The organism is Achromobacter sp. HZ34 (assembly GCF_002209485.1).
In the GTDB taxonomy this organism is placed as follows: Bacteria; Pseudomonadota; Gammaproteobacteria; order Burkholderiales; family Burkholderiaceae_B; genus Bordetella_C.
On sequence record NZ_NJIX01000001.1, the window covers coordinates 229,036 to 344,378 of the forward strand.

At 65.1% G+C, this 115,343-nt stretch carries 98 protein-coding genes and 1 pseudogene (2 of these 99 only partly in view); 61 read left to right on the forward strand and 38 right to left on the reverse strand.

Annotated elements, in window-relative coordinates; translation table 11 throughout:
* Window positions 1-727: the 3' portion of an ankyrin repeat domain-containing protein gene (locus CEY05_RS00965; RefSeq protein ID WP_088595531.1), read on the forward strand. 137 nt of this gene lie to the left of the window's left edge; the window shows 727 of its 864 coding nt (coding positions 138-864); the start codon falls outside the window, past its left edge; the stop codon is at window positions 725-727.
* A gap of 9 nt (window positions 728-736) precedes the next feature.
* On the opposite strand, the gene CEY05_RS00970 is transcribed toward CEY05_RS00965, so the two are convergent.
* A complete protein-coding gene (locus tag CEY05_RS00970; protein WP_088595532.1) occupies window positions 737-1,429 on the reverse strand; it encodes a YafY family protein in 693 nt (230 codons plus the stop codon).
* 332 nt (window positions 1,430-1,761) lie between these two features.
* On the opposite strand from CEY05_RS00970, the gene glnH reads away from it, so the two are divergent.
* The 3 genes from glnH (at window position 1,762) to glnQ (ending at window position 4,066) form a co-directional block, all read left to right on the forward strand.
* Entirely contained in the window at window positions 1,762-2,517 is a 756-nt protein-coding gene (glnH, locus tag CEY05_RS00975) for a glutamine ABC transporter substrate-binding protein GlnH (protein ID WP_088595533.1), read from the forward strand.
* Between the two features lie 164 nt (window positions 2,518-2,681).
* Complete coding sequence (gene glnP / locus CEY05_RS00980) at window positions 2,682-3,341, forward strand: glutamine ABC transporter permease GlnP (protein ID WP_088596169.1); 660 nt, start codon at window positions 2,682-2,684, stop codon at window positions 3,339-3,341.
* Window positions 3,338-4,066, forward strand: a complete 729-nt coding sequence (gene glnQ / locus CEY05_RS00985) for a glutamine ABC transporter ATP-binding protein GlnQ (RefSeq protein WP_088595534.1) — start codon at window positions 3,338-3,340, stop codon at window positions 4,064-4,066. The genes glnP and glnQ overlap by 4 nt, the downstream gene beginning before the upstream one ends.
* A gap of 131 nt (window positions 4,067-4,197) precedes the next feature.
* Here glnQ and CEY05_RS00990 read toward each other — a convergent pair whose 3' ends face one another.
* From CEY05_RS00990 to gmk, 3 genes are all read right to left on the reverse strand, one after another.
* Entirely contained in the window at window positions 4,198-6,495 is a 2,298-nt protein-coding gene (locus tag CEY05_RS00990) for a bifunctional (p)ppGpp synthetase/guanosine-3',5'-bis(diphosphate) 3'-pyrophosphohydrolase (protein ID WP_088595535.1), read from the reverse strand.
* Window positions 6,496-6,517: 22 nt separating this feature from the next.
* Window positions 6,518-6,721: a DNA-directed RNA polymerase subunit omega gene (rpoZ, locus tag CEY05_RS00995; protein WP_088595536.1), complete on the reverse strand. Its 204-nt coding sequence runs from the start codon at window positions 6,719-6,721 to the stop codon at window positions 6,518-6,520.
* A gap of 77 nt (window positions 6,722-6,798) precedes the next feature.
* Window positions 6,799-7,434, reverse strand: a complete 636-nt coding sequence (gene gmk / locus CEY05_RS01000) for a guanylate kinase (RefSeq protein WP_088595537.1) — start codon at window positions 7,432-7,434, stop codon at window positions 6,799-6,801.
* A 100-nt stretch (window positions 7,435-7,534) separates the two neighbouring features.
* Between gmk and CEY05_RS01005 the strand changes: the two genes are divergently transcribed.
* The gene (locus tag CEY05_RS01005) at window positions 7,535-8,308 is read left to right on the forward strand and encodes an SDR family oxidoreductase (protein WP_088595538.1); all 774 of its coding nucleotides are present in this window, start codon (window positions 7,535-7,537) and stop codon (window positions 8,306-8,308) included.
* A gap of 113 nt (window positions 8,309-8,421) precedes the next feature.
* Here the strand turns inward: CEY05_RS01005 and CEY05_RS01010 are convergent, their stop codons facing one another.
* The 3 genes from CEY05_RS01010 to CEY05_RS01020 all read right to left on the reverse strand — a co-directional run bounded on the left by CEY05_RS01010 (window position 8,422) and on the right by CEY05_RS01020 (window position 12,498).
* Window positions 8,422-9,048 (reverse strand): C40 family peptidase, encoded by a 627-nt coding sequence (locus CEY05_RS01010; RefSeq protein ID WP_088595539.1) that lies wholly within the window; start codon window positions 9,046-9,048, stop codon window positions 8,422-8,424.
* A gap of 544 nt (window positions 9,049-9,592) precedes the next feature.
* Window positions 9,593-11,773: a TonB-dependent receptor gene (locus CEY05_RS01015; protein ID WP_088595540.1), complete on the reverse strand. Its 2,181-nt coding sequence runs from the start codon at window positions 11,771-11,773 to the stop codon at window positions 9,593-9,595.
* Between the two features lie 215 nt (window positions 11,774-11,988).
* Window positions 11,989-12,498, reverse strand: coding sequence for a hypothetical protein (locus CEY05_RS01020; RefSeq protein ID WP_143220246.1), 510 nt, complete (start codon window positions 12,496-12,498; stop codon window positions 11,989-11,991).
* Between the two features lie 254 nt (window positions 12,499-12,752).
* Here CEY05_RS01020 and CEY05_RS30730 point away from each other — a divergent pair, with 254 nt between their 5' ends.
* From CEY05_RS30730 to CEY05_RS01030, 3 genes are all read left to right on the forward strand, one after another.
* The gene (locus tag CEY05_RS30730; protein ID WP_143220247.1) at window positions 12,753-13,013 is read left to right on the forward strand and encodes a hypothetical protein; all 261 of its coding nucleotides are present in this window, start codon (window positions 12,753-12,755) and stop codon (window positions 13,011-13,013) included.
* Entirely contained in the window at window positions 13,010-13,933 is a 924-nt protein-coding gene (locus CEY05_RS01025; protein ID WP_088595542.1) for a bestrophin family protein, read from the forward strand. The genes CEY05_RS30730 and CEY05_RS01025 overlap by 4 nt, the downstream gene beginning before the upstream one ends.
* Window positions 13,934-14,091: 158 nt before the next feature.
* Window positions 14,092-15,015 (forward strand): bestrophin family protein, encoded by a 924-nt coding sequence (locus CEY05_RS01030; RefSeq protein ID WP_088595543.1) that lies wholly within the window; start codon window positions 14,092-14,094, stop codon window positions 15,013-15,015.
* An 81-nt stretch (window positions 15,016-15,096) separates the two neighbouring features.
* Here CEY05_RS01030 and CEY05_RS01035 read toward each other — a convergent pair whose 3' ends face one another.
* The gene (locus tag CEY05_RS01035; RefSeq protein WP_088595544.1) at window positions 15,097-15,531 is read right to left on the reverse strand and encodes a cupin domain-containing protein; all 435 of its coding nucleotides are present in this window, start codon (window positions 15,529-15,531) and stop codon (window positions 15,097-15,099) included.
* Between the two features lie 78 nt (window positions 15,532-15,609).
* Between CEY05_RS01035 and CEY05_RS01040 the strand changes: the two genes are divergently transcribed.
* Window positions 15,610-16,056, forward strand: coding sequence for a MarR family winged helix-turn-helix transcriptional regulator (locus CEY05_RS01040; RefSeq protein ID WP_088595545.1), 447 nt, complete (start codon window positions 15,610-15,612; stop codon window positions 16,054-16,056).
* Between the two features lie 199 nt (window positions 16,057-16,255).
* On the opposite strand, the gene CEY05_RS01045 is transcribed toward CEY05_RS01040, so the two are convergent.
* Window positions 16,256-17,884 (reverse strand): ATP-binding protein, encoded by a 1,629-nt coding sequence (locus CEY05_RS01045; RefSeq protein WP_088595546.1) that lies wholly within the window; start codon window positions 17,882-17,884, stop codon window positions 16,256-16,258.
* Between the two features lie 186 nt (window positions 17,885-18,070).
* Window positions 18,071-18,583: a DUF4262 domain-containing protein gene (locus tag CEY05_RS01050; RefSeq protein WP_088595547.1), complete on the reverse strand. Its 513-nt coding sequence runs from the start codon at window positions 18,581-18,583 to the stop codon at window positions 18,071-18,073.
* Between the two features lie 309 nt (window positions 18,584-18,892).
* On the opposite strand from CEY05_RS01050, the gene CEY05_RS01055 reads away from it, so the two are divergent.
* Window positions 18,893-19,885, forward strand: a complete 993-nt coding sequence (locus CEY05_RS01055) for a tripartite tricarboxylate transporter substrate binding protein (protein ID WP_088595548.1) — start codon at window positions 18,893-18,895, stop codon at window positions 19,883-19,885.
* On the opposite strand, the gene CEY05_RS01060 is transcribed toward CEY05_RS01055, so the two are convergent.
* On the reverse strand, window positions 19,872-20,828 hold the full coding sequence (locus tag CEY05_RS01060; protein ID WP_088595549.1) for a LysR family transcriptional regulator: 957 nt from the start codon (window positions 20,826-20,828) through the stop codon (window positions 19,872-19,874). The genes CEY05_RS01055 and CEY05_RS01060 overlap by 14 nt on opposite strands.
* Before the next feature lie 172 nt (window positions 20,829-21,000).
* Between CEY05_RS01060 and CEY05_RS01065 the strand changes: the two genes are divergently transcribed.
* The 9 genes from CEY05_RS01065 (at window position 21,001) to CEY05_RS01105 (ending at window position 33,222) form a co-directional block, all read left to right on the forward strand.
* Window positions 21,001-24,024 carry a molybdopterin cofactor-binding domain-containing protein gene (locus CEY05_RS01065; RefSeq protein WP_088595550.1) on the forward strand — a complete coding sequence of 1,008 codons (3,024 nt, stop codon included), beginning with the start codon at window positions 21,001-21,003 and terminating at the stop codon, window positions 24,022-24,024.
* Complete coding sequence (locus tag CEY05_RS01070) at window positions 24,021-24,872, forward strand: xanthine dehydrogenase family protein subunit M (RefSeq protein WP_088595551.1); 852 nt, start codon at window positions 24,021-24,023, stop codon at window positions 24,870-24,872. Before CEY05_RS01065 ends, CEY05_RS01070 begins: the two co-directional genes overlap by 4 nt.
* The gene (locus CEY05_RS01075) at window positions 24,869-25,381 is read left to right on the forward strand and encodes a (2Fe-2S)-binding protein (protein ID WP_088595552.1); all 513 of its coding nucleotides are present in this window, start codon (window positions 24,869-24,871) and stop codon (window positions 25,379-25,381) included. Before CEY05_RS01070 ends, CEY05_RS01075 begins: the two co-directional genes overlap by 4 nt.
* A 2-nt stretch (window positions 25,382-25,383) precedes the next feature.
* Complete coding sequence (locus CEY05_RS01080; protein WP_088595553.1) at window positions 25,384-27,006, forward strand: AMP-binding protein; 1,623 nt, start codon at window positions 25,384-25,386, stop codon at window positions 27,004-27,006.
* Window positions 27,007-27,112: 106 nt separating this feature from the next.
* Complete coding sequence (locus tag CEY05_RS01085; protein ID WP_088595554.1) at window positions 27,113-28,630, forward strand: UbiD family decarboxylase; 1,518 nt, start codon at window positions 27,113-27,115, stop codon at window positions 28,628-28,630.
* Window positions 28,627-29,235, forward strand: coding sequence for a UbiX family flavin prenyltransferase (locus tag CEY05_RS01090; protein ID WP_088595555.1), 609 nt, complete (start codon window positions 28,627-28,629; stop codon window positions 29,233-29,235). The genes CEY05_RS01085 and CEY05_RS01090 overlap by 4 nt, the downstream gene beginning before the upstream one ends.
* Window positions 29,236-29,252: 17 nt before the next feature.
* Complete coding sequence (locus CEY05_RS01095; protein WP_088595556.1) at window positions 29,253-30,059, forward strand: enoyl-CoA hydratase/isomerase family protein; 807 nt, start codon at window positions 29,253-29,255, stop codon at window positions 30,057-30,059.
* 12 nt (window positions 30,060-30,071) lie between these two features.
* Window positions 30,072-31,781: a GMC family oxidoreductase gene (locus tag CEY05_RS01100; protein ID WP_088595557.1), complete on the forward strand. Its 1,710-nt coding sequence runs from the start codon at window positions 30,072-30,074 to the stop codon at window positions 31,779-31,781.
* A 64-nt stretch (window positions 31,782-31,845) separates the two neighbouring features.
* Window positions 31,846-33,222: an MFS transporter gene (locus CEY05_RS01105; protein WP_088595558.1), complete on the forward strand. Its 1,377-nt coding sequence runs from the start codon at window positions 31,846-31,848 to the stop codon at window positions 33,220-33,222.
* Between the two features lie 100 nt (window positions 33,223-33,322).
* Here the strand turns inward: CEY05_RS01105 and CEY05_RS01110 are convergent, their stop codons facing one another.
* A complete protein-coding gene (locus CEY05_RS01110; protein ID WP_088595559.1) occupies window positions 33,323-34,285 on the reverse strand; it encodes a YicC family protein in 963 nt (320 codons plus the stop codon).
* Window positions 34,286-34,420: 135 nt separating this feature from the next.
* Between CEY05_RS01110 and rph the strand changes: the two genes are divergently transcribed.
* Window positions 34,421-35,158, forward strand: coding sequence for a ribonuclease PH (rph, locus tag CEY05_RS01115; protein WP_088595560.1), 738 nt, complete (start codon window positions 34,421-34,423; stop codon window positions 35,156-35,158).
* Window positions 35,159-35,272: 114 nt separating this feature from the next.
* Window positions 35,273-36,931, forward strand: coding sequence for a methyl-accepting chemotaxis protein (locus tag CEY05_RS01120; protein ID WP_088595561.1), 1,659 nt, complete (start codon window positions 35,273-35,275; stop codon window positions 36,929-36,931).
* 82 nt (window positions 36,932-37,013) lie between these two features.
* On the opposite strand, the gene CEY05_RS01125 is transcribed toward CEY05_RS01120, so the two are convergent.
* On the reverse strand, window positions 37,014-38,873 hold the full coding sequence (locus tag CEY05_RS01125; protein ID WP_088595562.1) for an EAL domain-containing protein: 1,860 nt from the start codon (window positions 38,871-38,873) through the stop codon (window positions 37,014-37,016).
* A gap of 201 nt (window positions 38,874-39,074) precedes the next feature.
* Between CEY05_RS01125 and rdgB the strand changes: the two genes are divergently transcribed.
* The 5 genes from rdgB to ntrC all read left to right on the forward strand — a co-directional run bounded on the left by rdgB (window position 39,075) and on the right by ntrC (window position 45,219).
* Window positions 39,075-39,713 (forward strand): RdgB/HAM1 family non-canonical purine NTP pyrophosphatase, encoded by a 639-nt coding sequence (rdgB, locus tag CEY05_RS01130; RefSeq protein WP_088595563.1) that lies wholly within the window; start codon window positions 39,075-39,077, stop codon window positions 39,711-39,713.
* Window positions 39,714-39,782: 69 nt separating this feature from the next.
* Window positions 39,783-41,015: a radical SAM family heme chaperone HemW gene (gene hemW / locus CEY05_RS01135; protein ID WP_088595564.1), complete on the forward strand. Its 1,233-nt coding sequence runs from the start codon at window positions 39,783-39,785 to the stop codon at window positions 41,013-41,015.
* Between the two features lie 173 nt (window positions 41,016-41,188).
* Window positions 41,189-42,601, forward strand: coding sequence for a type I glutamate--ammonia ligase (glnA, locus tag CEY05_RS01140; protein WP_088595565.1), 1,413 nt, complete (start codon window positions 41,189-41,191; stop codon window positions 42,599-42,601).
* A gap of 93 nt (window positions 42,602-42,694) precedes the next feature.
* Window positions 42,695-43,756 carry a nitrogen regulation protein NR(II) gene (gene glnL / locus CEY05_RS01145; RefSeq protein ID WP_088595566.1) on the forward strand — a complete coding sequence of 354 codons (1,062 nt, stop codon included), beginning with the start codon at window positions 42,695-42,697 and terminating at the stop codon, window positions 43,754-43,756.
* Complete coding sequence (gene ntrC, locus CEY05_RS01150; RefSeq protein WP_088595567.1) at window positions 43,753-45,219, forward strand: nitrogen regulation protein NR(I); 1,467 nt, start codon at window positions 43,753-43,755, stop codon at window positions 45,217-45,219. Before glnL ends, ntrC begins: the two co-directional genes overlap by 4 nt.
* A 74-nt stretch (window positions 45,220-45,293) precedes the next feature.
* On the opposite strand, the gene CEY05_RS01155 is transcribed toward ntrC, so the two are convergent.
* The gene (locus CEY05_RS01155) at window positions 45,294-46,265 is read right to left on the reverse strand and encodes a LysR family transcriptional regulator (RefSeq protein ID WP_088595568.1); all 972 of its coding nucleotides are present in this window, start codon (window positions 46,263-46,265) and stop codon (window positions 45,294-45,296) included.
* Between the two features lie 211 nt (window positions 46,266-46,476).
* On the opposite strand from CEY05_RS01155, the gene CEY05_RS01160 reads away from it, so the two are divergent.
* The 4 genes from CEY05_RS01160 to CEY05_RS01175 all read left to right on the forward strand — a co-directional run bounded on the left by CEY05_RS01160 (window position 46,477) and on the right by CEY05_RS01175 (window position 49,808).
* Window positions 46,477-47,175, forward strand: a complete 699-nt coding sequence (locus CEY05_RS01160) for a pirin family protein (RefSeq protein ID WP_088595569.1) — start codon at window positions 46,477-46,479, stop codon at window positions 47,173-47,175.
* An 86-nt stretch (window positions 47,176-47,261) separates the two neighbouring features.
* Window positions 47,262-48,170, forward strand: a complete 909-nt coding sequence (locus tag CEY05_RS01165; RefSeq protein WP_088595570.1) for a pirin family protein — start codon at window positions 47,262-47,264, stop codon at window positions 48,168-48,170.
* 92 nt (window positions 48,171-48,262) lie between these two features.
* On the forward strand, window positions 48,263-48,685 hold the full coding sequence (locus CEY05_RS01170; RefSeq protein WP_088595571.1) for a DUF4174 domain-containing protein: 423 nt from the start codon (window positions 48,263-48,265) through the stop codon (window positions 48,683-48,685).
* A gap of 184 nt (window positions 48,686-48,869) precedes the next feature.
* Window positions 48,870-49,808, forward strand: a complete 939-nt coding sequence (locus CEY05_RS01175) for a tripartite tricarboxylate transporter substrate binding protein (protein ID WP_233161390.1) — start codon at window positions 48,870-48,872, stop codon at window positions 49,806-49,808.
* Here CEY05_RS01175 and CEY05_RS01180 read toward each other — a convergent pair whose 3' ends face one another.
* The 3 genes and pseudogenes from CEY05_RS01180 to CEY05_RS01190 form a co-directional block, all read right to left on the reverse strand.
* Window positions 49,809-50,585, reverse strand: coding sequence for an ABC transporter ATP-binding protein (locus CEY05_RS01180; protein ID WP_088595573.1), 777 nt, complete (start codon window positions 50,583-50,585; stop codon window positions 49,809-49,811).
* A gap of 159 nt (window positions 50,586-50,744) precedes the next feature.
* Window positions 50,745-52,349: pseudogene (locus CEY05_RS01185) on the reverse strand (ABC transporter permease); the annotation flags it as partial.
* A gap of 27 nt (window positions 52,350-52,376) precedes the next feature.
* Window positions 52,377-53,408 carry a Fe(3+) ABC transporter substrate-binding protein gene (locus CEY05_RS01190; protein ID WP_369825865.1) on the reverse strand — a complete coding sequence of 344 codons (1,032 nt, stop codon included), beginning with the start codon at window positions 53,406-53,408 and terminating at the stop codon, window positions 52,377-52,379.
* A gap of 342 nt (window positions 53,409-53,750) precedes the next feature.
* Between CEY05_RS01190 and CEY05_RS01195 the strand changes: the two genes are divergently transcribed.
* Complete coding sequence (locus tag CEY05_RS01195; RefSeq protein WP_088596170.1) at window positions 53,751-54,527, forward strand: ferredoxin--NADP reductase; 777 nt, start codon at window positions 53,751-53,753, stop codon at window positions 54,525-54,527.
* Window positions 54,528-54,597: 70 nt separating this feature from the next.
* Here the strand turns inward: CEY05_RS01195 and CEY05_RS01200 are convergent, their stop codons facing one another.
* Both CEY05_RS01200 and CEY05_RS01205 read right to left on the reverse strand, forming a co-directional pair.
* Entirely contained in the window at window positions 54,598-55,182 is a 585-nt protein-coding gene (locus CEY05_RS01200; protein ID WP_088595576.1) for a hypothetical protein, read from the reverse strand.
* A 115-nt stretch (window positions 55,183-55,297) separates the two neighbouring features.
* Window positions 55,298-56,266, reverse strand: a complete 969-nt coding sequence (locus CEY05_RS01205; RefSeq protein ID WP_088595577.1) for a tripartite tricarboxylate transporter substrate binding protein — start codon at window positions 56,264-56,266, stop codon at window positions 55,298-55,300.
* A gap of 252 nt (window positions 56,267-56,518) precedes the next feature.
* Between CEY05_RS01205 and CEY05_RS01210 the strand changes: the two genes are divergently transcribed.
* The 4 genes from CEY05_RS01210 to CEY05_RS01225 all read left to right on the forward strand — a co-directional run bounded on the left by CEY05_RS01210 (window position 56,519) and on the right by CEY05_RS01225 (window position 60,742).
* Window positions 56,519-56,905 carry a Rid family detoxifying hydrolase gene (locus CEY05_RS01210; protein WP_088595578.1) on the forward strand — a complete coding sequence of 129 codons (387 nt, stop codon included), beginning with the start codon at window positions 56,519-56,521 and terminating at the stop codon, window positions 56,903-56,905.
* A 124-nt stretch (window positions 56,906-57,029) separates the two neighbouring features.
* Window positions 57,030-59,192: an ATP-dependent DNA helicase RecG gene (recG, locus tag CEY05_RS01215; RefSeq protein ID WP_088595579.1), complete on the forward strand. Its 2,163-nt coding sequence runs from the start codon at window positions 57,030-57,032 to the stop codon at window positions 59,190-59,192.
* A gap of 41 nt (window positions 59,193-59,233) precedes the next feature.
* Window positions 59,234-60,184, forward strand: a complete 951-nt coding sequence (locus tag CEY05_RS01220; RefSeq protein ID WP_088595580.1) for a LysR substrate-binding domain-containing protein — start codon at window positions 59,234-59,236, stop codon at window positions 60,182-60,184.
* A gap of 57 nt (window positions 60,185-60,241) precedes the next feature.
* The gene (locus CEY05_RS01225; protein ID WP_088595581.1) at window positions 60,242-60,742 is read left to right on the forward strand and encodes a Dps family protein; all 501 of its coding nucleotides are present in this window, start codon (window positions 60,242-60,244) and stop codon (window positions 60,740-60,742) included.
* A gap of 79 nt (window positions 60,743-60,821) precedes the next feature.
* Here the strand turns inward: CEY05_RS01225 and CEY05_RS01230 are convergent, their stop codons facing one another.
* Complete coding sequence (locus CEY05_RS01230; RefSeq protein ID WP_088595582.1) at window positions 60,822-61,418, reverse strand: alpha/beta hydrolase; 597 nt, start codon at window positions 61,416-61,418, stop codon at window positions 60,822-60,824.
* A gap of 346 nt (window positions 61,419-61,764) precedes the next feature.
* Here CEY05_RS01230 and CEY05_RS01235 point away from each other — a divergent pair, with 346 nt between their 5' ends.
* The 5 genes from CEY05_RS01235 (at window position 61,765) to CEY05_RS01255 (ending at window position 67,317) form a co-directional block, all read left to right on the forward strand.
* The gene (locus CEY05_RS01235; RefSeq protein WP_088595583.1) at window positions 61,765-62,886 is read left to right on the forward strand and encodes a branched-chain amino acid ABC transporter substrate-binding protein; all 1,122 of its coding nucleotides are present in this window, start codon (window positions 61,765-61,767) and stop codon (window positions 62,884-62,886) included.
* A gap of 92 nt (window positions 62,887-62,978) precedes the next feature.
* Window positions 62,979-64,448, forward strand: a complete 1,470-nt coding sequence (locus CEY05_RS01240; RefSeq protein WP_088596171.1) for an AMP nucleosidase — start codon at window positions 62,979-62,981, stop codon at window positions 64,446-64,448.
* Between the two features lie 219 nt (window positions 64,449-64,667).
* On the forward strand, window positions 64,668-65,519 hold the full coding sequence (locus CEY05_RS01245) for a DUF2242 domain-containing protein (RefSeq protein WP_158219228.1): 852 nt from the start codon (window positions 64,668-64,670) through the stop codon (window positions 65,517-65,519).
* A gap of 103 nt (window positions 65,520-65,622) precedes the next feature.
* Window positions 65,623-66,585 (forward strand): hypothetical protein, encoded by a 963-nt coding sequence (locus tag CEY05_RS01250; protein WP_088595585.1) that lies wholly within the window; start codon window positions 65,623-65,625, stop codon window positions 66,583-66,585.
* Between the two features lie 195 nt (window positions 66,586-66,780).
* Window positions 66,781-67,317, forward strand: coding sequence for a GAF domain-containing protein (locus CEY05_RS01255; RefSeq protein ID WP_088595586.1), 537 nt, complete (start codon window positions 66,781-66,783; stop codon window positions 67,315-67,317).
* Here CEY05_RS01255 and CEY05_RS01260 read toward each other — a convergent pair.
* A complete protein-coding gene (locus tag CEY05_RS01260; RefSeq protein ID WP_088595587.1) occupies window positions 67,299-67,742 on the reverse strand; it encodes an aconitase X swivel domain-containing protein in 444 nt (147 codons plus the stop codon). The genes CEY05_RS01255 and CEY05_RS01260 overlap by 19 nt on opposite strands.
* On the reverse strand, window positions 67,732-68,985 hold the full coding sequence (locus CEY05_RS01265; RefSeq protein ID WP_088595588.1) for an aconitase X catalytic domain-containing protein: 1,254 nt from the start codon (window positions 68,983-68,985) through the stop codon (window positions 67,732-67,734). The genes CEY05_RS01260 and CEY05_RS01265 overlap by 11 nt, the downstream gene beginning before the upstream one ends.
* Window positions 68,986-69,414: 429 nt before the next feature.
* Here CEY05_RS01265 and CEY05_RS01270 point away from each other — a divergent pair, with 429 nt between their 5' ends.
* From CEY05_RS01270 to CEY05_RS01300, 7 genes are all read left to right on the forward strand, one after another.
* Window positions 69,415-70,083 (forward strand): N-acetylmuramoyl-L-alanine amidase, encoded by a 669-nt coding sequence (locus CEY05_RS01270; protein WP_088596172.1) that lies wholly within the window; start codon window positions 69,415-69,417, stop codon window positions 70,081-70,083.
* A gap of 8 nt (window positions 70,084-70,091) precedes the next feature.
* On the forward strand, window positions 70,092-70,487 hold the full coding sequence (locus tag CEY05_RS01275) for a lysozyme inhibitor LprI family protein (RefSeq protein WP_088596173.1): 396 nt from the start codon (window positions 70,092-70,094) through the stop codon (window positions 70,485-70,487).
* Between the two features lie 154 nt (window positions 70,488-70,641).
* A complete protein-coding gene (locus CEY05_RS01280) occupies window positions 70,642-71,520 on the forward strand; it encodes a LysR family transcriptional regulator (RefSeq protein WP_088595589.1) in 879 nt (292 codons plus the stop codon).
* Window positions 71,521-71,649: 129 nt separating this feature from the next.
* Complete coding sequence (locus CEY05_RS01285) at window positions 71,650-72,765, forward strand: nitronate monooxygenase family protein (protein WP_088595590.1); 1,116 nt, start codon at window positions 71,650-71,652, stop codon at window positions 72,763-72,765.
* A gap of 362 nt (window positions 72,766-73,127) precedes the next feature.
* Window positions 73,128-74,759, forward strand: coding sequence for a methyl-accepting chemotaxis protein (locus CEY05_RS01290; protein WP_088595591.1), 1,632 nt, complete (start codon window positions 73,128-73,130; stop codon window positions 74,757-74,759).
* Window positions 74,760-74,762: 3 nt separating this feature from the next.
* Window positions 74,763-76,910, forward strand: coding sequence for a bifunctional diguanylate cyclase/phosphodiesterase (locus CEY05_RS01295; RefSeq protein WP_088595592.1), 2,148 nt, complete (start codon window positions 74,763-74,765; stop codon window positions 76,908-76,910).
* Window positions 76,911-77,005: 95 nt separating this feature from the next.
* A complete protein-coding gene (locus CEY05_RS01300; RefSeq protein ID WP_088595593.1) occupies window positions 77,006-78,484 on the forward strand; it encodes a SulP family inorganic anion transporter in 1,479 nt (492 codons plus the stop codon).
* Here CEY05_RS01300 and CEY05_RS01305 read toward each other — a convergent pair.
* Window positions 78,481-80,991 (reverse strand): DNA polymerase II, encoded by a 2,511-nt coding sequence (locus CEY05_RS01305; protein WP_233161297.1) that lies wholly within the window; start codon window positions 80,989-80,991, stop codon window positions 78,481-78,483. The two genes, CEY05_RS01300 and CEY05_RS01305, sit on opposite strands and share 4 nt — an antisense overlap.
* A 17-nt stretch (window positions 80,992-81,008) precedes the next feature.
* Between CEY05_RS01305 and CEY05_RS01310 the strand changes: the two genes are divergently transcribed.
* The 11 genes from CEY05_RS01310 (at window position 81,009) to CEY05_RS01360 (ending at window position 96,183) form a co-directional block, all read left to right on the forward strand.
* Window positions 81,009-83,009 (forward strand): VRR-NUC domain-containing protein, encoded by a 2,001-nt coding sequence (locus CEY05_RS01310; RefSeq protein ID WP_088595595.1) that lies wholly within the window; start codon window positions 81,009-81,011, stop codon window positions 83,007-83,009.
* Window positions 83,006-85,477, forward strand: a complete 2,472-nt coding sequence (locus CEY05_RS01315; protein ID WP_233161298.1) for an ATP-dependent DNA helicase — start codon at window positions 83,006-83,008, stop codon at window positions 85,475-85,477. The genes CEY05_RS01310 and CEY05_RS01315 overlap by 4 nt, the downstream gene beginning before the upstream one ends.
* Before the next feature lie 323 nt (window positions 85,478-85,800).
* On the forward strand, window positions 85,801-87,240 hold the full coding sequence (locus tag CEY05_RS01320; protein WP_088595596.1) for an amidase: 1,440 nt from the start codon (window positions 85,801-85,803) through the stop codon (window positions 87,238-87,240).
* Between the two features lie 40 nt (window positions 87,241-87,280).
* On the forward strand, window positions 87,281-88,873 hold the full coding sequence (locus tag CEY05_RS01325) for an ABC transporter substrate-binding protein (protein WP_158219229.1): 1,593 nt from the start codon (window positions 87,281-87,283) through the stop codon (window positions 88,871-88,873).
* 22 nt (window positions 88,874-88,895) lie between these two features.
* Window positions 88,896-89,837 (forward strand): ABC transporter permease, encoded by a 942-nt coding sequence (locus CEY05_RS01330; protein ID WP_088595598.1) that lies wholly within the window; start codon window positions 88,896-88,898, stop codon window positions 89,835-89,837.
* A 13-nt stretch (window positions 89,838-89,850) separates the two neighbouring features.
* On the forward strand, window positions 89,851-90,744 hold the full coding sequence (locus CEY05_RS01335; protein ID WP_088595599.1) for an ABC transporter permease: 894 nt from the start codon (window positions 89,851-89,853) through the stop codon (window positions 90,742-90,744).
* Window positions 90,745-90,750: 6 nt separating this feature from the next.
* Window positions 90,751-92,391: an ABC transporter ATP-binding protein gene (locus CEY05_RS01340; RefSeq protein WP_088595600.1), complete on the forward strand. Its 1,641-nt coding sequence runs from the start codon at window positions 90,751-90,753 to the stop codon at window positions 92,389-92,391.
* A gap of 190 nt (window positions 92,392-92,581) precedes the next feature.
* Window positions 92,582-93,565 carry a glyoxylate/hydroxypyruvate reductase A gene (locus tag CEY05_RS01345; RefSeq protein ID WP_233161299.1) on the forward strand — a complete coding sequence of 328 codons (984 nt, stop codon included), beginning with the start codon at window positions 92,582-92,584 and terminating at the stop codon, window positions 93,563-93,565.
* Window positions 93,566-93,715: 150 nt separating this feature from the next.
* Window positions 93,716-94,729: an alpha/beta hydrolase fold domain-containing protein gene (locus CEY05_RS01350; RefSeq protein WP_088595601.1), complete on the forward strand. Its 1,014-nt coding sequence runs from the start codon at window positions 93,716-93,718 to the stop codon at window positions 94,727-94,729.
* 12 nt (window positions 94,730-94,741) lie between these two features.
* Window positions 94,742-95,359 (forward strand): FMN-binding negative transcriptional regulator, encoded by a 618-nt coding sequence (locus CEY05_RS01355; protein ID WP_088595602.1) that lies wholly within the window; start codon window positions 94,742-94,744, stop codon window positions 95,357-95,359.
* Between the two features lie 98 nt (window positions 95,360-95,457).
* Complete coding sequence (locus CEY05_RS01360; protein ID WP_088595603.1) at window positions 95,458-96,183, forward strand: class II aldolase/adducin family protein; 726 nt, start codon at window positions 95,458-95,460, stop codon at window positions 96,181-96,183.
* A gap of 121 nt (window positions 96,184-96,304) precedes the next feature.
* Here the strand turns inward: CEY05_RS01360 and CEY05_RS01365 are convergent, their stop codons facing one another.
* The 3 genes from CEY05_RS01365 to CEY05_RS01375 form a co-directional block, all read right to left on the reverse strand.
* Entirely contained in the window at window positions 96,305-97,093 is a 789-nt protein-coding gene (locus tag CEY05_RS01365) for an IclR family transcriptional regulator (protein ID WP_088595604.1), read from the reverse strand.
* A gap of 401 nt (window positions 97,094-97,494) precedes the next feature.
* Window positions 97,495-98,928, reverse strand: a complete 1,434-nt coding sequence (locus CEY05_RS01370; RefSeq protein ID WP_233161300.1) for an ergothioneine biosynthesis protein EgtB — start codon at window positions 98,926-98,928, stop codon at window positions 97,495-97,497.
* A 212-nt stretch (window positions 98,929-99,140) separates the two neighbouring features.
* Complete coding sequence (locus CEY05_RS01375) at window positions 99,141-100,019, reverse strand: ATP-binding cassette domain-containing protein (RefSeq protein ID WP_088595605.1); 879 nt, start codon at window positions 100,017-100,019, stop codon at window positions 99,141-99,143.
* 616 nt (window positions 100,020-100,635) lie between these two features.
* Here CEY05_RS01375 and CEY05_RS01380 point away from each other — a divergent pair.
* Complete coding sequence (locus CEY05_RS01380) at window positions 100,636-101,604, forward strand: hypothetical protein (RefSeq protein WP_088595606.1); 969 nt, start codon at window positions 100,636-100,638, stop codon at window positions 101,602-101,604.
* Window positions 101,605-101,727: 123 nt separating this feature from the next.
* A complete protein-coding gene (locus CEY05_RS01385; RefSeq protein WP_088595607.1) occupies window positions 101,728-102,321 on the forward strand; it encodes a nitroreductase family protein in 594 nt (197 codons plus the stop codon).
* 29 nt (window positions 102,322-102,350) lie between these two features.
* On the opposite strand, the gene CEY05_RS01390 is transcribed toward CEY05_RS01385, so the two are convergent.
* The 12 genes from CEY05_RS01390 to CEY05_RS01445 form a co-directional block, all read right to left on the reverse strand.
* Window positions 102,351-103,127, reverse strand: a complete 777-nt coding sequence (locus tag CEY05_RS01390; RefSeq protein WP_088595608.1) for an ABC transporter permease — start codon at window positions 103,125-103,127, stop codon at window positions 102,351-102,353.
* Window positions 103,114-103,941 (reverse strand): ABC transporter ATP-binding protein, encoded by an 828-nt coding sequence (locus CEY05_RS01395; RefSeq protein WP_088595609.1) that lies wholly within the window; start codon window positions 103,939-103,941, stop codon window positions 103,114-103,116. Before CEY05_RS01395 ends, CEY05_RS01390 begins: the two co-directional genes overlap by 14 nt.
* Window positions 103,938-105,230 carry an acyl-CoA thioester hydrolase/BAAT C-terminal domain-containing protein gene (locus CEY05_RS01400; protein WP_088595610.1) on the reverse strand — a complete coding sequence of 431 codons (1,293 nt, stop codon included), beginning with the start codon at window positions 105,228-105,230 and terminating at the stop codon, window positions 103,938-103,940. Before CEY05_RS01400 ends, CEY05_RS01395 begins: the two co-directional genes overlap by 4 nt.
* A complete protein-coding gene (locus CEY05_RS01405; RefSeq protein ID WP_088595611.1) occupies window positions 105,227-106,300 on the reverse strand; it encodes an ABC transporter substrate-binding protein in 1,074 nt (357 codons plus the stop codon). Before CEY05_RS01405 ends, CEY05_RS01400 begins: the two co-directional genes overlap by 4 nt.
* A 23-nt stretch (window positions 106,301-106,323) precedes the next feature.
* On the reverse strand, window positions 106,324-107,838 hold the full coding sequence (locus tag CEY05_RS01410; RefSeq protein WP_088595612.1) for a class I adenylate-forming enzyme family protein: 1,515 nt from the start codon (window positions 107,836-107,838) through the stop codon (window positions 106,324-106,326).
* Between the two features lie 8 nt (window positions 107,839-107,846).
* Window positions 107,847-108,293: a PaaI family thioesterase gene (locus CEY05_RS01415; protein ID WP_088595613.1), complete on the reverse strand. Its 447-nt coding sequence runs from the start codon at window positions 108,291-108,293 to the stop codon at window positions 107,847-107,849.
* An 87-nt stretch (window positions 108,294-108,380) separates the two neighbouring features.
* A complete protein-coding gene (locus CEY05_RS01420; protein ID WP_198952648.1) occupies window positions 108,381-109,388 on the reverse strand; it encodes a zinc-binding dehydrogenase in 1,008 nt (335 codons plus the stop codon).
* A 75-nt stretch (window positions 109,389-109,463) separates the two neighbouring features.
* Window positions 109,464-110,450 (reverse strand): ABC transporter substrate-binding protein, encoded by a 987-nt coding sequence (locus CEY05_RS01425; protein WP_088595615.1) that lies wholly within the window; start codon window positions 110,448-110,450, stop codon window positions 109,464-109,466.
* Between the two features lie 40 nt (window positions 110,451-110,490).
* Window positions 110,491-111,336, reverse strand: a complete 846-nt coding sequence (locus tag CEY05_RS01430) for an ABC transporter permease (RefSeq protein ID WP_088595616.1) — start codon at window positions 111,334-111,336, stop codon at window positions 110,491-110,493.
* Window positions 111,333-112,079, reverse strand: a complete 747-nt coding sequence (locus tag CEY05_RS01435; protein WP_088595617.1) for an ABC transporter ATP-binding protein — start codon at window positions 112,077-112,079, stop codon at window positions 111,333-111,335. Before CEY05_RS01435 ends, CEY05_RS01430 begins: the two co-directional genes overlap by 4 nt.
* The gene (locus tag CEY05_RS01440; RefSeq protein WP_088595618.1) at window positions 112,076-112,807 is read right to left on the reverse strand and encodes a GntR family transcriptional regulator; all 732 of its coding nucleotides are present in this window, start codon (window positions 112,805-112,807) and stop codon (window positions 112,076-112,078) included. The genes CEY05_RS01435 and CEY05_RS01440 overlap by 4 nt, the downstream gene beginning before the upstream one ends.
* Window positions 112,808-113,106: 299 nt before the next feature.
* Window positions 113,107-114,438: a PAS domain-containing methyl-accepting chemotaxis protein gene (locus tag CEY05_RS01445; protein ID WP_088595619.1), complete on the reverse strand. Its 1,332-nt coding sequence runs from the start codon at window positions 114,436-114,438 to the stop codon at window positions 113,107-113,109.
* Window positions 114,439-114,890: 452 nt separating this feature from the next.
* On the opposite strand from CEY05_RS01445, the gene CEY05_RS01450 reads away from it, so the two are divergent.
* On the forward strand, window positions 114,891-115,343 hold the 5' portion of the coding sequence (locus tag CEY05_RS01450) for an autotransporter domain-containing protein (RefSeq protein ID WP_088595620.1). Its footprint extends 3,000 nt past the window's final position; the window shows 453 of its 3,453 coding nt (coding positions 1-453); its start codon is at window positions 114,891-114,893; the stop codon falls past the right edge of the window.

Consider the following 115,343-nt stretch of genomic DNA (forward strand, 5'->3'; position numbering starts at 1 on the left):
CAACGCCGGCGACATGAAGGACCTGTTGGCGTCCGGTTGGGACCCCAATCAAAAAAATCGTGGCCAGCCCGCGCTGATGCAGGCGGTGCGTGACGGCGCCTGGAATGTCTTCGACGTCTTGGCCGCCGATCGCCGCACGGATGTGAACGCGACCAATGGCAGCGATGAGACGCCTCTCATGTACCTGGCGTTGAAAGGGGAGTTGAAGCGCGCCCAGGCATTGATCGCCCGGGGCGCCCAGGTCAACCGACTGGGCTGGACGCCGCTGCACTATGCCGCATCCACCGGCCAGGTGGAAATGGCCAAGCTGCTGCTGTCCAAGCAGGCGATCGTCAACGCGCCCGGGCCGGACGGCACAACCCCCTTGATGATGGCCGGTCGTTCGGGCAACCAGTTGATGGCGAAGCTGCTGCTGGATGCGGGCGCCGATCCGACCAACCGCAGCCTGGCCGGCCTCAATGCCGCTGACTGGGCCCGCTCGGCGAAGCAGGAATCCCTGGCGGCATGGCTGGACCAGGCTACCAGGAACTACCATCCCGCGCGTACGTCGTCCGGCGGCGGCAACACAGAGCCGGCTGCGGATGCCGCCGCGCAGCCCGCGCCCTCCGCCGCGGAGCCGACCGCCACGGTGCCGTCGGCGCCGCCCGCTGCCGACAATGGCGGCCGCAGCCTGGGCGGCGTGTCCGGCGTCCAATTGAACTCCTACGACGATCCGCCCAAGCGGTGATACCCCCCATCACGGCGTCGCCGGGATTCCTTGTGTCTCACGCCATTGCTTCAGCAAGGCCAGCCGCCGCGTCGGGTAGCGTTCATCGACAGGCGTCAACGCCAGAATCCGATCCACGCGGAAATGGCGTAGCGCGTCGCGCCGTTCACACCATGCCCCCACCATGCGCATCCGCTCGAAATAGCCCAGCAGGAATGGCCAGATGACCCGTTCACTGTCACGCCCCTTCTCGTCCCGATAGCGGATGCTGACCTTGCGTTCCTTGCGTATGGCCAAGCGCAGCAGGGGCAGGTAATCTTCGCCGCCAGGCAGCACCTGGGCCGGCGCCACCAGCAGCGTGCTGTCATGCAGGGACTGGCGCAGATCGGCGGGCAGCACGGCGGATATCTTGGCCAGCGCATTCTGCGCGTCGCGCGCCAGTTCGACGTCGGTGCGCTTCATCACCCAGCGGGCGCCCAGCATCAGCGCTTCCAGTTCGCTCGCCGAAAACATCAGTGGCGGCAGCAGGAACCCGGGCTGCAGTACGTAGCCCAGGCCCGGCTCGCCCTGGATGTGGGCCCCCTGCGCCTGCAGGCTGGCGATGTCCCGATACAGCGTGCGCAGGCTGACGCCCAGTTCAGCGGCCAGGGCCTGCCCGCTGACCGGTTGGCGGTGGCGGCGCAGGCATTGCATCAGTTCAAGCAAACGTTCGGCGCGCGACATGGTGGAGAGCAGGGTGGGCTTGGAAAAGCGCCATCCTGCCAGAGTTTGGCAGGGTGTGACTGCGCCCCATGACGCGCCGGTCACCCTTGCGTCCTTTTCAGGACCTTTGTCTGCTTGTCTCCATCTCTCCAGATTTGTCATTTTTACGCGGGGTTGATGGGTAGATCTCATGCCGAAGAAGAAAGTTGTGCCGCCATGGATCCATATGGACCAAAAGGTCACTCAGCGGGGCACCTGAGTTAAGATGAATTCGGCTATCGCCTGCCCCGTGGCGCTCTTATGAGTTCCCGAATACGGGCGCAGCCACATCCCCCAACAAGGAGGTTTACCCCATGCTAAAACGCAAAATCGCGGCGACTCTGGCCGTACTTTCCGTCACCTGCTTCGCCGCGTCCGCACCGGCCGTCGCTCAGTCGGGCAGGCAGCTAGTGGTCGCGACCGATACTGCCTTCGTGCCGTTCGAGTTCAAGCAGGGCAACTCCTATACGGGTTTCGACATCGAGCTGTGGGCGGCCATCGCCAAGGAGCTGAAGCTGGACTACAAGCTGCAGCCCATGGATTTCAACGGCATCATCCCCGGCCTGCAGACCAAGAATATCGACGCGGCCTTGGCGGGCATCACCATCCGCGATGACCGCAAGGCGGTCATCGATTTCTCCGACCCTTACTACGAGAGCGGCATCAGCATCCTGGTCGCCGAGAAGAACAACGACATCAAGACCGCGCAGGACCTGAGCGGCAAGGACGTCGCCGTGAAGACGGGTACCTCCACCGTGGACTTCCTGAAGTCTCAGGTGCCGGGCGCCAAGCTCAAGCTGTTCCCCAACATCGATAACGCCTATCTGGAACTGGCCACCGGCCGCGTCGATGCCGCGGTGCACGACACTCCCAACGTTCAGTATTACGCCAACACCGCCGGCAAGGGCCGGGTCAAGGTGGCAGGCAACGTGAAGAGCGGGGAATTCTATGGCATCGCTTTCCCCAAGGGTAGCGACCTGGTTCCGCAGGTCAACAAGGCATTGGCCACGCTCAAGGCCAATGGTACGTACGACGCGATCTACGCCAAGTGGTTCGGCAAGAAGCCCTGAGCTTCACGCGTGCCCTGAAGTACTGCTGCCGCGCTTGCAGCGTTCGCGTTTCCTGACCGGAGCGCGGCGGTTCCATTTCAAATCCGGCGCCCGTCGGCCCGTCTTTGCTCGCGCTTGCGCGGGAGCGAGGGGGCTGGTCGTGGACGCCTTCCATGGGGATGCCTGTGAATTTCGATAGCTCCGTCATTTGGGATGCCTTGCCCAATCTGCTTGACGGGACGCTGATGACCGTCAAGATCACTTTCTGGGGCCTGCTCGGCGGCTTCATCCTGGGCGCGCTGGCCGGTGTGGCGCGCGCATACGGCGGCATCGTGCTGTCGGCGATTGCGCAAGTCTATATAGCGGTCATACGCGGCACACCGATCGTGGTGCAAGTGATGTTCATCTATTTCGCCTTGCCTTTGTTGATCGACGGCTTGCGCGTGGATGCCGAACTGGCGGCCATCGGGACGCTGATGATCAACTCCGGCGCATACATCGCGGAAATCGTGCGCGGCGCGCTGTTGTCGGTCAGCAAGGGCCTGAAAGAAGCGGGCCAGGCGATGGGCCTGCCTTTCCACAAGATCCTGACGCACATCATCGGGCCGGTGGCCGTGCGCCGGATGATTCCGCCGCTGGGCAATCAATGCATCATCAGTCTCAAGGATTCGTCCTTGTTCATCGTGATCGGCGTCGCCGAGCTGACGCGGCAGGGCCAGGAAATCATGGCCAGCAATTTCCGCGCGGTTGAAATCTGGTCCGCCGTGGCCGTCATCTACCTGATCCTCACGGGCCTGATCGCGCTGGCCCTGCGGATCGCCGAGAAAAGGATGCGCATATTATGAGCATGGTTGAATTCCAGAATGTCACGAAGCAGTTTGGCGATTCGGTCGTGCTGCGTGGCATCAGCCTGAACATCGACAGTGGCGAAGTCGTGGTGGTGGTGGGGCCTTCGGGCTCCGGCAAGTCGACCTTCCTGCGCTGTATCAACGTGCTGGAAACCATCGAGGATGGCGACCTGCTGGTCGATGGCTTGAGCGTCAAGGGCACGCCGGCCGAAGTGCGCGAGATTCGCCGCGAAGCGGGCATGGTGTTCCAGCAGTTCAACCTGTTCCCCCAGCTCACCGCGCTGGAAAACGTCATGTTCGGCCCCGTCCATACGCGTGGCATGTCACGCGACGAAGCGCGCGCCGAAGCCGAGGCCCTGCTGGCCAAGGTGGGGCTGTCCGAGCGCATGGGGCATTATCCGTCCGAGTTGTCCGGCGGCCAGCAGCAGCGTGTCGCCATTGCGCGCGCGCTGGCGATCAAGCCCAAGCTGATGCTGTTCGACGAGCCCACCTCGGCTCTGGATCCGGAGTTGCGGCACGAAGTGCTCAAGGTGATGCGCGACCTGGCGGAAGAGGGGATGACGATGGTGGTGGTGACCCACGAAATGGAGTTCGCGCGCAAGGTGGGTAGCCGCCTGATCTTCATCGATGGCGGCCAGGTGGCGCACGACGGGCCGCCCGAGGAACTCCTGACCAATCCGCCCAGCCAGCGCTTGCGCGACTTCCTGCAGCACGTCAGCTGAAGCGGCGGCGCTCATGTGCGGCGTGACATCGAAGTAAAAGGGGATCTCGGTGAGATCCCCTTTTTTTGCAGGTCACAGGTTGGCATCCGAATGCCGCCATAACCCGCGCGCGCGGTGCCAGTCCCGCAGTACTAGCCCTTCACTCGCACGATCTTCTGCACCTGCGGTACGTGGCGTATCGCGCGGATGACCTGCGCCAGATGCTTGCGGCTGTCCACCTGCACCGTCAGATGCAGGGACACGGTGGAGACCGCGTCATCGTGCATGGTGACGTGCACGATATTGGCATCCGTCGCCGTGATCTCGGCGGCCAGCCGGCCCAATACGCCGCGTTCGTTGCGCGTGACGATATCCAGCCGGGTCGAAAGGTGCTTGGCGGTCTGCGCATCCCAGGCCACATTGATCCAGCGTTCCGGTTCGCGCGTACGCTGCCGCACGGCCACGGGGCAATCGGCCACGTGCACCACCAGCCCATGGCCCAGCCGCATGCCGGCGATGATGGCGTCGCCGGGCAGGGGGCCGCAGCAGGGCGCCAATTGCACGGCCTGGCCTTCATTGCCCTGGATGAGGATGGGCGCGGCGCGCGCCGCGGTAATCTCATCGACGACGCCGGCGGTGGTGGCCACCAGGTCATGTTCGGGCGCGAAGCGGCGTGCCACCACGGCGGCCAGGCGTTTGCCCAGGCCGATGTCGGCGAGGATCTCGTCACGCGAGGCGGCGCCGGTGCTGCGTGCCAGCTTTTCCCACAACGGATCGCTGGTGGCCGGCAACTGCAGGTGCAATTCCTGCAGCGCCTGGCTCAGCAGGCGTTCACCGAACACCACCGACTCGGCATATTTGACCGTGCGCAGGTAATGGCGGATTTCCGACCGCGCACGGCCGGTGCGCACATAGTTGAGCCACTGCGCGTTGGGCCGCGAGGCCGGCGAGGTAACGATTTCCACCGTGTCGCCGCTGGCCAGTTCCGTGCGCAGGGGCACGAATTCATTGTTGACCTTGGCCGCCACCGCCTGGTTGCCGATGTCGGTGTGGATGGCGTAGGCAAAGTCCACCGGCGTCGCGCCGCGCGGCAGCGAGATGATCTTGCCGTGGGGCGTGAAGACGTAGACCGCATCGGGAAACAGGTCGACCTTGACGTGTTCGAGGAACTCGCCCGAGTCGCTGTTCTGGCTCTGGATGTCCAGCAGCGACTGCAGCCATTGGTGCGTGCGCTTCTGCAGGTCGTTCAGCGAAACGTCCGCGCCCTTGTACAGCCAGTGCGAAGCCACGCCTTCTTCGGCCACGTGATGCATGTCGCGCGTGCGGAACTGGAATTCGACCGGCGTGCCGTAGGGACCCACCAACGTAGTGTGCAAGGACTGGTAGCCGTTCACCTTGGGAATGGCGATGTAGTCCTTGAACTTGCCCGGCACGGGCCGGTACAGCTGGTGCAGCGTGCCCAGCGCCAGATAGCATTCCGGCAAGGTGTGCACGATGACGCGGAAGCCGTAGATATCCAGCACTTCGGAGAAGGTCTTCTTCTGGTCGACCATCTTGCGATAGATGCCGTGCAAGGTCTTCTCGCGGCCGGTCACTTCGGCTTCGATGCCCGCCGCGGGCAGTGCCGCGCGCACGGAGTCGGCGATCTTGGTGATCACTTCGCGCCGGTTGCCGCGCGCGGCCAGCACGGCCTTGTACAACACCTGGTAGCGGTTGGGGTACATGGCCGCGAAGCACAGGTCCTGCAGTTCGCGGAACAGCAGGTTCAAGCCCAGGCGGTGCGCGATGGGCGCGTAGATGTCCAGCGTTTCGCGGGCGATACGGCGGCGCTTTTCCGGCGTCACCGCGTCCAGCGTGCGCATATTGTGGACGCGATCGGCCAGCTTGATCAGGATGACGCGCACATCGCGCGCCATCGCCAGCAGCATCTTGCGGAAGCTTTCGGCCTGCTGCTCGGCCTTGGTGGCGAAGTCGAGCCGGTCCAGCTTGGACAGTCCATCGACCAGTTCGGCCACTTCAGGGTTGAAGCGTTCGGCCAGTTCGGTCTTGGTGACGCCCTGGTCTTCGATGACGTCGTGCAGCAGCGCCGCCGACAATGCATTGGCGTCGAGCTTCCAGCCGGCACAGATTTCCGTGACGGCGATGGGATGCGAGATATACGGGGAGCCGCTGGCACGGAACTGGCCAAGATGCGCCTGGTCGGCGAAGCGATACGCTTCGCGCACACGTTCGACGTCTTTCTTGTCCAGGTAGCCGCTGATGATTTCAGTCAGCGGCGCCAGGGAGGCAACCGGAGACGCCGGCGCATCGACTGCCTCCTGGGCAGCCGCCTCGGCGGGCGAGGGCGGGGTCTTGCGGTTTTTTTTACCGGGCCTGCGACCCAGGCGGGAACCCGCGCGTAGCGCGGCGAGCAGGCCGGTAGAAGCGTACTTCAGCCCGGGAAATGCCATGCGAGCCACCCCCCGGTTGAGATCAGGTCGGGACTTTGCGCAGCATTTCGATGCCGGTAAGGCCGGAGGCGATCTCGCGCAAGGCGGTCACGGTGGGCTTGTCCTTGCTATCCAAACGCGGTGCATGACCTTGCGCCAGTTCGCGCGCACGGTACGTGGCGGCCAGGGTCAACGTGAAACGGTTGGGGATCTGGTTCAGACAATCTTCAACGGTAATACGGGCCATGGATGGGTCACCTGATACATACAAATAATGAAACCGCGTCGCCGTTCAGGGCGGACGCGGCGGTCGGAGCGTCTTATTCAGTGTGGTGCCGAGATGCCTAATTGCGAGAACAATTGGGCGTGCCGGACTGCCTGCGATGAAAAACGCAAGCGGGCCGCGCTGACGATTTGCACAAGCTGCAGCAAGGCCACGCTAAATTCTTGATTAATAATAACATATTCGCACTCAGGCGCATGGGCGATTTCCCCGCCGGCGGCCAGCAGGCGGCGGGCGATGACTGGGAGCTCGTCCTGGCCGCGCGCCTTCAGGCGCGCTTCCAATTCTTCGATGGACGGCGGCAGGATGAAGATGCCGATCGCGGCCGGAAAACGCTGGCGCACCTGGCGCGCGCCCTGCCAGTCGATTTCGAGCAGCACGTCGCGGCCCAGGCGCGTGGCCTCGTCGATGCGGTCGCGCGGCGTGCCGTAGTAATTACCGTGCACTTCGGCCCATTCCAGCAGCGCATCCTGGTCGCGCAGGCGCATGAATTCTTCTTGCGACACGAAGCGGTATTCCCGCCCGTCGACTTCGCCGGGACGCGGCGCGCGCGTGGTGCAGGAAATGGACAGGCTGATGGTGGGGTCCTGCTTGAGCAGGGCGCCGACCAGGCTGGATTTGCCCGCGCCGCTGGGCGCGACAACCATGAAGACGTTGCCGTATGTAGTGGAAGACATGGCGATAGGAATGGATATTTGCCGGGATTGCCGAGTAGCGAAGGATACCAAATCGTCTTTCGCGGGAGTAGGATCGCGCAATCTTCCAAGGAGGCTTTGAATGCAAACGAATGACGAGCGTGGCAACGGCAAAGTGGCGGTGGTGACGGGCGCGGGCAGCGGCATAGGCCGGGCAGTGGCGCTGAAACTGCTGGAGGACGGTTACCAGGTGGTGCTGGCGGGACGCCGCGCGGATGCGTTGGAAGCGACGCGCGCGGCGGCCGGCGCTGCCGCGGACCGTGCCATCGCGGTGCCGACCGACGTCTGCGTGGAAGACTCGGTGCGCGCGCTGTTCGAGGTGGTGCAGGCGCAGTGCGGCCGGCTGGACGTGCTGTTCAATAACGCGGGGCGGGGCGCGCCGGCGGTGCCCATCGAAGATCTGCCGGTCGATGTCTGGCGCAATGTGGTCGATACCAACCTGACCGGCATGTTCCTGTGCGCGCAGGGCGCCATCCGCATCATGAAGGCGCAGCAGCCGCAGGGTGGGCGCATCATCAACAACGGTTCGATTTCCGCCCATGCGCCGCGGCCTTATTCCATTGCCTACACGGCCACCAAGCATGCGGTGACGGGGCTGACCAAGTCGATTTCGCTGGATACCCGGCAGTACAACATTGCCTGCGGGCAGATCGACATCGGCAATGCCGCCACGGAAATGACCGATCGCATGGTAAAGGGTGTGCTGCAGCCGGACCACACGGTGCGCGCCGAGCCGCGCATGGACGTGCAGCACGTGGCCCGGGCCGTGGCGTCCATGGCCGGGTTGCCGCTGGACACCAACGTGCAGTTCATGACCATCATGGCCACGAATATGCCGTTCCTGGGACGCGGCTGAGAGCTCAAACGCAAAAGGCTGATTTCTCTAGAAATCAGCCTTTTTCATCAATGCAACGTGAGCTCGGTTTCTTTGGAAACCGAGCTTCTTCCGTTCACCCGGGCAGGGTGAACTTACCTATTCGCGACCTGGACCTGCTGGCTTTGGCCAGGGGTCAGATACCGGCGGGCACCGTTGAAATGCTTGGCCCAGTAAGTGGTATCGAGATCGTCGATGCGCACGGTCGCCCCGCTGGTGGGCGCATGCACGAACTGGTTGTCGCCAATATAGATACCGACGTGCGAGGTGCGGTAGCTGACCACTTTCTTGGCTTTCTTGCCTTTGCCCTTGCGCGAGGTCGTGGTGCTGCCGAAGAACACCAGGTCGCCAGGCTGCAATTGCGCGACGCTGATGGGCTTGCCTTCGCTTTGCTGCGAAGCGGCATGGTGCGGCAGGTCCACACCGGCGACTTCCTTGAAGACGTAGGCAACCAGGCCGCTGCAGTCAAAGCCGCCATCCGAACCATCGCCGCCCCAGGAGTAGGGCGTACCGATGGCATCCAGCCCGGCTTCGACGACACGGTCGCGCAGGGTGGGGACGGTGGGAACGTTATTGGGGGTCAAGCCTTTCAGGTTACCGAGGGCATCGGTAACGATCATCGCGTTCGCGGCGGCCGGGATCGCGGCCAGGGCGGCGATCGACAGGCAGGCGGCGGTGATCAGGGTGCGGGGGAGAAATGCTTTTCTCGTCGGCGGCGTCATAACTTCACTTCAGGAAATGGAGTGCTAATGGCGTGGCTTCAACTACGTTCAAGCCGGCGAAGGTACTGAATTCGGGGTACTGCTTAGGGGGTACTGCGGGGAACTGCCAGGGTCGAACGGATACTCGACTTGCGGGTCTTGCGGGGTACTAGGGGGTCTTGCGGGGGGTACTCGGGGCATGCTCAACAAGAGAAAAACATTGCCAGGCACGAGACGTGAATCGCGATAAATACAGCCTATGTGGCCGATACGAATTCACTAACTGGGTCGGATTATATACCATTGAAAGATTGTTACGCTTATATTCTTATTCTGCGTTCTTCAGGGATTTCCCGCGTATGTTCTGACAAGTGGCTGGCAAAAAGGGGCCGGATTGTCATCAAAAACGAGCCCGCCGTTAACGTGTTTGTCAGGGTGTGTCAGCCAAAGGTGTAGTTTCTACTGCGACTTTTCGGCACGTCTTTGTACTTTCCGGACTTTTCCGCATGTGCGTACGTGTGGAAGGAAGGCCGCCCGGCCTCCTTCCATTACCTCTGCTTATGACTTAGAAGCTCGCCCGCATACCCACCATTACCGCTCGTCCGCCTTCCGGCGCCACGTCACGCAGTATCGACGTGGCGTAGCGGATTTCCTGGTTCGTCAGGTTGATCCCCCGCAGATAGGCCAGCCATTGCGTCTGGCCAACCTTGAACGTGTAGCTGGCATTGGCGTCCAGGCGGTAGTAGCCGGCCGTGGACGTATCGTTGTCCGGACGGCGGTGTTGGGCGAAGGCCTTGGTCACCGACACGCCGGCGCCCCATGGGCCATAGCTGTAGTCGAAGCCCATGCCAAGGCGCAGCGGCGGGATGCGCGGCAGCGGTTCGCCGGTGTTGCTGTTGCGGGCCTGGGTGTAGTCGCCCGACAGGTTCAGGTCCAGCGCATGGCCGCCGCTTTCCAGCACCCGCATCGTGGTGTCCGCCTCGAAGCCGTAGAAGTCGGCGGGCACGGCACGGTAGACCGCCTGCGACAAGGCGTCGTCCGAACCTGCCGGCACGATTTCGCCGTCGTCATCGGCGAACAGTCCGGTATTGGCCTCGGTGATGTAGTTGCGGAAGTGGGTGTAGAACACGCCGAAGCTGCCCTTGTTGGGGCCATTCTTGTAGCGCAGTCCCAGGTCGCCGGAATAGGACCTTTCCTTGTTCAGGCCGGCATCGCCGATCAGGTACTGGCCGGTGGCTTCGTGCGGCCCGTTGGCGTACAGCTCATAGAACGTCGGCGCCCGTTCGGTATAGGCGGCGTTGGCCGCCAGGGACCAGCGGCTGTCCAGCTTGTAGATGGCGCCCAGGGCGAAGCTGCCCGCCGTGAAGTCGCGCTTGGACGCGCCGAGGAAGCGCTCGTTGCCGCCGGCCGAGGGATCGAGACGGGTGTATTCCAGGCGTCCGCCGGCGCTCAGCGTCAGGCGGTCGTTGACCTTCCATTCTTCCAGGGCGAACAGCGCGAAGTTATTGGTGTCGGTGGACGGCACCAGGGCCTCGTCGCCCAAGGCGGAGAATTGCGTCTGGCTGACTTGCAGGCCTATCGATCCGCTGACCGGACCCAGGTCGCGATGGCGCGCTTCGATACGGGCTTCATAGCCACGGTTCTTGAAGATGGTGCCGGTCTCGCCGTCGTCCACTTCCTTGTGCTGGTAGTCGGTATAGGCGAAGTCGGCCTTGATGCTTTTGAAGAAGCCATCGAGGTCGCGGATTTCGCCGCTGGCGCCGAAGCGTTCCTGGCGCATTTTCAGGCGGACGGAATCCTCGGCCACTGAACCGTAGTCGGAGTCGTAGCCGCTATAGGACAGGCCGGCGTAGCCGCTGTCGCCAGTCCAGGACATGCCCACGCCGCCGCCATGCACGCGGCCGTCGCTATTGGGCAGATGGTCGCGCGGACCGTTGTCGCCGTCGTCGTTCTGGCCGCGGACGTTGCCGGAATCCGCATAGCCGGGGATGCGCAGCTCATGCGTGCTGCGGGTGTAGGCATCGGCGCGGATGGCGAATTTGCCGTCGCCGCCTTCCACTTGGACGGCGCCGGTACGGTCGTCGTTGGCGCCGCCCCAGTCGCCCTGGGCCTTGCCGTGGATGCCGTCGATGGGTTCCTTGGGAATGCGGTCGTCCAGCACGTTGACCACGCCGCCGACGGCGTTGCCGCCGTAAAGCAGGGCGGCCGGGCCACGGATCACTTCAATACGGCCGGCGCTGATGGGGTCGATCGGCACCGCGTGGTCGAACGACAGCGACGAGGCGTCGACGGAGCCCAGGCCGTTGTTCATGATGCGGATGCGGTCGCCGTCCAGGCCGCGGATGATGGGGCGGCCGACCATGGGACCGTAGGTCGTGGTCGAGACACCAGGCAGGCCGTTCAGCGTCTGGCCCAGCGTGCCTTCGCGGCGCAGGTCGAGCGCCTTGCCTTCGACGATGGTCGACGGCGACGACAGCGCGTCACTGCCCAGCGGATTGCCGGTGATCATGATCGGTGCCAGGTCGGTGGTGGTCTGGCCGTTGGCCTGGCCAACGGGCTGAACGGTGGTGCTGGCGGAAGCGGGCGCCGGCGCGGCGGCGGGCGCTTGTTGGGCCCAGGCGGCGGGCGTGGCGCAGCACAGCGCGAAGGCCAGTGGAGTGAGGGCGCCGAGGCGGCGAGCGGGTTGCGACAGGCGCGCAGCGCGGCGCGCCGACAGGGCGCGCTTGGGGGAAGACACGAAAGACATGCGTGGATCCGCGATGAGTAGTTCAGCAGGCAATGGGGAAGCGGCGCGAACGGCCACAACTCTCGCGCGGTATCGCGTTGCGCGGGAGGGCGCTACGAGGACTGCGAGTGCCATGAGCGCTGTGTGTGCTACGACAGCTACAGGCGCTACGAGCATTGCGGGCGGCGTTGCGGGTGGCCGGTTCGGGCGGCGTGGGGCGAGCGGTGAAGCTATGTCTACGCGGGTGGCGCGCGCGGCAGGATCCACGGGCTGCGCGCGAGCAGGGCAGGCCGCGGCGTGGCGGCGGTGTGGGGGAGAAGGGAGGGCGGAGGCAGCACCAGCAGTGGCGCCGGCGTCAGAACGTGGTCGAGAAGCTGCCACTCGTCGCAGGTGTGGCAATGGGCATCGGGCCCTTGGCCGTCGTCATCATCAGCGGCGGCAGTCGTCACGTCCGCGTGATACGCGGCATCACCGATATTCGCATCACCGCTGATGGTCGAACCACTGCCGATGTTCGAGACACTGCCGCTGGCCGAACCGCTGCCGACGCCTGACTCGCCCGTCGCGTTCGAAGCCATTCCCGCCGCCTGCATCGCGGCCAGTACGCGCAATGGCGCCTGGCCCAGGTGGGTCATCGCATGCAGCGTGGCGCCTACCGGCGTGAGCACCAGCATCAGCACGGCCCACGCCAGCACCGCTGCATGGCAGCGCGCTAGCGGATGTGGACGATGGTGTCGGTGTTGCATACGGTACGGAGAGCTGCTGAGGCGGGCTGGAGCTGTGGTTAAGCCGCTGCACAACGGAAAGGAGGCGCGGCTTCTCCCAGCCTCATATCAGTGCGAGCAACTGAAGAAAACGAACGAATTCGGATGAACGAACAGGGGCGAAGAGATGCCGGATCGTGAAATTTTCGTGATGATATATCATTTCAATGTTTGTGTCCGTCTGTTGTCCCTGAACTCGCCAGTCTTGGCTGCTCGTATGACGGATGCATTGCCGCTTGATCGAGCAACACCGCAAATCATTTGCTGGCAGGAGCACAGAGCGCCGCGATAAAACCACCAAGCGTGCTGTGCTCGAATTTTCGCGCCATCGTATTCGCCATCGCGGGCGCGGTCACTTCTACAATGGCGCTGGCGGCGCTCGCCAGCCGCTGGCCATGTCGACGCCTGGGACCTGTCATCAAGCCCTGGCGCGCCGGTGGGCATCATTCTTCCTGGGTGGCCCGGCGCGGCTGCCCGCGCAGGTGTTCCTCCAATGATCGTTCGTCCCAAGACAACCTGGTTCCGGATGCTGTTTGCCTGGCACGGGTCGGTGCTCAATCGCATCCTCGCGCCGTTGTTCATCAACTTCCTGCTGGGGCTGCTGGCGGTATGGGGCGCGACCCACGCCGCCCATTTTTTCCCGCACCTGAATCCGGTGCCGTTTTCCCTTATCGGTGTGGCGCTGGCCATCTTCGTCAGCTTCCGCAACAACGCCTGCTATGCGCGCTATTGGGAAGCCCGCATGCTGTGGGGCGGCATGAAGAATCAGGCGCGCGACCTTGCGCGTTTCGTCGCCACCATTCCCGGCCTGCCCAAGGACGATCCGCAGGTCACGCGTGCCTTGAACCTGACGGCGGCCTTCGTCTATGCGCTCAAGCACCAGCTGCGCGATACCGATCCGCGTGCCAGCCTGGCGCGGCTGGTCGACGCCGGCCTGGTCGAGGAGATCATGCGGCGCGATTGCCGGCCGCAATACGTGCTTGAGTGCCTGCAGCAGCAACTGGTGGCCTGGCATCGGCAGGGCTGCTATAGCGACATCCTGCTGGAATCGGGACTGCGCAAGCTGGACGCCTTGAATGCGGTACTGGGCGGCTGTGAACGTATCCGCGGCACCCCCTTGCCCTATGCCTATGACGTGCTGCTGCATCGCACGACCTACTTCTACTGCGCGCTGTTGCCTTTCGGACTGGTGGGCAGCATAGGCATGGCAACGCCGGTGATCTCCGTGTTCATTGCCTATGCATTCCTGGCCTGGCATGCCATCGCCAGCGAGCTGGAAGATCCGTTTGGCGAGGAGCCCAACGACTTGGCGCTGGCTGCACTGGCGGTCGATACCGAACGGGCGCTACGCCAATCGGTGGACGCGCAAGACATGCCGGCGCGCGTGCAGCCGGACGGATATTTCCGCTTGCGTTGACGGACGCGCCTGTTCGGAAATGTCTGATTAACCCCGGCACGGGATGATTCTATATTCGCGCAGTCGGCCACTGGATTACCGGGGTGGCTTTTCCATTGGCCCTTGCGCCAGCCCTTCCATGGGCTGCGCCGTCAAGGTCCGCTTCGCGAGTACATTCCATGATCGTGCGTTCCAAGACGCCCTGGATCAGGCTGCTTTTTTCCCGGCAAGGTTCGATGTTCAAGTACATCGCCGCGCCGCTGGCCCTCAATTTGCTGCTGGCCTTGGTGGCGGTTTATGAGGAGCGGTCCGATCCTGGCTATTTCAATGAACTGAGTCCGGTTCCTTTCTCGCTGATCGGCGTGGCCTTGGCGATTTTCGTCGCGTTCCGCAATAACGTCTGCTACGCCCGGTTCTGGGAAGCGCGCAAGATGTGGGGCACCATGAAGAACACCACGCGCGATCTCGCGCGCTTTGTCCTCACTGCGCCGCAACTGCCCAAGGATGATGCGCGGGTCCGGCGCGCCGTCAACCTGCTGGCGGTTTTTCCCTACACGCTCAAGCATCAGCTGCGCGGCACCGATCCGCGTCCCAGCCTGACCCGCTTGCTGGAAAAGGACCTGGCCCTGGAAGTCCTGCGGCGTGACTGCCGCGCGCAGTATGTGCTTGAGTTGCTGCAGCAGCAAATGATGGAATGGCACCGGGAGGGACAGTATGGGGAAGTCCTGCTGGGAACGGGGTTGCAGGGGCTGGAGATCCTGAGCGGTGTGCTTGGCGGCTGCGAGCGTATTCGGGGCACGCCCGTGCCTTATCCCTATGATGTGCTGCTGCATCGTACGACGCACGTCTATTGCGCCGTGCTTCCCTTCGGGCTGGTCGGCAGCCTGAGCTGGGCCACGCCTTTGATTTCCGTGTTCATTGCGTATGCCTATCTTGCTTGGCACGCCATCGCGACGGAGCTGGAAGAACCGTTCGGCGAAGAAGCCAACGATCTGGCGCTGGCGGCGATGTCGGTCGATACGGAGCGGGCCTTGCGCCAGGCGGTCGACGCCTTCAACCTGCCGCCGCGCGTGATGCCGGACCGGCGATTCAGGCTGCATTGAGCGGCGGCAGCTTGCGAGCTTCAGTGAACCGCTGCATGCCGGCCTCATCGCCACTGCCAGCGCGCCGCCGGCTGATGATACTCAGGGCGCCAGTTCGAGTCCGTGGCGCGCCATGACGGCTTTGAGCATGCTGAGGTCCGGCGGGCCGCCGGCGCCCAATACGCCAGCCACTTCGCGGAAATAGCCGGGGCCGATGTTGGCGGGCGAAAACACGACCAGCGCACGTGCGGGAACGTCGCCGGGGTTGGAGAAGTGATGAATGCTGCCCCGTGGCGAGAAGCAGTGGTCGCCCACCAGGAGCGTGCGGACACAGTCGTCGACCCGGTAGGTCAGCGACCCTTCCAGGATGTGGATGGTCTCGTCAACGTCTGCGTGGCGGTGGGGGGGAGGGACTTTGGCGAGCGGCTGCACGATCATCTCGGCCATCGCCATATGGCCCGCGGTGTCCTCGCCATCGACAATGAAGCGCATCGACAGGGAGCCTATGGTGATCGTTTCGTTGCGTGTCGAGTTCATGGCAGGCGATCCAGGGAGGGGCAGAGGGTATGGTAAAGTGACTTTACCATACGAGCTCCAGAATCATGCCTTCCAAATATGTCTTTCGAACTTGCCGGTGATGCGGATCCTGGCCATCCACTGGTGGGTGCGCTGCTGCGCTTTTGCCTGACCGAGGTGGAGCAGCGGCTGTGCGACGCCCTGGCGGCGGCGGGCTATGGTGATATCCAGGTAGCCCACTTCAAGGTGTTCCGTTTTCCGCCGCCGGAAAATGAGCGTCCCATCGACTTGGCCCAACGTGCCGGCCTGTCCAAGCAGGCGATGAACTACCTGCTGCTGCAATTGGAAGCTTCGGGCTATATCCGCAGGATCAGCGTACCCGGATCGTCCTCACGCCTGGTTTCGCTGACGGAAAAGGGCTGGAAGGTAGCGGCACTGCAGCGCGGCACCGTGCGCCAGATCGAACGCGAATGGGAGCGCCGCATCGGCAGGGAACGCTTCCAGACTTTCTATGCAGTACTTCAGGAATTGAGCGACGGCGGGTGATCGGCGTTGCTCAAAAAATGGCCATAGCGCAGGCATGACAGGAATCGCAGCGAAATTTGGCTCGACTTCAGAAATTAGAACTCGATTGAACCAAAAAAATCTGTTTATTTATCAATGTCATAGCGCGGTCGCCGCCACTTTCTCAGCTGTTGATTTGGCTCAGTAGTCTGAGATAGGGCCGGCCATGAACCAAATGACGCTACACATAACGCACGCCGCGTTTCGCCCCCTCTCGGCGGAGTCTTCCTTCTTTGACTAATTGCCCAAGGCAACGGCGGATACGTGATCGTGGTATCTCTGCGCCGATTCGGCAGTGTATTGCAGCGATCTGCGCTTGTGGATGCTGTTTGACGTCCTTCGTGATCAGGTCCACAAGGCATTGTTGATCCATACGATTGGAAATCGGGATATCTTCGAAGTCAAGGCTGCGGATGAGTTGCTCGTTGACGAAGTATCGGGTTGCCTGTGTGCGGCCCCTGACAAGGACGACTCCCCAATCCAGCAGTCTCTTCAGCCAGGGATTCAATAGCTCAACGCTGGAAAGCTCTAATGCATGGGCTAAATCCCGGGCTGTTAGCGCTTCATGTTGTGCCAATAAGCCGAGTGTGATTTTTTCACGCTGACTCATTGCGTACGTCAGATCAGCTTTGGCGATGAAGTCTATGATCTGAGGCTTGATGACCCGCCGGAACACGGTAACTTGCACGCCGTCGTGCAGCTCCTGCAATTGGGGCGCCGGGCGTCCTTGAGACAACAGCACTTCAAACATTTTGTCGAAACCGCTTCCTTCTCGCTCCATCAGCTTGAGATCGTGGAACAGGCGGGCCAAGTGCTCATCACGGCGTACGGTCGTGTGCAGTACATTCCTCGGAGTTACCCCGAGTGGTAGCAGGCCCGGATTCACGACATCCAGGCGATCAGGGTGCAAGTTAAGGAATATGTCACCGTGTTGTGTATACGGCCGATGGACCAGCGCGTTGACCAATAGTTCTCGCACCACGATTTCGTCGAATGCAGGCACCTGCTGGCGGTAGAGGCCGCTGGGCAGTTCGTAACTTTCCCGGAAGTCTGGAACGCTGCGCCAGACTTCCTCGACGAGCTCCATGGGATTCAGTGCGTGATCATCCCAGACTTGCTTGTTAATTTTTTGGCCGAGTTCATCGTATTTGATGACCTGAATTACAGGCGCTGTCGGTAGCAGGGCTCGATGCTCTCGCCTTCCAATACACAGAACCCCGAGGTGGGTCAGATATGCCCCACGTGCAAGCTGATAGTGATCCAGCAATTCATCATTGCCTTTCTCTTTGACTGACTTCTTGACTCTATCCGAGCTTCGAAGAGAGATGGCTAGCCGATCCAGCTTCCCGGCATCGGATTCTGTGCGGGGGATGAGTAAAAGTGTAGGCGTCTCCCAAGACGAACTATTGCGCTCCGCTGTCAGTCTCAAGACTTCGTCGCCAGTCACCGGCTTACTCTGGTCGGCGACGCGCAGGTAATAACGGCCATCCGAAGTAGAAGCCACAGCAGTGGCGCGTGGGATGAGGACTTCGATGTATTGCCCGCCATTGGCTGCCGTGAGTATGGTGGGCTGTGCGCTTACGTTGACCGTTCGTTCCCCGATTTTCCGTTTGAGCGTGTCCGCAAGCGCCAAGGGGATGCGCTGATCTGCCGCAGGCGCGTCTTTGTCATCTTCAACGCCGAGTACCAGGCAGCCCCCGGCTGCGTTGGCGAACGCTATGCAGTCTTTAACCAGCTCGCCCCAATCGACTGTTTTTTGCAGCAGTACTCGTAGGGATTTCTTGTCCAGCAGTTGACCTTCCCGGTGCACCGTTGATCTCCTCCACTTCCGTTGACAACTTCATTGGATGTCCTACCGGTCATCCGGCATCGCCAAGCGATGCCACGTGGGTTGTCATGCACGAAGCAGAGTTCCATGGACACATAGAAAAAACTGGGTATTTCGCGTGGCCGTGTGTTTAACATGATGGTCAGGTAGCAGTTGATAGCATGAAGCTCAATGCGACCCGTCGGCGGGTTCGGTCAGGACGGGTTGCAGGGCGTGCAGGGATTCGTCGGCGCCTGGTTGGCCGGGGAGCAGGCCGGCCTTGTCGGGCCAGAATAGTTGCAGGCAGGGGAAATCGGCATTGCCGTGGAACCAGAGATTCCAGCCCAGGTAGTCGGCGTAATGGGATTTGGCCATCGGCAGCAGCAGCGCCGGGCCGTTCTTGAAGATGGTGTCGGTAATGGCGCCGACCGGTGGCGGCTTGCCCGCGGCGATATCGTCGTAAATGCCGCCCAGCACCGCATGCGCGGTTTCCTGCCGCAAGGCGAATACCAGGATTTCCGGGAAACCATGGTTGACCCACAGACCCGTGGTGTAGGAAAACCCGGGGCCCTCATCGTCAGCGAACACGGCGGTGTGGAACCAGCCCTTGTCGCGTATCTGCTCAACGAAACGCTGTTCGTCAGCATCGAGAGCGGATGCCGGGGCATCCAGGGCGGTGGCGAGATCAGGATTTTTCGGCATGGGTGAGGGCGTTTCAGAATCGGCAGGTTGCAGTTACCAGGAAGCGGGAATGACCTCGGGCTTGGAAACAGTCACAAGGTCCCCCGGCACGTTCAAAAACTCACAGAAGAATAAGCCATCATTCAATGTGATGGAGATAATAATTTAATATTAATTGACGTGATGTCAGGCGCTTTCTAGACTTTTCTCCCATCGGCTGCTTCGAGACGACGGCATCGATAGAAATAAGCAGAAGCGGTACCAAGAAGCGCCGCAACGCCGCCGCTGGACTACGGGTGACGATGCATATAAAAAAACCAGGAGACAAGCATGCTGGCATCCCGTCGCAGGTTCGCGCTGTCCAACGTCTTTACAGGCCTGGCTCTGGCCCTTTCGGTGAGCATGGGCACCGCACAGGCCCAGGACGGACCCTACCCATCCAGGGCAGTGCGCATCGTGGTGCCATATCCCGTGGGAGGCTTCAATGACACGCTGGGCCGCCTCGTCGCGGCCAAGTTGGGCACGAAGTGGAAACAGCCCGTGCTCGTCGAAAACAAGCCCGGTGCCGGGACGGTAATCGGTACGCAGGCCGTGGCGCAAGCGCCCGCGGACGGCTACACCCTGCTGGTGGTGCAATTCCCGTTCGCCTCGAATCCCTCGCTGTACAAGCTGCCGTACGACACGGAGAAGGCGTTCTCGCCTGTCATCCTGGCCGGCCGCTCGCCCATGATGCTGGTGACGCACGCGGACAGTCCACTGCATAGCGTGAAGGATCTGCTGGCAGCCGCCAATTCCAAGACCCATGTCCTGAACTACGGATCGTCGGGGCCGGGTTCGTCGAATCACCTTGCCATGGCCTTGTTCGAAAGCCTTTCCAAGACGCATATGACGCAGGTGCCCTACAAGGGCAGCACGCCGATGCTGACTGACCTGTCTGGCGGACAGTTCGACGTGGCCGTGGATCTGCTACCCAACGCGCTGCCGTTCCTGAAGTCCGGCAAGGTGCGGGCATTGGCGGTGGCCAGTCCCAAGCGTTCGCCGCTGATGCCGGATCTGCCGACGGTGACCGAGGCTGGACTACCGGGCTACGAGGTCTCGTCCTGGCACGGCTTCGTGGTGCCCGCCGGTACGCCGGCCGATGTGGTCGCCAGGTTGAACCGCGACCTGAACGAGATACTGGCCATGCCGGACGTCAAGGAAACGTTCACGCAGCAAGGGGTTGAGCCGGACGGCGGCACGCCGGAACAGTTCCGCCTGTTCATCGCCAGCCAGGTGGCGCTTTGGAAGAAGGTCGTGCAGGACGGCCACATCACCGTTGAGTAAGCGTTTCCCCGAGGGCTGCCCCACGCTGGGCCTTGGGCTGTTTTATCGGCGCGGCAAGACCGCGCACGTGGCGCGTCATCACTTCCACGAATGCCGCGGCTTCGGCGGTCAGCGCCCGGCGGGGATGCGTCACGCAGACCACCTGCCGAAACAGCTGGGGGTCCGACACTTCATGCAGGCGCAGCCGGCCGCGCTGCACGCGGTTACGCACGGCGACGCGGGGCAGCAGGGTGGCGTAGGCGGTATTCTCGACCAGCTTGATGATGGACACGATAGAGTCCATTTCATACGTGGGCGACAGATCGATGTCCTCAGCCTGGGCGAAACTTTCCAGGATGCCGCGCAGTCCATGCTGGCGCGTCGGTAGCGCAAGATCGAGCTGGGCGGCGGTGCGCAAGGGCACGGTCGGGCCCAGGTCATGGGCATGCCTGCTGCCGGTCACCAGCACCAGGTCCTCGTCGACGATGTGCTCGACGGCCAGGGACAATGGGCGGCGCGGCTTGTTGATGAACGCGGCATCCAGCTGGCCGCCCGCCACCAAGTCGCCCAGCGTGGCGCTGTAGCCATCGGTGACGGTGATGGTGACCTGCGCATGCTGCGCGGCGAATTCCTCGATGGCGTCCGACAGCACACCCTGGGCGATGGACGCGATCATGCCGATATTGACGTGACCCTTGAGTTCGCCGTCGGTACGCAGCAGCTGGTCGCGCGCATGCGTGAAGTCGCGCATGATCGGCAGGAAAGTGCGGTACATCTGCCGCGCCGCCGAGGTCGGCCGCATGCCCTGTTGGCTGCGCTCGAACAGCTTGCGGCCGATCTCGTCTTCCAGGCGGGCGATCTGCATGCTCAGCGCCGGTTGCACGATATTCAGCCGCCGCGCCGCGCGGGTGACCGTGCCTTCTTCGTACAAGCAGATGAAGTACTGGATCTGCCGCAATTCCATGGTCTGGCTCCATTCCGTCGATCAGTTGCGCGCTGCGCATCACGCCTCGCGCGAGCAGTATCAGTTTATATGATGGAAAAGATAATTAAAGATTAATTGACCTGATATACCCCGCTTCCTAGACTGCAGTGACGAGACATTTGCCGATAGGCCCGAGCCAATCCAGACCAACATGGATACCAGTAGTCGACCCGTTCCTGCCGCGGACACCGCGCGGTCCCAGCCCCCGCAGTCCCGACCCCATCTTGGCCGGGCCAGCGAGCGCGTGGAAGACCAGGCCATCCTGACGGGCCGGGGCCGCTACGGCGACGACGCTGCCCTGCATCCCGGCACGCTGCACGCGGCCATCGTCCGATCGCCCCATGCGCACGCACGCCTGGCTGGCGTCGACATCGCCAGGGCGATGGCCTCCCCGGGCGTGCGCGCCGTCCTCATTGGTGCTGACCTGGCGGCGTGGTCGCGCCCCTTCGTGGTGGGCGTCAAGCAGCCCATGGAGCAATGGTCGCTGGCCGTGGACAAGGTGCGCTATGTGGGTGAACCGGTTGCCGTGGTGATCGCGGAAAGCCGCTATCTTGCCGAGGATGGCGCCGATCTGGTGCAGGTCTCCTACGAGCCGCTGGCAGCCGTCGTCACGGTGGAAGACGCGCGCGCGGACGATGCCCCGGTGCTGCACGAGAAAGTGGGCAGCAATATCGTCAGCGACCGCTCTTTCCGCTACGGCGATCCGGAGGCGGCCTTCGCGGCGGCGCCGCATCGCATCGGACTGACCATCCGCTATCCCCGCAATTCATGCACGCCCATCGAATGCGCGGTGGTCGTGGCCGAATACGTGTCGGCGCAGGATGGGTATGACGTGCAGTCGAATTTCATGGGGCCGTTCTCGCTGCACACCGTGATGGCGCTGGCCTTGAAAATACCGGGCAATCGCCTGCGCCACCGCACGTTCGCGGATTCGGGCGGCAGCTTCGGCGTCAAGCAGGCCGTGTTTCCCTACGCGGTACTGATGTGCCTGGCCGCGCGCAAGGCGGGTGCACCCGTGAAGTGGGTGGAGGACCGCCTGGAGCATCTCGCGGCCGCCACCTCCGCGACGGGACGCCTTGCCCATATCGAGGCCGCCGTGCAGGCCGATGGCCGCATCACCGCCTTGTCCTACGACCAGTACGACGATTGCGGCGGCTATCTGCGCGCGCCGGAGCCTGCCACTTTCTACCGCATGCACGGCTGCTTGACCGGCCCCTACGACATTCCCAACCTGTCGGTACGCAATCGCGTGGTGCTGACCAACAAGACGCCGGCGGGGCTGGTGCGCGGGTTCGGCGGACCGCAGGTGTACTTCGCGCTGGAGCGCCTGATGCAGCGCATCGCGCGCCAGCTGGATATCGACCCGCTGGCGCTGTACCGGCGCAACTTTATCGCCGCCGACGCCTTTCCTTACCGGGCCGCCGCGGGGGCGCTGCTGGATTCAGGGAACTACCAGGGTGCCCTCGACCTGGTGGCGTCCGAGGGCGGCTTGCAGGACCTGCTGGCACGGCGGCAGGAAGTGCGTGCGCGTGGCGGTCTTTACGGCATCGGTTATGCCGCCATCGTCGAGCCCTCGATTTCCAATATGGGCTACATCTCCACTGTGCTGCCCAAGGAAGCACGCGAGAAGGCGGGCCCCAAGAACGGCGCCATCGCGGCCGCTACCGTCGCGGTCGATCCGCTGGGCGGGGTCAATGTCGTGGTGGCGTCGGCGCCGGCCGGCCAGGGCCACAAGACCGTCTGCGCACAAGTGGTCGCCGATGTGTTGGGCGTGGACCCCGCGGTAGTGTCGGTAAATGTGGAATTCGATACACAGAAGGACGGCTGGTCGGTGGCCGCCGGCAATTACTCCAGCCGCTTCGCCGGCGCGGTGGCGGGCACCGTGCATCTGGCCGCCAGCCGCCTGCGAGACAAGCTGGCCGCCATTGGGGCGCATCAGTTCGGCTGTGCGGTGGAAGAGGTAGTGTTCGGCGACGGCAAGATAGGCCAGCGCAGCCAGCCCGATAAAGCGCAACCCTTCGCGCGTGTCGCGGCCAATCCCCATTGGGCGCCGGCGCTGCTGCCGCCCGGTGTCGAACCGGGCTTGCGGGAAACGGTGTTCTGGACGCCGCCGCAACTCAGCGCGCCGGATGACCAGGACCGCGTCAACACATCGGCCGCGTACGGCTTCGCTTTCGACGTCTGCGCGGTGGAGATCGACCGCGCCACGGGCCGGGTGCGCATCGATCGCTACGTCACCACCCACGACGCCGGCCGCATCCTCAATCCCGCGCTGGCCGACGGCCAGATCCGTGGCGCCTTCGCCCAGGGCCTGGGCGCGGCGCTGATGGAAGAGTTCCGCTATGGCCAGGATGGCAGCTTCCAGTCGGGCACCTTCGCCGACTACCTGGTGCCGACCACCTGCGAGGTTCCGGAACCGCTCATCCTGCACATGGAAACGCCCAGCCCGTTCACCCCGCTGGGCGCGAAGGGACTGGGCGAGGGCAACAACATGAGCACGCCCGTCTGCGTGGCGAATGCCGTGGCGGACGCGCTGGGCGCCGACGACGTGACGCTGCCGCTCACCCCCGCCAAGGTGATGGCCTTGATAGGCATGGAAGATCCCCCGCCTTCGGCGGGCGCGGCGCAGGCCTTGCCCGAAGCAGGCAGCGCAGGCGAACCCCGCAAGGGCGGCAAGGCGCTGTCCGCCCGTGGCGAAGTCAGGTTGGCGGCCACCCCGGCGGCGGTCTTCGCGGTGCTGCTGGACCCCGTCGCGCTGGCCAAGGTGATCCCGGGCTGCAATGCCTTGACGCCGGCCGGAGAGAACCGCTATCGCGCCGACGTCACGGTGGGCGTGGGCATGATCAAGGCGCGGTATGCGGCGGAGGTCGCCTTGTCCGAACTCGATCCGCCCAACGGCCTGCGGCTGTCCGGCACGGGGATTTCCAGCGTGGGCACCGCCAAGGGCAGCGGGCTGGTGACCTTGCGGGCTGACGGTAGCGGCACCTTGCTGACCTATGACTACGAAGCCGAAGTGTCCGGCAAGGTCGCGGCCGTCGGTGGCCGCATGCTGGAAGGGGCCGCGCGCATCGTGCTGCGCCAGCTGTTCGATCAACTGGGCCGGCAGGCGAGCGGCGGCGCGGCGGAGGGCTCGTGGTGGCGTCGCCTGCTGGGCCGCTGGAGACGCAAACCATGAAACCGCAGGCGTTCGACTATATCCGCGCGGAGTGCGCCCAGGATGCGGTGGAGGCCCTGGCCGAACTGGGCGCCGATGGCCGCATCCTGGCTGGCGGGCAGTCGCTCATGGCCGTACTGAACATGCGGCTGGCCCAGCCTGCCGCCTTGATCGACATTTCCCGCGCCAGCGATCTGGACTATGTGAAGGTGGAAAAAGGCTGGATGACGATAGGCGCGGCCACGACCCAGGCGAGTATCGAATGGCGTAAGGATCTCGCGGCCGAGGTGCCCATGCTGGCGCAGGCGATTCCCTTCATCTCGCATTTCCAGATCCGCAATCGCGGGACGGTGTGCGGCTCGGTGGCGCATGCCGACCCCAGTGCGGAGCTGCCGCTGGTTCTGGCCGCGCTGGGCGGGGAAGTGCTGCTGCGCACGCGCCGCAAGCGCCGCACCTTGCCGGCGCCGGACTTCTTCCAGGGCATGCTGATGACGGCGCGCGCACCGGATGAACTGGTGGAGGCCGTGCGTTATCCGCTGGCAGCGCAGGGCGCGCGCTACGCCTTCGACGAGTTTTCATCACGGCACGGCGACTTCGCCATCGCCTCGGTCGCGGCGGTGGCCGATGAACGCCAGCTCACCCTGGCCGTGGGAGGTGTCGCCGATCGGCCCACGGTGCAGCGCTGGCCGCGCATGCCGGCGGCTGACATGGCTGCCGCCGTCAACGATTTCGCCTGGCAACTGGACGCGCAGGACGATGCCCACGCAACGGCGGTCTTCCGCCGCCATCTGGTGCGCACGCTGGGGATGCGCGTGCTGCACGAGGTCATGGGCGCGACAGACGGCGCTGGCCGGCCGGAGGATGCATGAAACGGCTCAATCGCGACCAGGCCCACACGGTGGCCTTCGTCCTGAACGGCGAGCCACGCCGCGCGGCGTGCGAGCCTCGCACCTTGCTGTCGGATCATCTGCGCCACGGCCTGGGCGCCACCGGCACGCATGTCGGTTGTGAACACGGCGTCTGCGGTGCCTGCACAGTGTTGATCGATGGCGTGGCGGGCCGCGCGTGCATGACGCTGGCGGTCCAGGTGGACGGCTGCCACATCGATACCGTCGAAGGGCTGGCGGACGACGACGGCGCACTGAACGACCTGCAGCGCGCGTTCCGGCGCAACCACGCGCTGCAGTGCGGATTCTGTACGGCAGGCATCCTCATGTCCTGCCAGGATTACCTGGGGCGCAATCCCGACCCCAGCGAACAGGACGTGCGCGACATGTTGTCGGGCCATCTGTGCCGGTGCACCGGCTATACGAATATCGTCAAGGCCGTACTTGAAACCGCGGCCGAACGGCGGGCAGCGTCACGAGGAGCGGGGTAAGCATGCTGGACCTGGGAAAGACTTTCTTGCAGAGCGTCGAACGCAATCCCGACGCCCCGGCCATCGTGGATGGTGAACGGTCGCGATGTTACGCCGAGTGGCATGCCGACATCGCCGCCCTGGGTGAGGCGCTGGTGGAAATGGGGCTGCGCAAGGGCGAGCGGGTGCTGGCGGTCTTGCAGAACCGCTACGAAATGGCGACCTTGCACTGGGCCTGCCAGTTTGTGGGGCTGGTGATGACTCCCCTGAACTGGCGTGCGAAGCCGGACGAGGTGGTCTACTGCATCGAGAACGCGGAAGCGCGTGTCGTGTTCTTCGAAGCGGTGAGCGCCGCAGCCGTGGTCAGCGCCGCGCGGCAATGCCGGGTGCCCGCGGTGGCGGTGGGCGATATCCAGAGCGAGGCCCAGGCGGATGTCCAGGCCGATAGCCAGGCCGATATCCACACTGAGATACAGTCAGAACTACAGGCCGGCCTGCGTTTCGATTCCCTGGTGGCGGCGCATCATGGCGCCGCGCTGGCGCCGGCCGCGCAGGCCGACGACTACTCCCTGATGCTGTATACGTCCGGCACCACCGGCAAGCCGAAAGGCGTGCCGCGCCGGCATCGCCACGAACGCGCCGCCGCCCTGGCGCACGTGGCGCAGAACCTGTACGGACGCGGCGAGCGCACGCTGGGTGTGATGCCGCTGTATCACACCATGGGCGTGCGTTCGCTATTGGCCATGGCGCTGGTCGACGGGCTGTTCGTCTGCATGCCCAGATTCGATGCGGCCGCCACCCTGGAGGCTATCGCACGGCACCGCCTGACCTGCCTCTACCTGGTGCCCACGCTCTATCACGACATGCTGGCCTGCCGCGAGCGCAACGGCGGCGACGTATCCTCGGTGACCAAGCTGGGATTCGCCGGCGCGCCGATGCACGATGCCTTGCTGCAGCGCCTGGACAAGGTGTTCCAGCCGCGCATCTTCGTCAACCACTATGGTTCGTCGGAGATCTACACCGTGGCCATCGACGCCGACGCCACGCGCAAGCCGGGCAGCGCGGGCAAGGCGGGCATCAATACGCGCTTGCGGGTGGTGACCCTGGGCGCCGATGACCCCGGCGCGGCAAGCGCGCTGGCGGCCCGGGGCGTGGAGGGCGAGATCGTCGCCGACCTGGCGGGGGACGAGGCCTTCGAGGGCTATTGGAAGCGTCCCGACGCCGACGCCAAGTCGATACGTAATGGCTGGTACCGCACCGGCGATACCGGATATGTGGACCGGGACGGCGATCTCTACGTTACCGGCCGCGTCGACGACATGATCATCAGTGGCGGCGAAAACATTTCGCCGGTGGACATCGAGTCCGTACTGTCCTTGCATCCGGCGGTGGACGAAGTGTCCGTGGCCGGCATGCCGGACGAGCGCTGGGGCCAGCGGGTGGTGGCTTTCGTGAAACGCAAGACCGCCGTGGATGCGGCGGAGCTGGACCGCTATTGCCAAGGTTCCGACCTGCCGAACTTCAAGCGCCCCCGTGAATACGTGTTCGTCAATGAAATCCCCAAGTCGCCGGTGGGCAAGGTCTTGCGCCGCAAGCTGTCCGCTGGCGAATACGAACCGGATACGTCGACCGGTACGCCGGCATGAAGGCGTAAAGGCATGAAGGCATGAAGGCATGAAGGCATGAAGGCATGAAGGCATAAATGCGTAGATACGTGGACCATTCCCCACAACCTCATTCGTCGAGCGCAACATGACGCAAGCACAATCCCGATTCCGCAGGGCGCCGCACACCGATCTGCGCGGCTGGCTCAACCACCTGGCTGCGACCGACCGCCTGGCCGTGATCAAGCCGGGCGCGGCGCTGGAGCACGAGCTGGCGGCCATCGCCAAGCGCCTGGACGGCAAACAGGCGGCCTATTTTCCTGAGCCGGGTGGTCATGCCGTCCCGGTGGTGTCAGGCTTCATGGCGCGCCGCGGCTGGATTGCCGAGGCCATGGGCGTGGCGGAAGCGGAACTGCTGACGGCCTTTCGCAATGCGGCGGCCGAACCGCTCCCTGCGCGCGAGGTGCCGCGGGCCGAGGCGCCTTGCCAGCAAGTGGTGCATCGTGCGCCTGACGTGCGTGCCATCCTGCCCGTGCCCACGCACAGCGAGCACGACAACGGACCCTATATCACCGCGGGCATGGTGATCGCGCGCAATCCGGCCAACGGCGTGCAGAACGTCTCCATCCATCGCATCCAGGTGCATGCCAAGGACCGCATGGCGATCCTGCTGCTGCCCCGCCATCTGCTGGCCTTCTACAAGGAGGCCGAGAAACGCGGCCAGGACCTGCCGGTGGCGGTGGTGATCGGCGCGGATCCCTTGACCTTGCTGGCGTCCCAGGCGATCGCCCCCATCGACAGCGACGAGCTGGAGGTGGCCGGCGCGCTGCACGGCAGCCCGTTGCGCGTGGCGCGCTGCCTGACCAATGACGTGCATGTCCCGGCCGACGCGGAGATCGTCATCGAGGGCCGCATCCTGCATGGCGTGCGCGAGGCGGAAGGACCGTTCGGCGAGTTTCCCAAGTACTACAGCGCACGCGAACAGCGCGAAGTCATCGCCGTGGACGCCATCACGCATCGGCAATCGCCCATCTTCCATACCATCGTCCCCGCCGAGATGGAACATCTGCTGCTGGGTTCCATCCCCCGTGAAGCGACCTTGCTGGCGCATCTGCAGCGCAGTTTCCCCAATGTCCTGGACGTTCATCTGTCCATCGGTGGGGTGGGGCGGTACCACCTGTACGTCAAGCTGCGCAAGACGCATGAAGGCCAGCCCAAGAACGTGATACTCGGGGCCTTCGGTGCCCATTACGACATCAAGCAGGTGATCGTGGTCGACGACGACGTCGAGGTGCACGACACGCAGCAGGTGGAATGGGCGGTGGCGACACGCTTTCAGGCGGATCGGGACCTGGTGGTGATCAGCGGCGCCCAGGGCTCGGCCCTGGATCCTTCGACCACGCTGGCCAGCGCGCAGTCCGGGGAGGTGGCGCCCGCGCACGAACAGGGTATCAGCGCCAAGATGGGCCTGGATGCGACGCGCCCGGTCAAGTATCACGAGCACACGTTCACCAGGGTCCGCGTGCCTGGCGAAGATACCGTGGACCTGGGGGCATGGGTCGATGGTGACCGCCATGTCGACTTCACGGCGGGAGCCAGGACGCCAGCGCCGGAGCCGGCGCTGGCCGAAGCGGTGATGGCCGGACCGACGATGGCCAGGCCATGAGCGTCGCCGGCCGCAAACGCCTGATCGTGGCGATCACCGGCGCCAGCGGGTCGATCTATGGCGTACGCATCCTGCGGGAACTACGCTGCCATCCCGAATGGGAAAGCCATCTGGTGCTGTCAGCATCCGGCGCGTTGACGGCGGCGCAAGAGCTTGCCCTGAAGCGCACCGAGATCGAGGCACTGGCCGATGTCGTCCACAACGTCAAGGACGTCGGCGCGGCCATTTCCAGCGGATCGTTTCCGACGGAAGGCATGGTGATCGCGCCTTGCTCGATGAAAACGCTGGCGGCGGTGGCGCTGGGCATGGGCGACAACCTGGTCAGCCGCGCCGCGGACGTCGCCCTGAAAGAGCGGCGCCGTGTGGTGCTGCTGGCGCGCGAGACGCCCTTGAATCTGGCCCATCTGCGCAATATGACCAGCGTGACGGAGATGGGCGGCATCATTTTTCCCCCGGTTCCGGCCTTCTACAACCTGCCGTCCTCGCTGGACGACGTCATCAACCATACCGTCGGCCGGGTTCTCGACCTGTTCGGCGTCCACCACGAACATCTACTGGAACGCTGGCAAGGCTTGCGCAAGCCGCAAGCTGCGCCGGAGCCTTGAAACGAAGGAGCTACAACGTGACTACCTTGCGACATCCCGCCCAGCACCTGTTGGAAAATCTCGATGGCTTCCGTGTCGAGATCGATGCGGACAAGCAGCGCGCCGACATCGTCCTGGCCCGCCCGCCATTCAACATCATCGCCATGCCGCAGCGCGATCAGCTGCGCCTGGTGTTCGAAGCCCTGGACGAGGACGACCGGGTACGGGTGATCGTGCTGCGCGCCGAAGGCGAGCACTTTTCCAGCGGGGGCGACATCAAGGGCTTCCTGGAGGCCTCACCCGAGCACGTGTCCAAGCTGGCCTGGAACATTGCCGCGCCGGCCCGCTGCGGCAAACCCGTGGTCGTCGCCAATCGTGGCTATACCTTTGGCGTAGGATTCGAGATTTCGCTGGCCTGCGACTTCCGCATCGCCAGCGAGACCACGCAATACGCCTTGCCCGAACAGAAGCTCGGCCAGATCCCCGGCTCGGGCGGCTCGGCGCGCCTGCAAAAAATGGTGGGGATCACGCGCACCAAGGACGTGGTGATGCGTTCGCGCCGCATCAGCGGCAAGCAGGCCTATGAGTGGGGCGTCGCCACGGAGCTGGTGCCGGATGCGGAACTGGAGAGCGCCACCGACAAGCTGGTGGCCGAGCTGGTGGGCTTCTCGCCGCTGGCGCAACGCACGGCCAAGAAGCTGCTGAACGACACGGAAGATGCTTCGTTGTCGGCGTCGATCGAACTGGAGGGCCACTGCTACAGCCGCCTGCGCAGTTCCGACGACTTCCGCGAAGGCGTGGAAGCTTTCCATGGCAAGCGCCCGCCCAAGTTCCGTGGCAGCTGAGGCGAACGACCGATGAGCGACGCCGTGGCACGCAAGTACGACTACGTCATCGTTGGCGGCGGCTCGGCGGGCTGCGTGCTGGCCCATCGCCTGTCCGCGCGTCCCGATTGCCGCGTCGCCTTGGTGGAGGCGGGCGAGGATACGCCGCCCGGCGCCGAACCGGAGGAAATCCTCGACAGCTATCCCATGCCGGTGTTTTGCGGCGAGCGGTGGATCTGGCCGGCCTTGACCGCGGCCGCCACCCGCGATTCGGCACGCCGGGTCTACGAACAGGGCAGGGCGATGGGCGGCGGGTCCAGCATCAATGTGCAGTCGGCCAATCGGGGCCTGCCGCGCGACTACGATGACTGGGCCGCCGGCGGCGCCAGCGGCTGGGGCTGGGACGAGGTGCTGCCTTATTTCCGCAAGCTCGAACGGGACCTCGATTATCCGCGGCACCCCTTGCACGGCGCCGATGGCCCCATCGCCATCCGCCGGATCGGACCGGCGCAATGGCCGCCGTTTTGCCATGCCTTCGCTGACGGCTTGCGCGCGCAAGGCCTGGCGCCCTTGGCGGACCAGAACGCGGAGTTTGGCGATGGCTATTTCCCGGGGGCCTTCTCCAACGAGAACGATCGCAGGGTGTCGGCGGCGGCGGGGTATCTGGATGCCGCCACGCGCGGGCGTCCCAACCTGGACATCTACGCGACGACGCGCGTGCACCGTCTGTTGATGGCCAGGCCAGCGTCCGGCGGCGTATCCGCCACCGGCGTCGCGGTCATCGACAGTGCGGGCCACGCCTTCGAACTGCACGCCGAGCGCGAAGTGCTGGTGTGCGCGGGCGCCCTGCAATCGCCGGTGCTGCTGATGCACGCGGGCATCGGTAACGCGACCGCACTGGCGCGGCAGGGGATCGCCAGCCTGCTGCATCTGCCCGGCGTCGGCCGTGAATTGCAGGATCATCCGTCGCTGACGTTTTGCCATTATCTGGCGCCGCGCTGGCGTGTGCCTCTGATGCGCCGTCGCGCCAGCATGACGGCGGCGCGCATCAGCTCGGGGGTGGCGGATTGCGACGACGCCGATCTCTACCTGTCCAGCGCGACACGCGCTGCGTGGCATGCCCTGGGCAGCCGGCTGGGCTTGTTCTTTCTGTGGTGCAACCGGCCCTATTCGCGGGGCCGTGTCGAGCTTGCATCCGGCGATCCTGGCGCGCCGCCCAAGGTGGATTTGAACCTGCTGGACGACCCGCGCGACCTGGCGCGGCTGATGCAGGGCGTGCGCGTGCTGGCGCGCGTGGTGCGCGCCAGCGGCCTGGGCGACGACGAGCGGGATTTCTTTCCGGCGGCCTTCTCGCCGCGGGTCAAGGCATTGAGCCGCTATACACCGGGCAATGCGCGGCTGACGCGCTTGCTGGGAACCGCGCTGGATGCGCCCGCGCCCTTGCGGCGGGCCCTGATCGGCCGCTTCTTCAATGGCGGGCGGCGCATGTCCGCGCTGCTGGCTGACGAGCAGGAATTGGCGGCTTTCATCCGCCGTCAGGTGTTCGGCGTCTGGCATGCCAGCGGTACCTGCCGCATGGGCGCCGCGCAGGATCCGCGCGCCGTCACCGATAACCAGGGCCGGGTGCACGGCGCGCACAAGCTGCGGGTGGTCGACGCGTCGCTGATGCCGCGCCTGCCGTCGGCCAACACGAATATTCCGACGATCATGATCGCCGAGAAGATCGCCGACGCCATGGGGTGAACGGCGGCAGTGCGCATGGCTCCGGCGTAGAACGGGCCAGAACATAAAACCAGGGAGTAGACAAATGTCCATGAGCATGCAGCAAGGGGCGATGCCCGCAAGGACGGATAGCCGGCAGGTCGCAGGGGCGGTCATCGCCTCGTGCCTGGGATGGGCGCTGGATCTGTTCGACCTGTTCGTACTGTTATACGTGGCGCCCGTGGTGGGGCGGCTGTTTTTCCCGTCGCAGCATGCGATGCTGTCGTTGGCGGCGGTGTATGCCTCGTTCGCGGTGACGCTGTTGATGCGTCCGCTGGGCTCGGCGTGGTTCGGCTCCTATGCCGACCGCAAGGGACGCAAGGGCGCGATGATACTGGCGGTGGTCGGCGTGGGGGTCTCCACGGCGGCGTTCGGGCTGTTGCCCACGGTGGCGCAGGTGGGGCTGCTGGCGCCGGTGCTGTTCATCATCCTGCGCCTGATCCAGGGCATCTTCGTCGGCGGCGTGGTGGCTTCGACCCACACGATAGGTACGGAGTCGGTGTCGCCGCGCTACCGGGGCGCCGTGTCGGGCCTGGTGGGCGGCGGCGGGGCGGGGATCGGGGCCTTGCTGGCTTCCCTGGTGTACATGCTGATGTCGCATCTGTTCCCGGGAGACCAGTTCGACGTGTGGGGCTGGCGCTGCATGTTCTTCACCGGTCTGATCAGCTCGGTGCTGGGCCTGTTCATCTTCAATCGCCTGGAAGAATCGCCCTTGTGGAAGAAGGCCGCGCAGGCGAAAGCGGCGCGGGCGGGCCAGGCGCGCCGCGACAACACGCTGGCCGTGCAGCGCTCGCCGCTACGCACGCTGTTCGCGGGTGAATACCGATCGGTGCTGCTGGTGAACTTGCTGCTGACCATAGGCGGCGGTTCCGGCTACTACCTGACTTCGGGATACCTGCCCACTTTCCTGAAGCTGGTCAACCAGGCGCCCAGTGGCGTGGCGGCCAACATCCTGATGGCGTGCTCGGTGGCGGTGATCGTCGTGGCCTTGGCCTTCGGTCACCTGAGTACCTTCATCGGGCGCAAGCGCACCTTCCTGCTGGTCGGCATCGTGCAGATCTTCGGCTTGCCCTATCTGTACATGAGTCTGCAGCAGGCCCAGACGCCGCTGCAGATCGGCGTGCACGCCGTGCTGCTGGCCTCGCTGGGCTGCGCCAGCTTCGCCCCCATCCTGATCTTCTTGAATGAACGCTTTCCCACGGCCATCCGCGCAACCGGCACGGGGCTGTCGTGGAACATCGGCTTTGCGATCGGCGGGATGATGCCGACCTTCGTGTCGCTGGCGGCGGCCACGCCGGCCGACCTGCCGTTGACGCTTTCGATATTTGCCGGGGTGATCAGTGTGCTGTTCGTCATCGGCGCGTTCATCGTGCCGGAGACGCTGGGCCGGCTGGATGAAGCGCCGGCCGGTGGGGAGGAGTGACGCGGGCGGTCAGTGTCCGTGTGCGGGACGTGTAACGCCCATGCACGCGGCGCTGCCATAACCCGCAACTGGCCAGGGCGCGCCACCGCCCCCCGGCCTTTTATTCGATGTTCTGCGCCTGTTCGCGCATCTGTTCGATCAGCAGCTTCAAGTCCATGGCGGCGCGGGTGACTTCCACGTTGCCGGCCTTGGAGCCCAGGGTATTGGCTTCGCGGTTCATTTCCTGGAACAGGAAATCCAGGCGCTTGCCGGCGCTGCCGGTGGGGCCCTTCTTGCCGCCGCCGCTGTTGGCATTGCCCTTGTCCTTGCCGGCCTTGCCTTCCGCGGCACCCAGGATGTGGGTCAGTTCGGCCAGGTGCGAACGCAGGCGGGCCAATTCCTCGGCGACGTCGATGCGCAGGGCGAACAGGGTGGCTTCCTGGGACAGGCGTTCGCTCAGTTCGGAGCCGCTGATATTGGCGAAGCCGCCCGGGAACGCGGACTCGACCGTTTCGCGCAGCTTGGTCGCAAGTTTTTCGCGATGGTCGGCCAGCAGTTGCGGCAGCAGTTGTTCGACATCGCCCACGATCTTTTCAATGCCGGTGGCGCAGTCGCGCATGACGTCGGCCAGTCGTTCGCCTTCGCGGGCGCGGGTGTCCTGCAATTGCGCCAGCGCCTGGCGCGCCGCTTCCATGCCAGCCGCGCCCCAGGTTTGCGGATCCATGGCGTCGTTATTGCGTTGGCCGGGCCAGTTGAAGAGTTCGGCCAGGCGCGGCGGCGCGATTTCAGGCAGGATCTGACGGGCGGCGGCCAACTGCTCGGACAGGGCCTGCAGCCAGGTCGGATCCAGGCGCGGCACATCGGCGTCGGCATTGCGGGTATAGCTGACGCGCACCTCGACCTTGCCGCGCCCCAGATTGCTGGTGAGCAACTCACGCAAGGGCGATTCCAGATGGCGCAGGTCGTCCGGCAGACGGAAATGCAGATCGAGGAAACGGCTGTTCACGCTGCGGAATTCCAGCGCCACCGAACCTTGTTCGAGATCGGCGCGGGCGCTGCCGAAAGCGGTCATGCTACGTATCATGTCGTGTATCCAGGGTTGATGCTGGCGCCCGCCGCAAGATGGGGCAGGCGCATGGCCCGAGGATAACAGAGGGTGGCCATTACAATGCCGGCCATTGCATCGCGACATCCCTACCTTTCCACTGGAGCCTATCCCATGACCACCACCGTTACGCCAGGCGCGCGCGCCTCCGGCCGCGCCGTTGACGAGCTGCGTCCTTTTTCCCTGGAGCGCGGGTTCACGCGTTATGCCGAAGGCTCGGTGCTGGTCAAGGCAGGCAATACCCATGTGCTGTGCACGGCCAGCGTTCTGGATAAGGTGCCGCCTTTTCTGAAAGGTAAGGGACAGGGTTGGGTCACCGCGGAGTACGGCATGTTGCCGCGCGCCACGCATACCCGTGGGGATCGTGAAGCCGCGCGTGGCAAGCAGAGCGGCCGCACCCAGGAAATCCAGCGCCTCATCGGCCGCAGCCTGCGTGCCGTCGTTGACATGGCCTTGCTGGGCGAACGTACGCTGCATATCGATTGCGATGTGCTGCAAGCCGATGGCGGTACCCGTTGCGCCAGCATCACCGGGGCGTGGGTGGCGGCGGCCGATGCCGTGGCCTTGTTGATGAAGCGGGGCAATCTGGCCGTGAATCCCTTGCGCGACCATGTGGCTGCCGTTTCCGTCGGCATGGTGGACGGGCGGCCCGTGCTGGATCTGGACTACGTCGAAGACTCGGCCTGCGATGCCGACGTCAACGTGGTCATGACCGGCGCTGGCCGTTTTGTCGAAGTGCAGGGGACTGCGGAAGGCGTCACCTTCGATCGCAAGGAACTCGACAGCATGCTGGCCCTGGCCGAAAAGGGCATCGCGGGACTGGTGCAGGCGCAGAAGAAATCCCTGGCGTGACCGCGGGTTGCGCTGGCGGTGGCGATTTCTTCCCCCTGTGTCAAGGAATTGCCAAATATTGCCGGGATAATTGTCCACACGTCTCACTTCCACGAGACATGGCAACGATCCTTTATGCAAAACCGCTTGCGCATCAACACAGCCCTCTCGGCCGCCCTGGTCCTGTTCGTTCTGCTTTTCGTGATCGCCGGCACGGGCGCCGTCCTTATGCTGCGCGACACGCGGGCCTGGGTCGAGACCCTGGGGCGCGACCACATCGAACGCTCGGGCGACCTTAACAACCTGGGCACGGCGGTGTTCCAGGCCCGCGCTGCGTTGACCGACGCCAAGACCTATATGGAAGGCGGCCGCATGGAAGATCGCGACCGCGAAGTGGCGAATGCGGAAAAGCTGCTGGCTCAGGCGCAGAAGGCTTTCGCCCGCCTGCGTGATGTCCCCTATACCGATGCTGACGGCGCGGCGCTCTATGCGGCCGTGCTGAAGTCCTATTCGGATTTGGCGGACGGCTGCCTGGCGCCCATGATCAAGGCCATCCAGGGGTGGAACGGTATCGAAGTGAATCGCCTCAGCGACAAGGTCCTGGGGCCGGCATCGACGGCCTTCGTCAAGGCGGAGAGCACCTTCCAGGTGTATGCGCGACAGCGCGGCGCCGCCGCCGTCAGCGCGGTTGCCGATTCGCAGAACACGGCCATTTATGCGGCGCTGGGGCTGGGGCTGATCACGATTGCGCTGGCCATCGGCATGCGCATCTTCTTTCATCGGGCGATGCTCAAGCCGCTGGACCGCGCGGGCGAGCATTTCGACCGCATCGCCAATGGTGACCTGACCCAGGCCGTGCGCGCGGGCGGCAGCAATGAAATCGGTGTGCTCTATACCGCCATGCGCCGCATGCAGGACGGGCTGACCGGCGCCGTGTCCAGCGTGCGGGGCGGTGTGCAGGCCATGCATGGTGGCGTGCATGACATCGCACAGGCCTGTTCCGACATGTCCGATCGCAGTGCCGGGCAGGCGGCCGCCTTGCAGGAGGCCGCGGCCAGCATGTCCGAGCTGGCCGATACCGTGCATGTCACTTCGGAGAACGCCTTGCAGGCCAGCCAGCAGTCTGAACAGGCGGCCGACCTGGCGCAGCGTGGCGGTGCGGCGGTCGAGGCGGTGGTGGAGTCGATGCGCGAGATTTCGACCAGTGCGCGGCGCATCGCGGAGATTGTCGGGGTGGTTGACGGGATTGCCTTCCAGACCAATATCCTGGCGCTGAACGCCGCGGTGGAAGCGGCGCGGGCGGGGGAGCAGGGCCGGGGGTTCGCCGTTGTCGCTGGCGAAGTGCGTGGCCTGGCGCAACGCAGCAGCGTGGCGGCGCGGGAGATTCGCGATTTGATCCAGGAATCGTCGGCGCGTGTGGATGCTGGGGTGCGGCAGGTTGGCGTGGCGGGGCAGACCGTGCGCGACATGCAGGATGCGGCGCATCGTGTGTCGGGTATCGTGCGCGAGATTTCGGGCGCGGCGTCGGCGCAGGCGCAGGGTGTGCAGGTGGTGAACGAAGCCGTCGGCAGGATTGAAATGACGACGCAGGAGACGGCTGCGTTGGTGCAGGATACGGCGACGGCGGCGGGGGCGTTGCGATCGCAAGCCGAGCATTTGCTTGATGCGGTTGCGGTGTTCCGTATCAATGAACTGCAGAATCGGGGAGCCGGCGGTGCGCGGGAACTCGGCTGGAATCAGGATGGCGCCGCCCACGCAGCCCCCGCCGTCGTTGTCGGATTGGTTACCGCTTGAGTTCTAAAGGGGTAATTAAGACCCTTTTTCGCAAGCGCGCCGACTGCCGCCGCCAGCGTTGGAAGCCGGCCGACCCTGAGGCCTAGTCCCGGATCACCCCGGCATACCGCTCCACCACCAACGCGGCATTGCCATGCTTGACCTTGTGCTTCACCTGCGCTGCCGCCGACGCGATGTCCTCGGGGCGGATCCGGTCGTAGGACGCCGGCTCGACCCGCAAGGCACCGATGCCCAGCGTGACGAAGGGAAAGAAACGCATCACCCCATGGCGGTCTTCCGCCTCGATACCACCCGAAGCACGGCCGGTATCGTCATACAGATCACGCGCGCGCAGATCGAATTGCGTGATGATGTTTTCCAGCCGGCGATGCCAGTCCGGACTGCGCATCAGCACCACGAAATCATCGCCCCCCACGTGCCCGACGAAATCCCGCTGCGGATCGCAATGCTCGCGCACGATGTCCGCGCACAGCAGGATCATGTCGTCGCCACGCCAATACCCATAAACATCGTTGAAAGGCTTGAAGTTGTTCAGGTCACAGTACCCGGTGACGAACTCCACGCCGCTTTCCAGCAGCGCGCCAATATGCTGGCTGATGGGAATATTCCCCGGCAGCGACGTCAGCGGATTGGCATAACGCGCCGCCTCGATGCGCATTTCCGTGACCGAGCGCACCAACGCTTCGCCCGTACCCAGGCCGTCATAACTTCCGTCCCGCGTCACGATGAAACCATCCACCAGATAACGCTGGTCTTGCGAAATCAGCACGTGGCTCAACTGGTCGATGGAAGACTGCGCATCCACCAGCACCGGTTCGCCGTTCATGAAAGTGGAACAGGGGTCCCGGCCAAACAGTTCGCGCGTATACCGCTGCGCATAGCGATCGGTGAAATCGCGCCGGTTGATGATGCCCACCGGCCGGTTGCCGTCATCCACCACGGCCACCGCATGCAGCGATTTGTGTTCAGCGAACAAGCGGTGCACATCGTCATTGGTGTGGCGGCCATGCGACACCGCCGGCGCATCCACGCGTAGCGCCGCCACCGTCGAACTGGTATTGCGGGTCGCCCCGACGCGCTGCGGCGCACGCCGCGCCAGCATCTCCTTCACCTCGCCGGAGATGTCCAGCAACGGATCTACCTGGGGCCGGCCCAGGAACCAGCCCTGGGCGTAGCGCACACCCAGGTCGCGCACGGCGGCCAGGTCCTCGGCGTTCTCGATACCTTCGGCCACCGTGGGCGTGCCATAGCACTGCGCCACCGCCAGGACGGCGCGCACCAGCTTCTGCTTGTGCTCGTCGGTGCTGATGCCGTCGAAGAAATAGCGGTCGATCTTGACCAGGTCGGGCTGCACCTCGGCCCATAGCTGCAGGCTGGAATGACCCACGCCATAATCGTCCAGCGCCACCCGCATGCCTTGGGCACGCAGGCTGGCGAAGGCCTCGGACAGGGCGCCCATGTTCGGCGCGGCAGGATCATGCTCCGTCAATTCAATGACGATGCGGCCGGGCTCCAAGGCCAGGCCGGCCAGGATGCGGGTGGGCATCTCGTCGCCCCAGATCGTCCAGAAATGGACCAGGGCAGACGCCGACATGTTCACGAACAGATAACCCGCCGTGTCCGACGCCTGGCTGTGGAAGGCCTGCAGCCCGGTATGCGCGCTGGCCAGCTCCAGTTGCGGATGCACGCCCTGGCGCCGCGCCTCGGAAAACAGGCGCTCCGGCATATGGAAGACGGTATCGGCCGGCCCGCGGATCAGGCTCTCGTGGCCGTAGATGCGGCCCTGGGTGAGATCGACCACCGGCTGGAAGTGGGCGGTCAGCCGTCTGCTGCGCAGGATGTCGCCGAGAGAAGCCGGCCCCAGGCGGGGCGCAGAAGAAATCGAGCCAACGCCCGGATAAGGACCAGGGCCGGCGAAAGGGGTAGTACCGGAGACGAACATTCGGACGATGCTTCAATGCGCAATGGCGCTATGGTGTGCCGGGAATGTTTCGTGAACGTTTCAGAGTGTGAATGGCCGGCCGCGGCTCCAGCGGGCGATACACTACCACCACCTTAAAAAGGCGGCATGCCAAATTACATTTGTGCAGGCCGCGAACAACGCTCCGGCTTACATTCCATGACAGCGCCTCCTCCCAACGCCATGTCCACCCCCGCCTTGCCGCTCCCCGGCGCGCTTCCTGCCCGCGTCGTGCTGGCGTCCGGCAATGCCGGCAAACTGCGCGAGTTTTCCGCCTTGTTCGCGCCCCTGGGCATGGAACTGATCCCGCAAGGGCAACTGGGCGTGCCGGATGCCGAAGAGCCCTACGGGACTTTCCTGGAAAACGCCCTGACCAAGGCGCGCCACGCCAGCCGCCTGACCGGCCTGCCGGCCATCGCCGACGACTCCGGCCTGTGCGTGGATGCCCTGGGCGGTGCACCCGGCGTCTATTCCGCGCGCTACGCCAGCCTGCAGGGCGGGGAGAAGTCCGACGCCGCCAACAACGCCTTGCTGGTCCGCAACCTGGCCGGCCAGGCCAATCGCCGCGCCTGCTATGTGGCCTTGCTGGTGATGGTCCGCTCCGAGCAGGATCCGCGCCCCCTGGTGGGCGAGGGCGTGTGGTGGGGCGAAATCGTCGACGCCCCGCGCGGCGATCACGGATTCGGCTACGATCCCTATTTCTACCTGCCGCCCCAGGCGCAGACTGCGGCCGAACTGGATCCGGTCGAGAAAAACCGTCTGAGCCACCGCGCCCAGGCCCTGCGCCAATTGTTGGAGAAACTGCGGCCCGGCGTGGCTTGATTCTTGTCGCCATGACTGTTGTCCTGCCCGTCCCCGCGCCCGGCGCTTGAAAGCCGGATCGATTCGTTCATGCCCATTTCCATACCCATCCGCAGCGCCGACGCGCCGGCGCCGGCCCGCATCGCCGGCTTGTCCAAGGGCCGGTCTTCCGGCCTGACCAGCCTGCCGCCGCTCTCTATATATGTGCACGTGCCCTGGTGCGTGCGCAAATGTCCCTATTGCGACTTCAATTCCCACGCCGCCCCCGCGGGCGAAATGCCGGAACGCGCCTATCTGGACGCGCTGCGCAGCGACCTGGAACAGTCGCTGCCCCTGATCTGGGGCCGCCAGGTCAATACGGTGTTCATCGGCGGCGGCACGCCCAGCCTGCTGTCGGCCGCCGGGCTGGACGAGCTGCTGGCCATGCTGCGCGCCTGTCTGAACCTGTGGCCGGACGCCGAGATCACCATGGAGGCCAATCCCGGCACCGCCGAGGCGGGCCGTTTCAAGGATTACGCGGCCAGCGGCGTCAACCGCCTGTCGCTGGGCGTGCAGAGCTTCGACGATGCCCAACTGCGCGCACTGGGCCGTATCCATGACGCCGGCCAGGCCCGCGCCGCCATCGCCATGGCCCAGCGCGCCTTTCCCCGCGTCAACCTGGACATGATGTTCGCGCTGCCCGGCCAGACGCTGGAGGCCTGCAGGCAGGACGTGCGCGAAGCCATTGCCTTCGGCACCGAACACCTGTCGCTGTACCATCTGACGATGGAACCGAACACGGTCTTCGCCAAGTTTCCGCCTCAAGTGCCGGACGACGACGCCTCGGCGTTGATGCAGGATGAGGTCGAGGCCCTGGCCGCCGCGGCCGGCCTGCAGCGCTACGAGGTGTCGGCCTATGCGCGCGAAGGCGCACGCTGCCGCCACAACCTGAACTATTGGGAGTTCGGCGACTATCTGGGCATCGGCCCGGGCGCACACGGAAAACTGTCATTTCCGGACCGTATCGTGCGCCAGGCGCGCGTGCGCGGCCCGGATTCCTGGATGGCGCGGGCCATGGCGCGCGACGGCAGCCATATCGCCGAATCCTTGGATGTGGGCGCGGACGACCTGCCATTCGAGTTCATGCTCAACGTCCTGCGGCTGAAAGCCGGCGTGCCGACGTCGCATTTTTCCGAAAGGACCGGTTTGTCGCTGGCGGTCATCGCGCACCAATTGGAGGCAGCCACCAAGCGCGGTTTGCTCGACCCCGATCCCACCCGCCTGCGGGCGACGCATCAAGGTTGGGCATTTTTGAACGATTTGCAGGAACTATTTTTGACTTGATGCCCCATAATGGGGCGCCTCATGCACCATTATGGACACCATCTTGGTGCATAGTTCAAAAGTAGGCCTACGGGATAGCCAGGAGTCAGTCATGCGGAAACTTGGCACAGATATTGCTTTTACCCCTATGCCAGTCGAGTTGCAGCACTCGACCTTTATCAAACGGAGATGACATGGCAAGCGAGAAAGAAGTCCTGAAACAGATTCAAGACCTGGAAGTCAAGTTCGTGGACTTCCGGTTCACCGACACCATGGGCCGTGAGCATCACGTGTCGGTGCCGGCCCACCAGGTGGACGAAGACAAGTTCGAAGGCGGCCACGCTTTCGACGGCTCGTCGATCCCGGGCTGGAAGGGCATCGAAGCTTCGGACATGCTGCTGATACCGGATGCCGGCTCGGCCCGTATCGATCCGTTCATGGAAGAAACCACGCTGGTGCTGACCTGCGACGTCGTCGAACCCTCGGACATGAAGGGCTACGACCGCGATCCTCGCTCGCTCGCCAAGCGCGCTGAAGCCTACCTGAAGTCCTCCGGCCTGGGCGACACCGCCTTCTTCGGTCCGGAACCCGAATTCTTCGTGTTCGACGGCGTGACCTGGAACACCGACATGTCGGGCACCTTCGTCAAGATCAAGTCCGAAGAAGCGCCCTGGTCGACCGGCCTGGAATTCGAAGGCGGCAACCTGGGTCACCGTCCCCTGGTCAAGGGTGGCTACTTCCCCGTGCCCCCGGTCGACTCGTTCCAGGACATGCGTTCGGAAATGTGCCTGCTGCTGGAGCAGCTGGGCGTGCCCGTCGAAGTGCACCACCATGAAGTGGCCGCGCCGGGCCAGCTGGAAATCGGTACCAAGTTCAGCACGCTGGTGCAGCGCGCCGACTGGAACCAGATCCTGAAGTACGTGGTTCACAACGTGGCCCATGCCTATGGCAAGACCGCCACCTTCATGCCCAAGCCCGTCGTCGGTGACAACGGTTCCGGCATGCACGTGCACCAGTCGATCTGGAAGGACGGCCAGAACCTGTTCGCGGGCAACGGCTACGCCGGCCTGTCGGAATTCGCGCTGTACTACATCGGCGGCATCATCAAGCACGCTCGTGCCCTGAACGCCATCACCAACCCCGGTACCAACTCGTACAAGCGCCTGGTTCCGCACTACGAAGCCCCGGTCAAGCTGGCTTACTCGGCCCGCAACCGTTCGGCCTCGATCCGTATTCCCTACGTGGGCAACCCGAAGGGCCGCCGTATCGAGACCCGCTTCCCGGATCCCCTGGCCAACCCGTACCTGGCTTTCTCGGCGCTGATGATGGCCGGCCTGGACGGCGTCCAGAACAAGATCCACCCCGGCGATCCGGCCGACAAGAACCTGTACGACCTGCCGCCGGAAGAAGACGCGAAGATCCCGACCGTTTGCTCGTCGCTGGATCAAGCGCTGGAAGCCCTGGACAAGGATCGCGAGTTCCTGACCCGCGGTGGCGTGTTCAGCAACGAGATGCTCGATGCCTATCTCGCGTTGAAGGAACAGGAAGTGCAACGTCTGCGCGTGACGACGCACCCGGTCGAATTCGACATGTACTACAGCCTGTAATCTCCTAGTTGTCCTGGAGGGCAGCCTCCTGTCAAGGCAAGGGCAGCGGACCGTAGGGTTCGCTCGCCCGCGCCCTGGTGGGCGCAAATATCGATGAACGTAGACGCCTTCGAACTTCTCGCCACTGCCGTCCTGCTGGTGGACACGCAAGGCCACGTCGTATATGCCAACACCGCCGCGGAAGATTTATTCAGCCGCTCGCGCCGGCAGCTGACGGGGCAATCCGCGGCAGCCTTGTTCGATGACCGCGAACAGCTGCAGTCGTCCATCGATCAAGGGATCAAGGGCATCTTCGCCGACGCGCGCCAGCTGTCTTCGCTGCGCCGTGGCGGTGAGTCTGTATCGGTGGTGCTCACCACGGTGTCGCTGTCCGGCCAACCCTGGCCCGTGCTGCTTGAAATACGCGAGATCGAACAGCGTGTGCTGGCCGATCGCAATCATCGTCTCATCGACGAAATCGAAACCCATAGAGAACTGCTGCGCAATCTGGCCCATGAGGTGAAGAATCCCCTGGGTGGCCTGCGCGGCGCGGCGCAGTTGCTGGAAGGGGAATTGCCCGATCCATCGCTGGCCGAGTACACCCAAGTCATTATTTCCGAAGCCGATCGCCTGCAAGCGCTGGTCGATCGCCTGATCGGGCCGCAGCGTGTTCCCTTGAACGCCAGGCCGGTCAACATCCACGAGGTCTGCGAACGCGTCAGCGCGCTGATCCAGGCCGAATTCCGCGAGGGCGTGACCATCCTGCGCGATTACGATGCGTCCATGCCCGATGTGCCGGGCGACGCCGCGCGCCTGATGCAGGCCGTGCTGAACGTGGCGCGCAACGCCGCCCAGGAGCTGGCCATCCAGGCGCCGGGGCCTGACGTGCCGGCGCCGCAGATCACGCTGCGTACGCGGGTGGCGCGCCGTGTCATGCTGGCGCACCGGCAGCACCGCATGGCCCTGGTGCTTTCCATCATCGACAACGGTCCCGGCGTACCGGAACAGATCCGCGACCGTATTTTCCATCCGCTCGTCACCGCGCGTCCCGGCGGCACGGGCCTGGGCCTGAGCCTGGCGCAGGACTTCGTGCAGCAACACGGGGGCATTATCGAATTCGAATCACGTCCCAGGCATACGGAATTCCGCCTGGTGTTGCCGATGGAACCCGCATGAAACCTGTTTGGATCGTAGATGACGACCAGGCCATCCGCTGGGTGCTTGAAAAAGCCCTCGCGCGGGCTGGCGTGACCACCCGCAGCTTTTCGCAGGCGGCGGATGTACTGGCGGCGTTGGAAAGTGAAACGCCCGCTACCCTGGTGTCGGACATTCGCATGCCGGGCGGCAGCGGCCTGGACCTGCTGCGCAAGATCAAGGACAGCCATCCGTCGCTGCCGGTCATCGTGATGACCGCCTTCGCCGATCTGGACAGCACCGTGTCAGCCTTCCAGGGCGGCGCGTTCGACTATCTGGCCAAGCCTTTCGACGTCAACGAAGCGGTGGCGCTGATCCAGCGCGCGGTGCAGGAAAACGCCGACGCGGACCTGGCGCAAACCGCGACCCCCAGCGAACCGGGGGCCGAGCGCTGGATGATGACGCAGTCGGCATCCACCTCGATGCAGGAGATCTTTCGCGCCATCGGCCGCCTGGCGCAGTCCAAGGTGACCGTGCTGATCACGGGTGAATCGGGCACCGGCAAGGAGCTGGTGGCACGCGCCCTGCATGGCCACGGCGCACGCGCCAACGGGCCCTTCGTGGCCCTGAACGCGGCGGCCATTCCGCGCGATCTGCTGGAGGCCGAACTGTTCGGCCACGAGCGCGGCGCCTTCACGGGGGCCAACAACCTGCGGCGTGGCCGCTTCGAGGAAGCCAACGGCGGCACGCTGTTCCTGGACGAAATCGGCGACATGCCCATCGAGTTGCAGACGCGCCTGCTGCGCGTGCTGGCCGAAGGCAGTTTCTATCGGGTGGGCGGCGCCCAGCCGGTGCGGGTGGACGTGCGCATCGTCGCCGCCACGCACCAGCCGCTGGAGCAGCGCGTGGAGCAGGGCCTGTTCCGCGAAGACTTGTTCCACCGCTTGAACGTCATCCGCCTGCGCTTGCCGCCGCTGCGCGAGCGCGTCGAAGACATCCCGAACCTGGCACAGCATTTCCTGACGGTCAGCGCGCGTGCGCTGGGCGTGCCGGCCAAGCGCCTGACGCCCGAGGCGCTGGCGGTGCTGACGCGTTTCGACTTTCCGGGCAATGTGCGCCAGCTGGAAAACTTCTGCCACTGGCTGACCGTCATGGCGCCGGGCCAGACCATCGACCGGCAGGATCTGCCGCCGGAAATCCGCGCGATGGAGCAGCAGGGCGCGGGCGAGACGGTCGTGCGCGGGATCGCCACCACGACGGCGCCCGCGGGCGCCGAAAGTGCGCCGCAAAGCTGGCAGGATTCCTTGCTGCGCGACGCGCAAAGCCGCCTGGACCGCGGCGAGCCCGCCATCATGGCGACGCTGACGCGGCAGTTCGAGCGCATCTTGCTGCAGACGGCGCTGGATGCCAGCCGCGGCCGGCGGGTTGAGGCGGCGTCACGGCTGGGGATAGGGCGCAATACCATCACGCGTAAATTGCGTGACCTGGGTATCGAAGACGAATAAGGGCCTTGCCCCTGGTTCTTGCAGGACTGCCAGGGGGCCGGCCTGGGGCGGGTCCGGACCTTTGCCCACGGCTTCTACGCCAATGCCGGCATGCCTTCCGTCAGACTGACGCACAGGCGTTCCGATTCCAGCTTCTTCAGCCACCACTTCAACGCCTCGCCCTGTACCGGGGCGCGCCAGGCATAGAGCAGGCGTTCGCTGCCGAACTTCTGCTCCTGGGTGGCCTTCTCCACCAGCAGCCCTTGCGCCAGGTACACCCCGGCCAGGGCGCGCGGCACATACCCACAACCCAGTCCCCGGATCTGCGCGTCGATCTTGCCCTGCATGGTGGGCATGACGATGCGCTGCTGCTGGTCCAGCAGGTTGCGCGTGGCCGGCGGCAGGGCGCGCGCGGTATCGGCCACGACCACGGCGCAATGCGCGGCGATTTCCGTCGGTGTCAGCGGGTGCTCCACCGTCGCCAGCGGATGGTGCGGGGCCACGCAGAAGGCGAAGCGCGCCTCCCCCAAAGGGCGTGATTCATAGCGTCCCGGCGGTGCCGTCGACGCATCGGCGCCTATCACCAGGTCGGCCCGGCCTGACGTCAGGGCATCCCACGAGCCGCTCAGCACTTCGCTGGAGAAACGCAGCTTCGTGTCGCTGCCCAAGGCCTGGAATTCCTCGATCAGGTCGTAGATGGGGCGCCACGCCACGATGGCACCGACGGCGATGCGCAATTCCAGCTCCCAGCCCGTGGCGATGCGGCGTACCCGCCGCGCCAGGTCTTCCAGCGATTGCAGCACCACCCGGCCGTCCTCCAGCAGGGCGGTGCCGGCCAGCGTCAGCACCGCGCGGTGGCCGCTGCGGTCGAACAGCAGCACGTCCAGCTTGTCCTCCAGGCGCCGCACGGCATAGGTGATGGCCGATGGCACCTTGTCCAACTCGCGCGCCGCGCGGGCGAAGCTGCCGGTGCGGGCAATGGCGTCCAGCATCACCAGCAGTTCAGGGGTGATGGGCGGGCCGGTGGGGGTGTCGGTGGCAATGGAGTCGGGAAGAGGGCGGGCCATGGTGGGTGATCGAGCGCGGAAAGGGGGGGGTGTTGGGGATATTGGGGATATTGGCGGGCCGGCAACGGACGTCGGCAAACTCATTCAAATTTATTGAATGATGTCGTCAAAACCATGCAGCCGCAAGCCCCTCGCTGAAGCCCAGAATACGTTCCATAGCAGCTCAACAACGAAACGAGTTCAACGGTTCAACAGAACAGGAGTCATCGACATGCTTACCATCCGTCGCAGTGAAGAACGCGGTTACGCCGACCATGGCTGGCTCAAGAGCCATCACACCTTTTCTTTCGCCGATTACTACGATCGCAACCACATGGGCTTCGGTCCCCTGCGCGTGATCAACGATGACCATATCGGTGCCGGCCGCGGCTTCGGTACGCACGGCCACCGCGACATGGAAATCCTGACCTACGTGCTGGAAGGCGCCGTGGCCCACAAGGACAGCATGGGCAATGGTTCGACCATCCGCCCGGGCGATGTGCAAAGGATGAGCGCCGGCCGTGGTGTGCTGCACTCGGAATTCAATCCGCAGCCCGATCAAGGCACGCATCTGCTGCAGATCTGGATCGAACCCGATGTCACGGGTATCGTGCCGGAATACGAGGAAAAGCGTTTCGACGACGCTGAAAAGCGTGGCCGCCTGCGTCTGGTGGCGTCGCCGGACGGTGCCGACGGCTCGGTGCGCATCCACCAGGACGCGCGTCTGTATGTCGGTCTGTTCGAGGAAACCGAGAAGGCCGAGTTGAATCTGGCCGCAGGGCGCCGGGCGTGGATCCATGTGGCGCGTGGCAGCGTGACGGTGAACGATCAGGCGTTGAAGGCGGGTGATGCGCTGGCGGTCACCGACGAGAGCCGGCTGGAATTCAGCCAAGGCGAAGGTGCCGAAGTGCTGGTGTTCGATCTGCCGTGATGGCGGGGTGTATGGACCCTGGGCCCGTCGACCGCCGCTCGGGCCTGCTTGACCCTTCATTCGACCTACTTTTACTGGAATCCGCCATGTCCACTCTGTCCCACGACCCGTCTTCAGCCATCGAAACCATCGTGGTGCCGCGCACCAGTGACCTGGGCGGTTTCGAAGTCCGGCGCGCCTTGCCTTCGATCCAGAAGCGCACCGTCGGCCCCTTCGTTTTCCTTGACCAGATGGGCCCGGCCTTGCTGGCGGCGGGCCATGGCATCGATGTGCGTCCGCATCCGCACATCGGCCTGTCCACGGTCACCTATCTGTACGAAGGCGGCATCGTGCATCGCGACGGCGCGGGGCATGTGCAGACCATCTTGCCGGGCGAGGTGAACTGGATGACCGCCGGCCGTGGCATCGTCCACTCCGAGCGTTCGCCGGTGGAAAGCCGTGCGCACGAGCAGCGTATCGCCGGCCTGCAAGCGTGGGTTGCCTTGCCGCGCGACCAGGAGGAAACCGATCCCGGTTTCCTCCACTATGGCCGCGATGCGCAGGCCGTGGCGGAAGGCGAAGGGGTGCGGGCGCAGATCATCGCCGGATCGCTGTTCGGGCAGACGTCATCGGTGCGCACCTTGTCGCCGCTGTTCTTCGGCGACGTGCAGATGGAAGCCGGCGCCCGGGTGCAACTGCCGGCGGAATATGAAGAGCGCGCGGCCTACATCACCAGCGGCGCGGTGGAGATCGAAGGCCAGGTTCACGAGGCCGGCCGCCTGGTGGTGTTCGCGCCTGGCTGTCCGGTGGAGCTCAAGGCCCACGGCGCCACCCGAGTGGCCTTGCTGGGCGGCGAGCCCCTGGATGGTCCGCGCCATGTGTGGTGGAACTTCGTCTCCAGCAACCCCGACCGTATCGCCCAGGCGCGCGAAGACTGGATGCGCGATCGTTTCGCCCAGACCGTGCCGGGCGATGAAACGGAATTCATCCCGGCACCGGAGTTGAAGCGGGCCTGATCGGCGTCTTCCAGCGCTGCTCTCCCATGCCTGGGCACACGGCATGCGCCGGTGGTGATTCGCTCGTTTCGGCATTTGAAAGGGGAGGCGACATGCAATATTCCGGGGGTATCGTCGTGCTGTCAGCCGTGCTGGCGGCCGTTCCAACCGCCGCGCGGGCGGAAAAGCCGGGCTCGATGGACGCAATGCGCTGGCACCACCGCGTCGTGCTGATGTCGTCCCCAGATGCAGGAGATCCGAACCTTGCCGCGCAGCGCCGCATCCTGGACGACTGGAAAGCGGGCGCGGCCGATCGGGATATCGTCCTCGTGCAAGTGGGCGCCGCCCAGGCACAGGGAACGACCGATTCCGCCAACGCGCTACGCAAGCGTTATGAACTGCCGGCGAGTGGCTTCCAGGTGCTGCTGATCGGCAAGGACGGACACGTCGCCTTGCGGTCGGCCCAGCCGATCAGTGCGGCAACGCTGGCCGGCACGATCGACGCCATGCCGATGCGGAAAGCTGGACAGCGTTGACATGTCCGGCTGTGACATGCCTGGCTGACATGCCCGCCTGAGCCGGCCCGGTTATCGCTGCCGAGTCGTGCGCTTCCCGATATGATGCGATCTGGCCGGGCCCGCACGAGGCTCGGCGTCACAGAATATCGAGGAGACAACCATGCTTTCTTTCGCTCGCGCCACGGCTTATTGCGCGGCACTGATGTGCGTCACGGCGGCTGCCGCCGGCGTGGCGCAGGCCGCCGGCTTTCCCACGCGGCCGATCACTTTCATCGTTCCGTACACGCCAGGCGGTACCACCGATATTGTGGCGCGTACGGTCAGCCAGAAGCTGGGCGAGAAATTCGGCCAGACCGTAATCGTGGAGAACCGTCCTGGCGCGGGCGGCAATATCGGCATGGAGGCAGTGGCCAAGGCGGCACCCGATGGCTACACCATAGGCTTCGGTGCCATCTCCACCAATGCGCTCAATCCCTTCGTCTATCCGTCCATGCCTTTCGATCCCACCAAGGCATTCACCGGCATCAGCATGCTGGGCACGTCGGCGGTAGTGATCGAAGTCGGTCCGCAAGTGCCCGTCAAGGACATCCCGGGTCTCATCGACTACGCCAAGAAACATCCGGGGCAGGGCTTCGGCACCCCGGGTACCGGCACGTCCATGCACCTGGCCGGCATCATGTTCGACCAGGCGACCGGTGCGGGCATGCAGCACGTGCCGTACAAGGGCAGCTCGCAGGCCATCAATGACCTGCTGGGCGGCCATATCAACATCCTGTTCGACAACCTGCCGGCCTCGTTGCCGCATATCAAGGCGGGCAAGGTGCGCGCGCTGGCGGTCACGGGCAATGCGCGCTCCAGCGTCTTGCCGGACGTACCGACGCTCAAGGAATTGGGCTATGCCGGCGCCGTGGTGGATCCCTGGTTCGCCGTCTATGGTCCCGCGAACATGCCGGCCGACGTCGCCCAGGCCTTGAGCGAGGCCTTCCGCTGGGCCCTGGCACTGCCCGACGTCAAGGAGAAGCTGCTTGCCGCGGGCTTCAATCCGTATGGTTCGACGCCGCAAGAGGTCGACACGCTCAGCCGCAATGAATACGAGCGCTTCAAGGCGCTGTCGGCGAAGGTGTCGTTGAAGGCGGACTAGTCACCGCCCCCGGGCATACGCGGCCGCGCGCTGTTCCGCCAACGCTTCACGGCGGATGAAATCCGCCACGCCCGCATCGGCAGGATGATGGTGCAGGTTGTAGGGGGTATCCCACTGCGCCAGACTCCCCTCCCGCATCACGCCGACGCGGTCCGCGATGGCAAAGGCTTCGGCCTGGTCGTGTGTCACCAGCAAAGCCGTGTGGCCGGTTTCCTTGAGGATGTCGCGCAGCTCGAACGCCAGCCGTTCCCGGGCATCGGCATCCAGGTTGGAAAACGGTTCGTCCAGCAACAGCAGTTCCGGCGCGGGCGCCAGCGCGCGCGCCAGGGCCACGCGTTGCTGCTGGCCGCCCGACAGTTCATGGGGATAGCGGTCGGCCAGCGCGCCCAGCCCGACCAGATCCAGCATGTCGCGCACGCGTTCGCGCTGCCGCGGGCGCGGCCAGCGACGCAGGCCGAAGGCCACATTGCCGGTCACGTCCAGGTGCGGGAACAGGGCATAGTCCTGGAACATCAGGCCCACCCGGCGCGCCTGCGGCGCCACGCTGGAGGTCGCGCTCGATAGCTCCGTGCCGTCCAGGCGGATGTGGCCGCCGCGCAGCGGTTCGAAGCCGGCGATGGCGCGCAGCACCGAGGTCTTGCCGCAGCCCGATGGCCCCAGCAGGCTGCCGATATGGCCGCGCGCCAGCGTCAGGCTGAGCGCGTCGACGACGACGCGCGGACCCTGGTTGGTGTCGTAGGCCAGTTGCAGTCGATCGAGTTCAAGCAGGTTGGTCATGGTGGGCAGATCGAATCCGCATCATGAATGCGTGGAGGCAGGTGGGGGCGTTCGGGACGGCGGTGCTGCCGCCGGCACCGCCGCGGCCTTGCGGGTTGCCGGTTCGCCGCGGGATGCTCGCGGCCGCGCTTTCAGGCGCGCTGCCGGACCGGCCTGCGCTCGCGCCAGCAGGATCACCGGCAGCAACCCTGCGGCGACGATGCCCAGCGCGGCTACCGCGCCTTCTTCGTAGGTGCCGCGCGCGGCTTCGGCGTAGAGCCACGTCGCCAGGGTATCGAAATTCATCGGCCGCAGCAGCAGTGTGGCGGGCAGCTCCTTCATGGCATCGACGAAGACCAGCAGCGCCGCCGTCGCCAAGGCAGGCCGCAGCAGCGGCAGGTGCACCCGCCGCAAGGTGCCGCCGGCGCTTTCGCCCAGCAGGCGCGCCGCCTGTTCCAGGGACGGTGGAATGCGCGCCAGGCCCGCTTCGATGCTGCCCGCGCCGATGGCCAGGAAACGGATGACGTAGGCGATGACCAGGGCACTCATCGACCCCATCAGGATTTGCCCCGTGCCCACGCCGAAGATCGCGCCCACGCGGGCGAGGACGCCGTCGAACCAGGCGAGCGGCGTCAGCAGGCCGATGGCCAGCACTGTGCCGGGAATGGCATAACCCAGGCTGGCGGCGCGTGGCCCCCCGGCCAGAAGGCCGCCGCGCGCGCTTTCGCGTACCCGGCGCGCGGCCCAGGCCACGATCAAGCCACAGACCAGGGTCGCCAGCGTGGCGGCAGCGGCCACGCTGACCGTGTTGCCCGCCGCGGCCCACAACTGGGTCGACACGCCGCCCACCAGATGCAGGCGCTTCTGTGTTTCCCACAGCAGATACAGCGTCGGCGCGACAAAGCCCAGCAGTACCGGCAGCGTGCCCAGCCCGCAGGCGAGCCAGCCGGCAACGCCCCGCAGGCGCACGGGCTGCAAAGGACGCGGACGTTGCGTGGCGGCGTAGCGTTGCCGGCGCCGGCCGCGCCGTTCGAGAAGAATCAATGCCAGGACACAGGCCAGCATGGCCAGGGCGATCTGCGCCGCGCCGGCCAGGTCGGAACGAGTGACCCATGTGGTGTAGACCGACACGGTCAGGGTCTGCACGCCAAGGAATTCGGACGCGCCAATATCGTTGAGCGTTTCCATCAACACCAGGCTGATGCCCACGGCCAGCGCCGGCCGTGCCATCGGCAAGGCCACGCGCCAGAATGCGCCCCATGGCCCGGCGCCCAGCGTCCGCGCTGCTTCCATCACGTTGGCGGCCTGCGTCATGAACAGCGCGCGGGTGCTCAGGTAGACGTAGGGATATAGCGCGAAGCCGAGCACGAAAATGGCGCCCGGCAGCGAGCGCAGATCGGGCAGGCGGAATTGGCGCGGACTGTCGAAGCCGAGCAGGGCGCGCAGGGTGGTCTGCACGGGTCCGATCGGATGCAGCAGATCCAGGTAGGCGTAGGCCAGGATGTAGGTGGGCACTGCCAGTGGCAACAGCAGGGCCCAGGACAGCAGGCGCCGTCCGCGAAACGCATAAGCGCTGACCAGCCAGGCGCTGGCCACGCCCAGCAAAGTGGTGAGCGCGCCGACGCCTGCCAGCAGCGCAATGGTGTTCAGCGTCGCTTGCGGCAGGACATGGCGGCCCAGATGAGCCCAATGCGCGGTGTCACCGCTCAGGGCCCAACCAGCCAGCGCCGCCAGCGGCGCGCATACCAGCAGCGCGATCAGCGCCGCGGCCCAGGACCAGGGCATGGATGTCTTGATACCGGCTTGCCCGGCTCACTGGTCGAAGCCGACCTTGTCGACCAGCTCGCTGGCCTGCTTGCGGTAGCGGGCGATATCGGCCACCGGCAGCTTGTCGACGTTCAGCGGACCGAAGGATGCGACGACCGGATCGAGATGCACGCCGGCGCGTACCGGGTACTCATAGTTGGCTTGGGCGTAGAGGGCCTGGGCTGGCGCCGACACCAGGTACTCCAGCAGCTTGACCGCGCCTTCCTTGTGCGGGGCATGGCGCGCAACCGTAGCGCCGCTGATGTTGACGTGCGTACCGTTGCCCTGGATGAAGGTGGGACGGATGACCTTGATGGCATCGCCCCATTTGCGGCCGTCGCTGCCGGCTTCGGCGTTCTTCATGTGGCCGGCGTAATAGGCGTTGGCGATGCCGATATCGCAGATACCGCCCAGGATGTCGCGCGCGACGTCGCGGTCGCCGCCAGTGGCCTTGCGCGCCAGGTTGGCCTTGACGCCGCGCAGCCATTTTTCCGTGGCGGCCGCGCCATCATGCGCGATCATCGCCGCCACCAGGCCCGTGTTGTAAGGGTGCTGGCCCGCGCGGATGCAGACTTTGCCCTTCCATTTCGGGTCGGCCAGGTCTTCGTAGTGGAAGCTGGACAGGGGCAGGTTCTTGTCGGCGTAGAGCACGCGGTCGCGCAAGGACAAGGCGTACCAGCTGCCACCGGCGCCGCGCAGATTGATGGGCACCACGGATTCCAGTTCCGCCGACGGCGCGGGTTGCGTCACGCCGCCGTCCACGAGGTCCAGCAGATTGCCGATGTCCACCGTCATCAGCACGTCGGCCGGCGACTTCTCGCCCTCGGCCTTGACGCGTTCCAGCAGGCCGTCCTTGACGAACACCGTGTTGACCTTGACCCCGCTTTGCTTGGTATAGGCATCCAGCAAGGGCTGGATCAGCTTGGGCTCACGGGTGGTGTACAGCGTCACTTCATCGGCGGCGTGCGCGGGCAGGGCGACGGCGGTCAGCGCGAGCGCGGCGAATAGCGGAGCAGGGCGGGGCAGGGAACGGGACACGGCGAATCTCCGGGTAACGAAAACGATTCTCATATAACGAAGGCGCAAGATAGCAGGAAGTCATGTTGTATTCAACTATCTGTAAGGAATGTCCAAGTTTCGCCCGAATGGTTACGCCGGCGAGCAGGTGCGGGGGTAAATGCGCGGCAATTGCTCGCACTCGGCATAAGTACATGCCGAATCGGTCTAAGGTCAGGCCCCCAATGAGAACGTTTATCATCAAAAAGCGGTAAACTCGGGGTTTCCCTCAAATGGCGGGCGCGCCTTTCATGCGCGGCCGGCGGCGACGGCTCCGAGGAGTTGCCGCAACGCATCTTCTTATTCGCGTATTCACTTTCCGATATGGCAGCCTTCAACCACGAGCGCGTCTTGAGCGTGCACCACTGGAACGACACCCTTTTTTCCTTCAAGACTACCCGCGATGCGGCGCTGCGCTTTCACAATGGCCATTTCGTCATGATCGGCCTGGAAGTGGAAGGCAAGCCTTTGCTGCGCGCGTATAGCATCGCCAGTGCGAACTACGAGGAAAATCTCGAATTTCTCAGCATCAAGGTGCCCGACGGCCCCCTGACTTCGCGCCTGCAGCATTTGAAGGAAGGCGACACCATCCTGGTCAGCCGCAAGCCCGTGGGCACTTTGGTCGTGGACGACCTGAAGCCTGCCAAGCACCTGTATTTGTTTGGCACGGGTACTGGCCTGGCGCCCTTCATGAGCATCATCAAGGACCCGGACGTCTACGAACGTTTCGAGAAAGTGGTGCTCGTGCATGGCGTGCGCTGGGTCAGCGAACTGGCTTACGCGGACTACATCCAGAACGAATTGCCGGCCAATGAATTCTTCGGCGACATGGTCAACGGCAAGCTGGTGTATTACCCCACCGTCACGCGCGAACCCTTCCGCAACCAGGGCCGCATCACGGAACTGGTGGAAAGCGGCAAGCTGTTCGAGGATATCGGCTTGCCCCCGATGAACCCGCAGGACGACCGCGCCATGCTTTGCGGCAGTCCGCATATGCTGGCCGACATCAGCGCCATGCTGGACAAGCGCGGCTTCGTCGTTTCCCCGGGCGTGGGCCAGCCCGGCGACTACGTGGTGGAACGCGCGTTCGTCGAGAAGTAATCCGGCAGCAAGCCCGCTGGCACAAGGAAAGAGCATCCCCTGGAGGATGCTCTTTCAGTTTCTGGAGCGATCATCTCAGTGCGGGATGCCGCGGGTGTCCGCGGGGCTCCATGAACAGAAAGAGGTCGACCTGATCGAAGCCATCGGCGTCCGAGTAATCGTAGCGCCATAGTGCGGTGGGAGATTTCCCCATGTCATCCATCAATCGGGACACGCGCTTCATCTTCCTCGTTATCGGGTTGATGATGTCGTTCAGTTCCATCAGCTGGATTCCGCCAAGTTCGATGCCTTTGCGCATGGCTGCGCAGAGATGAACCGCAGTGACGTCGTCCGCGTAGTATTCCTTCGTTTTCTGTGTCCTGAACGCCTCCATGAGCCGGATTTTCCCGGCTGAAATCTCCATCATGAACCGGTGGTTGGGACGCTGCGGATCGGCCGTGCCGAATCTGTACCCAACCGTCTTGAAGGAATCATCGGTGAGCGTCACGGCCGAGTGGAGTAGCTGGTTGGAACTGTAGGCGTAGCGGCGCCATGCAGCCTCATCGGCGGGATGCGCGCTGGTGTCCGGATCTCGCTCGACCGGCTCGGCGCTCGGGTCCAGCCCGCGGTTATCGCGGACGGTGATCTTCGGGGTGCCGGTGCAAAGCGTTGCCATGGGTCGCGTTTTCGGAGGTGGTCTTGTATGCCCCCGGGTATAACGCCTGCGCCACGACAACGCTTATCAAAGTCCGCACGATTCTTTTGAATCCATGCCGCCGCCACCGAAAGCCTTACTCCGGCTCGATCCCGGCCTGCTTGATGATTTCCGCCCATTTCTTCGACTCACCCTTCTGGAAAGCGGCCAATTCATCGGGAGAGGACGTTTCCGGCACGGTGCCCGTCAGCTTGTAGAACTGCTGGGCCGCCTGGCCCTTGGTGGCCTGCGCCAACAGGTCATGCAGCTTCTGGACGACGGCCGGCGGCGTCCTGGCGGGGGCATACGCCGCGAACCAGTAACCCATTTCATACCCCGGGACACCGGACTCGGCGATGGTCGGCACGTCCGGCGCCAGCGGCGAGCGCTGCTGGGTGGTGACACCCAAGGCGCCCAGCTTGCCTGATTGCACCTGGGGCAAGCCGGTGGCGGTATCGGTGATCATCATGTTGATCTGGCCGCCCAGCAGGTCCGTGACCGCCAGCGGATTACTCTTGTAAGGCACGTGCAGCAGCTTGACCCCCGTCATCTGCTGCAGCAACTCACCCGCGATGCGGCTGCTGGAACTGCCGCTACCGAAACTGAGCTTGCCCGGGTTCTTGCGCGCGTCGTCGAGGAAATCCTGGACATTCTTGTAAGGGGCGTCGGGCCGGACCACCATGATCTGCGCGCCTTTACCCAGCAGCGTCAGCGGCGCGTAGTCCTTGACGGGGTCATACTGCAGTTGCTTGTACAGATGCTCGTTGGCCGCGTGCGTGGTGTTGGTGGTGATCAGCACGGTGTAGCCGTCGGGCGCGGCGCGCGCCACTGCCTGTGCCCCGATCATCGCGCTGGCGCCCGGCTTGTTCTCGATGATGACGGTCTGTCCGCTTTCCTGCGTCACGCCCTGGGCGATGGCGCGGCCGATCTGGTCGGTGGCGCTGCCCGGCGCGAACGGCACGATGAAGGTGATCGGATGGTTGGGAAAGTCGGCGGCGTGCGCCGTCGGTACCAGCGCGGTGCCGGCCAGCAGCAGCGCAAGCGTACAAGATGCGGTGATTCGCATGGTTGTCTCCGGTTGTGATTCTGATTTGTGGGAGCACTATAGGCAGGGCGGGGCGATCCGTGAAATCGAAAAACAGGATGAATTCATAGATAAACCCGATGCCCCTCAAACTTTTTCCGCGCTTCTGTTACCACTAGCCCATGCATCCGCGTCATAGTCCAGACTACCCAGGTCTTTCGCGTGCAACTATTGAAGACTAAACTTCGATAGACTAAGGATTAAATCCGTCAACGCCTTACAAGGGATCCACCTATGAGCAAGCAAATCATCCACACCTCAGCCGCGCCTGCCGCTGTGGGGCCTTACTCGCAGGCGGTTGCCGTGAATGGCGGCAAGACGGTTTACCTGTCGGGCCAGATCGGCCTGGAGCCGGATTCCGGGGAAATGGTGTCCGAGAACTTCGAAGCCCAGGTGCGCCAGGCTTTCGAAAACATGCAGGCCGTCATCAAGGAAGCGGGCGGCACGCTGAACCATATCGTCAAGCTGACGCTGTTCCTGACCGACCTGGGCAAGTTCGCGGCGGCCAATGCCATCATGGCCGAGATCATCCCGCAGCCGTTCCCGGCCCGTTCGACGGTGGGCGTGGCCAGCCTGCCCAAGGGGGCCCAGTTCGAGGTCGAAGCGATCCTGGTCATCTGAAGCCGCGCATCGCTAAACCGTTTTTCAAGACCGCGCACTTTACGTACACGCGTTTCACCATCATCACGCTTCCATGACCCTGACGCGGGCGGCAGCCTTGCCGCCCGCAGGACCCACACCAGCCATGCCCGCTTCCGCGGCTTCCCGCAAACCCGTTCCTGCCGCCGCAGCCGATGGCAAACCCGCCACGCGGCGTGGGGGAGGCACGGGCGTACGGGCGAGCAAACCCCAGGGAAGCAAACCCGACGAGGCCAAGCCCCGTTCCGATCTCGAACGGCGTTTGCGCACGCTGGGGCTGACCACGCCGATGGACCTGGTGTTGCACCTGCCGTTGCGCTACGAGGACGAGACACGCGTCACGCCCATCTCCGCCCTGCGGCCGGGCTATCCGGCCCAGGTCGAGGGCGAGATCACGCGTTGCGAAGTGACGTACCGGCCGCGCAAGCAGTTGACCGCCGCCATTGCCGATGAATCCGGCGAATTGCAGCTGCGCTGGTTGAATTTCTATCCCAGCCAGCAGAAGCAGTTGACGGTGGGCCGGCGCCTGAGGGCGCGCGGCGAGGTCCGCGGCGGCATCTTCGGGCGCGAAATGGTGCATCCGCGCATGGCCGTGGCGGATGCGCCGCTGGCCACTGCCTTGACGCCGGTCTATCCGACCACGGAGGGCTTGCAGCAGCCCGTGCTGCGCAAGGCCATCGCCCAGGCCCTGGCGCAGACCGATCTGGCCGACACCTTGCCCGACCCGGTGCGCGAACGCTACGGCCTGCAGCATCTGGACGCTGCCATCCGCCTGCTGCACGCACCGCCGCCGGGTGTCAGTGAAGATGCGTTGATCGAGCGTGCCCATCCGGCCTGGCTGCGCGTCAAGTTCGACGAATTGCTGGCGCAGCAGTTGTCGTTGGCAGCGGCGCGCGCGGCGCGGCGCGCCAACCGCGCCTCGCCACTGGTGGCGACCGACGCCGCCGATGGCCTGGTGGCGCGGCTGTATGGCGTGCTGCCCTTCAAGCTGACTGGCGCCCAGCAGCGCGTGGTGGCGGAGATCCGTGCCGACCTGGCGCTGTCTTATCCCATGCACCGGCTGCTGCAGGGCGATGTCGGCAGCGGCAAGACGGTGGTGGCTGCCATCGCCGCGGCGCAGGCCATCGAGGCCGGCGCCCAGGTGGGCCTGATGGCACCTACCGAGATCCTGGCCGAACAGCATTTCCGCAAACTGGTGGACTGGCTGCATCCGCTGGGTGTGCGCATCGAGTGGCTCAGCGGCAGCCTGGGCGCCAAGGCCAGGCGCGAGGCCGTGGCCGCGGTGGCCGCCGGCACCGTCGATCTGGTGGTCGGCACGCAGGCACTGATCCAGGATCACGTGGAGTTCGCGCGCCTGGGGCTGTCCATCGTGGACGAACAACATCGCTTCGGCGTCGGCCAGCGGCTGGCCCTGGCCCGCAAGGGGGAGACGCCAGAGGAGCGGCTGGTTCCGCATCAACTGAACATGAGCGCCACGCCCATCCCGCGCACCTTGGCGATGACGTTTTTCGCGGACCTTGACGTGTCGGTGATCGACGAGCTGCCGCCCGGGCGCACGCCAGTGGTGACCAAGCTGGTCAGCGATGCCCGCCGCGAAGAAGTCATCGCGCATATCGCCCATGCCGCGCGGCAGGGGCGCCAGGTCTACTGGGTCTGTCCGTTGGTGGAGGAAAGCGAGGCGCTGGAACTGCAGACCGCCGTCGACACGCATGCGGCCCTGTGCGCGGAATTGCCCGATCTGCGGGTGGGATTGGTGCATGGCCGCCTGCCGCAAGCCGAGAAGGCCGAGGTCATGCAGGCATTTCGCGCGGGCGAGGTCGACGTGCTGGTGGCAACGACGGTCATCGAGGTGGGCGTGGACGTTCCCAACGCGTCGTTGATGGTGATCGAACATGCCGAGCGCTTCGGCCTGGCCCAGCTGCATCAATTGCGCGGGCGGGTGGGGCGGGGCACGGCGGAATCGGTGTGCGTGCTGTTGTACGCGCCCCCCTTGTCAGGCATTGCCCGCGAGCGCCTGCGCGCCATGTTCGAGACCGCCGATGGTTTCGAGATCGCGCGGCGCGACCTGGAACAGCGTGGGCCGGGTGAATTCCTTGGCACGCGCCAATCCGGCACGGCGCTGTTGCGCTTTGCCGATATCGAAGTCGATGCCCATATCGCCGAGCAGGCCCGCGAAGCGGCGGCCTGCCTGCGCGCCGAGTATCCGGCGGCCGCCGAGGCGCACCTGGCCCGCTGGATGCGCGGCCGGGAAGACTTTCTACGAACTTGAGACCCCGGCCGCCGTCCGGGCCGGATTACTGGAAACGCACTATGACGCTCACCGAACTCAAATATATCGTTGCCGTCGCGCGCGAGCGCCATTTTGGCCGGGCGGCCGAGGCGTGTTTCGTCAGCCAGCCGACCTTGTCGGTGGCGATCCGCAAGCTGGAGGACGAGCTGGGCGTGACCATCTTCGAACGCGGTGGCGCCGAGGTGGGCGTGACGGCCATCGGCCAGCGCATCGTCGCCCAGGCGCAGAAGGTATTGGAGGAAAGTGCCGGCATCAAGGAGATCGCCCGCCATGGCCATGATCCGCTGGCGGGGCCCTTGCGGGTCGGTGTGATCCATACCATCGGGCCCTATCTGCTGCCGCGCCTGGTGCCGGTGCAGATCGCGCGCACGCCGCAGATGCCGCTACTGTTGCAGGAGAATTTCACGGTACGGCTGGTGGAGCTGCTGCGCCAGGGCGAGATCGATTGCGCCATCATGGCCCTGCCGCTGCCGGAGGCTGGCCTGGTGGTGCAGCCGCTGTACGACGAACCTTTCCTGGTGGCGGTGCCGCGCGACCATCCCTGGGCCAAGCGCAAGAGCATTCTGGCGGAGGACCTGAAGCAGCAGACCATGCTGCTATTGGGCAGCGGCCATTGTTTCCGCGACCAGGTGCTGGAGGTCTGTCCGGAGCTGTCGCGCTTTTCCGCGGCCAGCGATGGCATACAGCGGACTTTCGAAGGGTCGTCGCTGGAGACCATACGCCATATGGTCGCGGCCGGTATCGGCATCACCGTGCTGCCGATCACGGCCGTGCCGGAGCACCCGCCCGCCGACAGCCTGTTGACCTATATCCCGCTGGAGCCGCCGACGCCGGATCGCCGTGTGGTGCTGGCGTGGCGGCGCAGCTTTCCGCGGCTGGCGGCTATCGAAGCGCTGGCGCAGGCCATTTACCACACGCCGCTGGCGGGTGTGCGGATGCTCGAAGACGAGCTGGCGTCGCACCAGGATTGATTTTTTCTGGTGGTATTCTTGCTCAGCAATTCAATCCAATATCGACGAGGGTCATACATGGCTAAGGTTTCCAAGAACACTGCGGGTGCAATGCGGATCAATATCGGCATTTCCGACAAGGACCGCGCGGCGATTACCGCCGAATTGTCCAAGCTGCTGGCTGACTCGTACACCTTGTACCTGATGACGCACAACTTTCACTGGAACGTGACGGGGCCGCTGTTCAATACGCTGCACACCATGTTCATGACGCAATACACGGAAGAGTGGAATGCGCTGGACAGCATCGCCGAACGTATCCGCGCGCTGGGTCACCATGCGCCGGGCACGTATCGCGAATACGCCAAGCTGTCGTCCATTGCCGAGCCGACCTCGGTGCCCGATGCAATGGAAATGGTGCGCTTGCTGGTAAGGGGCAATGAGTCGGTCGCGAAGACGGCACGTGCTGCCTTCGAGAAGGCCGACGGCGCCAACGACCAGCCCAGCGCCGATCTGCTGACCCAGCGCCTGGACGTCCACGAAAAGAACGCCTGGATGCTGCGCAGCTTGTTGGAATAACTGCTGCGGCCAAAGGGGCGATAGCCCAGGAAGGGGGCGATGGGGGTCCCCCCATCATCTAAACATCCCTCTTTTCTTCTCAAGAAGGCGCGTAGCCCGCCACCGGGGCGATGCGCCGTGCCGGCGGCTGGATCCGCCATACGGCCCGCCGCCGCAGCGCCCCGTACAGTTTCAACCCCTGCGGCCAGGCATCCAGGCCGCTTTCGGCGTTGATATGGCCGGCGCCTTCCAACACCACCAGCCGGCTGCCCCAATCCTCGGCAAATTCCCGCGCCCGCGGAAGCGCGCAACAGGGATCGTCATCGCTCGCCACCACCACGCTTTGAAAACCCAAGGGCCGTCGCGGCACCGGCGCGAAGCGCGCCAGATCGTCATGCACGCCCGGCCTTTCGATATCCGCCGGCGCCACCAGCAGCGCACCGGCGATCCTGGCCCTTAACGGAACGGGCAGGGCGGCCACCGCGACGCAGCCCAGGCTGTGCGCGATCAGCAACGCCGGCCAGCGCGCGCCTTCGATGGTCGCCGCCAGCGTCGAAATCCAGGCATGAGGGTCAGGGTGTTCCCAGTTCTGCTGCGGCACGCGCACAGCGTGCGGCAGGCTTTGCTCCCACAGCGTTTGCCAGTGGCCGGGGCCGGAATTTTTCCATCCGGGAACGATGATCGGTTGGAATCGCATGGTCAGGATGATGCGCGCCCGCCTAACCAACGCAAAAGAATAAATGGTCGATTGTTTATGTCGCTGATGGAATAAAGCATATGTCATCGTTGATCGACTTCGTGCGTGGCTATGCAATATGGCCGCTTCCTTTTCGAGCCGGCAACGGCATGGCCGCAGCGGCCGTCCGTCCGTCGAAATAGGGCGTTACAACTTGGACGGCGAATTTGCCAAAGATCAAAGCGCCGCGCCGGTCGCGAGTTTTCGTTCAGGTATTCTGTTTTTCCTGTCCGCGAATGGCGGCCAGGCGCGCGGGCCACGAGCCGGCGTGCGGTCTTGCAATGAAAAATCAGCACGGAGACAAACAATGAAACCTTGGCGCAAACTTGCCCCGGCCCTGGGCATTTCGACGGGCTTGCTGATCGGCGGCACCGCGGCGGCGCAAGACACGCTGCGCATCGCAGTCGTCGGTCCCACCACGGGCCCGGTCACGCAGTATGGCGACATGGTGCGTGAAGGCGTCGACACTGCGGTGGAACGCATCAACGCCGCCGGCGGTGTCCTCGGTCGGCAGATCGAAACCGTCAAGGTCGACGACGCCTGTGAACCGAAGCAGGGGCCGGTCGCGGCCAATCGGGTCATCAACGACAAAATCCATTTCGTGGTCGGCCCGGTCTGTTCGGGCGCGTCGATCGCGGCCGCATCGGTCTATAACGACGAAGGCATCGTCATGGTGACGCCGTCGGCCACCGCGCCGGCGCTGACCGACCGCAAGAATTTCGATTTCATTTTCCGCACCATCGGGCGTGATGACCAGCAAGGGCCGGCCGCGGCGCGCTACATCATCGACCGGATCAAGCCGTCCAAAGTGGCCGTCCTGCATGACAAGCAGTCTTATGGGCAGGGCATCGCTACCGCGGTGAAAGCCGGGCTGGACGAGGCCAAGATCCCGGTGGTGCTGTTTGAAGGGCTCAACGCCGGCGACAGCGATTATTCCGCCGTGATCACCAAGCTGAAGTCCGCTGGCGTCGATTTCGTCTATTTCGGCGGCTACCATCCGGAAATGGGACTGTTGCTGCGCCAGGCCGCCGAGCAGGGCTTGAAAGCCCGGTTCATGGGTCCCGAGGGCGTGGGTAATCCGGACATCAATGCCATCGCGGGCAACGCGGTGGAGGGGATGTTGCTGACGCTGCCGGCGGATTTTGCCCACAATCCCGCCAATGCCGCGGTGGTGAAAGCCTTCGCCGACAAGAAGCGCGACGGCAGCGGCGCATTCCAGTTGCCTGCCTATGCGGCAGTGCAGGTCATCACCGAAGCGATCAAGGGTGCCAATTCCACCGATCCGGCCAAGGTGGCGGCGTATATGCACGCGCATAGCTTCGATACCCCCATCGGCAAGGTGGCGTGGAACAAGCAGGGCGACCTGACCGACTTCTCCTTCGATATTTACGCCTGGCACAAGGACGGCAGCAAGACGGCGCAGAAGTAAGCGCGGCATAATGCCTACGGGTCATGCCGGCGCCGCCCAGCGGGTGGCGCCGGGCCCGTTCGTTCATCCATTCCAGCCGCGGCGTTTTCCCCATGGTCAGACCAGAATTCATGCCTTTTGAACCGTTCGACAGTGCCGAGGCGGCAGTCGAACGCCTGATCGCCATCTACGATCGCAATACTGCGTTCCTGCGCGAGGCCCTGGAGAGCATTACGAGCGGCGCAGTCATGCAGGGGCGCGTGCGCGCCTGCTATCCCTCGATTCGTATTGCGGTGCATACCTACGATTCCATCGATACGCGTCTGTCGTATGGCCACGTGGCGGAACCGGGGATATATCAAACCACGGTCACGCAGCCGGCGCTGTTCCGGCGCTATCTGCTGGAGCAGATCGGCCTGCTGCTGCAAAATCACCGCATGCCGGTGGAAATCGGCGAATCGAATGTGCCGATTCCCTTGCATTTCGCCTTTCCCGACGGCGCCTATATAGACGGCAGCAAGGTCGAGGCATTGAAGCGGCCGCTGCGGGATATTTTCGATGTGCCGGACCTGGCGATCACCGACGATGCCATCGTCAACGGCACCTGGCATGGGCGGGATAACGAGCCGCGCCCGCTGGGGCCGTTCACGGCGCCACGCATCGATTACTCGCTGCATCGCCTGCAGCACTACACAGCCAGCAAACCGGCGGATTTCCAGAATTTCGTGTTGTTCACGAATTACCAGTTCTATGTGGACGAGTTCTGCGCGCGGGCGCGCGCACTGCTGGCCGAGGGGGGCGGTGGGTACGAGGCGTTGGTGGAACCGGGCAATCGGGTGACGCTGCCGGGCCAGGATGCGGCAGAGACTGCGGGCGTGGCGCCGTGGCGCCTGCCGCAGATGCCGGCCTATCACTTGAAGCGGGCCGGCAATTCGGGCATCACGCTGGTGAATATCGGCGTGGGACCGTCGAATGCAAAGACCATCACCGACCATATTGCCGTCTTGCGGCCCCATGCGTGGCTGATGCTGGGTCATTGCGCGGGATTGCGGACGTCGCAGCGCCTGGGCGATTATGTGCTTGCGCATGGTTATGTGCGCGAGGACCACGTGCTGGATGCCGACTTGCCGACGTGGGTGCCGGTGCCGCCGCTGGCGGAGGTGCAGGTGGCCCTGGAGCAGGCGGTGGAGGAAGTGGCGGGGCTGTCCGGTTGGGAACTGAAGCGCATCATGCGCACGGGGACCGTGGCCACCATCGATAACCGGAACTGGGAGTTGCGGGACCATATGGAACCCGTGCAAAGGTTTGCGCAGTCGCGCGCGATCGCGCTGGATATGGAGTCGGCGACGATAGCCGCGAATGGCTTCCGCTTTCGTGTGCCGTACGGGACGCTTTTGTGCGTTTCCGATAAACCGCTGCATGGAGAATTGAAGCTGCCGGGGATGGCGACGGAATTCTACCGGCGCCAGGTTGGCCAGCATCTGCAGATCGGTATGCGGGCCTTGGAGCGCCTGCGCGAAATGCCGCCGGAGCGCCTGCATTCACGCAAACTGCGCAGTTTCATCGAGACAGCGTTCCAGTAGGGTCGCGTGGATGGCGCGAGTCATGGCGGACCTCATGCGAGGTCCGTTTTTTTTGCCGTGGAAGCGGGGGGTGCTAACTGGGGGGCAATTGTTGGGCTACATTTCTTGACGTTTTTGCAGACCTGGGCGCGGCAAAGCGTGCTTCATTAGATCTTTATTTGCCGGGTGTGCGGCCCAAACTTGGGGCGCGCGCGCCCGCGGTACAGGAGATCCATGTTTATGCTTACGGCAACCCCATATTGGCGCGGAGCCGCGCTGGCTTCCATCGGCGCGGCCTTGCTGTTGGCGGGATGTGCTTCTTCGGACAAGCCGAAGTACGCCGAAACGTTCAGCGACAAGGGGACCTACATGCGGGATTACGCCGTTCCGGGCAAGGATGCGTGCGAGGCGGCGCGGCGGGCCCTGCTCAGCCAGGGATATACGATCCAGAAGGCCAAGGATGATGGCGTCGATGCCATCAAGAATTTCCAGGAGCCGGATCAGAAACATACGCAACTGTCCTTGCACGTGGTGTGCGCGGCCGACGGCAAGGACGACAAGCACAGTACGGCTTTCGTCAACGCGGTGCAGGACCACTACATCATCAAGAAGAACAGTACTTCCGCCGGGGTGGGGCTGAGCGTCCTGGGATCCGTGTCCATGCCCTTCGGGGCTTCCGACGATTCGCTGGCCAAGATCGCCAGCGAAACCATCGATTCGCCGGATTTCTACGACAATTTCTTCGACTTGATGGCGCGCTATATGCCCAAGCCCGGCGACGACGCGGCTGCCAGCGCGGCGAAGGTGCAGGCAGCGAAGGATCAGGCGGCCAAGGATCAGGCAGCGAAGGATCAGGCAGCGAAGGATCAGGCAGCCAAGGATCAGGCAGCCAAGGATCAGGCAGCCAAGGATCAAGCAGCGAAGGATCAAGCAGCGAAGGATCAAGCAGCGAAGGATCAGGCAGCGAAGGATCAAGCAGCGAAGGATCAGGCCGCCAAGGACCAGGCCGCCAAGGACCAGCCGAACCCAGGTAGCGGCTCGGAGCCTCCGGCCGACGCGGGATCGCCCCCCCCGACACCGGCCACACCTTGAACGCGCCCGGCGCCCGGCTTCGATCCCGTCGCCTGCATCCCGGGCAAGAACCACGGAGGGTCGTACACTTACGCCCTTTATTGAGTCTGCCCGGCCGTTTTTCATGTCTATTACTATCAACGAAGAGTTGCGCGCGTACATCGACCCTCTGACGGAGGACGAGTACGCGGCGCTGGAACGCAGTCTGCTGGCGGAAGGATGCCGCGACGCCCTGGTCCTGTGGGGCGACGTGCTGGTGGACGGACACAATCGCTATGCGATCTGCCAAAAGCACGGCATCCCCTTCAATACCGTGCAAAACGCCCGCTTCCAAAGCCTGGAAGACGTTCATCTGTGGATGATCGACAACCAGCTCGGACGCCGCAGCGTTTCGGATTTCCAACGCGGCTTGATGGCCCTGCGCAAGAAGGAAATCATGGCCTTGCGGCGGGTGCGCGCCCAGGCCCGCCGGGCGGCGGAAGCCGAAGGCGGCGATGGCGCATCCGCGCCAGCCCCGCAGCAGCAGGAGGGTGACGCGCCGTTCGACGACCACGCTGGCCAGGTCGCGCCGACAGCGCAAGACACCCATTCCGGTGCGGATGGTGCCGCAACCGCTGCCGGCGCCATGTCCGAGCAAGAGGACCCCGCGGCCGGCAATGAGCCGCCCTGGGACAGGCAGACCGTCGCCCGCGTCGCTCGCGTCACCCCCGCGACGCTGACCCAGATCGAGAAGATCCAGAAGACCGCCGCGCCGGAATTGGTGGACGCCATCAAATCGGGCGTGATCTCGATCAATGCGGCCGCCGCCGTAGCGTCGTTGCCGGCTCCCGACCAGGTCGCCGCTGTCGCCGGCGGCAAGAAGGAATTGCGCGCCGCCGCGCGTCAGGTCAGGGAAGCGCGCGCGCCCGCCAAACCGCCCAGGCCCGACCTGCCGGAGCCGCCCGCCGATGCGACCCCCGAGCAACTGCAAATCCATCAACTCATGCGCGAAATCGCCGACCTGAAGGACGAGCGCGACCAGTTGAAGAAGAAAATCCAGCAGATGACGATTGCCCTGGCACAGGCGCGAGGCGAGGGCGGCGATTGAAGCAAGTCATGAATGATGTAACTATCGGAAACAATGCGCTTGGCTGTCGATAGGGCTGCGTTATATGCTCGCTGGACTCGGGCACGCTGATTGCTGAAACGGACGCTGGCTTTGCGGCTGCGTCCCGTCGGGGCGTTACATTGTTTTGGCGGATTTCCGCCAGCCGGTCGAGATACTAGGGGCGAGGGGTAGGCCATGGACGAAATGAATGATGCCGCAACGGTCAACCTGGCGCCGCCACGGCCGATGCTATTGCTCAATGAAGCGTGCGCCGCCGCACGTCGCTGCGAGACCGACGCCGTGTGCCATGCCGTTGACAAAGCCTTGGGCGAACTGGTCGGCCACAAGCTTCTCGCCGTTTACTACGTCGCGCCGGAAGCCCACGAGATCGTCGGCATGTACAGCAGCCGCCCTGACGCCTATCCCGTCGGCAGTCCGCACCCCGTCTGCACGCCGGCCTGGAACGACCTGGTGATCAGCCGTGGCCAGCCCTTCATCGGTTGCGACATGGACGATCTGCGTTGGGCTTATGACGACGCCGATTACTTCAACAGCCTGGGCTGCGCTTCGGTGCTCAATGTGCCTGTCGTCGTCAAAGGCGAAACCGTGGGCATGGTAAGCCTGATGCACGATGCCGGCTGGTATCGCGACGAACACGTCCAACTGGCCATGCCCTTCGCTTACCTGCTGGCGCCGGCATTCGCCGCGGCGCGTCAGCTGGTGGAAGCGTAGACCTGGCCCGATGCTTCGTCCGCTTGCACGCGCAAGCGCGTGCCGGCTGGCAGGGCAGCCAGACGCGTCCAGGTGGCGGCATCGACCACGACGATGGGCACGTGGACGTCGTACAGTTCCGACGCCACGATGCAACCCAAGGCCACGATCAGGTCGCGTTCCAGCATGACGATGGCCGCAGGGCCCGTGCCGTTGCGGATGGCCTCGGCCAGGACACTGCTGCTGCTGCTTGAACCCTTGGCCCGCGCCATCAGCAACGTGGTGCCGGCCAGGCCGATGCCGGATTGCGGATGGCGCGCTTCGATGATGCGGCCCGCTTCGGCGTCGTAGCCGCCCCAGAAACTTAGCGCTTCATCCAACAGGCATAGCGGCCCGTCGCCCTTGCCGGGCACCACGCTGTCGGCGTCCCAGGAATCATTGCCCATCGAATGCCACCTTGCCCAAGCGGGCCGAACGGACGCAGTCGTGCAGGCTGCCGTAGGCTACCTGCACGCCGATATTGGCCGGTGCGTAATGGGCCCATTTGCCCGAGTTGGTCATCACCACACCACGGGTGTCCCGCATGATGGGTGTCAGATACGTACAGGTGTCGGTGACGAACTCCACGCCGGCCTGGCGCAGGCGCGCCGCGGCGCCGCTGGCTTCCAGTTCCCACAGAATGTAGCGGCTGGTGTTGACGTAGAAATCCACCGCCAGGGGAGCAGGCTGCCGCGCGAGCAGGGCTTCCAGGCGGGCACATTCCTCCAGGGAAAAATGCGGGGTGCCGACGCTCACCGCGGCTAGCGCATCGCCGGGGCGAGCCTGGTTCAGGCTGTCGCGCATCGTGCGCAGGTCGCCCGCGGTCACCGCCATGGTCTGGCTGGGCTGGCGGCCGCCGCAGGCCACTTCCAGGGTGGGGGCTTCCGGCGTCAGGCCGACCGCATGGAACAGGGCGATGGCGCCGCTGGACGCAGCCGCCGCGCCCAGGGCCTTGAGTTCGTCTTCGCGGGTATCGGCGGGCAAGCCGACGATGACCGGGATGCTGGCGCCCGCGTGGCGTCCCACCCACAGGCCCAAGGCAGCGTACCAGATGTCGCGCCCGTCGGGGTCGCTGGGGAAATCGGCCACGCGGAACAGGTATCGGCCCAGCCGGTTCTCCGGTAGATGCAGGCCGCAGTAGGGCGCACGCCCGGTCAGGGCGGCACACAGATCGATGAAGTCGCCATAACGGTTGGTGCGCGCGCCCAGCACCGAATTGGCGAAGACGATGGCGTTGGATTCCGCCCAGGCGATCTGTTGTCCAAGGCGCGGGCGGTGCTTGAGCTGATAGGGCGCGCAGGTGAATGTCGACTCGCAACCCAGTTCCAGGTGCGCCTGCATCAGGCGCTCGGCATCCCGGCGCAGCGCTGCGCCGCCGCGGAACAGTTCAGGATGGATCAGGTCCACCGAGCCGACGTTCAAGGTGGTGGGAACCACCACTTTGCCGCCGCCCGCCACCAGCCGTTCGACGAAATCCAGGCTGGTCTGGCCGTGGTACAGACAGCCATCGATATGGGCGCTTTCGATATCGACCAGGCGCTCGGCGCCCATGACGTCGGCGCAGCGCACCAGGATGCGCATGGCCAGCGCGGCGGCCGGGCCGTGGTGGCCATCCAGCATATGCCGGTCGTTAGGGGATAGGGCGATCAAGCGGTAAGCCTCCGGTTGGTGGGAGTGCGTGATCGACGGATTTTACCGAGGGTTGGGGGGCTGGCGTCATAAAACCGTCAATCGCAAATTCGACCGAGATTGTGCCGGCGGCGACATTTTTGCTGTTTCGACGGTCCAACACGTTAAAGATGTGGCGCCTGGGCGACGCGGCGCGTATAACATTTGCCTGCATGACAGGTAACGACGGATTACACAAGAACGATCTTGGCGACGTAGGTGGCAGGCAGTTCGAGACACCGGCGGTGCGCGTGCAACCTGGTCAGGTTTCATCCCCGAATTTAAAAAATAGGACGGCTCGCGCGCTGGCGCGGCCGAAGTGATGCAGTGATATTTCGAGAAGGGGCGGCCGGTGGCCGCGCAAGCAAGCCGGCCCGGCATGGCGCCGCGGCGATACGGTTGGCCGTGGCCATGATGGTGGGCGCCGCTGCCGCCACGCTTAGCACGGTGGCAGGCGCCGCCTACATCGTCGTCGATACCGGGCACACGCCGCAGCATCCGGGCGCCACCAGCGCCAGCGGCCGCGCCGAGTACGCCTACAACCTGGATTTGAGCGGCGCGGTGGCGCACGACCTGATGGCCCTGGACGACCGGGTGACGCGCATCGCCGTCAACGGCAAGGAGATCGCCCTCAAGGACCGGACCGCGCAGGCGCCGGATGCGGATTTCTTCATCTCCATCCACCACGATTCCATCCAGCAGGCGTGGATCGATGCCGGGCGCCGAAGCGAGTTCGCCGGTTTTTCGATCTTCGTGTCGCAGCTGAATCCGCACTACGAGCGCAGCCTGGCGTGCGCCCGGGCGATCGGGGAGGGCTTGCTGGCCGCGGGGGAGAAGCCTTCGCTGTATCACGCCACGCCGACGCAGGGCGAAAACCGGCCGCTGCTCGATCAGCGCCTGGGAATACATCGCTTCGATGACCTGGTGGTGTTGAAGACCGCATCCATGCCCGCGGTGTTGGTGGAGGCGGGCGTGATCGTCAATCCGGACGAGGAGAAGCGGCTGAGCGACCCGCAGACCATTACCACTCTGGCCAATGCCATCGCGCAGGCGGTGCATGAGTGCAATGAGAAGCCGTGAGCAATGAGATGAGAAAACCGGCCCTGTGCCTGGTGTTCGTTTTGGGCGCCGTTGCCGCGGCCGTGGCGACCGATGCGCAGGCGGCCGGCTGTGCCAAGCCGCGCAGTGCGTTCGACCAGGTGTATTGCGCGGGCAATATGTTCTCGCAGACGGACCATGACTTGACTACCGTTTATGCCGATCTGCTCAAGCAGCTGCGGCCGGGGCAGCAGGACGTGCTGAAGAAAGGGCAGGTGGCGTGGGTCAGGACGCGGGACGATCAGTGCAGCCTGGCAAAGCCGAATGGCTACTACGTGAACCTGGATTGCGCCGTGGACCTGACGCAGCAACGGCTGAATTTCCTGAGGGAAATGGAGCGGGAGTGCAAGAGCACGGGCTGCGACAGCGGGAAATTGGCCAAGTAAGTCCGGCCCGCCGGTCTCCGGGGCCCAGGCCCAGGCCCCGGGCCCACCCCGGGGGCTCCACCCAGGGGGCGACGCCGGGTTCTAATCTTGAAATCAGATAAAAATCCGAATATAGTTCTCTCCAAGAGATTCATAGCTTAAGGGGAGGACTGTCGTGGAGATTGCCGAACTCGAAATTTTCCGGGCCGTCGCCCTTGAGCAAAGCGTGACGCGCGCGGCGCAGCGGCTGGGGCGCGTGCAGTCCAACGTGACGACCCGTCTGCGCCAACTGGAAGAAAGCCTGGGCGTAAGCCTGTTCCGCCGCGACAACAAGCGGATGACCCTGACCGCCGAAGGCCAGCGCATGCTGGACTATGCCGCGCGCCTGCTGGCCTTGGCGGAAGAGGCCCGGCAGGCAGTGCGCAGCGGCGCTCCCAGTGGCCACTTCCGGCTGGGTTCGATGGAGGCCGCCGCGGCCAGCCGCCTGCCCGGTCCCCTGGCACGCTTCCACGCCCAGTGGCCGCAGGTGACCGTGGACATCCAGACCGGCACCACGCAAGCCCTGGCCGACGCGGTGGCCGCATCCCGCCTGGACTGCGCCATCGTCGCCCATCCCTTCGATGGACCCCAACAGGACGCCGATCTGCGCGAACTGGGCGAAGGCCTGGAAGGCCGCTATCTATTTACCGAAGACCTGATGCTGGTGACGCCGCCCGGTCATCCCGAGCCCGCGACGGCGGTGGATCTGCCGGTGCGCCGCCTGGCCGCGTTCCCGCATGGCTGCACCTATCGCAAATGCGCCCTGCAATGGCTGCGGGAGCAGGGCAGCGATCCCGCGCAGTGGACACTGCTGGACCTGACTTCCTACGATTCCATCCTGGCCTGCGTGATGGCCGGCACCGCCGTCGCGGTCTTGCCGCAATCGATGATAGACATGCGGCGAGCGCCGGCGGGGGCTGGCCTCATGCCCTTGCGCCCGGTCCATAGCTACCTGATACGCCGTGCGGGATTCGACACGGCTGCCCTGCGCGAATTCACCACCGTCCTGTCGTGATGGACGATCGCGCCGCGGCCGCGCGAATCGCAGCGACCCATGGCCTGTGACCCATTCACCATCACCCTCAACCTCCAGCTGCACTCCCGACCGTTCCAGCCAGGAATTCCCCGTTCCAAGGAGACCATCATGTCCCAGTCCTCATCCTCCGCGCCGGCCGCCGGTGCTTCCCTGGCTACCCGACTCGGGTTGACCGCCCCCATCATCCAGGCGCCCATGGCGGGCACCAGCACGCCGGCCCTGGCCGCGGCGGTCAGCAATGCCGGTGGCCTGGGCTCCCTGGGCCTGGGCGCGATGAACGCCACGGCGGCGCAGGCCGCCATCGCGCAGACCCGGGCGCTGACGACCCGGCCCTTCGGCGTGAACGTGTTCTGCCACACGCCCGCGCAAGCCGACGCGGATGCGGAAGCTGCCTGGTTGCGTTATCTGGCGCCGGAATTCGAGCGCTTTGGCGCCAAGCCGCCCGTGGCCTTGAAGGAGATCTACACCAGCTACGTGGTCGACACCGACATGCAAGCCTTGCTGCTGCGCGAAAAACCGGCCGTGGTGAGCTTCCATTTCGGCCTGCCGGCGCAGGAACACATCGACGCCTTGCGCGCCGCCGGCATCCTGCTGATGGCGACGGCGACCAATCTGGACGAGGCGCGGCAGATCGAAGCGGCGGGCATCGACGCCATCGTGGCGCAGGGCATCGAAGCGGGCGGCCATCGCGGCTTCTTCGATCCGCGTGCGCACGACGACAAGCTGGGCACGCTGGCCCTGGTGCGTCTGCTGGTCACGCAGACGCGCCTGCCCGTGGTGGCGGCGGGCGGCATCATGGACGGTGCCGGCGTGGCCGCGGTGCTGGCGCTTGGCGCGCAACTGGCGCAACTGGGCACCGCTTTCGTGACCTGCCCGGAATCGGCCGCCGATGCCGCGTACCGGCAGAACCTGCTGGGACATGAACAGGTGAGCACCGCGCATACGCTAGCCATTTCCGGCCGCCAAGCGCGCGGCGTGCGCAACCGGCTGATGGCCCTGGGCGTGGCCGAAGGCGCGCCGCCCGCGCCTGACTATCCCATTGCCTACGACGCCGGCAAGGCGCTGCACGCGGCGGCCAAGGCGCAGGGCGACAACACCTATGGCGCGCATTGGGCCGGCCAGGCCGCGCCGTTGGCGCGCGCGCTGCCCGCCGCCGAATTGGTGGCGCGGTTACAGGCCGAACGGAAGGCGGCAATCGAGGCCCTGTTCGATGAACAGAATTGAAAAGCATGGCCGGTTCGCCGGATCGACACGACACAGGAGGACGCTGAACGCCCCGAAAGGCGCATGGCGCTGTCTTGCAAGCAAATCAATCCCTTGAATTAAGGCGTATTTTGCCCAGTCGGAGCTTCTAAACTAAGCAACCCTTATATTCCGCGCCGCAGCATCAAAAATCCTTTATTACGTGCGTTGCCAGCCCTAAAGACCTTTTGGAAAACGACGTAAAAGAGGCTGTAAGAAAGCGGTGCTTCAACACTCGATTTCTTGGGGCGTCCGGCACAACCGGGCGCCCGGGTTCATCCCGCGGCTCACCTCTGCCGTACCTCGCTGCATAGCAGTAATCAAGACTAGGACAAGAAATCGTCATGCTGAAGAATATGAGAATCGGCGCCCGCCTGGCGCTTGGGTTTGGTATCGTGCTGGCCTTGGCCATCCTCATCACAGGCATCAGCCTGTGGCGCCTGAGCACGGTGGCCGCCGCCACGCGCGCCATGATGGAACTGCCCCTCGCCAAGGAGCGCATGACCAACGACTGGGCCAATTACGTGCTGGTCGGCATCACCCGCACCACCGCCATCGCCAAGAGCAGCGATCCCACCCTGGCAGGTTTCCTGGCCAGCGGTGCCACCGAAGGCACGCGCGCCTCGCTGGAGATCATGAAGAAACTGGAGCCGCTGATCCAGGACACCGACGAAAAAGCGGTCTACCAGAAGATCATGGACACGCGGGGCGGCTACGTCGCCGCCCGGGACGCGATCATGAAGTTCAAGGGCGAGGGCAAGGCCGACGAAGCGGACAAGATTTTCCTGTCGACCTTCCAACCCGCGTCGGTCAACTACAGCAAGCTGCTGGCCGAATTCGTCGAGGTGCAGCGCAAGCGTCTCGACACGGATGCGGCCCACATCCAGGAGATCGACCACGACAGCCGTCAACAGCTGATCATCCTGGCGATCCTGGCAACGGCCTTCGGCGCCCTGTGCGCCTGGGTCCTGACGCGCGGCATCACGCAACCCTTGGCCAAGGCACTGACCGCCGCCCGCCGGGTGGCCGATGGTGACCTGGGCAGCGAGATCACGGTCCATGGCCGCGACGAGACCGGTCAACTGCTGGAGGCCTTGCAGGCCATGAACGGCAATCTGCGCAATATCGTCGGCCAGGTACGCGGCGGCACGGATTCCATCGCCACGGCCGCTCGCGAAATCGCGGCAGGCAACCTGGACCTGTCCTCGCGCACCGAAGAGCAGGCCAGCTCGCTGAGCGAGACCGCCGCCACCATGGAACAGATGACCGTCACGGTCAAGCAGAACGCGGACAACGCCCGCCAGGCCAATCAATTGGCCGTGTCGGCGTCGGAAGTGGCCAGCCGCGGCGGCGCCGTGGTGTCGCAAGTGGTGGGCACCATGACGTCGATCAACGAATCATCACGCCGCATCGTCGACATCATCGGCGTGATCGACGGCATCGCTTTCCAGACCAACATCCTGGCGCTGAACGCGGCGGTGGAAGCCGCCCGCGCCGGCGAACAGGGCCGCGGCTTCGCCGTGGTCGCCAGCGAAGTGCGCAGCCTGGCGCAGCGCTCGGCCACCGCCGCCAAGGACATCAAGCAACTGATCAGCGATTCGGTGGCCAAGGTCGACAGCGGTTCGCAACTGGTCAGCCAGGCCGGCGCCACCATGGACGAGATCGTCGAAAGCGTGAAGCGGGTCACCGACATCATGGGCGAGATCAGCGCGGCCACGCACGAGCAGACCGGCAGTATCGAGCAGATCAACCTGGCCATCGCGCAGATGGAGCAGGTGACGCAGCAGAACGCCGCGCTGGTGGAAGAAGCCGCGGCCGCGTCGGGCGCCATGCAGGACCAGACCTCGACGCTGGCGCAACTGGTCAGCGTGTTCCGCCTGGCGCAGGGCAGCGCCGAGCAAGCGGTCGCAAGGCTGCAGGCAAACGCGCAGGCCGGCACGCACGAGGCGGGCGGCTACGTGGCCTTGCCCGCATAAATCGTGGATTCGTTGCAAGAACTGGAGGCCCTGCGTGTCCACGTCGGGCATCTGCAGGGCCGCTTCGACCTGGTCGTCCAGGCCAGCAGCGACGCGCTGTGGGACCTGGAAATCGGCGACCTGGACATCGACGATCCCGGCTGTCCGTGCTGGCTGTCCGACCAGTTTCGCCGGATGCTGGGCTACGAGTCCGTGGATGAGTTGCCGAATCTGCTGAGCAGCTGGTCGTCGCGCCTGCATGCGGACGACCGCGCCCGTACGCTGAATGCCTTCACGGCGCACATCGTCGACCGCAGTGGCCAGACGCCCTACGACGTGACGTACCGGCTGCGTTGCCGCGATGGCAGTTATCGCTGGATGCGCGCGCTCGGCCGCACGCAGCGCGCACCCGATGGCAGGGCGGTGCGCGTGGCCGGCGCCATGACCGACATCACCGACAGCATGGTGCTGCTGGATCTCAAGCGTTATGCGGAAGACATCGCCGCGCGTTACCGGGACCAGGCGTCGCTGCTGGACAAGACCACTGACGCCATCGTCGTGCGGGGGCTGGACGGGCGTATCCAGTTCTGGAACAAGAGCGCCGAACGGATGTACGGCTGGACGCCGGAAGAGGCGATGGGGCGCATGGTGGCGGAGCTGATCTATGACGATCATGCGTTGCTCGACGACATCACCGGGCGCATCCTGACCCACGGCGAGTGGCGCGGCGAGATCCGCCACCGGCGCAAGGACGGCACCACCTTTCCCGTGGAAGGGCATTGGACGCTGGTGCTGGACGAGGCCGGCGAGCCCAAGTCCATCATGGTCATCAATTCCGACATCACCCAGCGCAAGGCGGCCGAGCACAAGATTCGCCTGCTGGCCATGTACGACTCGCTGACCGGCCTGCCCAATCGCACGCTGTGCATGGAAAGCCTGGGCCGCGCACTGGTCGAGGCGCGCATGAATGACGGCATGCTGGCGGTGCTGTTCATGGACCTGAATCGCTTCAAGGAAATCAACGACACGCGCGGGCACGGGGTGGGCGACCAGGTGCTGGTGCAGGTGGCGCGGCGCTTCCAGGCGGTGCTGCGCAAGGGCGAGATCCTGTCCCGCCTGGCCGGTGACGAATTCATCGTCGCCACGCCGGTGGACGATCGCGCGGCCGCGGCCGACCTGGCGGAGCGCCTGGAAGGGGCTTTGCTGGATCCGGTGGCGGCTGCCGATCACACCTTCATCATGCGGGTCAGCATAGGCATCGCCCTGCATCCGATGGACGGCACCACCATCGACGACCTGCTCAAGCGCGCGGACATTGCGATGTACCGGGCCAAGGACAGCGGCGTCGGCCATGTGTTCTACGAACCTGAAATGAGCGAGGGCCTGGCCGAGCGCATGGAGCTGGCCAAGGACCTGGCGCGGGCCTTGAACAACGGCGAATTGCAGCTTTATTACCAGCCCAAGGTGGATCTGGACAGCGGCGCCATGGTGGGCGCGGAGGCTTTGTTGCGCTGGTACGATCCGCGGCGCGGCTGGGTCAGTCCGGTGGATTTCATTCCCATCGCGGAAGCGCGCGGCATGATGGCGCCCCTGGGGCGCTGGGTCCTGCGCGAGGCTTGCCGGCAGATGAAGGCCTGGCAGGTGGCAGGACTGCATTTTTCCGGGCGGCTGGCGATCAACCTGGCCGCGCAGGAACTGGACGACGGCTCGCTGGCCAGCAATATCGTCGACATCGTGCAGGCGGCGGACCTGACGCCGGCGTCGTTCGAGCTGGAATTGACCGAAAGCGGCCTGATGGGCGATATCGAGCGCGCCATCGTGGTCATGGCGGCCTTGAAGGCGGCCGGGTTTGCCTTGTCCATCGATGACTTCGGTACGGGCTATTCGTCGCTGGCGTACCTGAAGCGCCTGCCGGTGGACAAGCTGAAGATCGATATCTCCTTCGTGCGCGACATGCTCAATGACCGCCACGACCGCACCATCGTCACCACCATCCTGGGCATGGCCCACAATATGGGACTGAGCGCCATTGCCGAGGGCGTGGAGCAGGCCGAGCAGGCCGAAGCGCTGCGTGCGCTGGGCTGCGACGAGGCGCAGGGCTATTACTACGGCAAGCCGCAACCGGCGTCGGTGTTCGCGCGCACGTGGCTGACCGCGCAGCCGCGCGGATAGCCACGGGGACCGAGCGAGCAGGTGCCTGTCATGGGGACCGGGGTAAACTGCGGGCGCCGCCGTTCCTGGCGCGCTTCGATTTCCCTTCCCCCCAAATGAATCTACGTACCTTGCGTGAAGAATGGCTCGGCAACGTCCGCGGCGATGTGTTGTCCGGCCTGGTGGTGGCCCTGGCCCTGATCCCTGAAGCCCTGGCGTTTGCCGTGATCGCGGGTGTCGATCCGCGGGTGGCGCTGTACGCCGCCTTCTGTATCGCGGTGGTGTCCGCCATCGCCGGGGGCCGCCCGGCCATGATTTCCGCCGCTACCGGCGCCGTGGCGTTGCTGGTCGTCGGACTGGTCAAGGACCATGGCGTGCAGTACCTGTTCGCCGCGGCCCTGCTGGCGGGCGTGCTGCAGATATTGGCGGGTTACCTGCGGCTGGGCGCGCTCATGCGCTTCGTGTCGCGCTCGGTGATCACGGGCTTCGTCAACGCCTTGGCGATCCTGATCTTCCTGGCGCAGTTGCAGGAATTCCATAACGCCCATTGGACCGTCTATGCGCTGGTGGCGGGCGGCCTGGCCATCATCTACCTGTTTCCACGCATCACCCGTGCGGTGCCGTCGCCGTTGGTCTGCATCGTCGTGCTGACCGTCCTGGCGGTGTGGCTGCACCTGCCGGCGCGCACCGTGGGCGATATGGGCGCATTCCCGGACAGCGTGCCGCATTTCGCGCTTCCGCTGGTGCCGTGGAATATGGACACGCTGCGCATCATCTTCCCGTATTCGCTGGCGATTGCCGTGGTGGGCCTGCTGGAGTCGCTGATGACCGCGGCCATCGTGGATGACTTCACCGATACCAATAGCGACAAGAACCGCGAGTGCCGCGGGCAGGGCATCGCCAATATCTGCGCCGGCCTGCTGGGCGGAATGCCGGGCTGCGCGATGATCGGCCAGTCCGTCATCAACGTGAAGTCAGGCGGGCGTGGGCGCCTGTCGACGTTCCTGGCGGGCTTGTTCCTGCTGATCCTGGTGGTGTTCCTGGGACCGTGGGTGCGGCAGATTCCGATGGCCGCGCTGGTGGCGGTGATGATCATGGTGTGTATCAGCACCTTCAGCTGGAAGTCCTTGGCGAACCTGCGCACCCATCCGCGCAGTTCGTCGGTGGTGATGCTGGCCACCGTCGTGGTGGTGGTCGCCACCGGCAACCTGGCCATCGGGGTCGGGGTGGGCGTGCTGCTGAGCGCCTTGTTCTTCGCGTCCAAGGTGCATCGGATGTTCGCGGTGCAGACGACCACGCTGGACGACGGGCGTGGGCGCCGCTATGCCGTGCGCGGCGAAGTGTTCTTCGCCACGTCGCAGGCGCTGGTGGCCGAGTTCGATTTCAAGGAGCCGATCGAGCGCGTGGTGCTGGACCTGGAGGAAGCGCATTTCTGGGACATCACCGCGGTCGACGCGCTTGACCGCGTGGTCCATAAGTTCCGCCGCCATGGCGTGGCGGTGGAAGTGCTGGGCTTGAACCACGCCAGCGCGACGATGGTCGAGAAGTTCGGCACGCATGACAAGGGCGGCGACGCGCCTGCCGTCGGGCACTAGAACAGCCCCAGCTGACCGTCCGTCAACTGGGAAAAATCATCGCCCACGAAGGCGAGGATGGCGTCGGCGATCGGTTGCAGCTGCTTGGTGACGTAGTGTTCGTAGTCGATGCCGGCCTGGCGGTTCTCCAGCGGCTCGGGTCCGGCCAGGGTCATGACGTAGCTGATCCAGCCGCCGTTCTGGTACTGCATGGGCCGCTGCTGGCGCTGGTTGTATTCGTCCGCGCTGCGGGCCGCGCGCACGTGCGGTGGCACGTTGCGTTCGTAGTGGTCGAGGCGGCGGCGCAGGCGCTTGCGATAGACCAGCAGTTCGTCCAGCTCGCCGGCGCGGGTGCGGCGCACGAAGTCACGGATGTAGTCGCGGTAAGGCTCGCGCCGGAAAATGCGCAGATAAAGTTCCTGCTGGAATTGGCGCGCCAGCGGCGACCAGTCCGTGCGTACGGATTCCAACCCCTTGAACACCACGTCTTCGCTGCCGTCGGCGCGCCGGACCAGGCCGGCGTAGCGCTTCTTGCTGCCTTCCTCGGCGCCGCGCACCGTGGGCATCAGGAAGCGCTGGAAATGGTTCTCGTATTGCAGCTCCAGCGCGCTTTGCAGGCCGTATTCCTGTTGCAGGTGCTGGCGCCACCACAGGTTGATGCCGGCCACCAGTTCGCGGCCTATGCGCGCGGCGTCTTCCTCGGCGCGCGCGCGGCCCAGCCACACGAAGGTGGAGTCGGTATCGCCATAAATGACGATGTGGCCTTGCGCCTCGATCAGTTCGCGCGTGCGCTGCATGATTTCATGGCCGCGTAGCGTAATGGACGAGGCCAGCCGCGCATCGAAGAAACGGCAGCCGGGCGAACCCAGCACGCCGTACAGGGAGTTCATGATGATCTTCAAGGCTTGCGACAGCGCCTTGTTGCCCGCGCGCTTGGCGGCATCGCGGCCGTCCCAGATACGGGCCACGATGGCCGGCAGGCTGTGCCGCGTCCGCGAAAAGCGCGCGCCGGCGAAGCCTGGGACGGAAGCGTCGTCGCCGGGCTGGCGCAGGCCTTCGATCAGCCCCACCGGATCGATCAGGAAGCTGCGGATGATGGACGGGTACAGGCTCTTGTAGTCCAGTACCAGTACCGATTCGTACAGGCCGGGACGGGAATCCATGACGAAACCGCCGGGACTGGCGTTGGGCGGCTGCGAACCCAGGCGGGGCGCGACGAAGCCGGTGCGATGCATCAGCGGCAGGTAAAGGTGTTCGAACGCCGCCACCGAGCCGCCGCTGCGGTCTGCGGCCAGCCCGGTGACCGTGGCGCGTTCGAGCAGGAAGGCCAGCAGTTCGGTCTTTTCGAAGATGCGCGTGACCAGTTCGCAGTCCTGCAGGTTGTAGCGGGCCAGGGCCTGCTTGTCCTGCGCGAACATGCGGTTGATCTCGTCCATGCGGTGGTAGGGATCGTCGATGGCCTTGCCGGTGCCCAGCACGGTTTGCGCCACGTATTCCAGGCTGAAGGACGGGAAGCTCCAGGTGGCGGAGCGCAGGGCTTCGATGCCGTCGATGATCAGCCGGCCCGGCGCCGCCGCGAAATAGTGCTGCGGCCGGGCGCCGTGCTCGCGCCATTCCATCACCGCGCCAGCGCGGCCCAGCCGCAGCGGTACGCCCAGGCGCTGGGAATGTTCGTGCAGGACACGCAGGTCGAACTGCACCACGTTCCAGCCGATCACGGCATCGGGGTCGTGGCGCGCCAGCCAGTCGTTGAGCCGGCGCAGCAGGGCGCCACGGTCGGTGCAGTATTCGAGATCGAAATCCCGGCCATCGGCGCCAGCGACCCGTTCGCTGCCGGCGGTCTGCGCCAGCATATAGACCTGGCGCTGGCCGCAGCCTTGCAGGCCTATGCAATACAGGTTGCCGCGCTGATCGGTTTCGATGTCCAGCGAGACCAGGCGCAGGATGGGGCGGTAGTCGGGATCGGGCTTCAGCGTGGCGTCCAGCAGGATGCCATCGGGGTCCGCGCGGCCGCTGAAACGCAGGGGCGCGGTGATGAAGCGTTCCATGAGATAGCGTTCGGGCGGGCGGATATCGGCTTCGTAGATGTCCACGCCCGCTTCGGTCAGGCGCTTCTCCAGGCGGGCCAGCTGGCGTTGCTGCTGGCAATACAGGCCCAGGACGGGGCGGTGCTTGAAGTCCTTGAGGGCCAGGGCACGCAGCTCGCCATTGGTTTCACCGCGCAGGATGGCTTCGGCCAGGCCGCGCTGGTCGGCCGGGATGAAGGCGACCGACGGTTGGACGGGCACCCGGATGCGCTGGGCGCCTGCGTCGGTGGCCAGCCAGAATTCGACCTCGGTACCCGAGGGGGTGTCGCGCCAATGGCGGGTCAGCAGGAAGCCCTGCCGGGTTGGCTGGGCGTCGGCTTGGGCAGCGTCAGGGGCCGGATGGCTGTCCGGGGCGGCCGGATGGCTATTCGGTGCTGCTGGAGCGGCCGGGCGGCTGGCCGGCATTTCCGGAGCGGCGGTCGGGGCGGATATACTGTTCATGGATACAGTATTTTGCCATGAGCCAGTCAGATCTATCTTCCGTCACGCGTTTCGATGGGGATGCCTCCGTTTTGGAGGCATCCGGCGTTTTTGCCGATGCGCATGGCGTCGTCGTTTTGGCGGCTTCCAGCTTCTCCGCCGATACGCCTGGCGTGCGGGCAACGGGATCCTCCAACGCTGAGGCTACGGCACCAACGGCCGCTGTCGTGGTGCCGTCGTCCATCGCCGCGGCGGCGGCACGGCTGCTGCGGCCTGGCAACGAGGAAGGGCCGGATCCGCATTACTACCTGCGCAATTTCACTTTTGCCCTGGCCTGGATCGCCGAACGTTATGGCGATCTGCTGGACGAGGCGGAACAGGCCTTCCTGGATGACTACGCGGGGTTGCCGCGGCCGTCACAGGCGCTGATGGTGCGGATGCTGATGCGCAAAGGGCCTTATTTCCGCGTCGACTCGCTGCATTACGCCGAGATCGGCGATCCGGTGAGCGCCGCGGCGCCGCTGCTGGCGCTTGGCTGGCTGGACGCGAACCCCGTGCTGACGCTGGATGCGCTTTTCGCCGTCCTGCGCCAGGCGGAACTGGCGCGAGTGTTCGCCGGCGTCGCGCCGGGGAAGCTTTCCAAGGCGCGGCTGCTGGAGCATCTGCGCGGGCTGGCGCAGTTTGGGGACGCACGGCCATGGCGACAGTGGCGGCTGCCGCAAGGCGCCAGTGATGGCGCGATGAGCAGCGCCGGTGAAGGTGCTATCGAAGGCGCCGACGGCGTTGCGGCGGGCGCGATCGATGTTGTGGAAGTGCGTATCGTGCTTCTGGTCGAGCGCTTGCGATTGATGTTCTTCGGCAATCTGCGGCAGGACTGGTCGGAGTTCGTCCTCGCCGATCTGGGTATCTTCCAGTACGAACGCGTCGAATTCCCCGCTGCGGCACGGGCTTTCCAGCATCGATCCGATATCGAAACCTATCTGCGCCTGCAGCGCCTGCGCGAGCAGATCGACGAGGTGAGCGTGCAGACAGGTGAAGCCGCAGCCGACTCGCCCTGGCAGGCGATCCATCGGGCCTTGCTGGCGGAGAACCCCGCGCAGCCGTGGTTGTGCCGGCGTCGGGACAAGCTGCTGTTCGCCTTGGGACGCGCGCGGGAACGTCAGCGCGATTGGGAAGGGGCGCTGGCGTGCTATCGATCGAATGGCTATCCCGGCGCCCGACACCGAACCATGCGCGTGCTGGAGCAGGCCGGCGCCGATGCCGATGCGCTGGCCATGGCCGAGGCCGCACTGGCCGCGCCCGAAAGCGAAACCGAGGTGCAGTTGCTGCAGCGCCTGGTTCACCGTCTGCGGCGCCGCCTTGGCCACCTCGGCCGGGACGGTCTTGCGCCTGCACGCAGGCCGACGGTCACCACGCTGGACCTGCGCCTGGCCCGGCCGCAAGACGGGCGCTCCGTCGAGTTCGTGGCGCGTGATCATCTGTCTTGCGCGGACGGGCCGGTCTATTACGTCGAGAACACGCTGATCAATGCCTTGTTCGGGCTGCTTTGCTGGCCGGCCATTTTCCAGCCGGTGGCGGGGGCGTTTTTCCATCCGTTCCAGCGCGGGCCGGCGGATCTGCACGATCCAGGCTTTGCCGCTGCCCGTCGCGCGGCCTTCGACGCCTGCCTGACGCAGCTGGACGAGGGCAGCCATGCCGACACCATACGCGCCAACTGGCGGGCCAAGGCGGGCTTGATGTCGCCCTTCGTGGTGTGGGGCGCGTTGGACGAAGCCTTGCTGGACGTCGCTTTGCATTGTTTGCCGGCCGCGCATCTGAAGCTTTGGTTCATGCGCATCCTGGCGGATATCAAGACCAATGCCAGTGGTCTGCCTGACCTGGTGCGCTTCTGGCCGGCTGAACGGCGCTATGAATTGATCGAGGTGAAGGGGCCGGGCGATCGCTTGCAGGACAACCAGCTGCGTTGGATCGCGTATAACCACGCGCACGGCATTCCCGTGCGGGTTTGCCGCGTTGCGTGGCAAGAGCAGGCTGCATGATCTACACCATTGCGGTACGTGCCCTGTGTGAGTTCACGGCTCGCAGCGGTGATCTGGACACGCGCTTCACGCCCGCGCCGTCCGGACAGGAAGGCATCGCCGGCCACCAGGCCGTCGTCGCCCGCCGCCCCGCCGGGTACGAGGCCGAGGTCGCGTTGGAAGGTATGTACAGCGGCGTTGCCAGCGATGCGGCCGCCGCCCGCGATGCCAGCCACGCGCTGGATGTTGTCGTTGCGACGGAGGTGATCGACGCAACCGACGCGACCGGCGCGACCGATGCGCCGGCAGGGATTCCGCCGGCAAGCCCGCCTGCAACCTTGCGGGTGCGGGGCCGCGCCGATGGGTACGATCCGGTGCAACACAGGCTGGAAGAGATCAAGACGAGGCGCGGGTCGGCGGATCGGGTGCCGGACAACCAGCGGGCGGTGCATTGGGCACAGGCCATGGTCTACGGACATCTGCTGTGCCAGGCCCGCTCCTTCGAAAATCTGGAAATCGCGCTGGTGTACTTCGACCTGGGCAGCCAGGAAGAAACGGTATTGACGCGCGCGTGTTCCGCCAAGGAGCTGAGCGACTTCTTCGTGGAGCAATGCCAACGCTTCCTGGCCTGGGGCCGGCAGGAATCCGCGCACCGCGAAGGACGCGATGAAGCCCTGCGCGCCATGGCCTTCCCGCAAGCCGCTTTCCGCCCCGGCCAACGTGAACTCGCCGCCGCCATCTACCGCGTCGCGCGTGACGGCAAACCCTTGCTGGCGCAGGCTCCCACCGGCATCGGCAAGACCTTGGGCAGCCTGTTCCCCATGCTCAAGGCGATGCCCGTTGCGCCGCTGGACCGGGTGTTCTTCCTTTGCGCCAAGAATGCCGGCCGCCATGCCGCGCTGGATGCGGTGGCAAAGGTGCGCGCGGCGGCGCCCTTGCTGCCTTTGCGCACCTTGGAGCTGGCCTCGCGCGAGCAGACTTGCGTGTATCCAGGACGCGATTGCAATGGCGAAGACTGCCCCCTGGCACGCGGTTTCTATGACCGCCTGCCGGCAGCGCGGGCCCAGGCGGCCGCCGCGCCTGTGCTGGACCGGCCGGCGCTGAGCGCCATCGCCGCCACGCATGGCATCTGTCCGTATTACCTGGGGCAGGAAATGGCCCGCTGGTGCGATGTGGTCGTCGGCGACTACAACTATTACTACGACTACAACGCCTTGCTGCATGGCCTGACGCTGAGTTCGCAATGGCGGGTCGGCGTGCTGGTGGATGAAGCGCATAACCTGGTCGAGCGCGCGCGCGGCATGTACAGCGGGCAGTTGTCGGCTGCGCAGTTGGCCCTGGCGCGGCGCGCTGCGCCCAAGTTCTTGCGCAAGCCGCTCGATGCCTTGCGGCGCGCGTGGAAGGGCAGTCTGCAGGAACGGGCGGGAGAGGGGTATCGCGTCTATGACCCCTTGCCGGCGCCGCTGCTGACGGCTTTGCAGCGCACGGGATCCGCACTGGCGGAGTATTTCGCCGAGCCCGCCGGCGCGGCGGAAGAGGACTTGCTGGCGTTCTATTTCGACCTGCTGCGTTTCCTGCGCCTGGCCGAAAGCCACGGTCCCCACGCACTGTTCGACGCCATGCCGGCCGAGCCGGCGCGGGGCGCCATACCCGCGGCGGCCGCGGCGGATCGGGCCCCTGGTGCGCGGACGCCGGTCGGGGCGGCGCTGCGGCGCGCCGCGCCGCTGGACACGCTTTCGGTGCGGAATGTGATTCCCGCGCCGTTCCTGGCGCCGCGTTTTGCCACCGCGCATGCCACGGTGCTGTTTTCCGCGACGTTGGGGCCTGCGCATTTCTATCGGGACACCCTGGGGCTGCCGGCGGATTGCCCGTGGGTGGACGTCCCGGGGCCGTTCCAGCCTGAGCAGTTGCAGATCCATCTCGTGGATCGCGTGTCCACCCGCTACCGCGATCGTGCCGCGTCGGTGTCGCCCATCGTTGACGTGATGGCGCGTGCCTATGCGCAGAAGGCAGGCAACTATCTGTGCTTTTCCAGCAGCTTCGATTACCTGGCGCGGCTGGCCGAGCGGCTGCAGCAGGCGCATCCGGGCATTCCCACCTGGCGGCAGGCGTCCGGCATGGATCCCAAGGCGCGTGCCGAATTCCTTGACCGGTTCGTCGCCGACGGGGAGGGGATAGGTTTCGCCGTGCTGGGTGGCGCGTTCGGCGAAGGGGTCGATCTGCCGGGTTCGCGTCTGATCGGCGCGTTCATCGTCACGTTGGGATTGCCGCAGATGAATCCGGTCAATGAAGAAATGATGCGGCGCATGCAGGCGCGGTTTGGCCAGGGGTACGACTATACGTACCTGTATCCCGGCTTGCGCAAGGTGGTCCAGGCGGCGGGCCGGGTCATCCGGTCTGAAGCGGACCGTGGCAGCGTGTACCTGATCGACGACCGCTACCGCCGTCCCGAAGTTCGGCGGCTTCTGCCGGCATGGTGGGCGGTGTAGGCCGCCATCGCACCGTCTTGAGCAAAAAAATCAAAAGGGAATTTCCGAGGAAATTCCCTTTTTTTGATTTTGGCTGGGCGCAAGCGTAGCTGCCCTGGCGGGTTCTGTACCCCGCACGCCGCCGCACAGAGGTGGTCGCCCCGGCAGGGCCGACCATATCTCTCCCCCGGCTGGGGAAATCCCTAGCCTGCTCGCTATTGTCCAGTAGCGCCCAGCTATATAGAATGATTTTTATAGCATACTGAGGTATCGCAATTCGATACTTGAAATAGGCGGCCTCGGAACGCCCCGGATAACCCCCAGACAACACAGGTAAATCGCACATGCACGCGCACGAGTACACGGCCCTGGACGGCCTGGCCCTGGCGGAATTGCTGGACCGCAAGGAAGTCAGCTCAGTGGAATTGATGGAAGCCGCCGTGGCAGTCGCGCGCGAGCGGGGCCCGGCCTTGAACGCGCTGATCTACGAACGCTACGACGAAGCGCTGCAATGGGCGCGCGACTGGCAACCGAGCGGCCCGTTCCGCGGCATTCCCTTCCTGCTCAAGGACTCCGGCTTCGCGTCGCGCCGCTTCCCGTCCAGCCTGGGCTCGCGGCTGTTCAATGACATGACCTACACCTATGACGCCACCGTGGCGGGCCGTTTCGAGCAGGCCGGGCTGATTCCCTTCGCCCGCTCCACGGTATCGGAGCTATGCATGGGCCCGTCCACCGAAGCCGTGCGCAACGGCGGCCCCACGCTGAACCCGCGCGACCTGACACGTTCGGTGGGCGGCTCCAGCGGCGGCGCGGCCGCGGCGGTGGCGGCCGGCATCGTCCCGGTCGCGCATGGCAGCGACGGCGGCGGCTCCATCCGCATTCCCGCCGCCTGCTGCGGCGTCTACGGCCTGAAGCCCTCGCGCGGCCGGGTTCCGATGGGACCGGCGCGGGGCGAAGGGTGGGGCGGCATGGCCTCGGATGGCGTGCTCACCCGTTCGGTGCGCGACACCGCGGCCGCCATGGACGTGATCAGCGGCTACGAACCGGGCGCGCCTTATGCCGCGCCGCCCAAGCCGGATTCCTATCTCGACGCTGTGCGCGAAGACCATGTCGCACCCTTGCGCATCGCCGTCTGGCGCCGTGGCTGGAACGACATCGAGCCCGCGCCTGAATGCCTGCAGGCACTGGAACGCACGGTCGCCTGGTGCCGCGAACTGGGCCATGAAGTCGTCGACGCCCAGGTGCCCGATCTGGATTACACCGGCTTCGTGCGGGCGCACGGCTCGGTGCTGGCCACCAATATCGTCATCGCCGTCGACGCACGCCTGAAGCTGCTGGGCCGGTCCCTGCGCGACGACGAAATCGAACCCGTCCTGCGCGACGGCTATGAAGTGGGCAAGGGCCTCAGCGCCATGCAATATGCCGACGCCATCACGCGCTTCCACGCCATCAGCCGTGCCATCGAAAACGCCATGGCAGGCTTCGACCTGGTGCTGACGCCGACCCTTACGCAATTGCCGGCCAAGCTGGACGAGCTGGGCCTGAACCGCGGCGGCTTCTGGGATTTCCGCATGAAAGTATCGCGCTACGCCACCTTCCTGGCGGTGATCAACGCCTCGGGCCAGCCCGCGGCCAGCCTGCCCTTGAACTGGACCGCCGACGGCGTGCCGGTGGCATCGCAACTGATCGGCCATTTCGGCCGCGAAGATGTCATCCTGCGGCTTTCGGCGCAACTCGAGCGCATCGCACCGTGGGCGGATCGTGGCATCGTCCTGCCGTCGTAAGAACCGTCAAGCCGTACACAACATCCAGCAAGGGGAACCCATGCATAACGTCAAGCTATACGCCGCCGCGCTCTGGTGCGCGGCCCTCATCGCCCCCGCATTGATGCCTTCACTGGCACAGGCGCAAACGCAAGCCCCAACGCAAACCAAGGCCCGCATCGTCATGCATGCCCCGTTGCGCGTGCTCGATCCCATCCTGACGCCGGCCTACATCACCCGCAACCACGGCTATCTGATCTACGACACGCTGTTCGCGATGGACGCCCACTCGCGCCCCCAGCCGGAGATGGTCGATACGTGGAAGGTGTCCGACGACAAGCTCACCTATACCTTCACGCTGCGCGCTGGCCTGAAATTCCATGACGGCGCGCCCGTCACCGCCGACGACGTAGTGGCGTCCCTGCAGCGCTGGGAAGCCGTCGACATCGTCGGGCGCCGCCTGAAGGCCGCCACCGACACGCTTACGGCCAGCGACGCCAACACCTTCGTGCTGAAACTGAAGCAGCCCTTCGGCCTGGTGCTGGACGCGCTGGCCCGCCAGAGCTCGGTGGTGCCCTTCATCATGCCCAAGCGCATCGCGCAGACGCCGCCCACGACGGCCATCACGGAATACATCGGTTCCGGGCCCTACAAGTTCGTTGCCGCCGACTTCCAGCCGGGCGTCAAGGCCACCTACGTCAAGTTCACCGACTATGTGCCGCGCAAGGAGCCGGCCAGCGGCTTCGCCGGCGGCAAGGTCGCAACCCTGGACCGCATCGAATTGGTCAACATCTCGGACGCGCAGACCGCCGTCAACGCCTTGCGCAACGGCGAGATCGATTTCGTCGAGGACGTGCCGCCCGACCTGATGCCGCAACTGCAGGACGCCAAGGGCATCACGCTGAAGTCCTTCGGCAAGAACAGCATGATGTTCACGCTGCGCATGAACTGGCTGCAGCCGCCCTTCAATAATCCGAAGGTGCGCCAGGCCGCGTTGGCGGCCTTGAACCAGAGCGACTTCCTGGAAGCGCAGATAGGCGACGCCAAGGTCTACCAGCTGTGCGGCGCCGTGCTGTCCTGCGTGTCGCCTTACGCGTCCGAAGAGGGTGCCATCCAGATCAAGGCACCGGATCTCAAGCACGCGAAGCAGTTGCTGAAGGACAGTGGCTACAAGGGCGAGAAAGTGGTGATCCTGCACGCCACCGACCTGCCCATCTTCACCAACATCGCGCCGGTTACCGCCGAGGCCCTGCGCAGCATCGGCATGAACGTCGAAGTGCAGTCCATGGACTTCACCACGCTGCTGGCCCGCCGTACCAAGAAGGATCCGGTGGAGCAGGGCGGCTGGAGCATCTTCCAGTCCAACATGACCAGCCTGGAACTGATGTCGCCTGTGGGTAATCCCAACCTGGACGGCGGCGGCGAGAAGGGCTATCCCGGCTGGACCAGGGACGAGGTGATGGAAGACCTGTGCAACCGCTTCGCCGCCACCAGCGACGAGGCCGAGCGCAAGCAGCTGGCCCTGGAGATCCAGCGCCGTTCCTATGCGCAGGTGATGTTCGTGCCCCTGGGCGGTTATTCCAAATTCAAGGGCTACGACGCCAAGTTCGCCAATATGGTGGATGCGCCCGTCCCCTTGTTCTGGTCGAAGTAAGCGTAAGCGGAGTTCCGGCGATATGTTGAACCTGATACTCAAACGCCTGTTGGCGGCCATCCCCGTCATGCTGGTGGTGGCGACGGTGGTTTTCCTGCTGCTGCGCCTGGCGCCCGGCGATCCCGCGCGCATCATCGCCGGTGACATGGCCAGCGAGCAGACGGTGGCGGAGATCCGCAACGACATGGGGCTGGACCGGCCGCTGGCCACGCAGTACGTGCTGGCCATGGGCGCCTTGCTGCGCGGCGACCTGGGGGCTTCCATCCTGTCCAAGGAACCGGTCAGCAAGCTGATCGGCCAGCGCCTGGGGCCCACGGTGGCGCTGGCCCTGTGCGCCATCCTGGTGACGGTGGCGTCCGCGGTGCCGTTGGGCGTGATGGCGGCATGGTGGCATGGACGCCTGATCGACCGCCTGACGCTGGCGCTGACCACGCTGGCCTTTTCGATACCGGCCTTCGTGGTGGGCTATCTGCTGATCCTGCTGTTTTCCGTGAAGCTGGGATGGCTGCCGGTGCAGGGCTATGCCAGCGTCATGCAGGGCTTCGGCGTCTTCGTCTATCACATGGCCCTGCCGACCATCACGCTGGCCGTGGTGTTCATCGCCCTGATCACGCGCATCACCCGCGCCAGCATGCTGGACGTGCTGGGCGAGGACTTCGTGCGTACCGCGCGCGCCAAGGGCGTATCGGAGCGCTATGTCCTGTACCGCCACGCCTTGCGCAATGCCGCCGTGCCCATCGTCACGGTGGTGGGCCTGGCGCTGACCACCATGATCAGCGGCGTGGTGGTGACCGAGACCATCTTCAACATACCGGGCGTGGGCCGCCTGATCGTCGACGCCGTGATGGCGCGCGACTATCCGGTGGTGCAGGGGACCATATTGTTTTTCTCCTTCGTCTACGTGTTCATCAATCTGGCGATCGACCTGGCCTACGTGCTGCTCGATCCGCGCATTCGTTATTGATCCGGACCAGACCATGACTGTGAAGACGTTTTCCGCGGCCTCGCTGCCGATGCGCCCGGCGTCCCGCCTGCGCCGCGCCGCTACCGTGCTGGCACGCGATCCCTGGATGCTGGGCGGCCTGGTTCTGCTGCTGATCCTGGTGGCGGCCGCCGTGCTGGCGCCCGTCATTTCCTGGCACGATCCCGCCAGCCTGGCGCCGCGCATGCGCCTGAAACCCTACAGCGCCGCTTATTGGTTCGGCACCGATTCGCTGGGACGCGACCTGTTCGCGCGCCTGCTGTACGGCGGACGCCTGTCGATCACGCTGGCGGCGCTGGTCAGCGTCATCTCGGTGGCCGTGGGCTTGGCGCTGGGCGTGCTGGCGGGCTATTTCCGCCGCCTGGACGCGGTGGTCATGCGCATCATCGACGGCATCATGGCCATACCGGGCCTGCTGTTGGCCATCGCCATGGTGGCCCTGGGCGGCGCCACCATCCCTACCATGGTCATCGCCATTTCCATTCCGGAGATTCCCCGCGTGGCGCGCCTGGTGCGCAGCGTGGTGCTGTCGGTGCGCGAGGAACCTTACGTGGAAGCGTCCATGGGCATGGGCACGCCGGTGTGGAAAGTGCTGTGGCGCCATGTGCTGCCCAGCACCATCAACCCGCTGGTGGTGCAGGCCACCTTCATCTGTGCGTCGGCCATCCTGATCGAAGCCGTGCTGGGTTTCCTGGGCCTGGGCTTTCCGCCGGAGATCCCCAGCCTGGGCAGCATCATCGCCGAGGGCCGGCCTTACTTTCAGCGCGCGCCCTGGATCGTGCTGTATCCCGGCCTTTACCTGGCCTTGTTGATTCTGTCGGTGAACCTGTTCGGCGATGCCTTGCGCGACCGTCTCGATCCCCGCATGGCCCGCAAACGCAAAGGCTGAACCATCATGTCCCATCCCATACTTGAAATCCGTGATCTCAAGGTGCGCCTGCCCGGCGCGGGCGACCGCCGTTATGCCGCGGAGGATATCAGCCTGACCGTGGGCGAACGCGAAATCGTCTGCATCGTGGGCGAATCGGGCTCCGGCAAATCGGTGACCGCCGGCGCGGTCATGGGCCTGTTGCCCAAGGACGTGCTGCACAAGGAAAGCGGCCAGATCCTGCTGTCCGGCAAGGACATCACCGACGCCACGCTGGGCGAACTGCGCGCCCTGCGCGGCGACCGCATGGCCATGATCTTCCAGGAGCCGATGACGGCGCTGAATCCACTGATGAAGGTGGGTGACCAGGTTGCGGAGATCTTCCAGTTCCACGGCCCGGCGCTGTCCGGCCGTGACAGCGACAAGCGGGTGCTGGATCTGTTGAACGACGTGCGCCTGCCGTCGCCGGAGACGCTGCGCCATGCGTATCCGCACCAGCTGTCGGGCGGCCAGCGCCAGCGGGTGATGATCGCCATGGCGCTGGCGATGGAGCCGGCGTTGATCATCGCCGACGAACCCACCACCGCCTTGGACGTGACTTCGCAGGCCCAGGTGCTACGCCTGCTGCATGGGCTGCGGGAACGGCACAATACCGGCATCCTGTTCATCACCCACGATTTCGATGTGGTGGCCGAGATCGCGGACCGTGTCATCGTGATGCAGCGTGGCCGTATCGTGGAAAGCGGCCGCGCCGCCGACGTGCTGGCGCGGCCGCAACATGCCTACACGCGCAAGCTGCTGGATGCGGTGCCCAAAGGGCATTTCGGCGCGCGCGAGAGCGGGGCGGCGCGCATGCCCGTGCTGCAAGTCGAGAACCTGGGGATGCGTTTCGAGACGACCAGCATGTTCCGCAGCAAGCGCCGCGTGGTCGATGCGTTGACCGACGTGTCCCTGACCCTGGGTGAGGGCGAAACGCTGGGCGTGGTGGGCGAGTCGGGGTCCGGCAAGACGACGTTGGGCCGTTGCCTGGCGCATTTCGCCCATCCGACCAGCGGGCGCATCATGATGCACGGCCAGGATATTTCCAAGCTGACGCGTGCGCAATGGCGCCAGTGGTGCAAGCGCATCCAGATGGTGTTCCAGGATCCGTACCGGTCTTTCAATCCGCGCGTGACGATAGGCCAGGCCCTGGCCGAAGGGCCCATGAATTATGGGGTTGGCGCGGCCCAGGTGCGCGAGCGCACGCTAGAGATGCTGGATCTGGTGAGCATGGACGCCAGCGCGCTGGAACGTTATCCGCATGAGTTCTCCGGCGGGCAGCGCCAGCGCATCTCCATCGCGCGGGCGTTGATGATGGAGCCGGAAATCCTGGTCGCGGATGAGGCCGTATCGGCGTTGGACGTATCGGTGCAGGCGCAGATCCTGGACCTGCTGGAAACCGTACGCGAACGCCTGGGCCTGAGCATGATCTTCATCACCCACGATCTACGCGTGGCGGCGCGCCTGTGCCATCGCATCGCCGTGATGCAGCGGGGGCGCTTGATGGAGATCGGCAGCGCCGAGGAAGTCTTCAGCCGGCCCCGCAGCGATTACACGAAGGAATTGCTGGCCGCGATTCCGGGGCAGCAGTTGGGCTCGCCTGCCCCTGCGGCGATGATGCCTGCCTAGGAGAACTCGGACCGTGGCCAGCCGCCTCCGACCGCATGTTGCGCAATGGCCAGCGCCTGGCGCTCGGCGTACGCGTGGGCCTGCAGGCCGCGGGATGTCTGCGTCGCGAACGAACTGGCCTCAAAAGAGGCTGTAGGGGCGAAGCCCCCACGAAAAAAAAACTGGATAGTGTTCCTTAATTGAAATGAGGATGCCCGTGAATCGCGTCGCCCTGCTGAGCCGCTCGGCCAACCTGGCCTATTTCCAACCGCTGCTCAACGCCATCGATCCCGCCCTGCAGATCGCCACCTGGCCCGACCCCGCGTGCCTGAACGCGGACATCGCCGTCTGCTGGAACTCGCCTCCCGGCGTCTATGCCCGCATGCCGGAACTGCGCCTGATCCACAGCATCGCCGCCGGTGTCGACAACGTATTGGCCGACCAGGAGACCCGCGGCCTGCCGGTGTGCCGGGTGGTCGATCCCATGCTGGCGCAGGGGATGCTGCAATACGTCCTCTGGGCCGTCCTGCACTTTCATCGCAAGCTGGACGTGGCGATGGCCAACCAGCGCCAGGCCTTGTGGCAGCGGCCGCGCCAACAGGCAGCGAAGGAATTTCGCGTGGGCCTGATGGGCCTGGGCGAACTGGGTGGGCTGATCGCCGCCACCTTGCCTTCGCTGGGCTATTCCGTGAATGGCTGGTCGCGCACGCCGCGTGCACAGGCAAGCGCGGAGGCACGCGCAGTGGCGCACCCGGCGGCGTCCGGCGCGGCGCCCGCCGTGCGGATGTTCAGCGGAGCCGAGGACTACGAAGAATTCCTCGGCCAGACCGACCTGCTGGTGTGCTTGCTGCCCTTGACCGAATCCACCCGGGGCATCCTCGATCGCCGCACGTTCGCCGCGCTGCCGCCGGGCGCCGCCGTGGTCAATTGCGGCCGTGGCGAACACCTGGTGGCGGACGACCTGATCGAGGCCCTGCAGTCCGGCCACCTTCGCGGCGCGGTGCTCGACGTCTTCACCCAGGAGCCATTGGCGGCCGATCATCCCCTGTGGCGCACGCCAGGCGTGGTGGTAACGCCGCACATGGCGACCATGGCCGCTTTCGAAACCGTGGCGGCGCAGATCGTCGCCAACATCCACCGGCTGCGCGACGGACTGCCCCTGGTGAATCAGGTCGATATGGCAAAAGGCTATTGAATCCGCCGCGCAAGGTGCCGCTGACGGTGCGCCCGTCCTGGCGCCCCCGCTCACTTCCCCGCCCATTTCCTCGCCCATTTCCTCTTTCCATCCCACGCTTCCGCGCCGCCGTGCCGGGCCCTGTTGAACATCAAAACGCAGAGAAACATCATGTACCTGGAAGATCCCGCCTTTACCATCCCCACCGGCAAGCCGGCGCCCGTGGATCCGCAGATCGCCGAATTCATGCGCCTGATGGCCAAGGACGCCGCGCAATATCCCCGCCGCGACACCATAGGCATCGAGGAAGGCCGCGCCAATGCCGAGAAAGTGCGCCTGCCCTGGGCCCAGGGCGGCCCCAAGATGGCCAAGACCGTCGAACATCGCGTCGGCACGCGCTTCGGTACCCAGCTGCGCGTGCGCGTGCATTACCCGGCGCAGCGCAAGCTGGCGGGCGCGCTGGTCTACATCCACGGCGGCGGCTTCGTGCTGTTCAGCATCGACACCCACGACCGCATCATGCGCGAATACGCCGACCGCGCCGGCGTGGTGGTGATCGGCATGGACTACACGCTGGCCCCCGGCGCCAAGTTTCCCCAGCCGCTGGAGGAATGCATAGACGTGTTCCGCTGGGTCCACGACAATGCCGCCATGCTGGATGTCGATCCCAAGCAGCTTTTCCTGGGCGGCGATTCGGCCGGCGCCAACATGACCATGGGGGCGTGCCTGACGCTGCGCGATGCCGGCTTGTCCATGGTGAAGGGCGTGGTGCTGAACTACGGTGGCTTCGGCAGCAATCTGTTCCGCAACTCGGTGGTGCGCTATGGCAGCGGCGAATACGGCCTGTCCCTGCACATGATGATCTGGTTCCGCGGCATGCACATGGCGCGCGGCGAGGACTTCATCAATCCGCGCGCCGACATCCTGCGGGCCGATCTGCGCGGCCTGCCGCCGGCCTATCTGGTGGTCACGGAATGCGATCCCCTGCATGACGACAGTGTCGAGCTGGAACGCAGGATGCGCGAAGCCGGCGTCGAGGTGCAGTCCAAGGTCTATCCGGGCACCGTGCACAGCTTCCTGGAAGCGGTCTCCATTGCCGATATCGCCGGCGTGGCCTTCGACGACACGGCGCGCTGGTTGCAAGCGCATTCCGAAGGCCATTCTCATGCTCACGCTGGCGCCTGAGGAACGATACCCATGTATACGCCGCCGGCCTATGCCGAGCACGACAGCGCGGCCCTGCATGCCTTCATGCGGGCCCACAGCTTCGCCACGCTGGTGACGGTGGGCGAGGGCGGGGCCAATGCCACGCACCTGCCTTTCCTGCTGCGGGGGGAGACCCTGATCACCCATCTGGCGCGTGCCAATCCGCAGTGGCGCGATCTGCAGGCGGGGGCACCGGCTCTGGTGTTGTTCCAGGGACCGCATGCCTTCATCTCGCCCAGCTGGTACGAGAACCAGCAAACTTTTCCCACGTGGAATTACACGGCGGTGCACGTGCGCGGCCAGCCGCGGCTGATTGAAGCGCCGGAGGATATCCGCGCCGTCCTGCAGGCCACCGTGGCCACGTACGACTCGCCCCTGGGCGGGACGTGGCGTTTCGACGCGATGCCTGATACGCTGACGCTGCCTCGCCTGAAGGCCATCGCCGCGCTGGAGATTCCCCTGGCCAGCGTGGAAGGCAAGATGAAGCTGAACCAGGACAAGTCGGTGCCCGACCGCCAGGGTGTGATCGCGGCGCTGGAACGCCAGGGCGATGCGGACGCCATGGCGGTGGCGCGTTTGATACGCGACTTCACGCCGGCGGTGACGTAAGCCGCCGGCGTCGGCGCAGACCGCCGGCTGTCGTAAACCCTGATTCCGTGACTGACTTCCCTTAATTGATACTCTCGTCTTTCCGTGTGGAGTTCCCGATGGATGCCCCCTTGAATGCCGAAGCGAAAGTGCGTTTTGAACTGGCCGCCCTGTACCGGCTGGTCGCGCATTTCCGTATGACCGATATCATCGATACCCATATCAGCGCGCGCGTGCCCGGCCGCGAGGATCACTTCCTGATCAACCGCTACGGTGTGTTGTTCCACGAGATGCAGCCGGAGGACCTGGTCAAGATCGACGTCGAAGGCAACCCGGTCGATCCGGGCGATGAGGAAACCAACAAGGTCAACGCCGCGGGTTTCACCATCCACTCCGCCATCCATATGGCGCGCCATGACCTGGCCTGCGTGGTGCATACCCATACCGCCGACGGCATGGCCGTGTCGTGCCAGGAAGAGGGGTTGTTGCCCATTACCCAGCATGCCTTGAAGTTCTATGAACGGCTGGGATATCACGACTACCAGGGCATCGCGCTGGACCTGGAGGAAAGGGAAAGCCTGGTGAATGACCTGGGCACCCACAAGGCCATGATCCTGCGCAATCACGGTTTGCTGGCGGCGGGGTCGACGGTGGCGGAAGCCTTCGTCAACATCTACTACCTGGAGCGTTCCTGCCAGGCGCAGATCAAGGCGCAGTCGGCCGGCGGCAAGATCATTTATCCGCCCAAGGCGGTGTGCGAGCGCACGCGGGGGCAGTACGAGCGGCCGACGTCGCTGGACTACTGCAATCGTGTGTGGACGGCGGCGCTGCGCTTGATCGAATAGCGGCTTGAGGGATCCGTCATGTGCACGGATCCGCGCCGGGCAAGCTTTAGGACGCTGTATTACTGGGCGCCGCAGCTACGGGCGCCGCCGCTGCGCGCGCCGCCGCTGCGCGCCGTGTGGCTCAGGCCATGCCCACCTTGCCGCTCAAGGCGCGCGCCGTGGTCATGATCAAGGGCGCGTATTGCTTGGCGAAGTTTTCTATTGTCCAGTCCGAGGTCAGCCCGGCCAGTTGTATCGTGGCGATGGGTTGCTGCCGGTGGTCGAGGATGGCGGCGGCGATGTTCAATTCGCCGATCTGGCTTTCCTCGGCGGCCACGGCGTAGCCGTCCTGCCGTGCCTGCTCCACGTATTCGCGGATTCGCGCCGAATCGCGCGTGGTCTTCGGCGTGGAGGGTATCGACCTGCGCGGCATGGCTTCCGACCGCAGGATGATGTCCTCCATCTGCTCCGGCGTCAGGTGCGCCATGATGGAGCGCCCGCCCGCGGTCTGCACCGTGGGCAATTGGCGTCCGACCAAGGTGCTGCTGAAGGTCTGGCGCTTGGTCTGGCGGCGTAGCGCGAAGATGATGTAGAGGTCGTTGAACAGGCTCAGTTCGACCCGTTCGCCGGTTTCCTGCTGCAACTGGACTACCAGGGGCGTGGCGCGCTCCAGCAGCGGCACGCTGCGCATGTAGTCGAAGGTGCGCTGCAGGATTTTCTTGCCGGGCGTGAAGCCTTTGCCGCCGGCGCCGCGTTCCAGATAGCCCAGGCTGACCAGCGTATGCGCCATGCGCTGCGTCGTGCTGCGGTCGAAGCCGGTCATTTCCATCAATTCGTTCATGCTCATGATGGTGGGATGGTGCTCGAAGGCTTCAAGCAGCTCCAGGCCTTTGGCGAGCGACTGGACGAAGAGGGGGTCGGGGCGGGACATAAAGTGACGGGCGCCGGGGTCGGGAAGCCGGCTATTCTGATTGATAAGTGGGATTATGGTACTTCATATTAATACCTCGGTGGTGTAGTTCGCGCGGTGCGTTAACGCTGCTGCATTCGCGGGGAGGTTTTTGGTTTGCCCGCTGACGCGGCCAAACCGAGTTCGCCAGTTTGTTTTGAGTTCGCCCGCTGACGCGGGCGAATTCGCTGGTCGAATGGCCTTTAGCCTCGACCGTTGCAGCCATCGCGGCAAGCCCAGCCAGCCCAGCCACTCCAGCCACTCCAGCCAGCCCAGCCAGCCCAGCTCAGACCGGCCCGGAGCGAGGTTGGCTCGGGCCAAGTTCAGGGGAGAACAGTCCCCGCGTAAGGGGGGCGCGTCGGGCGGGCCATGACGGCCGCACGTTACGCGTCGCGAGCCAGGCGCAGGCCGGTGAATTGCCAGCGGGCGGCAGGGGGGAAGAAATTGCGGTAGGTGGGGCGGGTGTGGCCCGCGGGCGTGGCGATGCTGCCGCCGCGCAGGACCAGCTGGCCAACCATGAACTTGCCGTTGTATTCCGCGGCGGCGCCGTTCAAGGGCTTGAAACCGGGATAAGGGTCGTAGGACGAGCGGGTCCATTGCCAGACATGCCCCGAGGCCTGCAGGAAGCCGGGCAAGGACGACGCCGCTTCCCATTCGAACTCCGTCGGCAGGCGGGCATCGGCCCACGCGGCATAGGCGGCCGCTTCGTACAGGCTCAATTGCGCCACCGGCTCGTTTGGATCGAGCGGGAGCAAGCCTCCCAGCCCGAATACGTGGGTGCCCTGCAGGCCACGGGTACGCAGGCGCGCGTCGCCGTCCAGCAGCCAATAGGCAGGCGCCTGCCATTCCTGGGCACGTACGGTGGCCCAGCCGTCGGACAGCCAGAACTCGGCCCGCTGATACCCGCCGTCCTCGATGAAACGGGCGTAGTCGCCACAGGTGACGAGGCGGTTCGCAATGGCATAAGGATGCAGATAAGCCGCATGGCGGGGCCGTTCGTTATCGAAGGCAAACCCGACCGCCGGATCGGCATGATGGCCGACTTCAACCATCCCACCAGGATGTCGCAGCCACTGCAACGGCGCGCTCGCTGCCGCCGCGGCAGCGGAGCCGGATGCACCTGCCCCAGCCTCCGCAGCACCAGCACCAGCACCAGCGTGTGCGCCACCGACGAAGGGACTGGCGCTAGCATCGCGTGTGGCGCCAGCGGCACCATCAGCGCCGGCACCTACGATCGAAAGCGCAGGGGGAGAGCCGGTCGATGCAGCCGCGGTAACGGGAGCGTTCAACGCGCTGGTGGCGCGATAGGCCGGGAATACGGGATTGCGGGAGAAGGCATGCAGGATGTCGGTCAGCAGCAGTTCCTGGTGCTGCTGTTCATGATGCAGGCCCAGTTCAAGCATGGGTGCAAGCGCGGCCAGGACAGACACGTCGGCGGAGTCCAGCAGGGCCACCATGCCTTCGTCCACATGGCGGCGATAAGCCAGGACCTGGTCTTGCGACGGCCGCGTCAGCATGCCGCGTTCAGGGCGGGCATGGCGGGGCCCCAGGGCTTCGTAATAGGAATTGAAGAGATAGGGAAAGTGCGGGTCGAACAGCGTGTAGGCGGGATCGTGTTCGCGCAGTACCAGGGTCTCGAAAAACCAGGTGGTATGCGCCAGATGCCATTTCGTCGGACTGGCATCGGGCATGGACTGCACGCATTGGTCTTCGGCGGACAAGGGCTCGGCCAGGGCCAGGCTATGTGCACGCACGGCCTCAAACGCGGCGCGCAGGGAATCGCGCGAGGAAGGCTGTTCTAGGCGGGACGAGGACATCGGAATCGGCAACTCCTGGAATCGGGCTATGCGGCCGGCGCAGCAGGGCAGGAAAGCGGCAATGTCCGCAAGCGGCGCGCCTGGCCTGGTACGGCATCGTGTAAGACACGGGCGCGCCAGGTCGTTTGACCATCATAACGCCGTGAAGCGTGGCGCTGGATTGATGCCGAGCCATGGGGCGCCAGTCTACTGTGCAAGCGCACACCCCCAACTCAAGGCAGCGGCTGTATGTACTCGTCTATCAACGTCTGCGCTTCGGCGTAGGCAGGTGCCAACATGGGAACGCCCGCGCTGTCGGCAGCCCCCGACACATCGGCAGCATTCGATGCCGCCAAGGGACGCGTCGCCACGACCGGAAGAGACGTCGCGGACAACGCCGTCACCGACGTCAGCACCGGCGCCGGCAGCGGCATCGAGCCCAGATCCAGGGCGCTAGCCAACAATTCCGATACCCCATCCACCAGCAGATAGCTGCGATCCGCCACCTCCGCCGGGAAATCCGGATTCAGCTCCGTAAACAGAATGCTATAGCCCAGCGCCTTGAGCGCGGTAACCGTACGCCCCATGGTGCGCGCAGCAGCCCCTGGCAACCCCGCGCAGATCTGGTCGAACAACAGCAGATTAGCCCCGCTGCGCAACACGCGCGCCAACGCCAGCATCTGCTGCTCCGCTTCGTCCAGGTTCACCCCAGGCGCGGCGCGCGCACGGCGCAATGCGGGAAACAGTTCATAGATGTCCGTCAAGGACAGGCCGCCGCCCAGCACGCCCTCCAGAGGCAGCGGCAACAGCAGATTCTCCTCGCAGGTCATGCCCGCGATCAGGTCGGGCCGGGCCGGGCAGGCCGCCACGCCCAGATGGCTGACGGCATAGGCATCCATTCCGATCGATTCGACCCCGTGTATCAGCACGGAACCGGTGCGTGCGCGATTGTGGCCCAGCACCGCCCGCAAGGTCGCGGTGAGTTCAGCTTCCTGCCTGCCCAGCAGCGCCACCGCTTCGCCGGTATCCACGCGCAGGTTCACCCCATTCAGGATGGGGTTGCGGCTCTCGCTCGCCTGCAAACCGGTGATCTCCAGTGCGGGAAGCGTCATGGCGGCTCCTTTTGGAAAACAGCAAGGCGGTGGTAATCCGGGGGACCACCGTTCGACGTAAGACTTTGCAGCTTATGGCAAGTCTGCGACGCAGACACCTAGGGATTTCGCCCGGTAATGAAATGTTCGGCATGAATCAGCCGTCAGGGTTGCAAGCGCCAGTGAGATCGGTATCAGGAAATTTCTCATCACCGGCAGGCCGCGATCTTCACGGCGTGGCGGAAATCGCGCGCACCAGAGGGCTTTTCCCACGCCATATCGCGGCGCGCGGCCATAGGCCGGCCTCGGCTCGCTCACTAGACTCCGATTCATACATATGACTCTTGGGAGTACCGATGGTGAATCAAGCCACTACTGCCGCCCCACTGGCGCATACGGCTGCGCTGTGCGTTGCCACATCCCGCAATCCGGAGCGCGATGCCCCCATCGACATGGGTGCTCATGTCCTGGCCTCAGCGAGCGCCCAGGCGAATCCGGTACGGCGTAGCGCGAATGCGCGCGATCCCCGCCTGATGGCGTTGGGGGGACCGCGGGCAAAACAGCGGGTGCACATCGAGAAGGTAGCGCCTTGCGCTTTGCTGCGTGCCACCGTTATTGAATCAACGAGCAGACAGGTATGACTATGAACATGAAAATCGGCAGCAGCCATGGTTCCGACAACCGCAACGTCCAACCTGGATCCGCAGCGACGGCGACGCCCAGCGATGCGGGGGAGTTGGCGGGTGGCGCGCGGTTCCGGCCGGAAACCGACAGTGGCAAAACCAAGGCACAAGATCGCCACCGGCTGGGTGGTGGAGCACTGCACTCCTTTGTGAGTCGAATCGCCAAGGGCGTGAAGGCCTTGCCTGTTGTCAGGATTCTCAAGGGAGGGGCCGCGCGTACGCATCCAGCCAATCCCGCGGATGAACTGAACAAGTTGCGGCAGGCAACGTTGGCCTCGCATGGTCCGATGCGGCCGACCACCACCAACCCGTCGCTGGCAGAGGCATCGCTTGCGCCTGCCTCGCAGAGCATGCAGCCGTCGCCGGCAGATGTTCCGCCCGCGCCTCCGCCTCAGGCCCTGAAGCCCGCACGTCCTGCGCCGCCTCCACCGCCCCCGGCGCATCTGAAGCCGCGGCTGGCCGATGCAGCGCCGCCCGTCGATACGAGCGCAGCCACAGCGCCCGATCCGGAAGTCCTTGCGCTGCGCAAGCAGATAGATGACCTGCAGGCGGAATTGGCGCGGATGAAGCAACTGATGGCCCAATCCAGCGCCATGCCGAGTGCGGCGGCACCATCAGCCCCACCGCCGCCGCCGGCCGACCTGATGACGCGACCGATCAAGCCTGCGCAAGGGTCCCAGTCTTCCCTTGCTTCGCTGAACGATGATGGCAACGCATCCCAAGGCGACGGCGAGGGCACCCAGCCCGCGAAGCTGAAGCCTGTGCTGTCAGATGCCCAGATAGCGTTCAACGCCGAACTAAGCGAGAGACTCGCCGCGAGAAGGCGGAAGCAGGAATCCGCCGAGGCAGTTTCTTCGGAGACCAGTGCGGGGAACACCGGTTCCGTTTCCGGCAGCAGCCGTTCTCGCAGCGATGACGAGTAGCGATGACGGGTAGCACGCACTGGTTATCAGCTTATGAGGAACGCGTCGTCCACGTCCGCCAGGGATTTTCCAACCCTGCATTAACATTGACCCTCGTCATTCATACGCAGTCGAGGATCTTATATGGGCAAGCACACCCGCAAAGCTGAACACCCCATTTCCGAAATCTTCCTGGAACGCTGGTCGCCCCGCGCCTACACCGGCGAGGAGATTTCGGAAGCCGCCTTGCTCACCATCCTGGAAGCCGCCCGCTGGGCGCCTTCCGCCTACAACATGCAGCCCTGGCGTTTCATCTATGCGCGCAAGGGCACGGCGCACTGGGATCGCCTGCTGGCCACGCTCAATGAGTTCAACCAGAGCTGGGCGCGCAATGCATCGGCGCTGGTCGTGGTGGTGTCCGCCGAAAACGGCACGCCGCCGGGCAAGGACCAGCCCGTGCCGAATGCCTCGCACAGCTTCGACACCGGCGCGGCATGGGGTTTCCTGGCACTGCAGGCCAGCCTGGAGGGATGGCAGGCCCACGGCATGGCCGGCATCGATCGCGACAAGGCGCGGATCGATCTGGGCGTGCCCGCCGGCTACCGCATCGAAGCGGCGGTCGCCATCGGCAAACCGGGCGACAAGAGCACGCTGCCTGAAGCCCTGCAGGCCCGCGAGGTGTACAGCCCGCGCCAGCCGCTGGCCAATATCGCGGCGGAAGGCAAGTTCAGCTTCTAAGCAGCAGGATTCCGGGCCGTCCGCGGCCCTCACGCATCGCCCGAATGCGTCTTTTCCCAGAACACGACCCGCCGATGCAGGGCGCGCATCAGCAGCGATCCAGTCAAGCCTATGACCGCCAGCAGGATGACCCCGGCGAACATCGTCGACAGGCTCATGCTGACCGATGCGGACGCGATCATATAGCCCAGCCCCTGCTGGGCCGACAGGAACTCGCCCACCACCGCGCCGATCAAGGCCAGCGACACACCGATCTGCAAGCCGGAGAAAATATCCCCCGCCGCCGCCGGCAACTTGACGTGCAGCAGCAGATAGCTGCGCGACGCCGAGAACGCGCGGCACGCATCCAGCAAGTCGCGGTCGGTGCGGTTGATGCCGTTGACCGTGTTGACGAACAGCGGAAAGAAGCAAACCAGCGCCACCAGCACCACCTTGGACGCCATGCCGAACCCGAACCACACCAGGATGATGGGTCCCAGGGCCACCTTGGGCGTGGCCTGCAGGCCGATCAGCACCGGATAGCAGAAGCGTTCGAAGGTGCGCGATTCCGCCAGCAGGGCGCCCAGCAGCACCGCCAGGACGCAGCCGATGGCATAGCCCGCGAAGGTCTCGCCCAGGGTGGTGCCGATATGCGGCCACAGCGTGCCGGTGGCGAAGCCATCGACCAGCGCATGCCACACGCTGGCCGGCGTGGGCAGCAGATAATCCGGGATCTTCAACAGGATGATGGCGAAGTGCCAGAGCGCCACCAGCACGGCGAGGCTGATCAGCGGATAAAGAAAGTCGGTGAAATCAAGACGCTTCATGAGTGAAATGGCGGCGCAGGTGATGGCAGGCGGCATTGAAAGCCGCGTCGCCCAGGGTTTCGAGCGTGCGCGGGCGCGGCAGCTCGGGACGATAGTCCTCGATGAAACGGCCCGGACGGGGCGACATCACCAGGATGCGATCGGCCAGGAACACCGCTTCCGGAATGCTGTGCGTGATGAACAGCACGGACTTGCGCTGCTGGCTCCAGATGCGTTGCAGCTCCAGGGTCAGCGCCTCGCGGGTCAGCGCGTCCAGGGCGGCGAAGGGCTCGTCCATCAACAGCACATCGGGATCGGGCAGCAACATGCGGGCGATGCCCACGCGTTGCTGCATGCCGCCGGACAGCTCGCCCGGGTAATTGCTTTCGAAACCGTTCAGGCCGACCAGCTTCAGCAGCGCCGCCGCGCGCTCGCGCGCCGCCTCCTTGGGCAGACCCAAGGTGGTGGCGGGCAGCAGCACATTGTCCAGCACGGTTTTCCAGGGCAGCAGCAGCGGCTTCTGGAACACCACGCCGGTGCGGCGGCTGGGCTTGAGCACAGGCTCGCCCCCCAGCGTCAAGGTGCCCGTGGTGGGCGCCAGCAGGCCGGAGGCCAGCTTCAGCAAGGTGGACTTGCCGCAGCCTGAGGGTCCGAGCACCGCTACGAACTCACCAGAGTCTATGTCCAGGTCCACCGGGCCCAGCGCATGGATGGCGCCGCGGCGGGTCGGGTAGGTGAGCGTGACATCCCTGAGGTTCAAGGAACCATGTCCCGCGGACACGGCGCCGGGCACCGCGCCACCAGGGGCGCTTGCTTGCGGTCGTGCGACGCTCATGCACTGGCCTCCGCCAGGAAGTCCAGCGCCGCCTGCCAGGACTGCCTGTTGGCCTGGGCATTGGCCTGCGCCGTGCCGCCGCCGGTCAGCACGACGCCGGCCACGGGATGCGGCTTGGCGATCTGGGTGGTGGGCGCGTTGGGCAAGCCGATGGCATGTCCCGCGCCTTCACCCTTGACGTGGCGATAGGGCCAGCGATGGCCGCTGGCGCGCAAGGCATCGACGATCTGGTCGCTGTACAGGGAAGAGGGCCAGAAGCCGTCATCGGTGCCGGAGATCAACAGCACCGGTCCCTTGACCTGCTCCACGGGAATACGTGCCGCTGCCACCGCGTCGGCGTTGCGCAGCGCGGTGAGGAAGGCGGGGGCCTGGCGCACCGGCTGGCCGTCGGCGGGTACCTGATTGAACGCGGACCAGTCCACATCGGGATTGTTCTGCCAGACATTGGGCAAGGGCTTGCCCTGCCAGGTCCAGACCGGCGAATCGGGCGCTTCTCCCGGCCGGCCGGCGCGCAGCGTGCCGTGCACGACGATGCTGGGCACATAGGCGATCACGGCATCGATCAGCGCGGGGAAGCGCGTGGCCAGCAGCAGGGACAGTTCGCCGCCACGCGATTGGCCCGTGATGGCGACGAAGCCATTGCGCGGCGCCAGCTCGGCGCGTACCCATTGCAGCGCGCGTTCGAAGTATTCCAGCGGCGTGCCGGAAATATGGTCCGGCAGGCCGGGTGCCTTGAAATATCCCAAGGCGAAAGCCGTGTAGCCATGCGCAGCCCACTGCGCCGCGCGTTGCAGCGGAATGCCGCCGCCCGAACCGTTCATCACCACGATGACGGGATGGGGACCCGCGCCGGCCGCCGTGAAGACGCTGCCCACGATGCCATCGACGTTGACATCACGGCGGCTGACGCCGTCGACCACATAGCGCTGCACGAATTCGGCCTGCGCCGTCGCGCCGTCCGCGCCCCGTGCCTGGACGGTAGTGGTCACCGGCTCGACGCCATCGGAACGCGCGGGATCGGTCGCGGGCTGCACGCGGCGCATGGACCACACCAGGGCCATGGCATCCGCTTCGCGCCAGTCGCCGGCGGTGGGGGCCTGGCGGCCAAGGTCGATACGGCCGTCGGCGTCCGCGGTCAGGGTGGCCTCGCTACGCCAGACGCTGCCGTCGGGCTGGCGCTGTTCCGCGCTCAGCTGCACCGGGCCGGCGCCGAAGCCGGCCAGGACGATGCTGCGTGCGACGTCCAGGGACGCGTCACGCGGGGTGATCTGTATGGTGGGCTGGCTCATTTTGCTTCCCGTGCCTTGGCGCGCACCGCGTCGGCGTCGAACTGATTGATCTGGGCGATGTATTCGTTGGAGAAGATCTTGTCCACGGGCACATCGGCCGACGGATATTCCTTGGCCTTGGCCATGGCTTCGATGCCGGCCTTGATGGCCTTCAGGTCATACTGGCCGGGCACGCGCGGCTGGCCCGCGGGGGTGTGCAGCACGCGCTTGAGACGATTGCTCAGCAGCGTGATGGAATCGGCCAGGGCTTTCGCTTCGTCGCCCGACGGCTTGGATTGCGGATTGGCGCGCCAGAAGGCCTGCACGCAGAATGTGGGATTGGCTTCGCAGGCGACCTGGCCCTTGGTGTAGGCGCGCGCGAAACGCACCATCAGGTCCGGATGATCGCGGAAGGTATCGGTGTGGGCGATGAAGCCGTTGCCGGCGGTCTCGTCGAACACCGCCGGATAGGCGATGCGGCGGATCGGCGTGCCGGACAATTCCAGCTGGTCGTCCCAGCTGCTGTTGAAATTGAGCGCGTCGACCTGATGCGTCTTCAGCGCCTGGAAGCCCGCGGCCAGGGCACCGACGGCCACGTAGTTGACGTTGACGCCAGGCTCCAGCCCGGCCGTGCGCAGCGCCGCGCGGCCGCCGGGGATGGTGCCCCAGGTCAGCGCGCCCACGCCTATTTTCTTGCCCTTGAGATCCTCGATGGTCTTGACGGGCGAATCGGCCAGCACGGCGAATTCCATCGTGTTGGCCGGCACGCCGTTATAGAAGTAGCGCAGCGGCAGGATGTCCTTGCCGGTGAAGTAGCTGGAGATCACCGGTTCCGAGGTGGGATAGCCGAAGGTGACGCGCTTGGCGGCCACTTGTGGCAGCAGGGCGCCGGCGCCCTGGAACACGATGGTCTTGACCGACAGGTTCTCTTCCTTGAAGAAGCCCAGTTCCTCGGCCGCGGCATAGGGCGCGCCGTCATGCACGGCGGGCGGGATGGCCAGCGCCACGGTGACGTCGTCCAGCGCCAGGGCGGGGGCGGCTGCCGTGGCCAGGGCCAGCGCGGCGAAAAGGGAGGTAAGGCGAATACGCATGGTGGGGATCCTGATCCGTTGGATTATTGTTGCTGGTTGCTTGCGGCGGCCATGCGATTGGCCGCGTCACGCAGCAGGAAGGCGCGGTCGATCTTGTTGGTGGAGGCCAGCGGCAGGGCATCGATGAACCACACCTGGCGCGGATGCTGGTACGCCGGGGCGTTCTCCAGGGCATAGCGTTTGATCTCTTCCGCGGTGGCGTGCTGGCCCGGACGCAGGACGATATAGGCGACCGGCTTCTGGCCCTTGATGTCGTCCTCGACCGGCACCACGCTGGCCTGCTGTACGGCCGGATGATGTTCCAGCATCTTTTCCACCTCACCGGGATAGATGTTTTCACCGCCGCTGACGAACATATCATCGCGCCGGCCGACGAAGTAGTAGAAACCTTGCTCGTCGTGGCGGAATACGTCGCCCGTGGAATAGAAACCGTCCGGCGTGAAGGGCGTGGCGATGTCGGGCCGCTGGTGATAGCCCAGCATCAGGCCGGGACTCTTCATCTCCAGGATGCCTTGTTCCGGGCCGTCGGCGGGACCGCGCGCCAGGCGCAGCGATACCGCGGGGTGCGGGTAGCCCACCGACATGGGCGGCGTGGGTATCTTGTCCGGATGCGGGCCGAACACCACCGGGCCGCCTTCGGTCGTGCCGTAGGCATTGATCACCTTGGCATTGGGCAGCATGGCGTGGATCTGCGCCAGCAGGCTGGCGCTGACGGGCGCCGAGCCCATGCGGATCACCTTCACCGATGACAGGTCGGTACGGGCCAGCAGCGCGTGTTCGCGCAGCATCATGGCGATCATGGGCGGCACGGCGGTGAGCCAAGTGCAGCGATAGCGGCCGATGCACTGGATGTAGGCGGCGGCGGTGAATTGCGGCAGCAGCACCGTGGTGGCATGGCTGGCCAGCGACAGCTGTATCAGCGCCAGGGCATTCATGTGGTACAGCGGCGCGGCGATGAGGGCGCGCTCGGCCTCCAGCGGCGTGGCCTGGCGGCGCATCTGCACGGTCCACAGATGGCTGGCGTGGGACAGGCGCACGCCCTTGGGCTTGCCGGTGGAGCCGGACGTGTACAGCATCAGCGCCACGTCTTCGGGCTGCACGGTGACGTCCGGCGTCGGGCCGGGGCGGAGGAAATCGAGGAAGGGCTCGCCGTCCAGGGGGATGGCGCGCAGGTCCGCCGGCAGCGCATTGCGGCGGGCATGGTCGTAGAAGACGATGCGGGCACCGCTGTCCTGCAGCACATAGGCGATGGTCGCCGGCGGGAACTTGAAGTTCAAGGGCACGGCAATCAGCCCGGCGCGCATGATGCCCAGCAGCGTGGCGACATAACGCACCGAATTGGCGGCCAGGATGGCGACGCGGTCGCCGGGCTGGCCGCCGTCTTGCAGCAGCGCCCGCGCCACGCCATCGGCCATCGCTTCCAGCTCGCCATAGGTGCAGGGCGATTCATTCAGCGCAAGGTCGACGCCCAGCAGCGCGACGCGCGCCGGGTCGGCGGACGGATCGATGACACGGCCCAGGTTCTGCGGCGTATACATGGTGGACCTCAGGCCTTGGCTGCCGTTGCCGCGGGAGCAGGCGCGGCGGTGGAGTACACCCCGCGGCCGCTGGCCACCAGCTTGCCGTCGTTGTCGAACACTTGCGCTTCGGCCACCGACAGTTGCGAGCCGAACTTGATGACCTTGCCCTTGGCGCGCAGGTCACCCGGCATGGCGGCGCGGTGGTAGTCCACGCGCAGGTCCACGGTGGGCACGCCCCGGCCGGTCTTGGACACCAGGGCCCAGTCGGCGGTCAGGTCGACCAGGGCCGCCAGGATGCCGCCGTGGGTGTAACGCTTGTCGGGGTTGACGACCCACTCTTCGCGCCAGCGCGCGGACAGTTCGATCTCGCCTTCGCTGACGGACAGGACTTCGATGCCCAGCCATTGGTGATAGGGGCCGCGCAGCAGCTTGGCCTGGATGTCTTCTTTGGTGGGGAGGGTGGTTTCGCTCATTTGCGTTCCTGGAAAGTCTTGGTCGGCGCCGGCACGGGCCAGCGTCGGAAAAAGTCGGCAACGCCGGCAGCGGCCGGCGCCACATCATCATCGAGGGTTGACGATGACCTTGCCCAGCACTTCGCGGTCGCGGATCAACGCCAGGCCGTCGGCGGCGCCTTCCAGCGGCACGGCACGGTCGATCACCGGCTTGACGCTGCCGTCGGCGACCATCTGCAGCAGGGCCTTCAGGTCTTCATCGTAGAAGCTGTTGGAGCCCTTGATGTTGAGCTCGAAGCTCCACACGTAGCGCAGGTCTTCCTTCGGATCGTGGCCGGCGGTGGCGCCGCAGACCAGCAGGGTGCCGCCGCGCTTGAGGCACTTGATCGACGGCAGCCACGTATCGCCGCCGGTGAAGTTGATCACCACGTCCACGCCGCCTTCGAAATTGCGGCGCTGGGGCTTGCCGTATTCGGCGATGGCCCACTTGGAAAAATCGGTGGTGCGATAGTTGATGACGTGGTCGGCGCCCAGTTCCTTCAGGCGCGCCAGCTTCTCGTCGCTGCCGGCGCAGGCGATGACTTCGGCACCCAGCAGCTTGGCCAGGATGACGCAGGCGGTGCCCACGCCGCCGCTGGCGCCCAGCACGACCACGCGGTCGCCGGCCTTGACCGTCTTGTGCGTGATCAGCATGCGGTGCGCGGTGCCGTAGGCCACGGGCAGGGCGGCGGCGTCGTCATAGCTGACCTTGGCGGGCAGGGCGATCAGCTGGGGGGCCGACACCAGGCAGTATTCGGCCATGCCGCCGTCGAGCATTTCGCCCATCAGGCCTTTGCCTTTGTTCAGCGGGTTGACCAGCACGCGATCGCCCACCTTCCAGCCTTCCACGCCGGCGCCGACTTCGGTGATTTCACCGGCCATGTCCAGGCCGATGACCACCGGCAGCGGCACCTTGATGCCGGGCATGCCCTGCACGGTGAACACGTCGTGATAGTTGAAGGACGATGCGCCCACGCGGATGACGACGTGGCCTTCGGTGGCGGTGGGCCTGGCTTTGTCGGTGACGACCTGCAGTTTTTCCAGGCCGCCGTGTTCGTTCAGGACTAGTGCTTTCATGGTGTTGCTCATTGTCTGTTCCTCGCTTCCTAATAGCTTGGTGGTGGAATGGGTATGCGCCGATGCTTCAGGCGATCACTTCAGGGTCTTGGCTTGCTGGTACGGACCCGTCACGAAAATATCGGCGGGCAACTGGCCTTTCACCAGGCCGCTTTCCGCGAACACCTGGTGTTGGCGCTTCAGGGTGTCGATGTCGGCCGTTTCGAACGACACGCGGTTCATGTCCTGCCATTGGCCGGCATAGACCTTGGCGTCGGCTTCGGGCAGGTTGGCGGACTTCTGCAGGATCTTGACGACGTCGTCGCGATGGTCGTTGCCCCAGGCCAGGGTATTGCGCAGGCCCGCGATGACGTGGGCGACGGTGTCCGGATGCTGCGCGACGAAGTCGCTGCGCACCGCGCCGATGCCGATATAGGGCACCGAATCCGATTTGGTCAGCTTCTTCCATTCGTCGGCGAAGGAGCCCAGGCGCGTGACTTTCAAGTCGGTCAACTGGGCGACCGTGACGGAGCGCAGCGCCGCGGCGTCGACCTGCTTCTGCGCCAGGAACTGGGCCAGGCGCGATTCGTTGCCGCCTACCAGCGAAAAGTCATTGGCCTTGATGCCATGATTGCCGGCCAGCACGGCGCCGGCGATCACCGCGACCGAGCTGCCGGCCGGCGACATGCCTACCTTCTTGCCGCGCAGCTGGTCCAGCGACGTGATGGGCGAGCCTTCCGGCACGACGAATTGCACGTCGGCGGGCTGCGTGGCGGCGAAGATCTTGATGGGTACGCCTTCAGACGCGCTGCTGAACACGCCGGCAGCGGGAGCACCGAACGCCAGGTCTATGGAATTGGAGGCGAGCGCGCGCAAGGGAGCGTTGACGTCGGGGAACTTGATGAACTCGACGTCCAGGTTCTGTTGCTTGAGGAAATCCGTGGCTTCCAGCACCGAGCCGTAGCCCAGGCTGACGCCGCTGCTCCAGTAGCCGATGCGCACCTTGTCGGCGGCCTGGGCCGGACCCGCGGCGCCCAGGGCGAGGGCCAGCACGGTGGCGGGTAGATACTTGGTCCATTTCATGGCGAAACTCCTGGCGGTAAGGGATGAATTCAGGGCCGGGCTATACCGGTTTCCAACGGAACAGGCGGCGTTCGAGCGGCTTGAGCACGCCGCTTTCCAGCAGCAGCATCAACACCACCAGCAACAACGTCCAGGCGAACACCTGGTCGGTCTGTACCAGGTCTGCCGCCTGGCGCAGGCGGTAGCCGATGCCGTCGGACGAACCCAGCGTTTCGGCCACCAGCGATACGCGCCAGCCGAAGCCGAACGCAAGCCGCGCGCCGGAAAAGAAATACGGCAGGATGCTGGGCAGGTAGATCTTGCGCAGGATCTGCAGGCGCGTCATGCGGAAACTGCGGGCCAGGTCGACGTGCAGCTTGTCGACGTTCTGCGCACCTTGCCAGACATTGGTCAGGATCAGCGGCATGGCGGTCATGAACACCACGAATACCGTGGTGGCGTTCGAGATGCCGAACCAGATGATGGCGAAGACGGCCCAGATCGCCGACGAGATGGTGTTCATCACGGCCAGCAAGGGCTCGAATACCTGCGCCAGCGCCCGGCTGGAGCCCAGCGCCAGGCCCAGCGGCGTGCCGATCAGCGCCGCCAGGACGAAGCCGCACACCACGCGGTACATGGTCATGCCGATGTCGTGCAGGAAGGCGTCCGTCCGAGACAGGTTGCCCAGCGCGCGCAGCACGCGTTCCGGCCCGGGCAGGATGAAGGCCGGCGTGTGGCGGGCGGCCAGCCACCAGACCAGCACGAACGCGGCGGCCAGCACCGCGCGTTGCGCGATCAGTATCGGCAGCCGCAATCCTTTCCTTGCGTCGGCACGGGTTGGCGCGGCGGCGCCGCGCCGGACGTTCGCAGCGGGGCGTGCGGCGGTACCGGGAGTGCTCTGTTTCATTGGACCACCTTCATACGCAGCAGGCGTGTCTGTTCCGCGACGTCGCGATCCGTAGCCAGGCGCGGCCGCGCCAGCGGCACGTCGGCGATCTCGCGTACGCGGCCGGGCCGCGGTTCCAGCAGGACGATGCGATCGGCCAGGATCACGGCCTCTTCGACGTCGTGCGTGACGAAGAGGATGGTGGTGTTCTTCATGGCCTGGATGCGCAGCAATTCTTCGTGCATCTGCGTGCGGGTCTGCGGGTCGAGCTTGGAGAAAGGTTCGTCCATCAGCAGGATTTCCGGTTCGATCACCAGGCTGCGCGCCAGGGCGGCGCGGCTGCGCATGCCGCCGGACAGCTGATGCGGCCAGGCCTGCGCGAAGCTTTGCAGGCCCACCATCTCCAGCACGGCGTCGGCGCGGCGGTGGCGTTCCGCCTTGGGTACATTCTGCGCTTCCAGGCCCAGTGTCACGTTGTCGCGGATGCTGCGCCACGGTAGCAGGCGGTCTTCCTGGAACAGATAGCCCAGCTTCTGCCAGTCGCGGAAGCGGGCGGCGGGCTGGCCGCAGATTTCCAGATCGCCGTCGTCGGCGCTTTCCAGGCCGGAGACGATGTTCAGCAGCGTGCTCTTGCCGCAGCCGGAGGCGCCCAGCAGGGCGACGATCTCGCCGCGGCCGACGGCGAAGGAAATATCGCGCAGCACTTCCAGGTCGCCGAAGTGCTTGTTCAGGTGGCGCACACGTACGGCATCGTTGGCGGTCATCGGCGGGCTCCCGCATCAGGGTGGACGGGAATGGCGGCGCCGGTCTGCGCCAGGCTGGCGTAGAGCTTTTCCAGCGTCATGGCCTGGAACGTCTCGATGTGACGGCGGGCGATCAGTTCGACGCGCTTGCAATCGCCTTCGGCGAACGCGTCGATCATGGCGTTGTGGTCGTGCTTGATCTCGGGCTTGGTCTTTTGCACGCCGAAGCCCAGCGCCACCAGGCGCGACATTTCATCGAGCAGCGTGGTCAGCGATTTATGCAGGCGCTCGTTGCCGCTGGCTGCCGCGATGGCCAGGTGGAAGGCCTTGTTGGCGTCCATGAAGACATCGATCTGGTCGTTCAGCTTCAGCACAGGATGCTGCAGGCGGCACGCCGCTTCGAGTTCGCGCAGCAGGCCCAGGTCGACACGGCCCACGGCCAGGCGCGCCGCCAGAGGTTCCAGCTGGACGCGCAGGGTGAAAACTTCCTCGACGTCGCGCAGCGTGATGGGCGAGATCTGGTAGCCCTTGCGGGGACGCGAACGCACGAAACCTTCCTGCGCCAGCCGCACCAGCGCGATACGGCAGCTGGTCTTGCGGATGTCGTAAGCGGCCATCAGCTCGGGTTCGGTGACGAACGCCCCCGGCGCCAGGCGGCACGATATGACATCGCGCCGGATACGCTGGTAAGCATCGTCGCCGAAGCTGGTGGCAACGGCGGCAGGAAGCAATTCGAGAAGGTCAGTCATCGTCCGTGATCCACTTTGAACGTTGTACTGAGCAGCTCACAGAATCAGTGAGAGGCGAGCACAGGTTGATTCTAGGTAGACCGGGACGAAGGGAGAACTACGAAATTTCCCTAAGCTTATGCAAAATCGGGATAAGGAGGGCTGGGCTGCTCAGCGCTGCTGCAGCGCAAAAGCAAATCGATTCAACGACATGTCTGCCTGGTTGAGGGGCGATTGTGCGCCGCGATAAGGACATACCCGCGCCGCCTTCGCGAAGGCGTCCCCAAATGCTGCTGCTTCATCACGCCGGGCACGCCCGATCACTCAGGCCGCTTGTGCTCCAGTTCGCGGATGGCGGCATGGACGGTGGCGACGCCTTCGGTCTGCGCCTGGGCCGATTCAGCGATCTGCGTCATCAGGCCGCGCACCGCCGCCACCGACTCGGTCAACTGATGCATGGTTTCGCCGACGGAGCGCGCCTGGGCCTCTCCGCTGCTGATCTGTTGCACGGAATCGGAGATGAGGGTGGCGATGGCCTTGGCCGATTCCGCGCTGCGGTGGGCCAGGGCGCGCACTTCGCTGGCCACCACGCTGAAGCCGCGTCCTGCCTGTCCGGCGCGGGCCGCCTCGATGGCGGCGTTCAGGGCCAGCAGATTGGTCTGGAAGGCAATGCTGTCGAGCAGGGTGGTGATTTCGGAGATCTTGGATGACGCCTGCGTCAGCTCGGTCATGCGCTTCATCAGCGCGGCCACGTTGGCGCCGCCGACGTCGGCATTGCTGGCGGCGTCGCGCGTCAGCGCCTCGGCTTCGCTGGCCTGCGTGGCGTTGACCTGGACCACCTGGGCCATTTCCTGGACGGCGCGGGCCAGGGTCTGGGTGCTCTGGGTCTGGCGCGTGATGTCGGTGGCGTACTTGACCACCTTGAACGGGCGGCCGTTCATGTCGAGGATGGGGTTGTAGGTGGCCTGTATCCAGACTTCCTTGCCGTTCTTGCCGACGCGCCGGTAGATATTGGCGTCGAAATTGCCTGCCCGCAGCTTGCGCCAGAACTCCTTGTATTCCGCCGATTCGCGCAGACCCGGTTCGACGAACATGGCATGGTGGCGGCCGACGATCTCGTCGTACTCATAGCCCATGGACTGCAGGAAGCTGTCGTTCGCGTAGAGGATCACGCCATCCAGCGAGAACTCGATGACTGCCTGCGACTTGCTGATGGCCGCGATCTGCCCCTCCAGGTCTGCCTGGCGCAGCTTCTCGCCGGTGATGTCGGCGCCGTACTTGACGATGCGCGCGACCTTGCCGGCGCGGTCGATGATGGGGTTGTAGGTGGCCTGGATCCAGACTTCGCGGCCACCTTTGCCGATGCGCTTGTATTGGCCTGAATCGAATGTGCCTTCGCCCAGGCGCTGCCAGAACTCCTGGTAGTCGGGGCTGGCGCGTTCTTCCGGCGCCACCAGGATGCTGTGGTGGCGGCCCACGAGTTCATGCAACTCGTAGCCCATGGCGTTCAGGAAGTACTCGTTGGCATTGACGATGGTGCCGTCGGGGAGGAATTCGATGACGGCCTGGGACTGCGACAGCGCGTCCAGCTGGGCAGCCGCGGGTGCGCCCGGGCGACGAAAGCATTTAAGCAGATTCAGTGACTTGAGCATGGTTCCTCGACTAGTCCTGTTCGTAGCACATCGACGCTATGCCGGCATAAGGGCGGGCCCCGGAAGATGCCCGCGGCAGCGGTGAGTGTTTCGCGCCCCATTGCGCGGGCGATATATCGGACTCGATATATCCAGACCGTTTACGCCCTGTAGGGGACAGACTTAAGGGGGCGGGCATCGACCTTTACATCTCTACGAAATATCTCTGCTTTGTAGCAATTAATGTCTTTGGAGGCCCATGCTCCCGCCTATTTATTGCGAAAAATCTCAGTTTTGGGGAGATGGATTGACATTGTTGTAACTACAAATGCTTACATCCTTAACAAATCTTAGTCCGGCCCGTTAACGAAGTTGTATTCCGCGTGTTACGCGGCCGTAGACCTTCGCCCCGTTCCCCGCCTGGCGCCGATTTCGCCGACGAGAGGGGCGAACATTCAGGATGTAGTTCTCAGATGCCTGCCAACGCTGTTTGTTCCACTACCCAATTCCGCTTCACTCAAAAAACCCTTCCGCGTGCCATCGCCATTGCGCTGATGGTCGCGGGCTCCGCAGCCGCCGTGGCTGAGCCGGTCAATCCCAATGGTGGGGCGGGCGCCAACTCTTTCTTCGGGATCCACGCTGGTTCCGCGGGCGGCGACCCCGGCACGACGATCGGTGGCGTAAATGGTGATTCCGGTTCAGTGGGTACCGGTGCCGCTGACGCAGCTTCGAACACAGAACCCTTGGGTGGCAAGCCTTACGCCACAGGCGGCGCCTCCGGAGGTATGGGTGGTGCAGCGGAAGGGGTAACCAGTGGCGCCGGCGGCGGTGGCGGTGGCGCGACGACTCAAGTTTTCACCAACGGCTATGCCGGCGCCATCCTTGCCACCGGCGGCAGTGGCGGCAATGGCGGCGACGGCGCGGCT

Bases quoted from the DNA above. Each gene is read 5' to 3' on its own strand.
- CEY05_RS00970 (WP_088595532.1), bottom strand. From the start codon at position 1,429: ATGTCGCGCGCCGAACGTTTGCTTGAACTGATGCAATGCCTGCGCCGC.
- glnH (WP_088595533.1), top strand. From the start codon at position 1,762: ATGCTAAAACGCAAAATCGCGGCGACTCTGGCCGTACTTTCCGTCACC.
- glnQ (WP_088595534.1), top strand. From the start codon at position 3,338: ATGAGCATGGTTGAATTCCAGAATGTCACGAAGCAGTTTGGCGATTCG.
- CEY05_RS00990 (WP_088595535.1), bottom strand. From the start codon at position 6,495: ATGGCATTTCCCGGGCTGAAGTACGCTTCTACCGGCCTGCTCGCCGCG.
- rpoZ (WP_088595536.1), bottom strand. From the start codon at position 6,721: ATGGCCCGTATTACCGTTGAAGATTGTCTGAACCAGATCCCCAACCGT.
- gmk (WP_088595537.1), bottom strand. From the start codon at position 7,434: ATGTCTTCCACTACATACGGCAACGTCTTCATGGTTGTCGCGCCCAGC.
- CEY05_RS01005 (WP_088595538.1), top strand. From the start codon at position 7,535: ATGCAAACGAATGACGAGCGTGGCAACGGCAAAGTGGCGGTGGTGACG.
- CEY05_RS01010 (WP_088595539.1), bottom strand. From the start codon at position 9,048: ATGACGCCGCCGACGAGAAAAGCATTTCTCCCCCGCACCCTGATCACC.
- CEY05_RS01015 (WP_088595540.1), bottom strand. From the start codon at position 11,773: ATGTCTTTCGTGTCTTCCCCCAAGCGCGCCCTGTCGGCGCGCCGCGCT.
- CEY05_RS01020 (WP_143220246.1), bottom strand. From the start codon at position 12,498: ATGCAACACCGACACCATCGTCCACATCCGCTAGCGCGCTGCCATGCA.
- CEY05_RS01025 (WP_088595542.1), top strand. From the start codon at position 13,010: ATGATCGTTCGTCCCAAGACAACCTGGTTCCGGATGCTGTTTGCCTGG.
- CEY05_RS01030 (WP_088595543.1), top strand. From the start codon at position 14,092: ATGATCGTGCGTTCCAAGACGCCCTGGATCAGGCTGCTTTTTTCCCGG.
- CEY05_RS01035 (WP_088595544.1), bottom strand. From the start codon at position 15,531: ATGAACTCGACACGCAACGAAACGATCACCATAGGCTCCCTGTCGATG.
- CEY05_RS01040 (WP_088595545.1), top strand. From the start codon at position 15,610: ATGTCTTTCGAACTTGCCGGTGATGCGGATCCTGGCCATCCACTGGTG.
- CEY05_RS01050 (WP_088595547.1), bottom strand. From the start codon at position 18,583: ATGCCGAAAAATCCTGATCTCGCCACCGCCCTGGATGCCCCGGCATCC.
- CEY05_RS01055 (WP_088595548.1), top strand. From the start codon at position 18,893: ATGCTGGCATCCCGTCGCAGGTTCGCGCTGTCCAACGTCTTTACAGGC.
- CEY05_RS01060 (WP_088595549.1), bottom strand. From the start codon at position 20,828: ATGGAATTGCGGCAGATCCAGTACTTCATCTGCTTGTACGAAGAAGGC.
- CEY05_RS01065 (WP_088595550.1), top strand. From the start codon at position 21,001: ATGGATACCAGTAGTCGACCCGTTCCTGCCGCGGACACCGCGCGGTCC.
- CEY05_RS01070 (WP_088595551.1), top strand. From the start codon at position 24,021: ATGAAACCGCAGGCGTTCGACTATATCCGCGCGGAGTGCGCCCAGGAT.
- CEY05_RS01075 (WP_088595552.1), top strand. From the start codon at position 24,869: ATGAAACGGCTCAATCGCGACCAGGCCCACACGGTGGCCTTCGTCCTG.
- CEY05_RS01080 (WP_088595553.1), top strand. From the start codon at position 25,384: ATGCTGGACCTGGGAAAGACTTTCTTGCAGAGCGTCGAACGCAATCCC.
- CEY05_RS01085 (WP_088595554.1), top strand. From the start codon at position 27,113: ATGACGCAAGCACAATCCCGATTCCGCAGGGCGCCGCACACCGATCTG.
- CEY05_RS01090 (WP_088595555.1), top strand. From the start codon at position 28,627: ATGAGCGTCGCCGGCCGCAAACGCCTGATCGTGGCGATCACCGGCGCC.
- CEY05_RS01100 (WP_088595557.1), top strand. From the start codon at position 30,072: ATGAGCGACGCCGTGGCACGCAAGTACGACTACGTCATCGTTGGCGGC.
- CEY05_RS01105 (WP_088595558.1), top strand. From the start codon at position 31,846: ATGTCCATGAGCATGCAGCAAGGGGCGATGCCCGCAAGGACGGATAGC.
- CEY05_RS01110 (WP_088595559.1), bottom strand. From the start codon at position 34,285: ATGATACGTAGCATGACCGCTTTCGGCAGCGCCCGCGCCGATCTCGAA.
- rph (WP_088595560.1), top strand. From the start codon at position 34,421: ATGACCACCACCGTTACGCCAGGCGCGCGCGCCTCCGGCCGCGCCGTT.
- CEY05_RS01120 (WP_088595561.1), top strand. From the start codon at position 35,273: ATGCAAAACCGCTTGCGCATCAACACAGCCCTCTCGGCCGCCCTGGTC.
- CEY05_RS01125 (WP_088595562.1), bottom strand. From the start codon at position 38,873: ATGTTCGTCTCCGGTACTACCCCTTTCGCCGGCCCTGGTCCTTATCCG.
- rdgB (WP_088595563.1), top strand. From the start codon at position 39,075: ATGTCCACCCCCGCCTTGCCGCTCCCCGGCGCGCTTCCTGCCCGCGTC.
- hemW (WP_088595564.1), top strand. From the start codon at position 39,783: ATGCCCATTTCCATACCCATCCGCAGCGCCGACGCGCCGGCGCCGGCC.
- glnA (WP_088595565.1), top strand. From the start codon at position 41,189: ATGGCAAGCGAGAAAGAAGTCCTGAAACAGATTCAAGACCTGGAAGTC.
- glnL (WP_088595566.1), top strand. From the start codon at position 42,695: ATGAACGTAGACGCCTTCGAACTTCTCGCCACTGCCGTCCTGCTGGTG.
- ntrC (WP_088595567.1), top strand. From the start codon at position 43,753: ATGAAACCTGTTTGGATCGTAGATGACGACCAGGCCATCCGCTGGGTG.
- CEY05_RS01155 (WP_088595568.1), bottom strand. From the start codon at position 46,265: ATGGCCCGCCCTCTTCCCGACTCCATTGCCACCGACACCCCCACCGGC.
- CEY05_RS01160 (WP_088595569.1), top strand. From the start codon at position 46,477: ATGCTTACCATCCGTCGCAGTGAAGAACGCGGTTACGCCGACCATGGC.
- CEY05_RS01165 (WP_088595570.1), top strand. From the start codon at position 47,262: ATGTCCACTCTGTCCCACGACCCGTCTTCAGCCATCGAAACCATCGTG.
- CEY05_RS01170 (WP_088595571.1), top strand. From the start codon at position 48,263: ATGCAATATTCCGGGGGTATCGTCGTGCTGTCAGCCGTGCTGGCGGCC.
- CEY05_RS01175 (WP_233161390.1), top strand. From the start codon at position 48,870: ATGTGCGTCACGGCGGCTGCCGCCGGCGTGGCGCAGGCCGCCGGCTTT.
- CEY05_RS01180 (WP_088595573.1), bottom strand. From the start codon at position 50,585: ATGACCAACCTGCTTGAACTCGATCGACTGCAACTGGCCTACGACACC.
- CEY05_RS01195 (WP_088596170.1), top strand. From the start codon at position 53,751: ATGGCAGCCTTCAACCACGAGCGCGTCTTGAGCGTGCACCACTGGAAC.
- CEY05_RS01200 (WP_088595576.1), bottom strand. From the start codon at position 55,182: ATGGCAACGCTTTGCACCGGCACCCCGAAGATCACCGTCCGCGATAAC.
- CEY05_RS01205 (WP_088595577.1), bottom strand. From the start codon at position 56,266: ATGCGAATCACCGCATCTTGTACGCTTGCGCTGCTGCTGGCCGGCACC.
- CEY05_RS01210 (WP_088595578.1), top strand. From the start codon at position 56,519: ATGAGCAAGCAAATCATCCACACCTCAGCCGCGCCTGCCGCTGTGGGG.
- recG (WP_088595579.1), top strand. From the start codon at position 57,030: ATGCCCGCTTCCGCGGCTTCCCGCAAACCCGTTCCTGCCGCCGCAGCC.
- CEY05_RS01220 (WP_088595580.1), top strand. From the start codon at position 59,234: ATGACGCTCACCGAACTCAAATATATCGTTGCCGTCGCGCGCGAGCGC.
- CEY05_RS01225 (WP_088595581.1), top strand. From the start codon at position 60,242: ATGGCTAAGGTTTCCAAGAACACTGCGGGTGCAATGCGGATCAATATC.
- CEY05_RS01230 (WP_088595582.1), bottom strand. From the start codon at position 61,418: ATGCGATTCCAACCGATCATCGTTCCCGGATGGAAAAATTCCGGCCCC.
- CEY05_RS01235 (WP_088595583.1), top strand. From the start codon at position 61,765: ATGAAACCTTGGCGCAAACTTGCCCCGGCCCTGGGCATTTCGACGGGC.
- CEY05_RS01240 (WP_088596171.1), top strand. From the start codon at position 62,979: ATGGTCAGACCAGAATTCATGCCTTTTGAACCGTTCGACAGTGCCGAG.
- CEY05_RS01245 (WP_158219228.1), top strand. From the start codon at position 64,668: ATGCTTACGGCAACCCCATATTGGCGCGGAGCCGCGCTGGCTTCCATC.
- CEY05_RS01250 (WP_088595585.1), top strand. From the start codon at position 65,623: ATGTCTATTACTATCAACGAAGAGTTGCGCGCGTACATCGACCCTCTG.
- CEY05_RS01255 (WP_088595586.1), top strand. From the start codon at position 66,781: ATGGACGAAATGAATGATGCCGCAACGGTCAACCTGGCGCCGCCACGG.
- CEY05_RS01260 (WP_088595587.1), bottom strand. From the start codon at position 67,742: ATGGGCAATGATTCCTGGGACGCCGACAGCGTGGTGCCCGGCAAGGGC.
- CEY05_RS01270 (WP_088596172.1), top strand. From the start codon at position 69,415: ATGATGGTGGGCGCCGCTGCCGCCACGCTTAGCACGGTGGCAGGCGCC.
- CEY05_RS01275 (WP_088596173.1), top strand. From the start codon at position 70,092: ATGAGAAAACCGGCCCTGTGCCTGGTGTTCGTTTTGGGCGCCGTTGCC.
- CEY05_RS01285 (WP_088595590.1), top strand. From the start codon at position 71,650: ATGTCCCAGTCCTCATCCTCCGCGCCGGCCGCCGGTGCTTCCCTGGCT.
- CEY05_RS01290 (WP_088595591.1), top strand. From the start codon at position 73,128: ATGCTGAAGAATATGAGAATCGGCGCCCGCCTGGCGCTTGGGTTTGGT.
- CEY05_RS01300 (WP_088595593.1), top strand. From the start codon at position 77,006: ATGAATCTACGTACCTTGCGTGAAGAATGGCTCGGCAACGTCCGCGGC.
- CEY05_RS01305 (WP_233161297.1), bottom strand. From the start codon at position 80,991: ATGAACAGTATATCCGCCCCGACCGCCGCTCCGGAAATGCCGGCCAGC.
- CEY05_RS01310 (WP_088595595.1), top strand. From the start codon at position 81,009: ATGAGCCAGTCAGATCTATCTTCCGTCACGCGTTTCGATGGGGATGCC.
- CEY05_RS01315 (WP_233161298.1), top strand. From the start codon at position 83,006: ATGATCTACACCATTGCGGTACGTGCCCTGTGTGAGTTCACGGCTCGC.
- CEY05_RS01320 (WP_088595596.1), top strand. From the start codon at position 85,801: ATGCACGCGCACGAGTACACGGCCCTGGACGGCCTGGCCCTGGCGGAA.
- CEY05_RS01325 (WP_158219229.1), top strand. From the start codon at position 87,281: ATGCATAACGTCAAGCTATACGCCGCCGCGCTCTGGTGCGCGGCCCTC.
- CEY05_RS01330 (WP_088595598.1), top strand. From the start codon at position 88,896: ATGTTGAACCTGATACTCAAACGCCTGTTGGCGGCCATCCCCGTCATG.
- CEY05_RS01335 (WP_088595599.1), top strand. From the start codon at position 89,851: ATGACTGTGAAGACGTTTTCCGCGGCCTCGCTGCCGATGCGCCCGGCG.
- CEY05_RS01340 (WP_088595600.1), top strand. From the start codon at position 90,751: ATGTCCCATCCCATACTTGAAATCCGTGATCTCAAGGTGCGCCTGCCC.
- CEY05_RS01345 (WP_233161299.1), top strand. From the start codon at position 92,582: ATGCCCGTGAATCGCGTCGCCCTGCTGAGCCGCTCGGCCAACCTGGCC.
- CEY05_RS01350 (WP_088595601.1), top strand. From the start codon at position 93,716: ATGTACCTGGAAGATCCCGCCTTTACCATCCCCACCGGCAAGCCGGCG.
- CEY05_RS01355 (WP_088595602.1), top strand. From the start codon at position 94,742: ATGTATACGCCGCCGGCCTATGCCGAGCACGACAGCGCGGCCCTGCAT.
- CEY05_RS01360 (WP_088595603.1), top strand. From the start codon at position 95,458: ATGGATGCCCCCTTGAATGCCGAAGCGAAAGTGCGTTTTGAACTGGCC.
- CEY05_RS01365 (WP_088595604.1), bottom strand. From the start codon at position 97,093: ATGTCCCGCCCCGACCCCCTCTTCGTCCAGTCGCTCGCCAAAGGCCTG.
- CEY05_RS01370 (WP_233161300.1), bottom strand. From the start codon at position 98,928: ATGTCCTCGTCCCGCCTAGAACAGCCTTCCTCGCGCGATTCCCTGCGC.
- CEY05_RS01375 (WP_088595605.1), bottom strand. From the start codon at position 100,019: ATGACGCTTCCCGCACTGGAGATCACCGGTTTGCAGGCGAGCGAGAGC.
- CEY05_RS01380 (WP_088595606.1), top strand. From the start codon at position 100,636: ATGACTATGAACATGAAAATCGGCAGCAGCCATGGTTCCGACAACCGC.
- CEY05_RS01385 (WP_088595607.1), top strand. From the start codon at position 101,728: ATGGGCAAGCACACCCGCAAAGCTGAACACCCCATTTCCGAAATCTTC.
- CEY05_RS01390 (WP_088595608.1), bottom strand. From the start codon at position 103,127: ATGAAGCGTCTTGATTTCACCGACTTTCTTTATCCGCTGATCAGCCTC.
- CEY05_RS01395 (WP_088595609.1), bottom strand. From the start codon at position 103,941: ATGAGCGTCGCACGACCGCAAGCAAGCGCCCCTGGTGGCGCGGTGCCC.
- CEY05_RS01400 (WP_088595610.1), bottom strand. From the start codon at position 105,230: ATGAGCCAGCCCACCATACAGATCACCCCGCGTGACGCGTCCCTGGAC.
- CEY05_RS01405 (WP_088595611.1), bottom strand. From the start codon at position 106,300: ATGCGTATTCGCCTTACCTCCCTTTTCGCCGCGCTGGCCCTGGCCACG.
- CEY05_RS01410 (WP_088595612.1), bottom strand. From the start codon at position 107,838: ATGTATACGCCGCAGAACCTGGGCCGTGTCATCGATCCGTCCGCCGAC.
- CEY05_RS01415 (WP_088595613.1), bottom strand. From the start codon at position 108,293: ATGAGCGAAACCACCCTCCCCACCAAAGAAGACATCCAGGCCAAGCTG.
- CEY05_RS01420 (WP_198952648.1), bottom strand. From the start codon at position 109,388: ATGAAAGCACTAGTCCTGAACGAACACGGCGGCCTGGAAAAACTGCAG.
- CEY05_RS01425 (WP_088595615.1), bottom strand. From the start codon at position 110,450: ATGAAATGGACCAAGTATCTACCCGCCACCGTGCTGGCCCTCGCCCTG.
- CEY05_RS01430 (WP_088595616.1), bottom strand. From the start codon at position 111,336: ATGAAACAGAGCACTCCCGGTACCGCCGCACGCCCCGCTGCGAACGTC.
- CEY05_RS01435 (WP_088595617.1), bottom strand. From the start codon at position 112,079: ATGACCGCCAACGATGCCGTACGTGTGCGCCACCTGAACAAGCACTTC.
- CEY05_RS01440 (WP_088595618.1), bottom strand. From the start codon at position 112,807: ATGACTGACCTTCTCGAATTGCTTCCTGCCGCCGTTGCCACCAGCTTC.
- CEY05_RS01445 (WP_088595619.1), bottom strand. From the start codon at position 114,438: ATGCTCAAGTCACTGAATCTGCTTAAATGCTTTCGTCGCCCGGGCGCA.